105 protein-coding genes, 3 tRNA genes and 1 pseudogene (1 of these 109 cut by a window edge) are annotated in these 114,904 nt (G+C 62.7%); 61 read left to right on the top strand and 48 right to left on the bottom strand.

Translation table 11 applies throughout. The annotated features are described in order from the left end of the window. The 6 genes from ybgC to aspS form a co-directional block, all read right to left on the bottom strand. Positions 1–379, bottom strand: the 5' portion of a protein-coding gene (ybgC, locus tag BM279_RS08290; RefSeq protein WP_093502729.1) for a tol-pal system-associated acyl-CoA thioesterase. Its footprint begins 77 nt before the window's first position; 379 of the gene's 456 nt are visible here — the first part of the coding sequence; its start codon is at positions 377–379; the stop codon falls past the left edge of the window. A 50-nt stretch (positions 380–429) separates the two neighbouring features. Continuing rightward, positions 430–1,485 (bottom strand): Holliday junction branch migration DNA helicase RuvB, encoded by a 1,056-nt coding sequence (gene ruvB, locus BM279_RS08285; RefSeq protein WP_093502727.1) that lies wholly within the window; start codon positions 1,483–1,485, stop codon positions 430–432. Beyond that, entirely contained in the window at positions 1,486–2,091 is a 606-nt protein-coding gene (gene ruvA / locus BM279_RS08280) for a Holliday junction branch migration protein RuvA (RefSeq protein ID WP_013790635.1), read from the bottom strand. 84 nt (positions 2,092–2,175) lie between these two features. Further along, positions 2,176–2,700, bottom strand: coding sequence for a crossover junction endodeoxyribonuclease RuvC (gene ruvC / locus BM279_RS08275; protein WP_075932110.1), 525 nt, complete (start codon positions 2,698–2,700; stop codon positions 2,176–2,178). Positions 2,701–2,886: 186 nt separating this feature from the next. After that, positions 2,887–3,633, bottom strand: a complete 747-nt coding sequence (locus tag BM279_RS08270; protein ID WP_093502725.1) for a YebC/PmpR family DNA-binding transcriptional regulator — start codon at positions 3,631–3,633, stop codon at positions 2,887–2,889. Between the two features lie 100 nt (positions 3,634–3,733). Next, positions 3,734–5,509 (bottom strand): aspartate--tRNA ligase, encoded by a 1,776-nt coding sequence (gene aspS, locus BM279_RS08265; protein ID WP_093502723.1) that lies wholly within the window; start codon positions 5,507–5,509, stop codon positions 3,734–3,736. 284 nt (positions 5,510–5,793) lie between these two features. Between aspS and BM279_RS08260 the strand changes: the two genes are divergently transcribed. Next, entirely contained in the window at positions 5,794–6,264 is a 471-nt protein-coding gene (locus tag BM279_RS08260; RefSeq protein WP_093502721.1) for a Dps family protein, read from the top strand. 242 nt (positions 6,265–6,506) lie between these two features. Next, positions 6,507–7,106 carry a cold-shock protein gene (locus tag BM279_RS23740; protein ID WP_093502719.1) on the top strand — a complete coding sequence of 200 codons (600 nt, stop codon included), beginning with the start codon at positions 6,507–6,509 and terminating at the stop codon, positions 7,104–7,106. Between the two features lie 58 nt (positions 7,107–7,164). Here the strand turns inward: BM279_RS23740 and BM279_RS08250 are convergent, their stop codons facing one another. Both BM279_RS08250 and BM279_RS08245 read right to left on the bottom strand, forming a co-directional pair. After that, positions 7,165–7,371 (bottom strand): SlyX family protein, encoded by a 207-nt coding sequence (locus tag BM279_RS08250; RefSeq protein ID WP_027909644.1) that lies wholly within the window; start codon positions 7,369–7,371, stop codon positions 7,165–7,167. Then, a complete protein-coding gene (locus BM279_RS08245) occupies positions 7,372–7,797 on the bottom strand; it encodes an HIT family protein (RefSeq protein WP_093502717.1) in 426 nt (141 codons plus the stop codon). Between the two features lie 644 nt (positions 7,798–8,441). Here BM279_RS08245 and BM279_RS08240 point away from each other — a divergent pair. From BM279_RS08240 to BM279_RS08230, 3 genes are all read left to right on the top strand, one after another. Next, on the top strand, positions 8,442–9,701 hold the full coding sequence (locus BM279_RS08240; RefSeq protein WP_093502715.1) for an OprD family porin: 1,260 nt from the start codon (positions 8,442–8,444) through the stop codon (positions 9,699–9,701). Between the two features lie 219 nt (positions 9,702–9,920). Continuing rightward, positions 9,921–11,636, top strand: coding sequence for a proline--tRNA ligase (locus BM279_RS08235; protein WP_093502713.1), 1,716 nt, complete (start codon positions 9,921–9,923; stop codon positions 11,634–11,636). A gap of 17 nt (positions 11,637–11,653) precedes the next feature. After that, positions 11,654–12,607 (top strand): hypothetical protein, encoded by a 954-nt coding sequence (locus tag BM279_RS08230; protein WP_093502711.1) that lies wholly within the window; start codon positions 11,654–11,656, stop codon positions 12,605–12,607. A gap of 4 nt (positions 12,608–12,611) precedes the next feature. Here BM279_RS08230 and BM279_RS08225 read toward each other — a convergent pair whose 3' ends face one another. Both BM279_RS08225 and BM279_RS08220 read right to left on the bottom strand, forming a co-directional pair. Beyond that, the gene (locus BM279_RS08225; protein ID WP_093502709.1) at positions 12,612–12,887 is read right to left on the bottom strand and encodes an acylphosphatase; all 276 of its coding nucleotides are present in this window, start codon (positions 12,885–12,887) and stop codon (positions 12,612–12,614) included. 4 nt (positions 12,888–12,891) lie between these two features. After that, positions 12,892–13,371 (bottom strand): TlpA disulfide reductase family protein, encoded by a 480-nt coding sequence (locus BM279_RS08220; protein WP_093502707.1) that lies wholly within the window; start codon positions 13,369–13,371, stop codon positions 12,892–12,894. Between the two features lie 30 nt (positions 13,372–13,401). Between BM279_RS08220 and BM279_RS08215 the strand changes: the two genes are divergently transcribed. Beyond that, the gene (locus tag BM279_RS08215) at positions 13,402–14,802 is read left to right on the top strand and encodes a PilZ domain-containing protein (RefSeq protein ID WP_093502705.1); all 1,401 of its coding nucleotides are present in this window, start codon (positions 13,402–13,404) and stop codon (positions 14,800–14,802) included. Positions 14,803–14,905: 103 nt separating this feature from the next. Further along, positions 14,906–15,304 carry a hypothetical protein gene (locus BM279_RS08210; RefSeq protein WP_093502703.1) on the top strand — a complete coding sequence of 133 codons (399 nt, stop codon included), beginning with the start codon at positions 14,906–14,908 and terminating at the stop codon, positions 15,302–15,304. Here BM279_RS08210 and BM279_RS08205 read toward each other — a convergent pair. Continuing rightward, positions 15,289–15,495: a hypothetical protein gene (locus BM279_RS08205; RefSeq protein WP_093502701.1), complete on the bottom strand. Its 207-nt coding sequence runs from the start codon at positions 15,493–15,495 to the stop codon at positions 15,289–15,291. The two genes, BM279_RS08210 and BM279_RS08205, sit on opposite strands and share 16 nt — an antisense overlap. 135 nt (positions 15,496–15,630) lie before the next feature. Then, complete coding sequence (locus tag BM279_RS08200) at positions 15,631–16,860, bottom strand: YihY family inner membrane protein (protein WP_093502699.1); 1,230 nt, start codon at positions 16,858–16,860, stop codon at positions 15,631–15,633. A gap of 227 nt (positions 16,861–17,087) precedes the next feature. On the opposite strand from BM279_RS08200, the gene arsC reads away from it, so the two are divergent. The 3 genes from arsC to BM279_RS08185 are packed head-to-tail and all read left to right on the top strand — an operon-like array spanning position 17,088 to position 18,458. After that, on the top strand, positions 17,088–17,441 hold the full coding sequence (gene arsC / locus BM279_RS08195) for an arsenate reductase (glutaredoxin) (protein ID WP_093502697.1): 354 nt from the start codon (positions 17,088–17,090) through the stop codon (positions 17,439–17,441). Further along, entirely contained in the window at positions 17,438–18,043 is a 606-nt protein-coding gene (gene wrbA, locus BM279_RS08190; RefSeq protein WP_093502695.1) for an NAD(P)H:quinone oxidoreductase, read from the top strand. The genes arsC and wrbA overlap by 4 nt, the downstream gene beginning before the upstream one ends. Then, on the top strand, positions 18,036–18,458 hold the full coding sequence (locus BM279_RS08185) for a DUF2069 domain-containing protein (protein ID WP_093503509.1): 423 nt from the start codon (positions 18,036–18,038) through the stop codon (positions 18,456–18,458). The genes wrbA and BM279_RS08185 overlap by 8 nt, the downstream gene beginning before the upstream one ends. A 22-nt stretch (positions 18,459–18,480) precedes the next feature. On the opposite strand, the gene hda is transcribed toward BM279_RS08185, so the two are convergent. The 3 genes from hda to BM279_RS08170 all read right to left on the bottom strand — a co-directional run bounded on the left by hda (position 18,481) and on the right by BM279_RS08170 (position 21,591). Further along, positions 18,481–19,185, bottom strand: coding sequence for a DnaA regulatory inactivator Hda (gene hda, locus BM279_RS08180; protein WP_093502693.1), 705 nt, complete (start codon positions 19,183–19,185; stop codon positions 18,481–18,483). Positions 19,186–19,317: 132 nt separating this feature from the next. After that, positions 19,318–20,412, bottom strand: a complete 1,095-nt coding sequence (locus BM279_RS08175) for an AI-2E family transporter (protein WP_093502691.1) — start codon at positions 20,410–20,412, stop codon at positions 19,318–19,320. Positions 20,413–20,508: 96 nt separating this feature from the next. Continuing rightward, complete coding sequence (locus tag BM279_RS08170) at positions 20,509–21,591, bottom strand: DUF2066 domain-containing protein (RefSeq protein WP_093502689.1); 1,083 nt, start codon at positions 21,589–21,591, stop codon at positions 20,509–20,511. A gap of 282 nt (positions 21,592–21,873) precedes the next feature. On the opposite strand from BM279_RS08170, the gene purM reads away from it, so the two are divergent. From purM to BM279_RS08150, 4 genes are all read left to right on the top strand, one after another. Continuing rightward, on the top strand, positions 21,874–22,932 hold the full coding sequence (gene purM / locus BM279_RS08165; RefSeq protein ID WP_093502687.1) for a phosphoribosylformylglycinamidine cyclo-ligase: 1,059 nt from the start codon (positions 21,874–21,876) through the stop codon (positions 22,930–22,932). Then, positions 22,932–23,606, top strand: coding sequence for a phosphoribosylglycinamide formyltransferase (gene purN, locus BM279_RS08160; protein WP_093502685.1), 675 nt, complete (start codon positions 22,932–22,934; stop codon positions 23,604–23,606). Before purM ends, purN begins: the two co-directional genes overlap by 1 nt. Then, positions 23,591–24,307 carry a DUF3108 domain-containing protein gene (locus BM279_RS08155; protein ID WP_093502683.1) on the top strand — a complete coding sequence of 239 codons (717 nt, stop codon included), beginning with the start codon at positions 23,591–23,593 and terminating at the stop codon, positions 24,305–24,307. The genes purN and BM279_RS08155 overlap by 16 nt, the downstream gene beginning before the upstream one ends. A 210-nt stretch (positions 24,308–24,517) precedes the next feature. Next, entirely contained in the window at positions 24,518–24,706 is a 189-nt protein-coding gene (locus BM279_RS08150) for a hypothetical protein (RefSeq protein ID WP_013790608.1), read from the top strand. Positions 24,707–24,761: 55 nt separating this feature from the next. Here BM279_RS08150 and BM279_RS08145 read toward each other — a convergent pair whose 3' ends face one another. The 7 genes from BM279_RS08145 to BM279_RS08115 form a co-directional block, all read right to left on the bottom strand. Continuing rightward, positions 24,762–25,301, bottom strand: a complete 540-nt coding sequence (locus BM279_RS08145) for a DUF2058 domain-containing protein (RefSeq protein WP_093502681.1) — start codon at positions 25,299–25,301, stop codon at positions 24,762–24,764. 64 nt (positions 25,302–25,365) lie between these two features. Continuing rightward, positions 25,366–26,193, bottom strand: a complete 828-nt coding sequence (mazG, locus tag BM279_RS08140; RefSeq protein ID WP_093502679.1) for a nucleoside triphosphate pyrophosphohydrolase — start codon at positions 26,191–26,193, stop codon at positions 25,366–25,368. 54 nt (positions 26,194–26,247) lie between these two features. Beyond that, entirely contained in the window at positions 26,248–28,494 is a 2,247-nt protein-coding gene (gene relA, locus BM279_RS08135; RefSeq protein ID WP_093502677.1) for a GTP diphosphokinase, read from the bottom strand. Between the two features lie 104 nt (positions 28,495–28,598). After that, entirely contained in the window at positions 28,599–29,951 is a 1,353-nt protein-coding gene (gene rlmD / locus BM279_RS08130) for a 23S rRNA (uracil(1939)-C(5))-methyltransferase RlmD (RefSeq protein ID WP_093502675.1), read from the bottom strand. After that, positions 29,951–30,856: a cysteine synthase CysM gene (gene cysM, locus BM279_RS08125; protein ID WP_093503506.1), complete on the bottom strand. Its 906-nt coding sequence runs from the start codon at positions 30,854–30,856 to the stop codon at positions 29,951–29,953. The genes rlmD and cysM overlap by 1 nt, the downstream gene beginning before the upstream one ends. 200 nt (positions 30,857–31,056) lie before the next feature. Then, the gene (locus BM279_RS08120) at positions 31,057–32,412 is read right to left on the bottom strand and encodes a sensor histidine kinase (RefSeq protein ID WP_093502673.1); all 1,356 of its coding nucleotides are present in this window, start codon (positions 32,410–32,412) and stop codon (positions 31,057–31,059) included. A 1-nt stretch (position 32,413) separates the two neighbouring features. Then, positions 32,414–33,121, bottom strand: a complete 708-nt coding sequence (locus BM279_RS08115; protein WP_093503504.1) for a response regulator transcription factor — start codon at positions 33,119–33,121, stop codon at positions 32,414–32,416. 134 nt (positions 33,122–33,255) lie between these two features. Between BM279_RS08115 and BM279_RS08110 the strand changes: the two genes are divergently transcribed. The 4 genes from BM279_RS08110 to BM279_RS08095 all read left to right on the top strand — a co-directional run bounded on the left by BM279_RS08110 (position 33,256) and on the right by BM279_RS08095 (position 37,830). Continuing rightward, positions 33,256–36,009, top strand: coding sequence for an ATP-binding protein (locus BM279_RS08110; protein WP_093502671.1), 2,754 nt, complete (start codon positions 33,256–33,258; stop codon positions 36,007–36,009). Then, positions 35,996–36,613, top strand: coding sequence for a biliverdin-producing heme oxygenase (locus BM279_RS08105; RefSeq protein ID WP_244154142.1), 618 nt, complete (start codon positions 35,996–35,998; stop codon positions 36,611–36,613). Before BM279_RS08110 ends, BM279_RS08105 begins: the two co-directional genes overlap by 14 nt. 378 nt (positions 36,614–36,991) lie before the next feature. Beyond that, positions 36,992–37,429, top strand: a complete 438-nt coding sequence (locus BM279_RS08100) for a hypothetical protein (protein WP_093502669.1) — start codon at positions 36,992–36,994, stop codon at positions 37,427–37,429. Continuing rightward, on the top strand, positions 37,429–37,830 hold the full coding sequence (locus tag BM279_RS08095; protein WP_093502667.1) for an META domain-containing protein: 402 nt from the start codon (positions 37,429–37,431) through the stop codon (positions 37,828–37,830). Before BM279_RS08100 ends, BM279_RS08095 begins: the two co-directional genes overlap by 1 nt. A gap of 50 nt (positions 37,831–37,880) precedes the next feature. Here the strand turns inward: BM279_RS08095 and dinB are convergent, their stop codons facing one another. Then, the gene (dinB, locus tag BM279_RS08090) at positions 37,881–38,951 is read right to left on the bottom strand and encodes a DNA polymerase IV (protein ID WP_093502665.1); all 1,071 of its coding nucleotides are present in this window, start codon (positions 38,949–38,951) and stop codon (positions 37,881–37,883) included. Between the two features lie 264 nt (positions 38,952–39,215). Here dinB and BM279_RS08085 point away from each other — a divergent pair. From BM279_RS08085 to BM279_RS08065, 5 genes are all read left to right on the top strand, one after another. Next, positions 39,216–39,292: transfer RNA gene (locus BM279_RS08085), tRNA-Met, on the top strand. A 120-nt stretch (positions 39,293–39,412) separates the two neighbouring features. Then, a tRNA-Met gene (locus BM279_RS08080) sits at positions 39,413–39,489 on the top strand. A 121-nt stretch (positions 39,490–39,610) separates the two neighbouring features. Further along, a tRNA-Met gene (locus BM279_RS08075) sits at positions 39,611–39,687 on the top strand. A 219-nt stretch (positions 39,688–39,906) separates the two neighbouring features. Next, positions 39,907–42,537, top strand: coding sequence for a bifunctional lysylphosphatidylglycerol flippase/synthetase MprF (gene mprF / locus BM279_RS08070; protein ID WP_093502663.1), 2,631 nt, complete (start codon positions 39,907–39,909; stop codon positions 42,535–42,537). Beyond that, entirely contained in the window at positions 42,537–43,805 is a 1,269-nt protein-coding gene (locus BM279_RS08065) for a virulence factor family protein (protein WP_093502661.1), read from the top strand. Before mprF ends, BM279_RS08065 begins: the two co-directional genes overlap by 1 nt. A 38-nt stretch (positions 43,806–43,843) precedes the next feature. Here BM279_RS08065 and BM279_RS08060 read toward each other — a convergent pair whose 3' ends face one another. Then, positions 43,844–45,184, bottom strand: coding sequence for a short-chain fatty acid transporter (locus tag BM279_RS08060; protein ID WP_093502659.1), 1,341 nt, complete (start codon positions 45,182–45,184; stop codon positions 43,844–43,846). Positions 45,185–45,433: 249 nt separating this feature from the next. On the opposite strand from BM279_RS08060, the gene rimO reads away from it, so the two are divergent. The 7 genes from rimO (at position 45,434) to BM279_RS08030 (ending at position 50,446) form a co-directional block, all read left to right on the top strand. Then, positions 45,434–46,759 (top strand): 30S ribosomal protein S12 methylthiotransferase RimO, encoded by a 1,326-nt coding sequence (gene rimO / locus BM279_RS08055; RefSeq protein ID WP_093502657.1) that lies wholly within the window; start codon positions 45,434–45,436, stop codon positions 46,757–46,759. 185 nt (positions 46,760–46,944) lie between these two features. After that, complete coding sequence (locus BM279_RS08050; protein ID WP_143103575.1) at positions 46,945–47,388, top strand: hypothetical protein; 444 nt, start codon at positions 46,945–46,947, stop codon at positions 47,386–47,388. A gap of 640 nt (positions 47,389–48,028) precedes the next feature. Continuing rightward, positions 48,029–48,415, top strand: coding sequence for a hypothetical protein (locus BM279_RS08045; RefSeq protein WP_093502653.1), 387 nt, complete (start codon positions 48,029–48,031; stop codon positions 48,413–48,415). Between the two features lie 59 nt (positions 48,416–48,474). Continuing rightward, positions 48,475–49,035 carry a hypothetical protein gene (locus BM279_RS23105; protein WP_143103574.1) on the top strand — a complete coding sequence of 187 codons (561 nt, stop codon included), beginning with the start codon at positions 48,475–48,477 and terminating at the stop codon, positions 49,033–49,035. Positions 49,036–49,165: 130 nt separating this feature from the next. Beyond that, positions 49,166–49,567, top strand: a complete 402-nt coding sequence (locus BM279_RS08035; RefSeq protein WP_244154141.1) for an SPOR domain-containing protein — start codon at positions 49,166–49,168, stop codon at positions 49,565–49,567. Positions 49,568–49,631: 64 nt separating this feature from the next. Further along, on the top strand, positions 49,632–49,916 hold the full coding sequence (locus tag BM279_RS23100; RefSeq protein ID WP_143103573.1) for a hypothetical protein: 285 nt from the start codon (positions 49,632–49,634) through the stop codon (positions 49,914–49,916). A 110-nt stretch (positions 49,917–50,026) separates the two neighbouring features. Then, positions 50,027–50,446 (top strand): DUF1493 family protein, encoded by a 420-nt coding sequence (locus tag BM279_RS08030; RefSeq protein WP_167363121.1) that lies wholly within the window; start codon positions 50,027–50,029, stop codon positions 50,444–50,446. Between the two features lie 71 nt (positions 50,447–50,517). On the opposite strand, the gene BM279_RS23345 is transcribed toward BM279_RS08030, so the two are convergent. Continuing rightward, positions 50,518–50,904 (bottom strand): hypothetical protein, encoded by a 387-nt coding sequence (locus BM279_RS23345; protein ID WP_167363120.1) that lies wholly within the window; start codon positions 50,902–50,904, stop codon positions 50,518–50,520. 201 nt (positions 50,905–51,105) lie between these two features. On the opposite strand from BM279_RS23345, the gene BM279_RS08020 reads away from it, so the two are divergent. The 5 genes from BM279_RS08020 (at position 51,106) to BM279_RS07995 (ending at position 54,356) form a co-directional block, all read left to right on the top strand. After that, positions 51,106–51,417, top strand: coding sequence for an A1S_2505 family phage non-structural protein (locus BM279_RS08020; protein WP_208604529.1), 312 nt, complete (start codon positions 51,106–51,108; stop codon positions 51,415–51,417). Between the two features lie 96 nt (positions 51,418–51,513). Continuing rightward, positions 51,514–52,101: a hypothetical protein gene (locus tag BM279_RS08015; RefSeq protein WP_093502645.1), complete on the top strand. Its 588-nt coding sequence runs from the start codon at positions 51,514–51,516 to the stop codon at positions 52,099–52,101. 79 nt (positions 52,102–52,180) lie between these two features. Next, entirely contained in the window at positions 52,181–52,798 is a 618-nt protein-coding gene (locus BM279_RS08010; protein ID WP_093502643.1) for a DMP19 family protein, read from the top strand. 411 nt (positions 52,799–53,209) lie between these two features. After that, on the top strand, positions 53,210–53,608 hold the full coding sequence (locus BM279_RS08000; RefSeq protein WP_143103571.1) for an Imm10 family immunity protein: 399 nt from the start codon (positions 53,210–53,212) through the stop codon (positions 53,606–53,608). Between the two features lie 136 nt (positions 53,609–53,744). After that, positions 53,745–54,356 carry an HD domain-containing protein gene (locus tag BM279_RS07995; protein ID WP_093502639.1) on the top strand — a complete coding sequence of 204 codons (612 nt, stop codon included), beginning with the start codon at positions 53,745–53,747 and terminating at the stop codon, positions 54,354–54,356. 52 nt (positions 54,357–54,408) lie between these two features. Here BM279_RS07995 and BM279_RS07990 read toward each other — a convergent pair whose 3' ends face one another. Both BM279_RS07990 and BM279_RS07985 read right to left on the bottom strand, forming a co-directional pair. Beyond that, on the bottom strand, positions 54,409–55,746 hold the full coding sequence (locus BM279_RS07990) for an NTP/NDP exchange transporter (RefSeq protein ID WP_093502637.1): 1,338 nt from the start codon (positions 55,744–55,746) through the stop codon (positions 54,409–54,411). Positions 55,747–55,768: 22 nt separating this feature from the next. Continuing rightward, positions 55,769–56,821, bottom strand: a complete 1,053-nt coding sequence (locus BM279_RS07985; protein ID WP_093502635.1) for an SDR family oxidoreductase — start codon at positions 56,819–56,821, stop codon at positions 55,769–55,771. A 164-nt stretch (positions 56,822–56,985) separates the two neighbouring features. Here BM279_RS07985 and BM279_RS07980 point away from each other — a divergent pair, with 164 nt between their 5' ends. The 6 genes from BM279_RS07980 (at position 56,986) to leuA (ending at position 64,302) form a co-directional block, all read left to right on the top strand. After that, the gene (locus BM279_RS07980; RefSeq protein ID WP_093502633.1) at positions 56,986–57,885 is read left to right on the top strand and encodes a LysR family transcriptional regulator; all 900 of its coding nucleotides are present in this window, start codon (positions 56,986–56,988) and stop codon (positions 57,883–57,885) included. Positions 57,886–57,942: 57 nt separating this feature from the next. Next, on the top strand, positions 57,943–59,322 hold the full coding sequence (gene xseA, locus BM279_RS07975) for an exodeoxyribonuclease VII large subunit (protein ID WP_093503498.1): 1,380 nt from the start codon (positions 57,943–57,945) through the stop codon (positions 59,320–59,322). Between the two features lie 12 nt (positions 59,323–59,334). Next, positions 59,335–60,156, top strand: coding sequence for a M23 family metallopeptidase (locus BM279_RS07970; RefSeq protein WP_093502631.1), 822 nt, complete (start codon positions 59,335–59,337; stop codon positions 60,154–60,156). Positions 60,157–60,231: 75 nt separating this feature from the next. Further along, complete coding sequence (locus BM279_RS07965) at positions 60,232–60,900, top strand: glutathione S-transferase (protein WP_093502629.1); 669 nt, start codon at positions 60,232–60,234, stop codon at positions 60,898–60,900. A gap of 174 nt (positions 60,901–61,074) precedes the next feature. Beyond that, positions 61,075–62,355, top strand: a complete 1,281-nt coding sequence (locus BM279_RS07960; protein ID WP_093502627.1) for a mechanosensitive ion channel family protein — start codon at positions 61,075–61,077, stop codon at positions 62,353–62,355. Between the two features lie 270 nt (positions 62,356–62,625). Further along, positions 62,626–64,302 carry a 2-isopropylmalate synthase gene (gene leuA, locus BM279_RS07955; RefSeq protein WP_093502625.1) on the top strand — a complete coding sequence of 559 codons (1,677 nt, stop codon included), beginning with the start codon at positions 62,626–62,628 and terminating at the stop codon, positions 64,300–64,302. 134 nt (positions 64,303–64,436) lie between these two features. Here the strand turns inward: leuA and BM279_RS07950 are convergent, their stop codons facing one another. From BM279_RS07950 to BM279_RS07930, 5 genes are all read right to left on the bottom strand, one after another. After that, positions 64,437–65,990, bottom strand: coding sequence for an APC family permease (locus tag BM279_RS07950; protein ID WP_093502623.1), 1,554 nt, complete (start codon positions 65,988–65,990; stop codon positions 64,437–64,439). A gap of 153 nt (positions 65,991–66,143) precedes the next feature. Next, complete coding sequence (locus BM279_RS07945) at positions 66,144–66,899, bottom strand: gamma-glutamyl-gamma-aminobutyrate hydrolase family protein (RefSeq protein WP_093502621.1); 756 nt, start codon at positions 66,897–66,899, stop codon at positions 66,144–66,146. 51 nt (positions 66,900–66,950) lie between these two features. After that, on the bottom strand, positions 66,951–68,228 hold the full coding sequence (locus BM279_RS07940; RefSeq protein WP_093502619.1) for an NAD(P)/FAD-dependent oxidoreductase: 1,278 nt from the start codon (positions 68,226–68,228) through the stop codon (positions 66,951–66,953). 76 nt (positions 68,229–68,304) lie between these two features. Further along, entirely contained in the window at positions 68,305–69,798 is a 1,494-nt protein-coding gene (locus tag BM279_RS07935; RefSeq protein WP_093502617.1) for an aldehyde dehydrogenase, read from the bottom strand. A 13-nt stretch (positions 69,799–69,811) separates the two neighbouring features. Then, positions 69,812–71,194: a glutamine synthetase family protein gene (locus BM279_RS07930; protein ID WP_093502615.1), complete on the bottom strand. Its 1,383-nt coding sequence runs from the start codon at positions 71,192–71,194 to the stop codon at positions 69,812–69,814. 157 nt (positions 71,195–71,351) lie between these two features. Between BM279_RS07930 and BM279_RS07925 the strand changes: the two genes are divergently transcribed. Then, complete coding sequence (locus BM279_RS07925; RefSeq protein WP_093502613.1) at positions 71,352–72,242, top strand: LysR family transcriptional regulator; 891 nt, start codon at positions 71,352–71,354, stop codon at positions 72,240–72,242. Between the two features lie 188 nt (positions 72,243–72,430). Continuing rightward, positions 72,431–73,495 carry an NAD(P)-dependent alcohol dehydrogenase gene (locus BM279_RS07920; protein ID WP_093502611.1) on the top strand — a complete coding sequence of 355 codons (1,065 nt, stop codon included), beginning with the start codon at positions 72,431–72,433 and terminating at the stop codon, positions 73,493–73,495. 66 nt (positions 73,496–73,561) lie between these two features. Here BM279_RS07920 and BM279_RS07915 read toward each other — a convergent pair whose 3' ends face one another. Further along, on the bottom strand, positions 73,562–74,344 hold the full coding sequence (locus BM279_RS07915; RefSeq protein WP_093502609.1) for an amidohydrolase: 783 nt from the start codon (positions 74,342–74,344) through the stop codon (positions 73,562–73,564). 70 nt (positions 74,345–74,414) lie between these two features. Beyond that, entirely contained in the window at positions 74,415–75,563 is a 1,149-nt protein-coding gene (locus BM279_RS07910; protein ID WP_093502607.1) for a pyridoxal phosphate-dependent aminotransferase, read from the bottom strand. A 98-nt stretch (positions 75,564–75,661) separates the two neighbouring features. Between BM279_RS07910 and BM279_RS07905 the strand changes: the two genes are divergently transcribed. The 3 genes from BM279_RS07905 to BM279_RS07895 all read left to right on the top strand — a co-directional run bounded on the left by BM279_RS07905 (position 75,662) and on the right by BM279_RS07895 (position 78,187). After that, positions 75,662–76,549 carry a LysR family transcriptional regulator gene (locus tag BM279_RS07905; RefSeq protein ID WP_093502605.1) on the top strand — a complete coding sequence of 296 codons (888 nt, stop codon included), beginning with the start codon at positions 75,662–75,664 and terminating at the stop codon, positions 76,547–76,549. Positions 76,550–76,670: 121 nt separating this feature from the next. Further along, positions 76,671–77,393 (top strand): pirin family protein, encoded by a 723-nt coding sequence (locus tag BM279_RS07900; protein WP_093502603.1) that lies wholly within the window; start codon positions 76,671–76,673, stop codon positions 77,391–77,393. 290 nt (positions 77,394–77,683) lie between these two features. Then, the gene (locus BM279_RS07895; RefSeq protein ID WP_093502601.1) at positions 77,684–78,187 is read left to right on the top strand and encodes a L,D-transpeptidase family protein; all 504 of its coding nucleotides are present in this window, start codon (positions 77,684–77,686) and stop codon (positions 78,185–78,187) included. 39 nt (positions 78,188–78,226) lie between these two features. Here BM279_RS07895 and BM279_RS07890 read toward each other — a convergent pair whose 3' ends face one another. Together BM279_RS07890 and purL are read right to left on the bottom strand one after the other, a co-directional pair. Then, positions 78,227–78,544, bottom strand: coding sequence for a YqfO family protein (locus tag BM279_RS07890; protein ID WP_093502599.1), 318 nt, complete (start codon positions 78,542–78,544; stop codon positions 78,227–78,229). Positions 78,545–78,849: 305 nt separating this feature from the next. Then, positions 78,850–82,746, bottom strand: coding sequence for a phosphoribosylformylglycinamidine synthase (purL, locus tag BM279_RS07885; RefSeq protein WP_093502597.1), 3,897 nt, complete (start codon positions 82,744–82,746; stop codon positions 78,850–78,852). 188 nt (positions 82,747–82,934) lie between these two features. Between purL and mltF the strand changes: the two genes are divergently transcribed. Continuing rightward, positions 82,935–84,398, top strand: coding sequence for a membrane-bound lytic murein transglycosylase MltF (gene mltF, locus BM279_RS07880; RefSeq protein WP_093502595.1), 1,464 nt, complete (start codon positions 82,935–82,937; stop codon positions 84,396–84,398). Positions 84,399–84,416: 18 nt separating this feature from the next. Here mltF and BM279_RS07875 read toward each other — a convergent pair whose 3' ends face one another. Further along, a complete protein-coding gene (locus BM279_RS07875) occupies positions 84,417–85,307 on the bottom strand; it encodes a LysR family transcriptional regulator (protein ID WP_093502593.1) in 891 nt (296 codons plus the stop codon). 104 nt (positions 85,308–85,411) lie between these two features. Between BM279_RS07875 and BM279_RS07870 the strand changes: the two genes are divergently transcribed. Continuing rightward, entirely contained in the window at positions 85,412–86,245 is an 834-nt protein-coding gene (locus tag BM279_RS07870) for an SDR family oxidoreductase (RefSeq protein ID WP_093502591.1), read from the top strand. 1 nt (position 86,246) lies between these two features. After that, complete coding sequence (locus tag BM279_RS07865) at positions 86,247–86,750, top strand: lipocalin-like domain-containing protein (RefSeq protein WP_093502589.1); 504 nt, start codon at positions 86,247–86,249, stop codon at positions 86,748–86,750. A gap of 11 nt (positions 86,751–86,761) precedes the next feature. Here BM279_RS07865 and BM279_RS07860 read toward each other — a convergent pair whose 3' ends face one another. From BM279_RS07860 to BM279_RS07840, 5 genes are all read right to left on the bottom strand, one after another. Further along, positions 86,762–87,220: a hypothetical protein gene (locus BM279_RS07860; RefSeq protein WP_093502587.1), complete on the bottom strand. Its 459-nt coding sequence runs from the start codon at positions 87,218–87,220 to the stop codon at positions 86,762–86,764. A 74-nt stretch (positions 87,221–87,294) separates the two neighbouring features. After that, a complete protein-coding gene (gene tadA, locus BM279_RS07855; protein WP_093502585.1) occupies positions 87,295–87,771 on the bottom strand; it encodes a tRNA adenosine(34) deaminase TadA in 477 nt (158 codons plus the stop codon). 15 nt (positions 87,772–87,786) lie between these two features. Continuing rightward, entirely contained in the window at positions 87,787–89,163 is a 1,377-nt protein-coding gene (locus BM279_RS07850) for a multicopper oxidase family protein (RefSeq protein ID WP_093502583.1), read from the bottom strand. A gap of 145 nt (positions 89,164–89,308) precedes the next feature. Further along, positions 89,309–90,883, bottom strand: a complete 1,575-nt coding sequence (locus tag BM279_RS07845) for an ABC transporter permease (protein ID WP_093502581.1) — start codon at positions 90,881–90,883, stop codon at positions 89,309–89,311. Between the two features lie 2 nt (positions 90,884–90,885). Beyond that, the gene (locus BM279_RS07840) at positions 90,886–91,902 is read right to left on the bottom strand and encodes an extracellular solute-binding protein (RefSeq protein ID WP_093502579.1); all 1,017 of its coding nucleotides are present in this window, start codon (positions 91,900–91,902) and stop codon (positions 90,886–90,888) included. A gap of 229 nt (positions 91,903–92,131) precedes the next feature. Here BM279_RS07840 and BM279_RS07835 point away from each other — a divergent pair, with 229 nt between their 5' ends. The 9 genes from BM279_RS07835 to BM279_RS07795 all read left to right on the top strand — a co-directional run bounded on the left by BM279_RS07835 (position 92,132) and on the right by BM279_RS07795 (position 107,073). Continuing rightward, on the top strand, positions 92,132–92,728 hold the full coding sequence (locus BM279_RS07835; RefSeq protein WP_093502577.1) for an NAD(P)H-dependent oxidoreductase: 597 nt from the start codon (positions 92,132–92,134) through the stop codon (positions 92,726–92,728). 17 nt (positions 92,729–92,745) lie between these two features. Further along, the gene (locus BM279_RS07830) at positions 92,746–93,345 is read left to right on the top strand and encodes a TetR/AcrR family transcriptional regulator (RefSeq protein WP_093502575.1); all 600 of its coding nucleotides are present in this window, start codon (positions 92,746–92,748) and stop codon (positions 93,343–93,345) included. A gap of 94 nt (positions 93,346–93,439) precedes the next feature. Then, entirely contained in the window at positions 93,440–93,811 is a 372-nt protein-coding gene (locus BM279_RS07825; protein WP_093502573.1) for a PH domain-containing protein, read from the top strand. Between the two features lie 512 nt (positions 93,812–94,323). Beyond that, positions 94,324–96,270, top strand: coding sequence for a putative bifunctional diguanylate cyclase/phosphodiesterase (locus BM279_RS07820; protein WP_093502571.1), 1,947 nt, complete (start codon positions 94,324–94,326; stop codon positions 96,268–96,270). Positions 96,271–96,516: 246 nt separating this feature from the next. Next, the gene (locus BM279_RS07815) at positions 96,517–96,804 is read left to right on the top strand and encodes a hypothetical protein (protein ID WP_093502569.1); all 288 of its coding nucleotides are present in this window, start codon (positions 96,517–96,519) and stop codon (positions 96,802–96,804) included. A gap of 384 nt (positions 96,805–97,188) precedes the next feature. Next, the gene (locus tag BM279_RS07810; protein ID WP_425272676.1) at positions 97,189–105,813 is read left to right on the top strand and encodes a glycoside hydrolase family 94 protein; all 8,625 of its coding nucleotides are present in this window, start codon (positions 97,189–97,191) and stop codon (positions 105,811–105,813) included. 16 nt (positions 105,814–105,829) lie between these two features. Next, a complete protein-coding gene (locus tag BM279_RS07805; protein WP_027910094.1) occupies positions 105,830–106,045 on the top strand; it encodes a CsbD family protein in 216 nt (71 codons plus the stop codon). 25 nt (positions 106,046–106,070) lie between these two features. Then, complete coding sequence (locus tag BM279_RS07800) at positions 106,071–106,334, top strand: hypothetical protein (RefSeq protein ID WP_093502565.1); 264 nt, start codon at positions 106,071–106,073, stop codon at positions 106,332–106,334. A gap of 16 nt (positions 106,335–106,350) precedes the next feature. Further along, positions 106,351–107,073, top strand: a complete 723-nt coding sequence (locus BM279_RS07795; RefSeq protein WP_093502563.1) for a Crp/Fnr family transcriptional regulator — start codon at positions 106,351–106,353, stop codon at positions 107,071–107,073. Between the two features lie 215 nt (positions 107,074–107,288). Here BM279_RS07795 and guaA read toward each other — a convergent pair whose 3' ends face one another. The 4 genes from guaA to BM279_RS07775 all read right to left on the bottom strand — a co-directional run bounded on the left by guaA (position 107,289) and on the right by BM279_RS07775 (position 111,732). Further along, a complete protein-coding gene (gene guaA / locus BM279_RS07790) occupies positions 107,289–108,866 on the bottom strand; it encodes a glutamine-hydrolyzing GMP synthase (RefSeq protein WP_093502561.1) in 1,578 nt (525 codons plus the stop codon). 76 nt (positions 108,867–108,942) lie between these two features. Further along, positions 108,943–110,412: an IMP dehydrogenase gene (gene guaB / locus BM279_RS07785; protein ID WP_093502559.1), complete on the bottom strand. Its 1,470-nt coding sequence runs from the start codon at positions 110,410–110,412 to the stop codon at positions 108,943–108,945. Positions 110,413–110,635: 223 nt separating this feature from the next. After that, complete coding sequence (locus BM279_RS07780) at positions 110,636–111,172, bottom strand: sugar ABC transporter ATPase (RefSeq protein WP_093502557.1); 537 nt, start codon at positions 111,170–111,172, stop codon at positions 110,636–110,638. A gap of 95 nt (positions 111,173–111,267) precedes the next feature. Next, entirely contained in the window at positions 111,268–111,732 is a 465-nt protein-coding gene (locus BM279_RS07775) for a multidrug/biocide efflux PACE transporter (RefSeq protein WP_093502555.1), read from the bottom strand. 85 nt (positions 111,733–111,817) lie between these two features. On the opposite strand from BM279_RS07775, the gene BM279_RS07770 reads away from it, so the two are divergent. Further along, a complete protein-coding gene (locus BM279_RS07770) occupies positions 111,818–112,693 on the top strand; it encodes a LysR family transcriptional regulator (RefSeq protein ID WP_093503496.1) in 876 nt (291 codons plus the stop codon). Positions 112,694–112,710: 17 nt separating this feature from the next. On the opposite strand, the gene BM279_RS07765 is transcribed toward BM279_RS07770, so the two are convergent. Continuing rightward, complete coding sequence (locus BM279_RS07765; RefSeq protein ID WP_093502553.1) at positions 112,711–113,166, bottom strand: DUF945 family protein; 456 nt, start codon at positions 113,164–113,166, stop codon at positions 112,711–112,713. 164 nt (positions 113,167–113,330) lie between these two features. On the opposite strand from BM279_RS07765, the gene BM279_RS07760 reads away from it, so the two are divergent. Continuing rightward, positions 113,331–113,645: an NIPSNAP family protein gene (locus BM279_RS07760; protein ID WP_093502551.1), complete on the top strand. Its 315-nt coding sequence runs from the start codon at positions 113,331–113,333 to the stop codon at positions 113,643–113,645. A gap of 171 nt (positions 113,646–113,816) precedes the next feature. On the opposite strand, the pseudogene BM279_RS23560 reads toward BM279_RS07760, so the two are convergent. After that, positions 113,817–113,951, bottom strand: a pseudogene (locus tag BM279_RS23560) (DUF488 domain-containing protein); the annotation flags it as partial. A gap of 66 nt (positions 113,952–114,017) precedes the next feature. Between BM279_RS23560 and BM279_RS07750 the strand changes: the two are divergent. Then, positions 114,018–114,689 carry a COG3650 family protein gene (locus tag BM279_RS07750; RefSeq protein ID WP_093502549.1) on the top strand — a complete coding sequence of 224 codons (672 nt, stop codon included), beginning with the start codon at positions 114,018–114,020 and terminating at the stop codon, positions 114,687–114,689. The last annotated feature ends 215 nt before the right edge of the window (positions 114,690–114,904 follow it).

The following is a 114,904-nucleotide window of genomic DNA, read 5'->3' as shown; positions in this document are numbered from 1 at the left end:
GGGGTTTGAAATTATCGGCGCGCACACAGGCCACCAGAAACTGCCCTTCGCAGAGCAGCACGTTATCTGCAACCCGCCTCACCTGTTGACGAAAGCGCAGGCTGGCACGGTTCAACTCATATACCTCGGCGCTGACTACCAGCTCGTCGTCCAGCCGCGCCGGCGCGTGGTAACGCGCTTCGCTGGAATGCACGACGAACAGCAGCCCCTCACCAGCCAGCGTCGATTGGGAAAAACCCAGTTCACGCAATCGCTCGGTACGGGCCCGCTCCATGAATTTGAGGTAGTTGACGTAATAGACCACTCCGCCCGCATCGGTGTCCTCGTAATAGACACGACAGCGATGTGCAAACGGCTGACCGGCATCTTGGGCGCGCATACTCTAGTGCCAGCCCCGTGTCTTGCCAATCGGGCGCGCAAGTATTTTTTTCATGGCGCGTGTCCATCGTTGAATAGGTCGAGCGTCGGGCGCTCGTCCATTCGCTTGGGAACATTTAGGCCAAAGTGCAAATAGGCATGACGGGTCACAACACGTCCTCTGGGCGTGCGCATGATGTAACCCTGCTGAATCAGGTACGGCTCGAGCACGTCCTCGATGGTGTGGCGCTCTTCGCTGATCGCCGCTGCCAGACTGTCGACACCCACCGGGCCGCCATCGAACTTCTCGATCATGGTCAACAGTAGGCGACGATCCTGATGATCGAAGCCGCGCTCATCGACATCCAGCAGGTTCAACGCCAGGTCGGCGATCTGCTGGGTAATGGCGCCCTGGCCGCGCACTTCAGCGAAGTCGCGTACCCGGCGCAATAGGCGGTTGGCAATACGCGGCGTACCACGCGCTCGACGAGCAATCTCCACGGCGCCGCGCGCTTCGATGGGCAGACCAAGGATGCCAGCGGCACGGCTGACGATGGTGGCCAGGTCCTCGGTGCTGTAGAACTCCAGGCGCTGGACGATCCCGAAACGGTCGCGCAGCGGATTGGTGAGCATGCCGGCGCGAGTGGTGGCGCCGACTAGGGTGAACGGCGGCAGATCCAGCTTGATCGAGCGGGCCGCCGGGCCTTCGCCAATCATGATATCGAGCTGGAAATCTTCCATCGCCGGGTATAGGACTTCCTCGACGATGGGCGAGAGACGATGGATTTCATCGATGAACAGCACGTCGCCCGGTTCGAGATTGGTCAACAAGGCCGCAAGGTCACCCGGGCGCTCGAGCACCGGACCCGATGTGCTTTTGATGGAGACCTGCATTTCCTGGGCGATGATGTTGGCCAGGGTGGTCTTGCCAAGGCCAGGCGGGCCGAAGATCAGGGTGTGATCGAGTGATTCCTTGCGCCCACGCGCCGCCTGGATGAACAACTCCATCTGCTCGCGCACCACCGGTTGACCGATGTACTCGGCCAACTTGAGCGGACGAATGGCGCGGTCGACCTGCTCGTCGCGGTCGCGACTGCCCGCCGTCACCAACCTGTCGGCATCGAGCATCTAGAGCATTCCTTTCAGCGCGCGGCGGATCATGTCTTCACTACTCAATCCATCTTCTTTGACTGCCGAAACGGCGCGACTGGCTTCCTGAGGCTTGTAGCCCAGCGAGATAAGCGCACTCACCGCATCATTCTCCGCGCTTGAGACTGCGCCTCCAGCACGAGGTTCAACCACCAGTGGCGCCATGCCAGGCACCGCTTCCCAGGCCTTGAAGCGATCCTTGAGCTCGACCAGCAGACGCTCGGCGGTCTTCTTGCCGACGCCGGGAATCTTCACCAGCGCGGCGGTATCCTGAGCTTGCACACAGCGCACCAGCTCGTCGATTTCCAACCCGGACATCAACGCCAGTGCGAGCTTCGGGCCGACGCCGTTGAGCCGGATCAGCTCACGAAACAGCTCGCGCTCGCGCTTCTCGAAAAAGCCGTACAGCAGGTGAGCATCCTCGCGCACCACCAGATGGGTGTGCAGGGTCAGCGGCTCGCCTACGGGGGGCAAACGGTACAACGTGGTCATGGGGACTTCCAGCTCATAGCCCAGACCATTCACATCCAGAATCAAATGCGGCGGCTGCTTTTCCGCCAGGGTGCCGCGTAAACGTCCGATCACCGACGCATTCCTCACATAGAAGATTCAATACCGTTCAAGGTCACGCGCAGCTCGCAACAAGCCGCTACCGACCAGAACGAATACTTATAAACGAAGCCGGCCGCCGCGCCGTTTGGCGCTAGCCAGGCCATGGGGAATCAGGCTTTGCCGGTGGTGGGCGTGGCACAGAGCGATCCCCAGGGCATCGGAGGCATCGATCTGCGGCTTCTTCACCAGCTTGAGTAAGTGCATGACCATCATCTGCACCTGTTCCTTGTCGGCGCCGCCAGTGCCGACCACCGCCTGCTTGACCTGGGTGGCGGTGTACTCGCTGACCTCCAGGCCCGCCTCGACCGCAGCGACGATGGCCGCGCCGCGCGCCTGGCCTAGCTTGAGCGCGGAATCGGCGTTGCGCGCCATGAATACCTGCTCGATGCCCATGGTCACTGGGCCGAAGGTGCGGATCACCTCGCTCACGCCACGAAACACGATCTGCAAGCGCTCGGCCAACGGCCCGGCGCCGGTACGAATGCACCCTGAGGCCACGTACTCGCAGGTACGCCCGGTATCGCGTATCACCCCGTAGCCGGTAATGCGGGAACCGGGGTCGATTCCCAGAATCAGCGTCATGCCCGTCATCCACCTGTGGCCTGGCAGCCACACTGTCTATTTATCCAGGCGCGAGTATAGGGGCCTCAGGCAGCAGCCGTCACTCAAAGGATTCGCCCAGCCATCCGAACTGCCGGCCACCGAACGCGCCCATAAAAAAGCCGGAAGCGCGCAACGGCAAACTTCCGGCTCGGATACAGCGACGGATCAGCCGAGCTGCTCCATGATTTCGTCGGAGACTTCGGCGTTGTGGTAGACGTTCTGCACGTCGTCCAAGTCCTCGAGCATGTCGATCAGCTTGAAGACTTTCTGCGCCGTTTCCAGATCGGTGATCGGCGCACTGATCGACGGGATCATGGCGATCTCCGCCTCCTCGACCTTGAAGCCGGCAGCTGCCAGGGCTTCGTTGACGGCGTGAAACTCGGTGAAGCTGGTCGACACCAGGGCTGCGCCCTCCTCGCCCATCTCCACATCGTCGGCTCCGGCCTCGAGCGCCGCTTCCATCAGGGCGTCTTCGTCCACCGAGGCAAAGCTGATCTGCCCCTTGCGCTCGAACATGTAGGCGACCGAACCGTCGGTACCCAGGTTGCCACCGCACTTGGTGAAAGCGTGACGTACCTCGGCAGCGGTACGGTTACGGTTGTCGGTCATCACTTCGACAATGATCGCCACTCCGCTCGGTGCATAACCCTCGTAGCTGAATTCGACGACGTTGTCGGCTTCGTTATTGCCAGCACCTCGTGCGATGGCACGATCGATCACGTCACGCGACATGTTGTTGGTCAGCGCCTTGTCGACGGCCAGACGCAGGCGCGGGTTGTCCGCCGGGATCGGCCCGCCGTGCTTGGCAGCGACCGTCAGCTCACGAATCAGCTTGGTGAAGATCTTGCCGCGCTTGGCGTCCTGACGCCCCTTGCGGTGCTTGATGTTGGCCCATTTGGAATGACCGGCCATATTCAACTCCAACTTTTTGCTTGGTTGCGAAGGTGTGAGAGTTCGAGTCTCTCCCCCCATTACACAGAGAAGCCTGGATAACCAGGCTTCTTGTGTCGGCTTATTCGGCCTTGGGTTGCTCGCGCAGGCGAATATGCAATTCACGCAGCGACTTGCCATCCACCACACCCGGCGCCTGAGTCATGACGCAGGCCGCGCTCTGGGTTTTCGGGAAGGCGATGACTTCGCGAATCGAGCTGGCACCGGTCATCAGCATCACCAGGCGGTCAAGGCCAAAGGCCAGGCCACCATGGGGCGGCGCACCGTACTTGAGGGCGTCGAGCAGGAAGCCGAACTTCTCCTGCTGCTCTTCTTCACTGATGCCCAACACGCGGAACACGGTCTGCTGCATGGCCTTGTCATGGATACGGATCGAACCGCCGCCCAACTCGGTACCGTTCAGTACCAGGTCATAAGCGCGCGACAGGGCGGCGGCCGGGTTGGCCTCCAGCTCTTGTGGCGAGCACTTGGGCGAGGTGAACGGGTGGTGCATGGCGGTCAGGCTGCCGTCGTCGTTCTCTTCGAACATTGGGAAGTCGACGACCCACAGCGGCGCCCACTCAGCAGTCAGCAGATTCAGATCGTGGCCGAGCTTGATGCGCAGTGCACCCAGGGCATCACAGACCACCTTGGCGCGGTCGGCACCGAAGAACACGATGTCACCGTCCACGGCACCAACGCGATCAAGAATGGTATTGAGGTTCGGTTCGGCGATGTTCTTGACGATCGGCGACTGCAGACCTTCCACGCCCTTGGCGCGCTCGTTGACCTTGATGTAGGCCAGGCCCTTGGCGCCGTAGTTGCCGACGAACTTGGTGTAGTCGTCGATCTGCTTGCGCGGCATGCTCGCCCCGCCCGGTACGCGCAGCGCGGCAACGCGACCTTTCGGGTCGTTGGCCGGGCCGGAGAAGACCTTGAAGTCGACGTCCTTGAGCTGATCGGCAACGTCGACCAGCTCCATCGGGATACGCAGGTCCGGCTTGTCGGAACCGAAACGACGCATGGCGTCGGCCAGGGTCATGTGCGGCAGTTCGCCGAACTCGACGTCCAGCACTTCCTTGAACAGATTGCGGATCATGGTCTCGGTGAGGTGCATGATCTCGGCTTCGCCCAGGAAGCTGGTCTCGATGTCGATCTGGGTGAATTCCGGCTGACGGTCGGCACGCAGGTCTTCGTCGCGGAAGCACTTGGCGATCTGGTAGTAGCGGTCGAAGCCGGCCACCATCAACAGCTGCTTGAACAGCTGCGGCGACTGCGGCAGGGCGAAGAAGCTACCCGCGTGGGTACGGCTCGGCACCAGGTAATCACGGGCGCCTTCGGGGGTGGCTCGAGTGAGGATCGGCGTTTCGACGTCCAGGAAGCCATTGTCGTCCAGGTAACGACGGATGCTTGAGGTGATGCGCGAGCGCAGCTTGAGCTTCTCGGCCATTTCCGGGCGACGCAGGTCGATGAAGCGATAACGCAGGCGCGTCTCCTCACCCACATCGGTGTATTCGTTGAGCGGGAACGGCGGGGTTTCCGCTTCGTTCAGCACTTCCAGCTCGTAACCCAGCACTTCGATGGCGCCGGACGCCATGTTGGCATTGCGCGCACCTTCGGGACGCAGACGCACCTTGCCGGTGATCTTCACCACGTACTCGCTGCGCACGCGGTCGGCCTTGGCGAAGGTGTCGGCACGATCCGGATCGAACACCACCTGAGCCAGGCCTTCGCGGTCACGAATATCGAGGAAGATAACGCCACCGTGGTCACGACGACGGTGAACCCATCCACACAGGGTGATTTCCTGGCCATCCAGGCTTTCGTTCAACTGGCCGCAATAGTGGCTGCGCATCATGATCGGGTTCGCTTCTCTGATCGGTTCTGGATTCGTCGACATCGCCTACCAAAAGGGCAAGGCGCCTGAGCCGCACGCGTGAAAAGGGCGGAATTATATAGGCTTTATTGACAAGGCGCAGCACGTGATACGCGCCACCGCCCAGGCAAATGAGCTGAACCCGTTAGCCGCGATTGATTCAAAGCATGATCGTCATTGAGACGAAGCCGACGCATGTGACGAACGGTCATGATAGGATTTTTGCCATCGACCTTTTAACCATTGGCCCAATCAGGAGAGCCCCCATGGAAATCAATATCGGCATCGCCGAACAGGATCGCGAAGCCATCGCCGAAGGCCTGTCGCGCCTGCTCGCAGACACCTACACGCTGTACCTGAAAACCCATAACTTCCACTGGAACGTCACCGGCCCGATGTTCAACACCCTGCACCTGATGTTCGAGGCGCAGTACACCGAGCTGGCACTGGCGGTCGACGCCATCGCCGAGCGCATTCGCGCGCTGGGCTTCCCGGCGCCGGGCACCTACGCCGCCTATGCCCGCCTCTCCTCCATCAAGGAAGAAGAAGGCGTGCCGAACGCTGACGAGATGATCAAGCTGCTGGTGCAGGGCCAGGAAGCGGTGGTACGCACTGCGCGCGGTATCTTCCCGCTGCTCGACAAGGTCAGCGACGAGCCGACCGCCGATCTGCTGACCCAGCGCATGCAGGTCCACGAAAAAACCGCGTGGATGCTGCGCAGCCTGCTGGCTGCCTGATCGCTCCGCCAACAGGGCTGCCACGGCAGCCCTGTTTCGTTTCAGCCCGCCACAGCCACTGCATAGCGCCGCCCATTTGAGTAGCCCTTCTCTTTGCTGTTAAATACGCCCCGTGCCGCCATCCCGACTCATGGGCCGGCGCATAGGCTGGCCCTCCCGAACCTTCATCGCCCTTACGTCACGGCAAATCGCGTGGAGCCAGCTGTTCCTGGTGATCCTTTTATCGAGTGAGTGCGTTGAACATGTTTAAAATCGTCCACCTGCTGGTGGGGCTGTCGGCCCTGCTGTTATCCATCGCCCCCGGCCTAAATGACGGCCAGTCGTTCCTGCAACACCCCGATGCGCTGTGCCTAGCACTCTTTGGCTTTCTCAACCTGCTGCTGGCTACGCAGTTTCCGCTGTGGCACAGCAATGCCCGTCAACATCTGCAAAACCTGGCGTGCGCCCTGCTGATCCTCGGCACTTTGCTGCAAGCGCTGATTCTGCTTGCCCCCTTGCCGCTCATCGCCGAGCAACCTGCCCTGCTGTTCAGCCTGCTGATCATCTCTCTGGCCGTTGCTCTGCACCTGGGCACCAACCTGCGCTTCGACAGAAAGAAGTCCGTACCGCAGCAAGACCTGGGCGACCGAGAAACCGGCACCGTGAAGTGGTTCAACACCTCGAAGGGGTTCGGCTTCATTTCCCGCGATGCTGGCGAAGACATCTTCGTGCACTTCCGTGCGATCCGCGGCGAAGGTCACCGCGTTCTGGTGGAAGGCCAGCGCGTGGAGTTTTCAGTGATGCAGCGCGACAAAGGCTTGCAGGCTGAAGACGTGATCGCCGCCCTGCCGACACGGCGCTGATCCGCCAGCCAACGAAAAGCCCCGCGATGCGGGGCTTTTTCATTTATGGCGCCCGCTCTCAATAATGGGGCGGCGGCGCCTCATCTTGCGAGGCACTGAAGGGGCTGACTTCCTCCTGACGCTTGGCCAGCGCCTGGATTTGCACCTGCAAGCGCTCGATCAGCTTTTGCTGCTCCACCAACGCGTCATTCAGGGCCTGGATGGTGTCATCCTGAAAGGCCTGACGGCTTTCCAGCTCGACGATGCGTTCTTCGAGCGCCGTCATTCAAACCTCCCCGACACGATACTGACGCGGCATGGCAGAGCGCAGCTTGTCACGCAGAGCGGTCACCTGCGCCTCTTCGTAAGGCTTGGCAGGATGCCGCCCCCACACCGGAGCGGGCCAGGCATCATCATCACGGTAACGCACGATCACATGCATATGCAGCTGACTGACCACGTTACCTAGGGTGGCGATATTGATCTTATCGGCCTTGAATGCATCCTTGAGCACCTCGCCCAGCAGTGCAGTTTCTGCCCACAACGCCTGCTGGTCCTCGGCACTGAGCTGAAACACCTCACTGACGTCTTCGCGTCGCGGCACCAGAATGAACCAGGGGTAACGGGCATCGTTACTGAGCAGCACGCGACTTAGCGGCAGATCCCCCAGCACGAAGGTGTCCTGCTGCAGACGCGAATCCAGTACGAACATTTGCTCACCTCATCTCGACAAACCGCCCACTAAGAGGGCGCCAATAGAGGCGGCAGCATACCCGCCAAGGTATTGAAAATTAACCCCGAACAAGCGCACCAAAACCATGCACACCTTCACTACTGCGCGCACCATATTGTTTCCCAAAGTAAACATTCAGACTTGATCGAAATCGCCAAGTAAAACTCATTATCAACAAAACACGCATATAAATAGCTAGCTACTAAAAAGCACACTAACCAGCTCGCTAAAAATCGAATGATTACGTCGACAATCTGTACTTTCCAGCGATAAAAAACAGTTCGGCGCCATTATTTACAGGCTCTTCAGGATTTTGAGCACGCCTTTTGCTTATATGCTCGCAGCGCTCCCTGATGGGGCTCCGCGGTAACGCTTGGAGGCCCTGTAATAGAGCTGTAAACCGTTGGATGGTACGTAGCAGGCAGGGCTTGCCTGATTGCGACCTGCGGCTTGCGCTTAGCGACAGCTGCATAGGTTGCAACGAAATGGATAGATCGAAACTATCGCCAATACAAAGTGCCGTGCTATAAGTTCCATCCGACACAAAAAGAAATAGAGCTGCTCGCCATAACAACCTTATTGAGCAGCGGAAGTACTCTTCTAAACCAAAGGAGCAAATCACGATGCGAGTGATGAAGTGGAGCGTAATCGCCCTGGCTGTGGCCGCGGGCACCTCTCAGATGGCAGTGGCTTCCAGCCAGTCGGAATCCAAGGGCTTCCTTGAGGACAGCACCTTCGATATTTTCAACCGCGTTCTTTACATGAACCGTGATTTCCGCAATGGCCCGAATGGCGCTAGCACTTCTGCAAATCCTGCTGGTTACCGCGAAGAAACCGGCCTGGGTATCCGTCTGCTGTATAGTTCGGGCTTCACTCAGGGTACCGTTGGCTTCGGCTTCGACGCTCATAGCCTGAGCAGCATCAAAATTGACAGCGGTCGCGGCCGCTACGGCACTGGCCAGTTCGCCCGCACCGACGATGGTCGCGGCGACGACACTCAGAGCGAAGTGGGTGGCGCCGTTAAGTTCCGCATCTCTGACACCGTCCTGAAATACGGCAGCCAGTTCGTTGCTAGCCCGGTTTTCTCGACCGATGACAGCCGAATCCTGCCAGAAGTAGCTACCGGCACTTACTTGGTCAGTAACGAAATCGAAGGCCTGGAGCTGAGCGCTGGTCGCTTTACTGCTCTTAGCAGCCAAACCGGCACAAGCCGCGACGACATTAACGGCAAGGGCGAGCAGGGCCTCACCAGCGCCAATATCTTCGGCGCTAGCTATAAATTCACCGACGATCTGAGCGCGGCTATTCACCGTTCCGATGTCGAAGACTATTTCAAAAAGACCTACGTCAACCTGAACTACAACCTGCCGCTGACCGAAGATCAGGCTCTGAACTTCGATCTGAACGGTTATAAAACCAAAGGTGACGGCCAAGAGCGCGCCGGCGAAGTAGATAACAAAATTTGGAGCCTCGCGGCCGCCTACAGCATCGGCGCTCACAAATTCACCGTTGCTCACCAGCGCTCCAGCGGTGATGCCGGTTACGTTTATGGCGTAGACGGCGGCGGCACCATTTTCCTGGCTAACTCGGTTCAATACTCCGACTTCAACCAGAAAGACGAGAAGTCCTGGCAGGCTCGCTACGACATCAATATGGCCACCTTCGGCGTTCCGGGCCTTAGCTTCATGACCCGCTATGTCCGCGGTACCGCTGATGCGAACTACACCGAGCGTGAAGTGGATATGGAGGCCAAGTACGTGATCCAGGATGGCGCAGCTAAGGATCTGTCCTTGCGCGTTCGCCAAGCGTTCTACCGTGACAACGCCCAAGGCGACGTCAACGACCTGCGCTTCATCGTCGAATACCCGCTCAGCGTTCTGTAATCTCGCGCAAGCCTGATCGCAGTTCAAAAAACCCGGCTTAGGCCGGGTTTTTTATTTGCACCCCAAAACCAATACGGTACGAATTCCTTGAGCGCAACCGAGCTGCACTCTAACCACGTCAACTTACCGGCAGCACCTCCCATCCTGTACGCCACCGGCCTCGCGCCGTACAATGCCGAGCCATAAAATCCCCCTTCGCAACCGACAGAACGGCCCATCATGCGTACCAGTCAGTTCCTGCTTTCAACCCTCAAAGAAACGCCCTCCGATGCCGTCGTGATCAGCCACCAGCTCCTGCTGCGCGCCGGCATGATCCGCAAGCTCGCTTCCGGCCTGTATACCTGGCTGCCGATGGGCCTGCGCACCCTGCGCAAGGTGGAAAGAATCGTGCGTGAAGAGATGGATGCCGCCGGCGCACTGGAGGTGCTGATGCCCGCCATCCAGCCTGCCGAGCTGTGGCAGGAGTCGGGGCGCTGGGTGCAGTACGGGCCGGAGCTGCTACGCATCAAGGATCGTCATGATCGTGAGTTCTGCGTGGGCCCGACCCACGAAGAAGTAATCACCGACCTTGCCCGCAACGAGTTGAACAGCTACAAGCAACTGCCGCTGAACCTGTACCAGATCCAGACCAAGTTCCGCGACGAGATCCGTCCGCGCTTCGGCCTGATGCGCGGTCGCGAGTTCATCATGAAGGACGCCTACTCCTTCCATGCCGACCAGGCATCTCTGCAGCAGACCTACGACCGCATGCACCAGGCCTACTGCAATATCTTTACCCGCCTGGGACTGAACTTCCGCCCGGTAGTGGCGGACAACGGCTCCATCGGCGGCGCTGGCTCCCACGAATTCCACGTACTGGCCGAATCCGGTGAAGACGATATCGTCTTCAGCAACGCTTCCGATTATGCCGCCAACATCGAGAAGGCCGAAGCCATTCCTCGCGAGTCCGCCCGCCCGGCGCCGAGCGAAGAGTTGCGCCTGGTCGATACCCCGAACGCCAAGACCATCCAGCAACTGGTCGATGGCTACGACCTGCCCATCGAACGCACCATCAAGACGCTGATCGTGCATGCCGAAGAAGAAGGCAAGCTGATCGCGCTGATCGTTCGTGGCGATCACGAGCTGAACGAGATCAAGGCCGCCAACCAGCCTGGCGTCGCCAGCCCGCTGGTGATGGCATCGGACGCCGAACTGCGCGACGCCATCGGCGCCGGGGCCGGCTCCCTGGGCCCACTGAACCTGCCGCTGCCGATCATCATCGACCGCTCGGTGGAGTTGATGAGCGACTTCGCCATCGGCGCCAACATCGACGACAAGCACTACTTCGGCGTGAACTGGGAGCGCGACCTGCCGGTACCGACCGTCGCCGACCTGCGCAACGTTGTGGCCGGTGATCCGAGCCCCGACGGCAAAGGCACCCTGGAGATCAAGCGCGGCATCGAAGTCGGGCACATCTTCCAGCTGGGCACCAAGTACAGCGAGGCAATGAACTGCCAGGTACTGGGCGAGAACGGCAAGCCGGTGGTGCTGAGCATGGGCTGCTACGGTATCGGCGTATCGCGCGTGGTCGCTGCGGCCATCGAACAGAATAGCGACGAGCGCGGCATTATCTGGAACGATGCCCTGGCGCCCTTCCAGATCGCCCTGGTACCGCTGCGTTACGAAACCGATGCCGTACGCGAGGCGACCGACAAGTTGTACGGCGAACTGACAGCCGCCGGCTTCGAAGTTTTGCTGGATGACCGTGACAAAAAGACCAGTCCGGGCATCAAATTCGCAGACATGGAGTTGATCGGCATTCCGCATCGTATCGTGGTCAGCGACCGCGGCCTGGCCGAAGGCAACCTGGAGTACAAGAGCCGTCTGGAAACCGAGGCTCAGCCAGTCGCCGTCGACGAGATCCTGCCGTTCATCCAGAACCGTATCCGCCGCTGACCCGCCAAAGAGCCGTCATGTTCAAGCGAAGCACCCTACGCCTTCTCGGCGCCACCACCTGTGGCGCCTTCTTTCTCGCTGGCTGCGCCAACCATCTGCCGCAGCGCAGCGAGCATGAGGAACGTGTCGAACGCAAACTGCTGAGCCACAGCCTGCAGATCGACGTGGGGCAGCCAGAAGTGCTCGAACTGCCCCAGCGCAGGGTGCGCGTGAATGAGCAGAAAGTCTTCGAGGTGACGCCGTTCGAGGTCACCCGCCATTACGACCGCTATACGCCTTACCAGCCGTGGCGCGAGATCTATGAAATCCCGCTCGGCGCAGTGGCCATCGTCGGCGGCATCGCCGCCAATGTGCTCAACGTGGTGGCGCTCGGGCGCATTCCCGACACCGCCACCAAGGACTGGATCAGCTACGGCGTGGCGGGTATCAACCCGTTCATGAACGTCGAATCCAACGGCCGCTCGCAGCAGAACCTGGCCGGCATCGACGAAAAGCGTCAGGAAACCCGCACGGACTATTCCAGCCTGCCCTGGGCCGAGCGCCCGGTGACGATCAAAGCCGGCACACAGACCCACGAGCTGCTCACCGACCGCAATGGTGTACTGCGACTCAACCTGCTCGACGGCCCGTTCGCTGATCAGGGCATCGCCCGTGTCGGCACCCTGGTGCTGAGCGCGACCGACGAGCAGGACGCCACCAGCGCCGAGGCAACGCTACTGGTCAGCCGCACCCTGCGCGGCAAGCTGCGCGAAGCCCATGACCTGATCTACGACGACCTCGAAGGCGGCGACGTCGAGCAATGGGTGCACCGCGTCAAGCGCCTGTCCGACCTGGGGTTGGAGGAAGAGGCCAGCGAGCTGGAGCAGAGCCTGATCGAGCTGACCCGCAACGATCCGGAACTGCAGGCCGAATTTCTCAATTCGCTCACACAAAAAGCCGGCCGGCTGGCTGCCGACCCGGGCGAAGACTAGTTCGTTAACGGCGAATCTCGAAGTGCTGTGCATCCTGTATCGGATGCTCACTCAGCGTTAGCGATACTACGCGAGCACCTGAAGGTCCGCGTTCGAGCCACTGGGCCAGTGAATGTACAGCGCCCTCCTCACCCTCGAACAAGACCTCAACACGGCCATCGGCCAGATTGCGCACCCAGCCTGACAGCTGCAAGCGCCGGGCTTCGCTAGCCGTGCTCTGGCGAAAACCCACGCCCTGTACACGCCCTTCGGCATAAGCGTGACGGCAGATGATGTTCATGGTCTCAGCCCTCCTGACGCAGCGCCGCCAGCCGCGCCTTGAGACCTTCGGCGGTCTGTTCACCGAGCAGACGCTCGCGGACTTTGCCCTGATCGTCGACGATATAGGTAACCGGCAGGGCGTCACTGGGCGGTAAACCGAAACGTTCGGCAGGATCCTTGGCCAACACGGTGAACTCGATACCCAGCGCTTCGGCCGCCTTGCTGAGCTCTTCGCCCTGCAAACCGTCGAAGTTCACGCCGAAGAGGCCGATGGACTGCTTCTCCAGTTCGGGCGCCAGGCCGTTCAGTTCGGGTATCTCCGAACGACAAGGCCCGCACCATTCGGCCCAATAATTGATAACCAGCCACTGGCCTTCAAGGCGCTCAACCGCTACCTTCTGCCCATGCTGGTCGACACCCACGTCTGCCTTGCAACCTGCCAGCACCGCAGCGGCTATGAGCAGCATCATCAGCCCGATGACTCGCGGGAATCGCTCTACCATGGAAACGGTCCTCATATCGATAAGGTTGCTATGACACTGGATGCCCTGCAGCTCGCTGTACCCGACGCGCTTCAGACCGACTCGATCGACCAGGCCACCCTCGGCACAAGCCTGAGCGCCTCTCGCCAGTTGCCGCCGGAAGCCGGCCTGCAAGAGTTGATCACCCGACTCGCGCACCTGAATCGCAGCGCAATGACCTTACTCGAAAGACAGCGGGCGCTGCAAAACTTCAGTGACGAGTATCGCTACTACGGCGCTTCGGGCAGCCTTCCCGCCAACGCCGAACACCAGCTGCAACTGTGCAATGAGCTCGCCATTGGCTACAAGCGTCTGCTGCTGCAGATACTGCAGGGTCACAAGCCATCTCAGCCGCACCTGGCCTGGTGCCTGTACATGGCTCAGCACTTTATCGCCCAAACCTTGCTGCGCCATTTCCAGCAGTACCGTGAAGCAGATGCCAGCCTATGGCAGGACAGCCACCTGCTCTACTGGCTGGGCGAGCAGCATGGCTGTCTCGACGAGCCGGTAGCCGCGGCATTTACGCCTATACCGGCCGACACCCTGCGCGGGCTCTATCAGCAGATATTACTGCTGGCCCTGAGCAACCCGCCGCACCTGCAGCCGGAAGAATGTCAGCGACTGTTCGCCGCCCTGGCCCCGCTGGCAGCGCTTGCCCGCCTGATGCCTTGGGATGCGGAGGACAAATCCGAAGGCCCGCTGATCGATCTGCAGCGTCCGCAGCCGTGCCTGACCTATCAGCAACGCCCGCAGGCTGGCGATGAAAGCCTGCGGCGCCTGGAGCTGGGCGCCCTGCTGGTGGCACTTGGTGAGCCTGCGCCACTGCGCAGCGCAGGTGAACGCGAGCTGCTCGAGCGGGTGCATCATCACTGGCTGGGCACCGATCAGCGTCGCCATTCGCGCACCCCGCAACAAAGCGATTGCCGGCTGGCCATCGGTATCCCGGCCATCCATGCCCAGCTTCTGCAGCAGCGGCCGCAATGCACACCAGGCCAGATTCTCGATATCGGCCCGGGCGGCGCACGCTTACTCTGCCCAGCACATGTCGCCCACAGCCTGCCGGTTGGTCAGTTGGTGCTGCTGATTGCCGACAGCGACGTGCTGGCCCTGGTGTGCTGGCGACATCTCAACGACGACGGATTTCACTTGGGCCTTCGCTACCTCAAGGGGCTGGCACAACCGACCTGGCTCAGGCGTGCGCCCAGCAGCCAGGCACATCTCGGTATTCTGCAGAGCACGCCGAAACCCCGGGAGGGCTGGCACCACGGCCTGTGGGTGCCGCACAACCAGTTCAGCGACGGCGAAAACCTGTGGCTGCAACTGCCCAGCGCGGTCAACCAGAACCGCCTGCAGTTGCCAGCCTGCAACCTGGCCAGTGCCACGGTAAGCCGTCACCCGCTGGAACTGCCCTGAATGAGAAGCCGGTCACTCGTAAGGGCGGCCTGGCGCACAGTTTGAGCAAGGGCACCGTCCTTATACTTACCCGTTGACGTCCTTCGCCAGCCAGGGAATCCGCATGCCTAACGCCCATGACACACTGATCGGCCAGGTCCCCGCCCATCTGATCCAGAGCGCCCACCTGCAATTGACTGACTATGACGGGCGGGTGGCCGAGTTCAACGTGGCCGCCTGGCTGCATCTGCCCGGCCAGGCCGGCAGCCTGGTATCCTTGCAGGTGCGCTATCGCGACGGCGAGCAGATCCGCTCAGTCAACCTGGATCACGCCAAGGTCGGCGCCCAGGACAGGATCCTACTTTCCGGTATCGCACGCCTACCAGTGGCGCAGCGGATTGAGGACATGCAGATACGTCTGCGCTCGGCTCATCTGCAGGTCGAGGTAAAAGTCGAAGAGCTTTTTGTACAGGCCGTCGAAGCGACGATTGCGCAAACGCTGGTTGGTCAGGCCAACGCCTGATTGACCTCGGCAGACGCATCGCAGGCGCCCTGCCGAGGCTGATCATCTGCTACCGCCGCAGTAGCGGTGGTGGTCACCAAGGACTCGGGCCAGCGACTGAAACGCAGCCCGGTGATGCGATTCAGATTCTCCAGCGCACGCTCGCTATCACGAGCATGGAGCATCACGACCTTGGGGGATGGTTTGAGCATTGTTCTTTCTCTGGATGGTGCAACATCGGCTGAAAGTGCATAGCCAGAAGCATGCCAGCTTGCTGACGCCAATCAGCCGGCACCACAGGGTAGCACCGAGCTATCAGGCTGAACATTAACAAGCGACGTGGAACGTCACTTTGTGTCACCGCCCTGCCCCTCCAGCCAATGCGCCAGACTGTCTCCGAACAACACCGTCTGCTCGTCATGCAGCCGCTTCAGCGCCTCACGCAGCGCGGGATACCAGGGCTCGTCCAATTCATCGGGCAGTTGACTCAGGTGGGGCAACGGCCAGGGACTGCGCTCGATCAGTTGCTGCAGTGAGTAATGATTCAGGTCGCGGCTGAGCATCCAGCTATCACCGCCGGTGCTGGCGACCAGACGCTGTTCCTCCAGAAAGCTCAGCACCTTCTCCCATTCATGCTCGGGCAGCAACCAGCCCTGACGCTGAATATCGCGATGACGCACCTTGAGGCCGGTACGCTGACGCGCGTGGAATACCCGCAGAATCCCTAGCAACACCAGCGCCCTGGGCATCGCGCGCTTGCGCCATTGATGGGAAACACCCAGGTTGCAGACCAGCTCCGCCCCCAGCAACACGATCAGCCAGGACAGGAACACCCAGAAAAGGAACAGCGGCACCGTGGCAAAGGCGCCATAGATCAACTGGTAGCCGGGGAAGAAACGCACGTAAAAGCCGAAAATCGCCTTGGCCAACTCCAGCAGCACCGCCGTGAACAGCCCACCCCACAACGCATGGCGCAGCGGCACCCGGGCGTTGGGCACCGCCGCGTAGAGCAGAGTGAAAGCCGCCACGCTGAACAGCAGCGGCGTGAAACGCAGCAACGTCTTGGCGCCGACTACCGCGTCCGGCCCGCTGAGCAGCGACAGCGAAGCGACATAGGTGCTGATGGCGAAACCGGCGCCCAATAGCATCGGACCCAGGCTGAGGATCGCCCAGTACAGCAGGAAGGTGGCGATACCGCGCCGCGGCTGTCGTACCCGCCAAATGGTGTTGAAGGTGCGCTCGACGGTGACCAGCATCCAGAACGCTGTGACCGCCAGCACGGCGACGCCGATCCAGGTCAGCTGCCGGGCCTGGGTGGTGAAATCACGCAGGTACTCCTGCAGCGTCTCGCCGGCAGACGGCACGAAATTATGAAAGATGAACGCCTGGATCTGCTCACCAGTACCCTGGAAGGCCGGCACGGCGGAGAGCACCGCAAAGGTGACGGTCATCATCGGCACCACCGCAAACAGCGTGGTATAGGTCAGCGCTGCGGCATTGTCGGCACCGCGATTATCGAAGAAGCGCTGCCAGAGGAATCCCCAGAACTCAAGCCAGTCTCGCAGACGCTGCTGCATACCCACCTCTTAAGGGCAGTCGAAATCTGTGCATCATCGTCAACCCGGCGCCACCTGGGGCACAGGCAATACGAACGAGCGGAAAAGCTGGCCACAAGCCATTGTGACCGACGCACTACAGACGCCGGGCCGGCACTTAGGTTCGCCCTGATTGCCGCACCCCGTTCAGCGCAAGACGCCGACGCGGTTAGAATAGCCGCCATCTGCCGCCAGAAGCGACGACTGCCATGACCGATCTGACCCTTTATCACAACCCGCGCTGCTCGAAATCCCGCGCGGCCCTGCAACTGCTCGAAGAGCGCGACCTGCAGCCGAGCGTGGTGCTTTACCTCGATAATCCGCCCAGCGCCGCACAATTGCGCGAGGTGCTCAACAAGCTCGGCATGCCCGCGCGGCAACTGCTGCGCAGCGGTGAAGACGAATACCGCGAACTGAACCTGGCCGACAGCGCACTCGATGAAGACGCGCTGATCGAGGCCATGATCACCCACCCGCGCCTGATCGAACGGCCGATCCTGATCGCCGGCGATCGCGCCGTGATCGGTCGGCCGCCGGAAAACATCTTGGAGCTGCTGCCATGACGACCCCCTACATTCTGGTGCTCTACTACAGCCGCCATGGCGCTACCGCCGAGATGGCCCGTCAGATCGCCCGCGGCATCGAACTGCAGGGTATGGAAGCGCGCCTGCGCACCGTGCCAGCGGTTTCCGCCGAGTGCGAAGCGGTCGCCGACAGCATTCCCGCCGAGGGCGCCCCCTACGCCAGCCTCGACGACCTGAAGAACTGCGCTGGCCTGGCAGTGGGCAGCCCGACACGCTTCGGCAACATGGCCGCGCCGCTGAAGTACTTCCTCGACGGCACCAGCAACCTGTGGCTGACCGGCAGCCTGGTCGGCAAACCGGCGGGCGTGTTCACCTCCACGGCCAGCCTGCATGGCGGCCAGGAAAGCACCCTGCTGTCGATGCTGCTGCCGCTGCTGCATCACGGCATGCTGATCACCGGGCTGCCATACAGCGAATCCGCGCTGGTCGAGACTCGCGGCGGCGGCACGCCCTATGGCGCCAGCCATCATGCAGGCGCCGACGGCAAGCGAGCCCTCGACGAGCATGAGATCACCCTGTGCCGCGCTCTGGGCCAACGCCTGGCGAGCATCGCCCTCAAGCTGGGCGATGAACGTGGCTAAAGCGGCCAAGTCGCTGCCCAGCGTGGATTGGCTGCTGCCGCGCCTGCGCGCCTGCCGCTATCTGAGCCTGGCCAGCTTTCTGGCCCTGGCGGCGTTGTTGCTGATCTGGAACCTGGGTTACGCCGCCGTGCCCAGCACGCTGCTGTGGGCAGTGCTGGCCTTTCAGCTGCTGCCCTTGCTGCTGCTCGCACCGGGCATCATCGGCGGCCACCCGCGCACCCATTCGTGGGCCTGCTTCGTGGTCAACCTGTATTTCATCCAGGGCGTGCTGGCCGCGTTCGATCCGTCCAAGCGGTTGTTCGGCTGGCTGGAAATTCTGCTCAGCCTGACACTGTTCACCAGCGCGCTGCTGTATACGCGCTGGTGCGCACAGTACCAGCGGATCGGCAGCGTGGAAGAAAGCAGCGAGATGTAGGATGCGACCGGGCCGGAGCTAGCTACCAGTCCAAGGTTTCCTTGAGGAAGGGAATGGTCAGCTTGCGCTTTTCCTGCAGCGACGCCTGATCCAGACGCTCGAGCAAATCGAACAACGCGCTCATGCTGCGCTCGCCACGGGTGAGGATGAAGCGTCCCACTTCTTCGCTCATGTGCAGGCCGCGGCGCGAAGCCCGCAGCTGCAGAGCGCGCAATTTGTCCTCGTCGGACAGCGACTGCAGCTGGAATACCAGCGCCAGGGTCAGGCGCGACTTGAGGTCAGGCAGCTTGATCGACAATTCGCGCGGTGATGCATTGGCCGACAGCAACAGACGACGACCGCTGTCGCGCAGGCGATTGAACAGGTGGAACAGCGCTTCTTCCCAGGCACGCTGGCCGGCAGCGGCTTCCAGATCGTCCAGGCAGACCAGCTCGAACTGTTCCAGGTTGTCGAGAATCGCCGGGCCGTATTGCACCACGTCGGCCAGTGGCAAATAGACGGCACGTTCGCCAAGCTGCTCGAAGCGCAGGCAGGCCGCCTGCAACAGGTGGCTGCGCCCGACGCCTTCGCCACCCCACAGATAGATCAGGCTCTCCGTCCAGCCTGCCTCGGCTTCGCACAGACGCTCCACGTACCCGAGGGCAGCGGCATTCGCGCCCGGGTAGTAATTGGCGAAGGTGGCGTCGTCGCGCAGACGCACACCCAGGGGCAGTTGAATCGGCTTCATGCTGGAGAAATTGGCTCGGCGGAGCCCGCTTGGCGCTCTGAATAAAGGTGGCGCAGTTTATACCCTTGGCGGCTGCCTGTCATTGACCCACTTTCCAAGGCAATACAAGGATTTAGCCAACGAGAAGCGGCTTCAGCGCGCCTTGCGCCCAGGCTTTGGCTGCACCGGAGCCTGCCCCGCGTAGGCATCGGACTGCTTGTACAGTTCGTGCACATGGCGCAGCAGCACCATGATCACTGCGGCTACCGGCAGCGCCACAAGAATACCGGTGAAACCGAACAGCTGGCCGCCGGCCATGATCGCGAAGATCACCGCCACCGGGTGCAGGCCGATGCGGTCGCCGACCAGCAGCGGCGTCAGCAGCATGCCTTCGAGCAATTGACCGACCACGAACACGCCGGCAATCATCAACAGCGGATAAGGGTCGCCGCCGAACTGGAACAGCCCCGCCAGCAGTGCACTGCCGATACCCACCACCACACCGAGGTACGGCACGATGCTCGCCAGGCCAGCCAGCAGGCCGATCAACAGCCCCAGTTCCAAGCCGATGGCCATCAGGCCGACCGCATACATCGCACCGAGCGCCAGCATTACCAGAAGCTGACCGCGCAGGAACGCGCCCAGCACCTCGTGGCATTCACCGACCAGTTTCACCACCACGCCCTCGTTGTCGCGCGGCACCAGGCCGCGCAGCTTGCTGACCAGCAGGTCCCAGTCGCGCATCAGGTAGAAGCTGACCACCGGAATCAGCAGCAGGTTGGCCACCCAGGCCACCAGGGCCAGGCTCGACGCGGTGACCTGCGACAGCACCAGCCCGGCGATATCGGTGGTTTGCCCCAGGTGACCGGACAATGCCTTTTTCAATTCATCGAAGCGCCAGAAGCCCTCGTTCAGGCCGAGCTTGACCTGAACCCACGGCAAGGCCTGGTTCTGCGCCCAATCGAGCATCTGTGGTAGCAGTTCGTACAGCCGTACCAATTGCTTGCCGAGCATCGGAATCAACACCAGCAAAGCCAGGGCCATCAGCAGGGTGAACAGGCCGAATACCACGATCACGCCCCAGGTACGCGACAGCTTGAGGCGCTCCAGGCGATCGACCAGTGGATCGCCGAGGTAGGCGATCAGGATGCCCATCAGAAACGGCGAAAGAATCGGATGCAGCACGTACAGGAAGCCGCCCAGCACCAGCACGGCAGCGATCCACAGCCAGCGAGACGAAACGGGCATGCTCGATCCTCAGAAGCGAAAGTCAGGTCGGTGCGCACTCGCAAAACGACCTCGGCCATGGCCGTCGAAAGCGAAGCGGTTCAGTTGGCGGGCAGTCTACCAGCGAAAGTACAGAACATCGCCAGATGCACTGGCCGGTGACGTTGGTGGCGCAGCCTGAGGCGCCACCGGCGCCTGACTGGCATCGACGGGTGCCTGGGGCTCGGCGGGCGCCGGCGCCTCGACGGCCAGTTCGGCAGCCGACACCTCGTGCAACTGCAGCAGGCCCAGTTGGGTGCGAAGCTGCTCGGCACTGGCGTTGACCTTGTAGATCAGCCGGTCGGCCTGCACCGACTGAAGTTGGGCGCCAAAGGGTTCGAGCACCCGCTGCAGCTCGGCGTAGCGGGACAGATCGGCGCCGATGATTTCCACCGTCTGCGTCGAACTGGCGCCCGGAGCGACGACGAAACGTGGCGCCAGGCGCTCGCTCACCGCCAGCAACACCGCATCGGCCAACGCGGCCTGGTCGGCTGCTTCGGCCTTGCCCTGATCATGATCATCGCCCAGCCAAAGCTGCCAGCTGGCTTGCCACTTGCCGTCCGTTTCACTGGTGCGCACCGCCAGCAAGGCGTCGGCGCCGTAGCGCTCGGATGCCGAACGCAGCTCACCCGGATCCTTGGCGCCCAGCGCCTCCTTGGTCGCCACCAGCTGCTCGCTGAGGTCGGCCAACGGCAGGCGCAATGGCAGGCCACGGTGCTGGGCGGCCTCGCGCAGCGGCTCGGCAGCGGCCTGGCCGTCACCGACGATGTTGCCGCCGTCGACCGTCTCGTTCAGCCACCAGGCGAGAATCGCCGGGCGGTTGACGCCCCAGAGCGGCAAACCGGCCTGACGCAGGGAGCGATCGGTGGACACCGCATCGAAATCGACCACCAGATGATCGCCCTCGTAACCGTACTGGCTGATGATCTGCTGCGGATCCTTGCGCAACTCCGCCAGCGCCGAGCCCTTGGCCGCATCCGGTTTGCCGGTCAGGCGCATTACCAGCGTCTCGACCGCCCGCTGCAGGGCGGCATCGCGCTCCTCGGGCTGCTGGCTGGCAACCGTCTCACGCACCTGATATAGGTCACTCACGGTCGCTGCCAGGGTCGGCAGGCTCAAGAGTGACAGGCAGAAAAGCAGGGGGCGGAAGCTCGGGCGCATGAACGGAAAACTCTCGGCTGAAGAAGGCGGCGCGCGGTAACAGGCCGTGGCGCTATACCTTAGGGGCTGTTGCCATGGCATCGCAAGCCACACGGCCATCAGCTCACAGGTAGGCTTGCGTGTGACCCGCCAGGGCCGGCCAGGTTTCACGCCGCCTGGCGACCCATACTCGGCACGGTGGCTGGCCGCTGCCGGGCAAGCCTGATAAAATCGCGCGCCTTCGCAGAACGGCCCCAAGGGGCCGACGCTATTCCGACTTTCCCCTTCCAAAGGCCTGGATCTATGAGCAAGCAACCCTCCATCAGCTACAAGGACGCAGGTGTGGACATCGACGCAGGCGAAGCCCTGGTCGAACGCATCAAGGGCGTAGCCAAGCGCACCGCCCGTCCTGAAGTCATGGGTGGCCTGGGTGGCTTCGGCGCCCTGTGCGAGATCCCGGCCGGCTACAAGCAACCGGTGCTGGTCAGCGGCACCGACGGTGTCGGCACCAAGCTGCGCCTGGCCCTAAACCTGAACAAGCACGACAGCATCGGCCAGGACCTGGTCGCCATGTGCGTCAACGATCTGGTGGTCTGTGGCGCCGAGCCGCTGTTCTTCCTCGACTACTACGCCACCGGCAAACTCAACGTTGACGTGGCCGCCACCGTGGTCACCGGCATCGGCGCCGGCTGCGAACTGGCCGGCTGCTCCCTGGTCGGTGGTGAAACCGCCGAGATGCCGGGCATGTATGAAGGCGAAGACTACGACCTGGCCGGTTTCTGCGTGGGCGTGGTCGAGAAGGCCGAGATCATCGACGGTTCCAAGGTCGCTACCGGCGATGCACTGATCGCGCTGCCCTCCTCCGGCCCGCACTCCAACGGCTACTCGCTGATCCGCAAGATCCTTGAAGTCTCCGGCACCGATATCGAAAACACCCAGCTCGACGGCAAGCCCCTCGCCGACCTGCTGATGGCGCCGACTCGCATCTACGTCAAGCCGCTGCTGGAGCTGATCAAGAAGACCGGCGCGGTCAAGGCCATGGCTCACATCACCGGTGGTGGCCTGCTGGACAACATCCCGCGTGTACTGCCGGACAACGCCCAGGCAGTGATCGACGTGGCCAGCTGGCAGCGCCCGGCGGTATTCGACTTCCTGCAGGAAAAAGGCAACGTCGACGAGCACGAGATGCACCGCGTGCTGAACTGCGGCGTGGGCATGGTCATCTGCGTCGCTCAGGATCAGGTCGACACAGCCCTTGCCACCCTGCGCAGCGCCGGTGAGCAGCCGTGGGTCATCGGCCAGATCGCCGCCGCAGCCGAAGGCGCCGAGCGTGTCGTGCTGAACAACCTGAAAAGCCACTGATGCCGCGACCCTGTAACGTGGTGGTGCTGCTGTCGGGCACCGGCAGCAATCTTCAGGCACTGATCGACAGCACCGCTGACGGCGAGAACCCGGTGCGCATCGCCGCGGTGATCGCCAACCGCAGCGACGCCTATGGCCTGCAACGCGCGCAGGCCGCCGGCATCACCACCCGGGTACTAGAGCACAGCGATTATCAGGGCCGCGACGCCTTCGACGCCGCCCTGATGGAGGCCATCGACGGCTTCGACCCGCAACTGGTCGTGCTCGCCGGTTTCATGCGCATTCTCACCCCTGCCTTCGTGCGCCACTACCATGGTCGCCTGCTGAACATTCACCCCTCACTGCTGCCACGCCACAAAGGCCTGCACACTCATCAGCGTGCGCTGGAAGCCGGCGATACCGAGCATGGCTGCAGCGTGCACTTCGTGACCGAGGAACTCGATGGTGGCCCTCTGGTCGTACAGGCAGTGATCCCGGTACATTCGCAAGACACGGCCGCCAGCCTGGCGCAACGGGTTCACGCCCAGGAACACCGGATCTACCCGCTAGCCATACGCTGGTTCGCCGAGGAGCGTTTGCACCTCACGGAGGCCGGCCCCCAGCTAGACGGTGTTACTCTGCCGGCCACCGGTTACCCCATCAACAGCAAGGAGACTCCATGCGCCGCGCCTTAATGCTTGCCCTGGCGTTGTTCAGCCTGCCTGCCCTCGCCGCAGAGCCGAAGCCCTTCTCCGCCAGCTACACCGCCGACTGGAAACAGGTTCCGGTCAGCGGCTCCGCGGAACGCAGCCTGCAGAAGCTCGACGACGGGCGTTGGCAGCTGGTGTTCAAGGCCTCCATGCTGGTCGCCGGCCTGACCGAGCAGAGCACCTTCTCGGTCGATGGCGACACCTTCCTGCCGCACAACTACAAGTTCGAGCGCAGCGGCTTGGGCAAGAGCAAGGACGTCGAGTTCGATTTCGACTGGACCCAGAAGCAGGTAATCGGCAGCGACCGCGGCAACCCGGTGCGCTTCCCGCTCAACCGCGGCATGCAGGACAAGTCGACCTACCAGTTGGCCCTACAGCATGACGTGGCCGCTGGCGAAAAAAGCATGAGCTACCAGGTGGTCGACGGTGACGAGATCGAAACCTACGATTTCCGCGTACTTGGCGAGGAAGTAGTGCGTACCGCCGCCGGCCTGATCGACGCCATCAAGGTCGAGCGGGTGCGCGACCCGACGCAAAGCAGCCGCAAGACCATCCTGTGGTTCGCCAAGGACTGGGATTATTTGCTGGTGCGCCTGCATCAGGTCGAGAAGGACGGCAAGGAATACCAGATCATGCTCAAGTCGGGCACCGTCGATGGCAAGACCGTGGAAGGTCGCCGCGACTGATCTGGACGCCACACAATAGAGAAACCGGGGCATGCCCCGGTTTTTTTATGCCTACTTTTTTTCAACGGCCAATAAAAATGGGACACAAACGAAGCGGCCACGGAACTTGTAACCAATTGCTACAGTCACAAATCATGTCGTTGCTTAGCAGGCTAAGCACGAGCGCAACCGCCTTGCGCAGCATTTGTCCGGAAATACTGGAGAAATAAAATGAGCGTACTCGTAGTAACCGAACGTGACGAACACCATATGTCCCACGAAGCCCAGGCCGAGGGCCTGCGGGTCTGGGACGTGTATCAGAACGATCAGTTGGTCGGCATCTTCCCGTCCGAAGAGGAAGCGGTCGCGTATCAGGCGGAGCTACAAGCCCACGACCATGAGGCAGCCCATTCGGAATAAAATCGGAATCCTCATGAAAAAGCCCGCATTGTGCGGGCTTTTTCATGGCTGGCGTTTACCACATCATGTCGTCAGGCACCTGATACGCCGCGTACGGATCATCTTCATCCGGCGCCTCGGTCGGCGTATTGAGCAGCAGCACACGCTGTGGGTCACGTTCCTGAATTCGCAATGCAGCGTCGCGCGGAATCACTTCGTAACCGCCGCCGTGGCGCACGATGGCCAGCGAGCCGCGGCTGAGCTTGTCGCGCATCATCGCGTTGACCGGCAGGCGCTTGACCTTCTTGTCGTCGACGAAGTTGTAGTAATCCTCGGTAGTCAGCTTGGGCAGGCGCGAGGCCTCGATCAGTTGTTTGATCTGCGCAGCGCGGGCTTTCTGCTCGGCCTTCTCCTGCTGCTGCCGGTTGAGCTCCTGATCGCGCGCGGCCTTCTCGGCCTTGGCCTGCTGAGCCGCGAGCTGGCTGCTGTTGTCTTCCTCAGCCTGGCCTTTTTTTACCATGCGCTGCTGCTTGTGTTGTTGCTTGGTGGCCTGCTTGACCTGCTTCTCGTTGACCAACCCGGCTTTGAGCAACTGGTCACGTAGTGAAATCGCCATAACCTACCTATACCCAGACAATTTAACGGGATGGGGCGCGCCCATCTGACTTGGGGCTGTCAGCTCAACAGCCTGACTGCCGCTCGCTTTTCTTGGCATTGCCCCACAGGGCGTCGAGCTCATCCAGGCTGCAATTCTCGATGGGACGCCCGGCTTCGCGCAATGCCTGCTCGATAAAGCGAAAACGCCGCTCGAACTTGCCATTGGCCGCCCGTAATGCGGCTTCGGGATCGACTTTCAGGTGTCGCGCCAGATTGGTGGCGCTGAACAGCAGATCACCGATCTCCTCGACGATGGCCTCTGGGTCGTTCTCGCTGATTGCTTCGAGCACTTCATCGAGCTCTTCGCGCACCTTGTCGAGTACCGGCAAGGCATCCGGCCAGTCGAAGCCGACGCGGGCCGCGCGGCTCTGCAGCTTCTTGGCACGGCTCAGGGCCGGCAGCACGTTCGGCACGTCATCGAGCAATGAAAGCTGCTCAGGCGCTTGAGCCCGCTCTGCACGCTCCTCGGCCTTGATCGCTTCCCAGCGCTGCTTGACCTCGGCTTCGCCGAGGCGCGGCTGATCGAGCGGACCATACAGATCGCCATCGGGAAATACGTGGGGGTGGCGGCGCACCAGCTTGCGGGTGATGCCATCGACCACCGCGGCAAAATCGAAGCGCCCCTCCTCCTCTGCCAGCTGGCTGTAGTACACGACCTGAAAGAGCAGGTCGCCAAGCTCGCCCGGCAGTTCGTCGAAGGCGCTGCGCTCGATGGCATCGGCCACTTCGTACGCTTCCTCGAGGGTGTGGGGCACGATGCTGGCGTAGGACTGTTTCAGATCCCATGGGCAGCCATGCTGCGGGTCGCGCAGGCGCGCCATCAGGTTGAGCAGGTCAGGGAGTTGGTACATAAAGGGTCCAGTGAATGCAGGCACGAGGTTCGTCACCTCGCGCCCGTTTACGACTCAGGGCGCGCGGTGGCGGCGCGCCTCGATGATATTGGGCAGTTGCGACAGGCGGCCCAGCAGCCTGCCCAACGCGTCCAGCCCCGGAATTTCCACGGTCAGCGACATCGACGCCGTGTTGTCTTCCTTGTTCGAGCGGGTATTGACCGCCAGCACGTTGAGCTTCTCGTTGAGCAGCGTCTGAGTGACGTCACGCAGCAGGCCGGAACGGTCGTAGGCGCGGATGATGATGTCCACCGGGTAGGTCTGCACCGGCACCGGGCCCCAGCTGACCTGAATGATCCGCTCCGGCTCGCGGGCGCCGAGCTGCAGCACCGCCGCACAATCCTGGCGGTGAATACTGACGCCGCGGCCCAGGGTGATGTAACCGACGATGGGGTCGCCCGGCAGCGGCTGGCAGCAGCCGGCCATCTGGGTCATCAGGTTGCCGACGCCCTGAATCTGGATATCGCCACGCTTGCCCGGCTTGAATCCCTGGGCCTTGCGCGGAATCAGCTCGAGCTGCTCGTTGCCGCGCTCCGGCTCGACCAGTTGCTGCGCCAGGTTGACCAACTGCGCCAGGCGCAGATCCCCCGCGCCCAGGGACGCGAACAGATCCTCGGCGGTGCGCAGGTTGGCTTTTTCAGCGAGCTTCTCGAAGTCCACCGGCGGCAGCGCGACACGGGCCAGCTCGCGCTCGAGCATGGCCTTGCCGGCAGCGACGTTCTGGTCGCGGTCCTGCAGCTTGAACCAGTGGACGATCTTCGCCCGCGCCCGCGAGGTGGTCACGTAGCCCAGGTTGGAATTCAGCCAGTCACGGCTCGGCGTACCCTGCTTGCTGGTGATGATCTCCACCTGCTCGCCGGTCTGCAGGCTGTAGTTGAGCGGTACGATACGCCCGTTGATCTTGGCGCCGCGGCAGTTATGGCCGATCTCGGTGTGTACGCGGTAGGCGAAGTCCAAAGGCGTGGCGCCCTTGGGCAGGTCGATGGCGTGACCGTCCGGGGTGAACACGTAGACCCGGTCGGGCTCGATATCGACGCGCAGCTGCTCGGCCAGACCACCGATATCGCCCAGCTCCTCGTGCCATTCGAGCACCTGGCGCAGCCAGGAAATCTTCTCTTCGTAATGGTTGGAGCCGGATTTGACGTCAGTGCCCTTGTAGCGCCAGTGGGCGCAAACGCCCAGCTCCGCTTCCTCGTGCATGTTGGAGGTGCGGATCTGCACTTCCAGTACCTTGCCCTCAGGGCCGAGTACCGCCGTGTGCAGGGAGCGGTAGCCGTTCTCCTTCGGGTTGGCGATGTAGTCGTCGAATTCCTTGGGAATGTGCCGCCACAGGGTGTGCACGATACCCAGGGCGGTGTAGCAGTCGCGCACCGCCGGCACCAGCACGCGCACCGCGCGCACGTCGTAGATCTGGCTGAACTGCAGGCCCTTGCGCTGCATCTTGCGCCAGATCGAATAGATATGTTTCGCCCGGCCGCTGATATCGGCCTTGATGCCGGTGGCTTCGAGTTCCTCGCGCAGCTGCTCCATCACTTCGTTGATGTAGTGCTCGCGGTCCAGACGGCGCTCGTGCAACAGGTTGGCGATCTGCTTGTACTGCTCGGGCTCCAGGTAACGGAAGGACAGATCCTCCAGCTCCCACTTGATATGGCCGATGCCCAGGCGGTGGGCCAGTGGCGCATAGATATCGAAGACCTCGCGGGCCACGCGCTGACGGCGCTCCTCATCGGTGTCCTTGACAGCGCGGATCGCGCAGGTGCGTTCGGCCAGCTTGATAAGTGCGACGCGCACGTCGTCGACCATCGCCACCAGCATCTTGCGCAGGTTGTCGACCTGGGCCTGGGAACCCAGCACCGTGGATTCGCCGCGTGGGTTGAGGCTGGCGCTGATGGCCGCCATACGCAGCACGCCTTCGATCAATTTGGCCACCACCGGGCCGAAGCGCTGACGCACCTCAGCCAGGGGAATCTTGCCTTCGCGCACGCCACGGTAGATGACGGCGGCGACCAGAGAATCCTGATCGAGCTTGAGGTCGGCGAGAATTTCGGCAATTTCCAACCCGGCACCGAAGCTGGAGTAGCCTTCGGTCCACAGGTTTTGCGCCGCATTGGCCTGTTGCTCGGCCGCCCGGGCAAATTCACAGGCGGCGCGCAACGCGTCACGGTCGAGGGCCGGGTCGACACTCGTGACATGCTCCAACCAGGCCTCGAGATTTATACTGCCATCATCGTTGATGGGCTGGTGCGCTCTAACCTGAACCATCTATTACCTTCCCTATCACGGGGCACGCCCCGCTGAATGTCGCCGGGCTTCTGCGAGCCGGTCGGTTGACCAATCGGCGCAAATCCTGTGCGCCACCACACTTGTTATGAGCGCTCGAACAGCGCCATCGCTTCCACATGGGCCGTCTGCGGAAACATGTCCAGAATACCGGCTTTTTTCAACCGGTAGCCTTGCTGCAACAATTCGCCACTGTCACGCGCCAGCGTCGTCGGGTTACAAGAAACATAGACCAGCCGCTTGGCGCCCAGGCTTGCCATCTGCCGTACTACCTGCAGCGCGCCGTCACGTGGCGGATCGAGCACGATGGCATCGAAACCACCTGCCGCCCAGCTGGCGTCGGCCAGCGAGTTGGACAGGTCGGTCTGGTAAAAGTGCGCATTGCCAAGGCCATTGCTGCGGGCGTTTTGCACCGCTCGCTCGACCATTGCCTGCACGCCTTCCACGGCCACCACTTCACGCGCCTGCAGGGCCAGCGGTAGGGCGAAGTTGCCCAGGCCGCAGAACAGATCCAGCACTCGCTCGTCTTGTTGCGGCGCCAGCCATTGCAAGGCCTGGGCCACCATGGCGGCGTTGACGGCCGCGTTGACCTGCACGAAATCGCCCGGTCGGTAGGCCAGCTCCAGGTTCCACGCGTCCAGCCGATAGCCCAGCGACTGGCTGGCGCCTGCCGGCTCCGGTTCACCCTCGCCCTGCAGCCACAATTGCGCCTCGTGCACCGAACAGAATGCCTGCAGGCGGGCCGTGTCCACTTCGCTCAAGGGCTGGGTGTGGCGCACCAGCATGGCAATGGCGGTGCCCTGAAACAGTTCCACATGACCAATGGCACGCGGCGCCTGCAAGCCACCGAGCAGCGCCGGCAGTGCGCGCAGGACCGGTTGCAGCGGCTCGACCAGCACAGGGCACTCGCTGATGGCGACGATGTCCTGGCTGGCCGCGGCGCGGAAGCCCACATCCAGGCGCTTGTTGCGAGCATCCCAGCGCACCGCGATGCGGGCGCGGCGGCGGTAAGCGAACTCCGGGCCAGTCAGCGGCTCGGCCCAGACCTCGGGCTGCTGGCCGCCAAGGCGCTCGAGTTGTTCGCCGAGCTGGCGCTGCTTGAGCGCCAGCTGATCGCGATGGGAGATATGTTGAATGCTGCAGCCGCCACAAATGCGCGCATGCACGCAGGGCTCGGCGCGCCGCTCCGGGCTGGCCTGGAACACCCGTTCGGTGCGTGCGTCGATCACCTTGCTGCGCGCATCCAGCACCCGGGCCTCGACCTCTTCGCCCGGCAGCGCGCCACTGACGAACCAGGTACGCCCGTCGATAAAGGCAATGCCACGGCCATCATTGGCCAGGCGCTCGACGCTCAGGCGCTGCTTCTTGCCGACAGGTACCTGGGCGGCACGGGTGCCACCGCTGGGCTGGAAGCGCAGGCCGCCGTTCTTGCGGGCCATCAGCGCGCCGCGGCGTCGTAAACGCCAGTGGACAGGTAGCGGTCACCGCGGTCGCAGATGATGGCTACCAGCACGGCGTTTTCCAGCTCACGGGACAAGCGCAGCATGGCCGCCACCGAGCCGCCGGACGACACGCCGCAGAAGATGCCTTCTTCACGGGCCATGCGGCGCATCACGTCTTCCGCTTCGGCCTGGGCCATGTCGACGATGCGGTCGACGCGCTCGGATTCGAAGATCTTCGGCAGGTATTCCTGGGGCCAGCGACGGATACCCGGAATCGCCGAGCCTTCCATCGGCTGCAGACCGACGATCTGCACGGCCGGGTTCTGCTCCTTGAGGTAGCGCGACACACCCATGATGGTGCCGGTGGTGCCCATGGAGCTGATGAAATGGGTGATCTGCCCGCCGGTCTGGCGCCAGATTTCCGGGCCGGTGCCGGTGTAGTGGGCCATCGGATTGTCGCCGTTGGCGAACTGATCGAGCACCTTGCCGCGGCCTTCGGCCTGCATGGCCAGCGCCAGGTCGCGGGCGCCTTCCATGCCCTCCTCCTTGCTAACCAGAATCAGCTCGGCGCCATAGGCGGTCATCGCCGCCTTGCGCTCGGCGCTGGAGTTGTCCGGCATGATCAGGATCATCTGGTAACCCTTGATCGCCGCCGCCATGGCCAGGGCGATGCCGGTGTTGCCCGAGGTGGCCTCGATCAGCGTGTCGCCGGGCTGGATATCACCGCGCAGCTCGGCGCGGGTGATCATCGACAGTGCCGGGCGATCCTTCACCGAGCCGGCCGGGTTGTTGCCTTCGAGTTTGACCAGCAGGGTGTTGCTGGTCTCGCCGGGCAGGCGTTGCAGGCGAACCAGAGGGGTGTTGCCGACGCATTCGGCGATCGTGGGGTATTGCTGGGTCATGGCGTCGATCGGGTCCAGACGGCTGCAGAGGGCGGCCATGATACCGGCAAATCGGCGCAACCCCTACTCCCGGCAGTGAATCTCCACACAAGCCTCTGAGCAGCGCGAACCCGCAACGGACGGCGCTTTCAGCCCATGAGGCAACATGTACGAACCAGCCGATCTAAGCTGATAACCGATTCATCTAATGCAAGGTCTGACTAGGTACCGCCCGCTTGCCCATCGGCACAGGGCAGCAATAGGTGCATCTGCAGCCCGCTGCCAGGCGGACTCTCGGCCCACAAGCGGCCTCCCTGCAAAGCAATAGCGCTGCGCGCGATGCTCAGCCCCAAGCCAAAACCGCCGTCACCGGGACGCGCACTGTCGAGCCGCGCGAAGGGCTCGAAGATGGTTTCCAGATGGCGCTCGTCGATACCCGAGCCCTCGTCGCTCAGGCACAGGTGCCAGCAGTCACCTTCAGGCGCTCCATTGAGGCGTACGCGCCCTTGCGGCGGGGAATGACGGATGGCATTGCGCAACAGGTTTTCCAGGGCCTGAGCCAGGCTGGTCAGGTTGGCGTACACCGTGCAGTCTTCGTCAAGCTCGAACAGCAGGCGCTCACTCGACCAGCCGGCTTCGAAACAGGCGTCCTCGACCAGCATGTCCCACAACTGCTGCAGGCGGATCGCCTCGCGGGCGAACTGCGGACGCTCGGAATCCAGCCAGGCCAGCTCCAGGGAGTTCTCCACCAGGTTCTGCATGATGGTGATTTCACGGTCGAGACGCTGGCGCAGCACCAGCGGGTCGCGCTCGCCCTCACTCGCCACGCGCAGGCGGCTCAGCGGCGTACGCAACTCATGGGACAGGTCGCGCAGCAGGCGGCGCTGGTAAACCACGGCGCCCTGCAGGCGCTCGGCCATATGGTCGAAAGCGCTGCCCAGTTCGCCCAACTCGTCCCTGCGGCTGGTCACCGCCGGCCCAACTCGGGCACTCAGGTCACCGGCACTGAGATTGTTGGCCTGGCGCCGCAGGATCACCAGGGGCCCGATCAGCCAGCGATACAGCAGCGTGGCCAACAATGCGGCCAGGCACGACGGCAGCACCTTGTGCAGGAAGAAGTCCCATAGCGGCTGGTCGTTGCGTGGGTCCAGGCGCGGTGGCAACTCCATCACCAGATAGCCATCGTCACTGCTGAACGGTATGTAGAAAACCGGCTGGCCTCCAGGGCGACCGACCTTCTGGTCGAGCCGACGCATGAAATTCAGGCGCTGCGCTTCCTCCTCGCTGAGCGGGCAGGACGACAGCGAGCGATGCTGAGCATCCACCGCCACCACCCAGACGTCTTCGCGCTGGTAGAAGTCATTGAGAAACTCGTCCAGGCCGATGCGCCCGCGGCTACGCCAGGCCTTTTCAGCGTTCTGGGCAACCCGGGTGAGCTCGCTGCGGGTGCTCGGCGACAGGGTGGACAGGGCATCGTAGGCACGCTCCTCCAGATCTAGGTGCATGCTGACGGTGATCAGACAGAACAGCGCCAGGCCGACGATCAGTTTCCAGAACAGCGAATGCCGGCCCGGCACCTCAGGCGTCCCGAGCCGTCAGCACGTAGCCCTTGCCCCACACCGACTCCAGATGCGTAGCGGCGTAGCCGATGCCCTTGAGCTTGCGCCGCACGTTGCTGACGTGCATGTCGAGGCTACGGTCATGCTGGGAATAGCCACGGTGCAGCACGTGCTGATAAAGGAAGGCCTTGCTGAGCACCTCATCGGCGTGGCGGGAAAAGGTTTCCAACAGGCGGTACTCAGTCGAGGTGAGCCCCGCCCATTTGCCTTCGTGACACACGTCGCAGCGCTGCTCGTCGAAGCGCAGCGCACCACCTTGCAGCGGCGGCTGGCCACGGCGCTCATAGGCGACCCGACGCAGGATGGCTTCGATCCGCACGCTCAACTCGCCGAGGCTGAACGGCTTGGGCAGATAATCGTCGGCACCGCGGCTGAAACCGGCGATGCGATCCTGCTCGGCGCCCAGGGCGGACATCAGGATGACCGGTACGTGGCGCTGCTTGCGCAGACGCTGCAGCACGTCCAGGCCATTGCTGCCGGGCAGCAGGATGTCCATGAGGATCAGATCGAAATCCTCTTCCTGAGCCAGGCGTAAGCCCTCGTCACCGTCATGGCTGAGGGTCACCTCGAAGCCATGGCCATGCAGGTGCGCCTGCAGATGCGAGGCCAGGGCCGGGTCATCTTCGACGGCGAGAATACGGGTGACGCTGCTGGATGAAGGCATCATGGCGAAGTGGCTCTGCAAAGCGAATGCGCGCGATTCTACCGATTGCCCCAGCACCCGTAACCCGCCTTACGACGGGCAAGCGTCACCCCGCCGGAATCGCTACACTGCCTGGCATAGTCAAAAGGGGGCATTGCGTGTTCAAGGATATCGGCATCAAGGGCCGGGTACTGATGCTTACCCTGCTGCCCACCAGCCTGCTGGCACTGGTCCTGGGCGGCTATTTCATCTGGATGCAGCTTTCCGGGCTGCAGGCACAACTGCTGCAACGCGGCCACATGATCGCCGAACAACTGGCCCCCCTGGCTGCCCCGGCCCTGCTACATGGCGACCAGGCGCTGCTGCAGCGCATCGCCAACCAGGCTCTGGAACAGCAGGACGTGCGCGCCGTGACCTTCCTGACCACACAAAGCGAGCGCCTGGCCCACGCCGGCCCGAGCATGGTCAATGCGCGCCCGGTGATCGACAGCGACACCGTGGATATCGCCGAGCACAGCAGCCAGGACGCGACGCGTTTTCTGATGCCGGTGATGGCTCAGCACCTGACACTCAGTAGTGAGGAACGCAGCCAGACCGAAGCCGAACCCATCGGCTGGGTGGAACTGGAGCTGTCCCACCACAACACCCTGATCAGCGGCTACCGCAGCCTGCTCACCAGCCTGCTGCTGGTGGTCACCGGACTGATCATCACCGGCCTGTTGGCGCTGCGCATGAGTCGCAGCATCAACGACCCGCTGCTGCGCATCAAACAGGGCGTCGCCCTGCTCAAGGACGGTCAACTGGAAACCCGTCTACCGCCGCTGGGTAGCCACGAACTGGACGAACTCGCCTCGGGCATCAACCGCATGGCCGAGTCCCTACAGGCTGCCCAGGAAGAAATGCAGCACAGCATCGATCAGGTCACCGAGGATCTGCGCCAGAACATGGAAAACATGGAGGTGCAGAACATCGAGCTGGACTTCGCCCGCAAGGAAGCCCTGGAAGCGAGCCGCATCAAGTCCGAGTTCCTGGCCAACATGAGCCACGAGATCCGCACGCCGCTCAATGGCATCCTCGGTTTCACCAACCTGCTGCAGAAAAGCGAACTCAGCCCGCGTCAGCAGGATTACCTGAGCACCATCGAACAATCGGCCGGCAGCCTGCTGAGCATCATCAACGAAGTGCTCGACTTCTCGAAGATCGAGGCTGGCAAGCTGGTGCTGGAAAACATCCCCTTCAACCTGCGCGACCTGTTGCAGGACACCCTGACCATCCTCGCGCCGACCGCACACGAGAAGAAGCTCGAACTGCTCTCGCTGGTCTATCGCGATACGCCGCTGTGGCTGTCGGGCGACCCGCTGCGCCTCAAGCAGGTACTGACCAACCTGGTCAGCAACGCCATCAAGTTCACCCGCGAAGGCAGCATCGTCATTCGCGCCATGCTCGAAGAGGAAACCGCTGACAGCGCGCAGCTGCGCATCAGCGTGCGCGACACCGGCATCGGCTTGGCCGATGAAGACCTGCGCGCGCTGTTCCAGGCGTTCAGTCAGGCCGACAATTCGATGACCCGCCAGGCCGGCGGCACCGGCCTGGGCCTGGTGATTTCCAAGCGCCTGATCGAGCAGATGGGCGGCGAAATCGGCGTCGACAGCACGCCGGGCGAAGGTTCGGAGTTCTGGATCAGCCTCAACCTGCCCAAGGCGCGCAGCGAGGCCGACGAGCAGCCCCGCGCCCTGGCCGGGCGCCGTGTGGCGATGCTTGAAGGCCGCGAGCTGGCCCGTCAGGCGCTGAAGCACCAGTTGGAAGATTGCGGCCTGCAGGTCAGCGAATTCACCGACATAGATAGCCTCTGTACAGCCGTCGCGCAGGCGGCCGGCTCAGCCCAGGCATTCAGTTGCGCCGTGCTCGGCATCACCAGCGATGACCTGGCGCCGGCCGCCCTGGGCAAACGAGTCTGGGATCTGGAGGAGTTGGGCTGCAAAAGTGTGGTGCTCTGCCCCACCACCGAGCAGGCGCTTTATCAGGACCATGTGCCGGACTGGCATAGTCAGTTGCAGGCCAAGCCGGCCTGCACCCGCCGTCTGCAGCGCGCCCTGATCGACCTGGTGGCGCCACGTCAGCCACGCCAGGCCACACGCCACAACCTGGGCCGCTCGCCGGCGATCCTCTGTGTCGATGACAACGCCGCCAACCTGTTGCTGGTGCAGACCTTGCTCGACGACATGGGCGCCAAGGTAACGGTCGCCAGCAGCGGCTTCGATGCCCTGGTGATCACGCAGGAGCAGGACTTCGATCTGGTATTCATGGACGTGCAGATGCCCGGCATGGACGGCCGCCAGACTACAGAGGCGATTCGCCAGTGGGAGCACGACAATGGCCGCACGCCGATGCCCATCGTCGCCCTCACCGCTCACGCTCTGGCCAATGAGAAGCGCACCCTGCTGCAAAGCGGCATGGACGACTACCTCACCAAACCGATCAGCGAGCGCCAGCTGGCCCAGGTAGTACTCAAGTGGACCGGCCTGACGCTGGCCGGCGAGGTACAGGAGCCGCAAACCGAGGCCCTCAGCGCACCGGCCACGGCCGTACTCGACAAGGAAGAAGGCCTGCGCCTGGCCGCCGGCAAGGCGGACTTGGCCGCCGACATGCTCAAGATGCTGCTGGACGGGCTGCCGGGCGACCTGGCAGCTATCCACCAGGCGCGCGCCGATGGCGACCGCAATGCGCTGATCGAACGCATCCACCGCCTCCATGGTGCTACCCGCTACTGCGGCGTGCCGCAATTGCGCGCCGCCTGCCAGTACAGCGAAACCCAGCTCAAGCAGGATCAACCGATCCGCGGCAGCGGCCTGGACGAACTGGAACAGGCCATCGAGCGCCTGCAACAGGAGGCGAAAGATGACGCCAGCTGAGCCTGCAACCCTGATCGCCGTTGCGCACACCGCCGAGCAACTGCCGCTGAGCAAACAGCTGAAGGCCGGTACTCGCCGCAACCACGACACGGTCGACACCCTGGTCATGCAGGCGCGTCCGTTCGAAAGTCTGGTGCGCTACGGCTGCTTTCTTCTCGTGCAGCATCGCTTTCACGGGGCGATCAGCGCACTGTACGACGACATCACGCTAAATCGCCTGCTGCCGGGTTTGAGCGAACTGCCGCGCTTCGACGCCGTGTGCGCCGACATCAGCGATCTGGGCCTGCACCTTCCGCCACCGCCAACAGCCGCGGCGCCCGCCAGCGTCCATGTCGCCCTGGGCTGGCTGTATTGCAGCGAGGGCTCCAACCTGGGTGCCGCCTTTCTGTTCAAGGAAACCCAGCAGCTCGGCCTGAACGCCGATAAGGGCGCCCGCCACCTGACGGCCCACCCCGAAGGTCGCGGCCTGCATTGGCGCCAGTTCGTGGCCCTGCTCGACGGCCTGGCGCTGAGCGAAAGCCAGCGCGAAGAAGCCGTCAGCGGCGCGGTCGGTGCCTTCGATTTCTACCGCGCGGCCCTGCGCGAACTGTTTCCCGCCACCTAAGAACCTGTTCACGATTTTTTGGCGACATCAAAAAGGCTGCTGCAAGGCAGAAGCGGACATTCAATTGATCGTTCCTCACGCTCCGCGTGGGAATGCATCTATGGACGCTCCGCGTCCGCTACGGCTTGTCAGTTCGTAGGGTGGACGACGTTTCACCCGTCCACCGCTCTGCAATCGCAACGGTGGATGAAAAAAGCGCCATCCACCCTACGGGGTGAACGACCGCTTCCGCCACTCAGCCGGCAAAATCGACGAACCTATAATTAAAGATTCTGAACAGGTTTAACTACCTCAACGCGACGCTGGGCAACCCCGAGCGTCACCGTCCGCCCTCCGCTGTCGCGGCCTGCTAGAATGCGCGCCTCACCCGGAGGACCCATGGCCGAACACGATTTTCGCTACAACCTGCTCAACCCCGAACACACCCTCATCGAGTGCCGCGCCCTGGCTCCCGGCCGCTACCAGGTCACCGGCAACGGCGGTTCGATCAAGGGCAACGACACCCTGGTCGTCAGCCTCAAGGGCAGCCGTGACCTGAGCATGCGCCTGCAGGTCGACAAGGTCCGCCACCTGATAAACCCGCCCGGCCAGTGGGTCGCCGTCGCCCACGGGCCGGCCTTCACCGAACTGTCGATCTTCAACTGGCAGGTCACCTGCGACAGCTGCGGCAAGCAGCTGGACTTCGAATTCGCGGTCGACAGCGCGCTGGGCAAGAAGGCCCAGGCACCCGCCGCCGATGCCCGCCTGGCCGAGCTGGGCTGGCGCAAACAGCAGGACAAACACCTGTGCCCTGCATGCGTTAACAAGGAGGCCTGATGAAACCGCTTCTCGCCCTGGGTCTGCTCGCCGCAGCCCTGGCTGGCTGCGCCGGCAAACCGGTGCAACTGGAAACCGAGCGCACTTACAGCGTGGAATGGATCGGCGAACGGCCGCTGATCGACAACAGTCACCTGACCATCATCCTCGGCGAAGACGGTCGTGCTTACGGCAACGCCGGCTGCAACCACTGGTTCGCCAGCTATACCCGGGACGGCGACAAGCTGAGCTTCAGCGACGCCGGTAGCACCCGCAAGATGTGCGCCCCGGCGCTGATGGAACAGGAAAACCGCTTTCTGCAGAGCCTGACTACTATCGAGCGCTGGGACATCTCGCCCATCGACCAGCTGCGCCTGTGGCCTGCCAGCGGCAAACCAATCCGCCTGTGGCCGGAAAAGTAAACCGCTCGATAACCAGGTGAGCCGCCCCGCCCGCCTGGTTATCCCTTCATCTATTGCGGCAGCGTCGTGAACAGATCCAGCTGTTCGTGCTTGCCGCGCATATCCTGCAAACGCACGCCCACGCCCAACAGACGCACCGGGCGGTTGCCACGCGCATGGGCGTTGGCCAGCAGCACGCGGTAGCTTTCCAGATCCCGCGCCGCGCCGGCCTGCTCCAAAGTGGTCTGGGTGAAGTCGTGGAACTTCACTTTGACGAACGGCTTACCGACTCGGTAGCTGCCGTCCAGGCGGGTCATGCGCCGCTCCAGCTCTTCCAGCAAGGCCGGCAGCTGCGCCAGGCAGGCGTCGAGGTCCGGCAGATCCTGATCGTAAGTGTTTTCCACGCTCATCGACTGGCGGCGGCTGTCGGTCTGCACCACCCGCTCGTCGATGCCATGGGCGAGGCTCCACAGCCGCTCGCCGAAACTGCCGAACTCGCGCACCAGGCGCAGCTTGTTCCGCTCACGCAGGTCGCGGCAGGTGCGTATGCCCAGGCGGGTCAGCTTGTCCGCGGTGACCTTGCCGACGCCGTGCAGCTTGTTTACCGGCAGCTCGGCCACAAAATCGTCCACCTGATCCGGCGTGATCACGAAAATGCCGTTGGGCTTGCGCCAGTCGCTGGCGATCTTGGCCAGAAACTTGTTCGGCGCCACCCCGGCGGACACGGTGATATGCAGGTCGCTGGACACGCGCCGGCGGATGTCCTGGGCGATTCGCGTGGCGCTGCCGCCGAAATGCTCGCAATTGGAGACATCGAGAAAGGCTTCGTCCAGGGACAGCGGCTCGATCTGGTCGGTGTAGTCGCGAAAGATCGCGTGAATTTCCCGGGACACCGCGCGGTACACATCGAAACGCGGTTTGACGATCAGCAGATCCGGGCACAGCTTCAACGCATGCCCCGAGGCCATGGCCGAGCGCACCCCGTAGGCTCGCGCCTCGTAATTGCAGGTAGCGATAACTCCGCGCCGATCCGCCGAGCCGCCCACCGCCATCGGCTTGTCGGCCAGCGCCGGGTTGTCGCGCATTTCGACCGAGGCATAGAAGGCATCGCAATCGATATGGATGATCTTTCGCTGCGCCATAAACCTGAGAAAGCGGGCCAAAGGCGCCGATGAGAGAGAGGGAAACGCACCTTACTGTATATAAGAACAGCCTTCCAGCCCGAGGCTTGCCGTTCATCGTCATCAGGCACCGTCACGAAAACGCCATAAAACCGCCCGAGACGCCCGTATGGCAGGGCCTCGGGCGCTTCAAAATGTGCGATTCGCATCGCTAACCAATTGACGGCAAAACGATTTTTTCTCGATATGCGTTGACAGCAGGTCCCAGATGAATAGAATGGCGACCGCGGGATGGAGCAGTCTGGTAGCTCGTCGGGCTCATAACCCGAAGGTCGTCGGTTCAAATCCGGCTCCCGCAACCAGATACCCAGAAAGGCCACTCAATCGAGTGGCCTTTCTGTTTTTCTGCGTCTTCGATTTAACTAATTGATTAAAAAGCAGAAATCGATTGACAGCAACCTCATCCTGTATAGAATGGCCGCCGCGGGATGGAGCAGTCTGGTAGCTCGTCGGGCTCATAACCCGAAGGTCGTCGGTTCAAATCCGGCTCCCGCAACCAGATACTCAAAAAGGCCACTCAATCGAGTGGCCTTTTTGTTTTTCCGCCCCACCGATTTAACCGATTGATTGAAAACGCAAAAGTCGGTTGACAGCATTCTCTCCACCCCTATAATGGCCGCCGCGGGATGGAGCAGTCTGGTAGCTCGTCGGGCTCATAACCCGAAGGTCGTCGGTTCAAATCCGGCTCCCGCAACCACCTTCGAAACGAAAGCCCTGACAGTTTGCTGTCGGGGCTTTTGTTTTATGGGCGTCTAAAAATCAGCCGCGCTTCAAGCCATGCGCTGATGGGCTAATCTTTCCAAGGGCCTGCCATAGACACCTTGAAGCGCTTCGCTCAAGCTCATACATTGCCTGATACAAAACGGAACTTGGATTCCGCCCTTCAATCTGAGCCGCACTGCCCAAGAGGTATCCGATGCGCGCCAGCTCCGACGCTACTGCTCCACCTTCTCTGCCCAAATCTCAACTTCTGCTCTGGCGTCAGCGCCTGGATCGATACCGACAGCCGCTGGGGCTGAGTGTCGCCCTGGCCCTGTTCGTCATCGCCCTGCTCGCCTGCCGGCACCTGCTCAACGAGCTGGACCCCAGCGCCCTGCACGAATCCATCCTGGCCGTGCCCAAGCTGAACCTGCTCGGCGCTGTCGGCCTGACCATCGTCGGTTTCATCGCCCTGCTCGGCTACGAGTGGTCGGCCAGCCGTTATGCCGGCGTCAGCCTGCCCGGGCGAACCCTGGCCACCGGCGGTTTCTGCGCCTTTGCCATCGGCAACGCCGTGGGCCTGTCGATGCTCTCCGGCGGTTCGATCCGCTACCGGCTGTATGCCCGGCATGGCATCGGCGGCGTGGAAATCGCCCGTATGACGGTGTTCGCCAGCCTGTCCCTGGGCTGCGCGCTGCCGATTCTCGCCGCTATTGCGGCACTGGCCGACCCAGCCGACGCTTCCGCCGCACTGCGCCTGCCGCAACCGGTGTTGATCGTCATCAGCCTGGTGCTGCTGGCACTTGGCGCCGGCCTGCTGCTGAAACTGCACCGCGCGCGTATGCAAGAGCGCCCGAACGCCGATTGCGTGATGGTGCGGGTCAGCCGCCACCTGCTGCGCATGCCGGGCGCACGCCTGACGCTGCTGCAGATCCTGATCACCCTGGTCGACGTCAGCGCTGCTGCCGGCGTGCTGTATCTGCTGCTGCCCGAAGCGCCGCCCTTCACCACCTTCCTGCTGGTTTATCTGATCGCCCTGGCTGCCGGCGTACTCAGTCACGTGCCGGGCGGCGTCGGCGTATTCGAGGCTGTGCTGCTGGCTGCCTTCGCCAATGAGCTGGGCGCTGCGCCACTGGCCGCCGCGCTGCTGCTGTATCGCCTCATCTATATCGTGCTGCCGCTGCTGGTCGCCTGCCTGCTGCTGCTGGGCCTGGAACTGCGTCGGCTGATCAGCGCCCGCCAGGCGATCCGCGCCGCCAGCGGTCTGGCCGCGCCGATCCTTGCGCTGCTGGTGTTCATCTCCGGCATGGTGCTGCTGTTCTCGGGCGCCACGCCGAGCCTGGACGAGCGCCTGGAAATCCTCGACTTCCTGATCCCGCATCGGCTGATCGACGCCTCGCACTTCGGTGCCAGCCTGATCGGCCTGCTCTGCCTGCTGCTCGCCCAGGGCCTACGCCGTCGTCTGTCGGCTGCCTGGGCGATGACCCTGATCCTGCTGATCACTGGCGCCATCCTGTCGCTGCTCAAGGGCTTCGACTGGGAAGAGGCGCTGCTGCTGAGCATCACCGCCGGCCTGCTGGCGCTGTTTCGCCCCTATTTCTATCGCCCTAGCCGGTTGATGGAGCTGCCCCTTTCGCCCTGGCACCTGGCGGCCAGCGCCTGCGTGCTCGGCGCCTCGATCTGGCTGCTGTTCTTCGCCTATCAGGACGTGCCTTACGAGAACCAGCTGTGGTGGCAGTTCGCGGTGAACGCCGATGCGCCGCGCGGCCTGCGCGCCGCCCTGGGCTGCGTGCTGGTACTTGGCGTGGTGTTCCTGGCCTGGCTGCTGCGCGCCGCGCCGCCGGCCATCACCCTGCCGACCAGCGAGGAGCTGGACCGCGCGGCCGCGATCATCAAGGCCTCCGACCAGGCCGATGGCGGCCTCGCCCTGACCGGCGACAAGGCCCTGCTGGTGCACCCAGAAGGCGATGCCTTTCTGATGTACTCGCGCCGCGCCCGCAGCATGGTCGCGCTGTTCGACCCCATCGGCACCCCGCAACGCCGTGCCGAGCTGGTGTGGCAGTTCCGCGACCTGTGCGACCGTCACCACACGCGTCCGGTGTTCTACCAGGTACGCGCCGAGAACCTGCCGCTGTACATGGACATCGGCCTGACCGCCATCAAGCTCGGCGAAGAAGCGCGTGTTGATCTGAACCGCTTCGAGCTGGAAAGCACTGGCAAGGCCATGAAGGATCTGCGCTACACCTGGAACCGCAGCCAGCGCGACGGCCTGGTGCTGGAGTTCCACGAACCCGGCCAGGCACCGTTCGACGAGCTGCGCACCATCTCCGACGCCTGGTTGGGCGGCAAGCAGATGCGTGAGAAGGGCTTCTCCCTGGGCCGCTTCGATCCGGCTTACCTGAACCGCTTCCGTATCGTCATCGCCCGGGTCGAAGGCCGCGCCGTGGCCTTCGCCAACCTGCTGGAAACCGACAGCCGCGACCTGGCCACCCTGGACCTGATGCGCGTGCTGCCCGATGCGCCGAAGCTGACCATGGAGTTCCTCATGCTCGGCCTGATCCTGCACTTCAAGGCCGCCGGCTTCGCCCGCTTCAGCCTCGGCATGGTGCCGCTCTCCGGACTGCAGCCACGCCGCGGCGCGCCGCTGACCCAGCGCGTCGGTGCACTGGTGTTCAAGCGCGGCGAGGCGTTCTACAACTTCCAGGGCCTGCGCCGCTTCAAGGACAAATTCCAGCCTGACTGGGAACCGCGCTACATGGCCGTACCGGCCGGGCTCGACCCGCTGGTGGCACTGACCGACACCGCCGCGCTGATCGCCGGCGGCTTTACCGGACTGGTGAAACGCTGATGACCCGAACTGCCAAACGAGTACTTCCCCTCCTCGCCCTGCTGCTGGCGCTGATCGCCGGCGGCCTCTACCTGTGGCTGCGCCCGCCAGCCGCCGCCAGCCTGGCGCATCACACGCTGGCCTCCGGCGCCGACCTGCAGGTCGCTACACCAGGCGGCAAGGTACAACGCCGCGTGCTGCTGGTGCTGCCGAACGATCAACTGCTCGACGAAGCCGAACTGCTGGAGCTGGCCCAATCCAACCACGCGCTGATCGGCCAGTATTCAGCCATCGGCCAAGGCTGCGAGGCGCAAGGCAAGACCCTGCAGGAAGCCGCCAAACAACTGGACGGCAAACTGAACCTGGTCGCCGGCAGCGAGAACACCGCCATGCTCGCCTGGCGCTGGCTCGCCAGCCAGAACGACGACAAGGCCCAGGCGCTGTCCGTTGGCTTCTCCTTGGAGAAGCCCGATTGCGCCACCCCGCCGCCGACCAGTAGCCCTCACGGCCACTGGCTGGCCGCCTGGAACGACAACCCGGATGACGCCACCGCGCGTTTCGTGCGCGAGCAGGCCAAGGCCGAAACCCTGATCGGCGACTACGACACCGCGCCCAAGGCGCTGCTGATCGCCCAGGTGCGTCGCCTGCTGCAAGGCGCCAGCGACGACCTGCCGGTGGTCGAGGTGCCGTCAACGCCGCCTGGCGATACGGTGAGCCTGTTCTACTCCGGCGACGGTGGCTGGCGTGACCTGGACAAGGCCGTAGCCGAGCAGATGGCCGAGCGCGGCTACCCGGTGGTCGGCGTCGATACCCTGCGTTACTTCTGGCAGCGCAAGAGCCCGGACCAGGCCGCCAGCGACCTTTCCGAGATGATGCGCCAGTACCGCGAGAAGTGGCACGCCAAGCGTTTCGTGCTGATCGGCTATTCGTTCGGCGCCGACGTGATGCCGGCGCTCTACAACCGCCTGCCCGAGAGTGACAAGAAGCAGATCGATGGCGTGTTTCTGCTGGCCTTGGCGCGCAGCGGCGCCTTCGAGATCCAGGTCGAAGGCTGGCTGGGCAAGGACGGCGACGAAGCCGCCACCGGCCCGGAGCTGATCAAGCTGCCCGCCTCGAAAGTGCTGTGCGTCTACGGCAGCGAAGAAGCGCCGGAAAGCGGCTGCACCCAGCAGCAGAGCGTCGGCGAGAAGCTCGAGTTGCCGGGCGGCCACCACTACGACGAAGACTACCCGGCGCTGGCCGAACGCCTGATCGCTGCGATCAAGAAGCGACAGCCTGCGGCGCAGTGACTTCGGTGTTGCCGGCGTCCGCCGGCAGCACGCCTCGCTCACACCAGAAAGTAGAACGCCCCGCCAATCACCACGCCTGAATACAGCAGCATGATCAGGCAATAGCCCATGATGTCCCGAGCGCCCAGGCCGGCAATGGCAAGCAGCGGCAGCGCCCAGAAGGGCTGAATCATGTTGGTCCAGGCGTCGCCCCAGGCGATCGCCATGGCGGTGATCTCCGGTGCCACGCCAAGCACCTCACCGGCCGGTAGCATGATCGGCCCCTGCACTGCCCACTGGCCGCCGCCCGACGGGATGAACATGTTCAAGAGCCCGGCACTGAGGAAGGTCAGCAGGGGAAAGGTCTCGGCCGACGACCAATCGATGAACAGGTCGCTGATCAGCTTGCCGAGCGTCTGCCCCTCGGCGTTGGCACCGACCATCATGCCCATGATCCCGGCGTAGAACGGGAACTGGATGATGATCCCGCTGATACCACCGACGCTGTCCTGAACCGCCCGCCCGTAGCGCTCCGGCGAGCCATGCAGCAACAAGCCGGCGAACAGGAACATGCCGATCACCAGGTTCAGGGTCAGCCCGAAGCCGTTGCTGGCGAAGTGGTAGACGAAATAGATGGCCGCCAGGGCGACGATCAGCAGGCCGAGCATGCGGCTGTCGTCCAGGCGTTGGGCGCCGGTGTCGCGAGGAATGGCCGGCGCTGGCGGATCCATCAGCAGCTCGGGCGCGGCCACCGTGGGCGTTCGCGGCATCATCGCCCGGTTGAGCAGCGGCGCGCCGATTACCAGCAAGGCGATGATGGTCAGATTGAGTGTGGTGAACAGCGTATGCTCGACGCCAATGGCAGCGGTCAGTACGCCGCCGCTGATACGTTCCAGATCCGCACCACCGGTGGCCAGGGACAACGGCACCGAGCCCGACAGGCCGCCATGCCACACCAGAAAGCCCGAATAGGCTGCCGCCACCAATAATGGGTAATGCACGCCCTGCACCTGCCGCGCCAGCGCTCGCGCGAACACGGCGCCGACCACCAGGCCGAAGCCCCAGTTGACCCAGGATGCGGCCATCGCTACCAGAGTGACGAACACGATCGCCTGCCCTGGGGTGCCGGGAATGCGCGCCAGGCGATCCAGCAGCCGGGCCACCGGTGGCGCATTGGCCAGGGCATGACCGGTGACCAGTACCAGCGCCATCTGCATGGTGAAGGTCAAAAGATTCCAGAAACCGCCGCCCCAGTGCTGGGCCATCTGCGGCAGGCTCTGGCCGGTGGCGAAGATGCCAAGCGCCAGCACCACCAGGGTCAGCAGCATGGCGAATACGAAGGGAGAAGGCAGCAAGCGCTGAACCAGATTGACGCTCAGCAGCGTGATCCGTGAAAACATCAGGTAGCCCTTTTGTCATTGTTATGGGGATGCGCGGCGGTGCTCGCCGGCCGCTCGGGCACGCTAACAGGCCCTGGCGCGGCGCAGAGGCGGAGTCTGCAACAGCATCTTTCAGAGCAATGGGCGCAGCCCACCCCCACATCCTGTCGGCAGTGCTGGAAAAGTGCCTCACACGCCGCTAGAATTGCGCACTTTTTGACCAGAGGCGCCCAAAGCGCCCGGCCCGTCTTAGCCCTGAGGTTCACCTGCATGACCACCACCGCCACCCCGAAAGTCGGCTTTGTAAGCCTCGGATGCCCGAAGGCGCTCGTTGACTCCGAACGCATCCTGACCCAGCTGCGCATGGAAGGTTATGAAGTGGTGCCGACCTACCAGGACGCCGACGTGGTGGTGGTCAACACCTGCGGCTTCATCGACAGCGCCAAGGCCGAGTCCCTGGAGGTGATCGGCGAAGCCATCAAGGAAAACGGCAAGGTCATCGTCACCGGCTGCATGGGTGTCGAGGAAGGCAACATCCGTGACGTGCACCCCAGCGTGCTATCCGTCACCGGCCCGCAGCAGTACGAGCAAGTGGTCAACGCCGTGCACGAAGTGGTGCCGCCGCGCCAGGACCACAACCCGCTGGTCGACCTGATCCCGCCGCAAGGCGTCAAGCTCACTCCGCGCCACTACGCCTACCTGAAGATTTCCGAAGGCTGCAACCACAGCTGCAGCTTCTGCATCATCCCCTCGATGCGCGGCAAGCTGGTCAGCCGCCCGGTCGGGGACGTGCTCAGCGAGGCCGAGCGCCTGGTCAAGGCCGGGGTCAAGGAACTCTTGGTGATCAGCCAGGACACCAGCGCCTACGGTGTTGACCTCAAGTACAAGACCGATTTCTGGAATGGCCAGCCGGTCAAGACGCGCATGAAAGAGCTCTGCGAAGCGCTCTCCAGCATGGGCGTGTGGGTACGCTTGCACTACGTGTACCCCTACCCCAACGTCGACGACGTGATCCCGCTGATGGCCGCCGGCAAGCTGCTGCCGTACCTGGACATCCCGTTCCAGCACGCCAGCCCGCGCGTCCTCAAACTGATGAAGCGCCCGGCCTTCGAAGACCGCACCCTGGCGCGCATCAAATCCTGGCGCGAGCAATGCCCGGACCTGACCATCCGCTCGACCTTCATCGTCGGCTTCCCCGGCGAAACCGAGGAAGACTTCCAGTACCTGCTCGACTGGCTGACCGAAGCCCAACTCGACCGCGTCGGCTGCTTCCAGTACTCGCCAGTCGAAGGCGCGCCCGCCAACGACTTGGACGTGGATATCGTGCCCGATGACGTCAAACAGGATCGCTGGGACCGCTTCATGGCCCACCAGCAAGCCATCAGCTGCGCCCGCCTGCAACTGAAGATCGGCCGCGAAATGGACGTGCTGATCGACGAAGTCGACGACCAGGGCGCCGTCGCCCGCTCCTGGGCCGACGCCCCGGAAATCGACGGCAGCGTGTTCATCGAAGGCACCGACTTCCAACCGGGCGACAAGGTGCGTGTGCGCATCGTCGACGCCGATGAGTACGATATGTGGGCCGAGCGGGTTTAAGGCCCTCGCCTTACAAAACGCCCACTGCGTCACCTGACCCAGTGGGCGTTTTTCTATTGGCGCGATGGACATGGCCAGTACAAGCCGAGTAGTGTCTTGCCAGCCCCAACTGGCGCTGACGATCTTCAACTCGTAACCGAAACGCCAAACGCTCAAACCGGATCTGAGCTGTGAGAAAACAAGGAATGTTATCCACCTCCCCCTTTTGCACCGCCAAGCGGCATGGCTTAGCCCCAAGCCCGACCACCCTTTTCGTTTTGCTTATTACCTGCTGCCCAGCCCTGGCTGTTGCCGCTAAACCGAATATGGCAGGCGATTACGTGGGCCAGGTCGAAAACGCCGGCAAACTGGACAAGGTCGTTACATCCTTGCGCTGGAGCGGCAAAGAAACCCTTTCAGGCACCTATGTAATAACCGACCAAGATGGCGAAACCAAAGGCCGGCTCAAGGACTGCAAACGCCTGCACAGCCAGCTTCTGAAGTGCGTGTGGGTAGACAAATACGGCTACGGCCATCTAGAACTCAACTTCGATGACCGCTTCACGGAGTTTTATGGCCAGTGGAGTTATTTTGGTGGTGGGGAGCGTTATGTGTGGGACGGCGCAAAGAAGCTGGCGAGTCCTATTTGACTCAAGGCCTACTGCTATCAATACCTGAGAGCAATTCACTGCCTTCCTTCACTGCGAGAATTTTATGAGTAGCACCTAACGACACGCTCACATCGCTTATTTCGTTCTCTGGGGCTGGCTAAAGCCTGCCCCTTAACCAAACGTTAGCCACTAAAGACCTTAGATCTACAGCCAGAGAGCAATCGTGTTTGCGGAGTTAAAAAACAAGGAACTTCACCTTTACGGCAAGACAGCTGAGCTCAATGCAGTCGCTAGATCAATCCATAAAGGCAGGCACGGCGCGTCAGCATCCTTTGATCTTTGCAGCTCAACCTCCTTGCTTTCCACGCTGCACACCAAGTGTCATGGCAAGCTCGCCACCATAGAGGTTAAAGAATCGGAAATTTACATAACTTACTCCGAGTCCTTAAAAAACTACCTTTACCCCTATTTCTCAATGCCATCTGACACACAACCAGGCGCTCTGTTTTTCCTTACTCACTCAAGCCGAGACAATCCACCATTGCTGGCAGGCAGCTCGCTTGAGTTAATCATTCATGTTATTTCTAGCGAAGCATGAGAGCTCGGCTAACAAATTGTTCAAGCCGCTCGCTTCGCTCGGGACGGCGTTCCGCCACTCCTTAACCAAACGTTAGGTGCCATGGACAGTTTTGAGGCGCTGGAGGGTCGCGAATTCGACTGGTTTGCCCGTGATTCCCGCGGTGCTATTGGACTCTTCGCCACTGGTGGTTGGGGCCCCGTACCGGCACAGGTCGAGACAGCCGTGAGAAGCCACAACGCGACTGGAGATCTCATTCCAGTCGCGGGCTGGGGCTCACCTGCCGTGTGGGAGAGCTACGCAAAGGCGGGAATATACGCGTATGACTGGAATGAGCGAACTGGCGCCTATCATCGCGTCGCGGTTCCGGCTGCCCCGCTGCTGCAAGCTCTTGCCACAACCGTCACCAGCATGCAACTGCCAACTTTCGTAGGCGAGTTTGCCGCTGCGCTTGAGGTCGCACTCGAAGATCTGCAGCATGGCGCCTAACAATTCATTCAAGCCGACGCCGCCTCGCGGCGCGGCTTAACTTCGGTGTTAGGCCAGCAATGTCAGAAATCCACTTTACGCAAAGAGAAGCAGAAGAACAGTTCGAGTCGACAGACTCTGATGATGAACTACGTTCCTATCTTGAAGAACTTGCACCGCAGATTGGATGGATCGTAATTTTCTTTAACTCTCTAGAAGATGGTATTGCACAATGCATTCGCGATGTGATGCTCCACGATCCATACCAAGATGAACGAATGGATGTCTTTCTCTCGGAAATGATGTTCACTGCTAAATGCCGATCTCTTATGCACTTGTATGGCCAGATAATCGAATCAGCAGAGGTCAAACTTATGCACACTGACTTGAACAAACTTGAGAAGATGCTTCTCGAATGCTCAAAACGCAGGAATGAGTACGCGCACGCAGATTGGATTGGCTTAAAGAAAGGTGCTTACGTTAGAGTTAAGGCGCAATCCAAGAAGCGTGGAATAACACAGCGATACAAGAGGTTTGAGCCAGAACAAGTCGAGTCCGATATAGCTTTTATTAATCTTGCTCGCCACACACTTAATGAATTCAACGAGAGAATAATAGGCCAGCTTTGGGGCAGAGAGTGAGTGTTACTTAGCCTTAGCCCCAACATTGCTTATGTAATATTGCGCGAGGCCTAACAACTGGTTAAAACCGCTAGCTTCGCTCACTGGGACGGGCTAAAGCCCGCCCCTTAACCAAATATTAGGTATCGTCATGACTGCTTCAGAAGTTTTCGAAAAGTTGCTCGCTGAAGGCTGCAACGAATCGCACTTCTCAGTCCATAGCAGTAAGCATGATGCTTTTTGCCTCGTGAGGCGCGGCAATGAGTGGGTCGTTTACTACTCAGAGCGCGGTCAAGACTATCCGCCTGAATATAAATCCGCTTCAGAGGATGATGCTTGCGAATTCTTTTACACGCTCGTCATGAATCAACAGCACTGGCACATCGTTGGTTTCTTCAAGAATGAGAATGATGCAAAACAGCTGGAAGAAAAGCTGAACTCTATCGGTATTGAGCCGATACGCAATGATATTCCCGCGTACAAGCACCGAAACGATCACAGGTATAGAGTCTTTGTCGCAGGAAAGCAATCTTTAGAGTCAGAGAGGTTTTAGGTGAACCAACCCTTACCTACACCTAATGATCCCGTCCCTCTCGTCAAACATTAGGCAATCGCGCATGCTTCGAGAAAATATTATTTTGCGTGGCAATATGTTGGTTGCGGAATTACGGCAGCGCGCAGCTGAATTCAATGGAAAATCATCTCAACATGACGAGCTTTCTTGGCAAGCAATCGATATCGAAGCAAGAGTTAATATGCTACTAAATGGCGACTATGCTTCGCTCAGGGAAGAAGCAAAGACAATCAATATCTGGGACGGGGGATTATTTGAGCACAGCCCCGAACAAGGAGAAAACGTTTTAGACTTTTACCGCGCCCTTTATGCGCATGTCGCCACTTAACAACCGCAAGCAGTCGAAGATATTTTTCGGCCACTGTTTTGGCTTTTATGCTACGCCTCCCGCAAATCAATTCACTACAAAAATTCCGCTGCTTCGGGTATAGGCCGAATATGAATATCGAAGAAATCTACAAATTCCTTGAGGAAACCCAAGGTCTAAAACGAAAGCAGATGGCGCCTTCTGTCGATCTGAATTATGACCTGGGGATTGAGGGCGATGATTTCTTTGAGCTAGAAGAAGAATTCGCTAAAAGATATGCGGTAAACATGAATCCTTACAGATGGTATTTTCATCATGGTGAAGAAGGCTGGAGCATCGGCTCACTATTCTCTCCTGCTCCATACCGGCAAGTCGAGCATATTCCAGTCACGCCTGAGATATTGCTTCAAGCTGCAAGAACAAAATCTTGGCCTATCAAATACCCCGAACACTCAATCACCAGCCGCACAATAGAGTTCACTATAAACAAATTAGTTTTATTAGTATCCTTAGGCTTTATTGCACTATGCATACTTTACAAAACTGCCTGACAATGCGCTTAACCGTTACCCCACTTAGAGCGCTTGACACCCAAACGCTGCGCTTTTGGACGCCTGTGAGCTCAGTCGTTAGGCTTTAGGAGCAGCTCGTGCGCTACCGGATCGAACAGGAGTCTAGGCGTGATGCCTTCGGTAACTACAGTTACCGCATCTACAACGGTACCCAATTGGTTGCTCGTTACTGGCATGATTATCGCGGCGACGATCATGGCATTGAGTTCGTCAATGGCAAAAGCCTCCCATGTCCCGGCCGAATGACAGATTTTATCGAGGGTGGCGGCCCAGAGCCGATATCGCTCTCGAAGCGAGCAGTCATGTATCTTGACCAGCACCTCACGTAATCGCGCGGGGTCACTATGACTTGCGCAGCTTAATTTTGCTTTTAACAGGCCAATTTGCTTGGCTCGTCCACGCAAACCTGGGAGGCGTACTTTGATCCACAGGCGCACTGAATTGCCTCCAACATCGTGTTCAGAATGGGTGCCTCCCGCGTCGCCAAAGGCCAGCGGTCCTGCAGAATGACTATGAGCTCAAACCTTCTGCCGACGCCCCTTAACCAAACGTTAGTGAGTTGAAATGAGCACTTCGGATATTTTTGTTTCTGGCTCGAATGAGTAGGGAATTCACGGCAAGGGCGCTGCACTTAAGCAGTGAAGAAGTGGGGTGCAATCAGGGGTATTGGCATAGGCTTGCAGGGCCGCGCCTACGCGATCCCGACCAAGAGCACACCGCGCCATACCCTGCCACTCGAGAAAGTAGGCTCGTACGTTCAAGACTTTATCGAGCATGCGCGACTGCATCCCGACAATCGATATCTCCTGTCAAAAATTGGCTGTGGCCTGGCAGGGTTTAGCGAAGAAGAGATTTCACCGCTCTTTTGCGGTTCGCCAGCAAACGTCTTTCTGATTAACGAAAGTGGCGAACCCATGTTCCCCGCCAGTGAATGGGCCGCGAACCTGTAATAGGCACGCTGGCCATCGGCTTTTGCCCTGATGTAGCTTCAGCCGCTACGCTCCACAGCGCAGCAAGCGCCATTCAACTGGATATGCCGAGGTGCCATGAAGTACGTCGTATTCATCAGTGAACAATCCTGCCCAGACGGCATGTACACCGGCTCGGTCGCGCCGCAGGATGCTGACTATTTCACCCGTTGCGTGATCCCTCATCTGCAACCACTGAGCGATGAGGAGTATCTCGATGGGCCCGCCGCGATACTGCAAACCGGTGCACGTTACAGCTACTTACTCAGCGGCGAAGACATCTACTGGTGCGTGGAGTGGGAGCCGGGTCTTGTCGTGGTGAAGTTCTCGCCCGATAGCAGCATGGCCTGGGCAGCGCTACGCTCGCCCGTCCCCAACTTCGGAGGCCGTGTCGCCTTGGAAGTCGATACGGCGCAATACGATGAAGATGAAGAGAACCATCAATACAACTTGGTTTTCAGAAGCTGGGACGCCCAGTTCGACGAAGACCATAGAGTCTGGGGCGACTTTGAACCCGCCTTGCCTGGCGAAGAGGCTGCCTTCAACGCCGCCATAAGGCACGCCAATAGGCTGTCGAATCAGCATCAGTGCGATGAGCAGGCGCATCGTGAGCGCCTAGCGCGCTTTACCGCACGCTGCGGCGAAGGCATCCGGGTTATGTATTGACGATCAACTGGCGCGCTCTATCGACATGAGCGGCCTGAGTAGCCACCACGGCGCAGCCCATCTACACGAGATCAGCCCCATGTCGGAGAAGTTACCCTGCAAGACCTGCGGCGCCTTGATTCTTCCCACCACGGCCTTGAGGACCGACGGCCTGTGCATGCCGTGCAAGCAAGGCAATCGGGAAAACATGGAGAAGTCGAAGGAGCGATATCGCCAGCAGAGAGCCTACGACCCACAGCGCGCCCACTGGCATCATCTGGTTGAGAAAGCTCACGCGAGCGACCAAGCATTCGCTTCATTGACCCCAGAAGAAAAGCTCTACTTCGCAGTTAGCGTATTGGAGGGCGAGGTGTACAACGGCGGTATGCACCAGTTCTTCAGCAACAGCTCAGGCGCGCTGTATAACGAAGCGGTTGCGGGGCTAAAGGCGCTCGGGGCGACACAAGCCTTGGGCTTGCTGCAACGTGCCGCGCAGGTGCTGTTCGGCAGCCAGCAACCGCCTGTTGACCGCCATGAACGCTGGCAGGCCATGCCGCTCTACCCAGAAGATGAATTGGCCGCGCTACCTGCCTGGAGCATCGAGCTTGAAGAAATAGATAGGGCCTACTGGAAGGACCCTGACGGTTTGAGCCAGAAACTGGAGGCCTACTTGAAAAGCACCGGCCTGCTCAAGCCATTTGAACAGCCTGCCAACTAGCGGGCAGCCAGGTAAGGCGGCAATACGCAGCTTGTCCACCGCACATAACCTTGGCGATTCAATATCGCAACGGTGGATAGAAAAGCGCCATCCACCCTACTTGCTAGGCATACAGCACGATGGTAAATGCACCGACCCAAAGCTGCGATGAATGTGGGAGCTTGTTCTATACGAAAGCGTCCAGCATGGCTGCGCTGTGCCCTGAATGCGCGCATACGCTTTATGGCTATCCAAACTGCACTCATACCTTCCAGAACGGTCGATGCCTAAAGTGCTTCTGGGATGGCTCAGTGCCGGCGCATATAGAGAAAATTGAAGCCAACGGTCCGCCAGACTGATACGGGCTCCAATCATCCCTTCGCTTACTCGGACCGGCACAAGTCCGCCCCTAACCAAACGTAAGGCAGCAGAATGAGTAGTTTCGCTTACGAGGCAAAATGCGTAGCGATGGAGCAACCCGATGGTTATTTTCACCTTGTTGGTTTCGCCGACCAGCAGTTTGATACCCGGTTTTACCTGATGCTCCAACGGGCTTTTGAGCACGATGAGCAGGATCATGCTCTTGGCATGGATACGTATCACATAGAGTGGTGCAGCCAGGACAAATCGAGGTACGGCGGAATTTCTCGCTTTGAACTCAGCCCGAACGGAGCTGACGTCACCTTTGAGCCGCAGGCTGCTGCAGCGCTAGACGACATGGATCACCTGACTATTTCCTTCCACCTGAATCAGAATGAATTCCTGGCGCTACGCGAAGCCCTTGACCACATATTCCGTGATAGCGACTGCCTTAGCGTTGTTGGCGTCTAGCCAGGTAGGGGGACAACGCGAAGCTTGTCCACCGCACTATTCATGGCACTGGTGACGGTCCAATATCGCTGCGGTGGATGGAAACAGCGTCATCCACCCTACCCTCACAGGCAGCGACATAGCGGTAATCCATCCGATGAGCATTTTCGAAAAATCCTGGACACGCGCCTGGTCAGGCCTTGGTCTGCCCCCTGATGCCACTCTCTTCGAGGCGCTGCTGGCTGCCTATGCGGAGCCTCAGCGCCACTATCACTGCCTGCAGCATCTTGAGGAATGCCTGGCGCTCTTCGAGCAGGTTCGTGATTTGGCCGAACACCCCGAAGAAGTCGAAATTGCCTTGTGGTTCCACGACGCCGTCTATGACGTTCGCGGTACTACGAACGAACGGCAGAGTGTCGATTGGGCTGTACGTGCCCTGCTCTCCTGCGAAGCATCACAGCCTACGCAGAACCGTGTCGAGCAACTGATCATGGCTACCCGGCACGATGCGGCACCCGTCGATGGTGATGAGCGCCTGTTGGTCGATATTGACCTGTCGATTCTTGGTGCCGCACCGGAGCGCTTTGCCGAATACGACAGGCAGATACGGGCTGAATACAGCTGGGTGCCGGAACCCGTTTACAGCATGAAGCGCAAAGCGGTACTCAGCTCATTTCTGACTCGCCCGAGCATTTACAGCACGCCCTATTTCCGCGAGCGGCTCGAGGCGCAGGCACGTATCAACCTGAGTGCAGCGATTCGTCCTTGAAGCAAAGCAAGCAAAAACGCTCCCACCGTTGAGATGGGAGCGGCCAGTCGTTCTAGCGTCCTGCTAGCCCTTGCCTACGTCCGCCCTTCTCCTCGGTGGCGTCTGATGCACTCATCTCATCCGCACGTCTGCCCAGATACCAACCCAACGCGCTCCAGACCAAGGCGCAACCAGCACCCACCAGCGCCACCAGCACGGCGCCCTGGCCGAGCAGGTCGAGAAAGCTCTTCACCCAGCCGCTAAGGGCATCGCCGGCGCGGTAGACCACGGTGTCGATAAAGTTCTTCGCCTTGTATTTGCTCTCCGCGTCCAGCGGGGCGAAAAGCATTTCCCGGCCGGGACGCACGAAGGCGTATTCGCCGATGCGTCGCACGATCATCAGCGCCGCCAGCATGGCGAAGGTGGGCGCCAGGGCGAGGCCTATAAAGCCCACGCAGACCAGCAGCGGCACGATGGCCAGGAGCACGCGCACGCCCAGTTTCTGGGCGATGCGGCCGGTGATGAACACCTGCGACAGCAAGGCGCCGGCCTGCACGATCACGTCGATGATGCCGAACACACGGATCTGCGCATCGCGATCCGGGAAACGCTCGGCCACCAGGCGCGCTTGTTCGAAGTACAGAAAGGTGGTCACCGTGGCGAGCAGCACCACGAAGGCGGCGATGGCCAAGAGATACGGCGACTGCAGCACCCGCGTCAGGCCACTGAACGGGTTGCCGGCCACCGGCTTGCGCGAACTCTCGGCCTTCACGGCGCCCGGGCGGCCCGCGCCGCCGACCTCCCGCCAGCACATCAGCGGCGCCTTGAGGGCCAGGGCGATGCCTAGCAGCACGCCGGCCAGCAGTACCAGGCCGCTTTCACCAACGACACCGACCAGCAGCGCGCTAATGGCCGGCCCGACCAGGCCGCCGACACTGGCACCGGCGGCGATGAAGGCGAACAGACGCTTGGCCTGCTGGCTGTCGAACACGTCGGCCATCAGGCTCCAGGCCACCGACACCACGAACAGGTTGTAGACCGAGATCCACACGTAGAAAACCCGCGCCAGCCAGACGCTGTCGTCACTGAGCTGAAACAGCACGGCAAAGGCCAGCAGGTTCAGGCAAAAGAAGCCGTACACCCAGCTGACGAAGTGGATACGCGGTACCCGCGAGCTGAGCCAGGCGAACAGCGGCACAGCCACAAGCATCACCACGAAGGTGGCGGTGAACAGCCATTGCAGGTTCTCCACCCCGGCCATGATGCCCATCGACTCGCGGATGGGCCGCAGCATGAAATAGCCGGAGAACAGGCAGAAGAACAGCGCGAAGCCGGCCAGTGCCGGCCCCACCTCGTGGCGCTCGGCGTTGATGGCGGCGCCAAGGCGCCGCACCAGAATAGTGGGAAACATGATGGGCGCTCCTGGCGGTTGGTCAGTGGTAGGTCACGCTGGTCAGTTGCTCGGCGATCGTCCACAGGCGTGCAGCGGCCTCGGCGTCCTGAGCGGCTGCCGGCACCGTAGCGAGGCCGAGCGGCCCGCGCTTTTCTTCCTCGCCGGTCGGGCCGTAATAGGCGCCGCCCTGAGCCTGGTGCGCGGTGGCAGCGTAGAGCGTCGGCAGTGCGCCCTGGGCGGCGGAGTGGTACTCGTCACGATCCTTGGCCCAGTTGCGGCCAAAGTCGCTGTCCAGCCCCGGGCCACGGGCGATCAGTTCGGTCACGGCCACGCCCGGATGCGCGGCGATGCTCTGGATGCCCCAGCCCTCCTGCTCACTGCGGCGCTGCAACTCGAAGGCGAACATCAGGGTCGCCAGCTTGGACTGCGCATAGGAGGCGTAAGGGTTGTAGGCCCGCTCGGACTGCAGGTCATCGAGGTCGAGGTTGCCACGCAACACCGCGATGCTCGACAGGGTGACCACCCGCGGCGCGGTGCTCTTGCGCAGCAGCGGCAGCACATGGCCGGTCAGCGCGAAATGCCCCAGGTAATTGGTGGCCAGCTGCAGTTCATGGCCATCGGCCGAGGTTCGGCGCTCGGGCGGCGCCATGACCGCAGCGTTGTTGATCAGCCCATCGAGGCGCGGGAGCTTGGCATTGAGGCGCTCGCCAAGGGCTTTCACCGAGGCCAGATCGGCCAGGTCGACTTCCTCGAACTGCACCTGGGCGCCGCGAATTTCCTCCTTGATGCGCGCCATCGCTTCCCTGCCGCGCTGCGGATTGCGGGCGGCGATCACCACTTCGGCGCCGGCGGCGGCCAGGGCCTTGGCGTCTTCGAAGCCCATGCCGCTGGTGCCACCAGTGACCAGGAAGATGCGCCCGCTCTGCGAGGGCATGTCGACCAGGCTCCAGTCCGGCTTGGGTGCGCTTTGCTCGGCGGAAGCATTGCCCGCCTCGAGGGCGAAGCCCAGGGTCAGGCTGAGAGTCGCCAGCCACTTGCGCCAGGCGATGCCAGGGCTGGCCAGGGGGAGCGTTTGCAGGCTGTAGGTTGTCATTGTTCGGTCCTCTTGTGGGTGGGAAGTCCGACGGCTCGCAACAGCGCAGCCCGTCGACGAGAACCATTGTTCAACGGGCAGCACGCCACGATAAGCCGTATAAAACTGGACGCCGTGTACGGCCATCCGTACGATCAAGACCTTCCAGTTCGAGAGCCATCAGCATGCGCCAGCCCAACCTGACTGATGTCGCCCTGTTCGCTGCGGTGGTCGAAGCCGGCGGTTTTCGGGTAGCCGCGCAGAAACGCGGCATGCCGGCCTCGTCGATCAGCGATTGCGTACGCCGCCTGGAAAGCGATCTCGGCGTGCGCCTGCTCAACCGCACCACCCGCAGCGTGTACCCCACCGAAGTGGGCGCGCGCCTGCTGGATCGGCTGCGCCCGGCGCTCGATGAAATCGACGCAGCCTTCAGCGACCTCGACGACGAGGCGCAACAACCCGTGGGCACCCTGCGTCTCAACGTGCCGGTACCCATCGCCCGCTTCGTGCTGCCGCGCCTGATTCCCGCCTTTCTCGAGCGCTACCCCGGCGTAAGCGTGGAGGTGGCCATGGACAACACCTTTATCGACGTGGTCGCCACCGGCTTCGATGCCGGCGTGCGCTACGAGGAAAGCCTGGCCAAGGACATGATCGCCGTGCCCATCGGGCCGCGCCGGCAGCGCTTCGTGGCCGGTGCCGCGCCAGGCTATCTGCAGCGCCACGGCACGCCGCAGCACCCGCGCGACCTGCTCGAACACCGCCTGATCGGCCACCGTTTCGAGAGCGGCAAGCTGGGCGTCTGGGAGCTGGAGAAGGATGGCGAGATAATCCGCGTGCCGCCCCAGGGGCCGCTGCTGTCGTCTTCCCAGGATCTGGAAGTGGGGGCCGCCGTGGCCGGCGTCGGCATCATCTACACCTTCGAGGAATACCTCGGCCCGCTGTTCGAACAGGGTGCGCTGGTGCCGGTACTGCCGGACTGGTGGCAAGGCTTCGACGGCCCATACCTGTACTACAACGACCGCCGCCACGTGCCCTCGCCGCTGCGCGCCTTCGTGGACTTTCTCAAGGCCGAGAACGAAGGTTGAGCCGCGCCGCCGGCTCGCGGTATCGCCACACCAGCAGCTCGGCTTATCATGCCGGCCATGATCAAAGACCCGTTCCAACGCCTGAACCTCGACCGCGAGGTGCTCAGCGTCAGCCAGCTCAACAACCGCGCGCGCCTGTTGCTCGAAGATGTCTTTGGTGGCATCTGGGTCGAGGGCGAGATTTCCAACCTGGCGCGTCCGGCCTCCGGCCACATCTACTTCACGCTGAAGGACAGCCAGGCCCAAGTGCGCTGCGCGCTGTTTCGGCAGAACGCCGCGCGGGTGCGCCAGGCGCTGCGCGACGGCCTGGCGATCAAGGTGCGTGGCAAGGTCTCGCTGTTCGAGGGCCGTGGCGATTACCAGCTGATTCTCGACGCCGTCGAACCGGCTGGTGACGGCGCCCTGCGCCTGGCCTTCGAGGCGCTGAAGGAGAAACTCGGCGCCGAAGGTCTGTTCGCCGCCGAAAGCAAACGCGCCCTGCCTGCCCACCCACGGCGCATCGGCATCGTCAGCTCGCCGACCGGTGCGGTGATCCGCGACATCATCAGCGTGTTCCGCCGCCGCGCTCCGCAGGTCGAGCTGAGCCTGATTCCCACCGCCGTGCAGGGCCGCGAGGCCACGGCGCAGATCGTCCGCGCCCTGAAGCTGGCCGATGCCCAGGGTTTCGATGCGTTGATCCTGGCCCGCGGCGGCGGCTCCCTGGAAGATCTCTGGTGCTTCAACGAAGAGGCCGTGGCCCGCGCCGTGGCGGCCTGCGTGACGCCCATCGTCAGCGCGGTCGGCCATGAAACCGATGTGTCGATCAGCGATTTCGTCGCCGACGTGCGCGCCCCCACGCCATCGGCTGCCGCCGAGCTGTTGGCGCCCTCCAGCAACGACCTGAGCCAGCGTGTCAGCGTGCTGCAACGACGCCTGACCCTGGCGATGAACAGCCGTCTGGCCCGTGAACGCATGCGCCTCGACGGCCTGACCCGGCGCATGCGCCACCCCGGCGAACGGCTGCGCCAGCAGGCCCAGCGCCTCGATGATCTGGACATGCGGCTGCGCCGCGCCTTCGCCCAGCATCTCAACGGGCGCAGCCACAAACTGGCGCAACTCGAAGCCCGCCTGGCCGGTCAACACCCCGGGCGCCACCTCAAGTTGCTGCGCCAGCGCCTCGACAGCCTGGCCGAACGCCTGCCGCGGGCGATGAAGGAAGGCCTCAAGGCCCGCCGCCTGGCGCTGCACAGCCAGATGCAGACGCTGCACGTGGTCAGCCCACTGGCGACCCTGGGCCGTGGTTACAGCATTCTGCTAGATGAGCGCGGCCGGGCGATTCGCAGCGCCGCAGCCACCCAGCCCGGGCAACGCCTCAAGGCGCGCCTGGGCGAAGGCGAACTGGAGGTGCGCGTCGAAGACAATCACCTCGCGCCGGTCACGTTGTCGTTGCTGGACTGATAAGGAAACTCCATGCGTTCACTGCTGTTACTGCTCACCCTGTGCCTCGCCCTACCCGCCCACGCCGAAGGCTTTATCAGCCGACTGCTCAACAAACCAGTGCCCGGCGGTGTGGCGGTAGTCGACCTGGGCAACGGCGCCAGCGCGCCCAGCGCCACCTACCAGGGCAAGCCGGTGCTGGTGGTGAAGGAGGACGGGCAACGGTGGATCGCTATCGTCGGCATCCCACTGAGCGTCAAACCTGGTACCCAGCAGATCGAATCCGCCGGCCAGCGCCTGAGCTTCCAGGTGGGCAGCAAGAAGTACGTCGAGCAGCGCATCACCATCAAGAACCAGCAGCAGGTCAACCCCAACGCCAAGAACCTCGCGCGTATCGAGAAGGAGTTGGCCGAGCAGACCCGCGCCTACCGGCAGTTCAGCTCGCGCCAGCCGAGCAACCTGCTGTTCGACAAACCGGTCAACGGCCCGCTGTCGAGCCCTTTCGGCCTGCGCCGCTTCTTCAATGGCGAAGAGCGCAACCCACACTCTGGGTTGGACTTTGCCGTCAACCGCGGCACGCCTATCAAGGCGCCAGCGGCCGGCACGGTGATCCTGGTCGGCGACTACTTCTTCAACGGCAAGACGGTGTTCGTCGACCACGGCCAGGGCCTGATCAGCATGTTCTGCCACCTCTCGGAAATAGGCGTGAAGGTCGGCGACGAACTGCCCCGGGGCGGCGTGCTCGGCAAGGTCGGCGCCACCGGCCGTGCGACCGGCCCGCACCTGCACTGGAACGTCAGCCTCAACGATGCGCGGGTCGACCCGGCGATCTTTATTGGTGCGTTCAAGCCTTGAGGCTGGACGGCTAGGCGGCGCCCCCGTTCGCGTCTACGCTGAGCGGCAGTCGCCCGACCTTCCCGAGGAGCCCTGATGATCACCGTCCACCACCTCAACAACTCGCGCTCGCAGCGCATTCTCTGGCTGCTCGAAGAGCTGGGCGTCGAGTATCAGATCAAGCGCTACGAGCGCGACCCGCAAACCATGCTCGCTCCGCCCGAGCTGCGCGCCGTGCACCCGCTGGGCAAGTCGCCGGTGGTCACCGACGGCAATCTGACCCTGGCCGAGTCCGGGGCCATCATCGACTACCTCGCCAATCGCTATGGCCCGCAGCTGCTGCCGGCTGCCGAGAGCCCCGAGCGACTGCGCTGTAATTACTGGCTGCATTACGCCGAAGGCTCGGCCATGTCACCGCTGCTGCTCAAGCTGGTGTTCGACAAAGTGGAAAGCAGCCCGATGCCGTTCTTCGTCAAGCCGATCGCCCGCGGCATCGCCCAGAAGGTCAAGAGCGCCTTCGTTACTCCGCAGCTCAAGCTGCACCTGGATTATCTCGAAGGCGAGCTGGACAAGAGCACCTGGTTTGCCGGCGAAGCGTTCAGCGCTGCCGACATTCAGATGAGCTTTCCCCTGGAAGCCGCTGCTGCGCGTGCCGGCCTGGACGCCAGCCGCCCGCGCCTGATGGCCTTCCTCGAACGCATCCACGCCCGCCCCGCCTACCGGCGCGCTCTGGAAAAAGGCGGCGAATACGCCTACGCCAAGTGAGGTTCTGCTCGGCGCGCTGCAAGGCGTGCCGGGCAACCTTTAGGCTATCGCCCCCCGCTCGAAACGTGCATTCGTAATCACGCGACTGCACGCGCGCCTGCTGCCTTTGCTAAGGTACGCGCGCCATCGCCCGGCGCGCCGGCGATGGCGGTCATGAAACGAGCGAGAGACGCGATGAAAGAACAGTACCAGGCCACCCTCGCGTGGCTGCAGCAATACCCCGAACTGCATACCCTGATCAGCCTCTGCCTGCTGCTGTTCGGTGCCTGGATCGCCAACTGGGTGGTCAAGCGCATTCTGGTGCGCGGCCTGTACCGCGCGCTGCGTTCGACCAGCATTGGCCAGGACAAGGTGTTGGGCGACTCCCACGTGGTGCGCCGCCTAGCCAATATCGTGCCGGCGCTGATCCTCACCAGCGGCATCAAGGTCATCCCGCACCTACCCGAGGCCGTGGTCACGGTAGTGCAGAACGTCTGCAGCGCATTCATCATCCTCACCATCGCCCTGGCCATAGGCGGTGTGCTGAACCTCATCAACATGCTCTACCAGCGCCGCCCCGACGCCCACCTCAAACCCATCAAGGGCTACATCCAGGTGGTGACCATCGTCATCTACGCCATCGCCGCGATCCTGATGGTGGCCGCGCTGATCGACCGCTCGCCGCTGATCCTGCTCTCCGGCCTCGGCGCCATGGCCGCAGTCCTCATGCTGATTTTCCAGGACACCCTGCTCTCGCTGGTGGCCAGCGTGCAGATTTCCTCCAGCGATATCATCCGCGTCGGCGACTGGATCGAAATGCCCCAACTCAACGCTGACGGCGACGTGATCGATATCGCCCTGCACACGGTCAAGGTGCAGAACTTCGACAAGACCATCACCACCATCCCGACCAAGCGCTTCATCAGCGACCCGTTCAAGAACTATCGCGGCATGCAGGAATCCGGTGGCCGGCGTATCAAGCGCTCGATCTACCTGGACCAGACCAGCGTGCGTTTCCTCAGCCCGGACGAGATCGCCCGCCTGCAGCGCTTCCTGCTGCTCGGCCAGTACCTGAGCAGCAAGCAGAGCGAGCTGTTGAGCTGGAACACCGAGTTGGCCGAAGCGGCGCAGGAGCCGGCCAACACCCGGCGGGTGACCAACATCGGCACCTTCCGCGCCTACGTCGAGCTGTACCTGCGCCAGCATCGGGGCATCAACCAGAACATGACCCTGCTGGTGCGCCAACTGCAGCCCACCGCCGATGGCCTGCCGCTGGAGCTTTACTGCTTCACCAATACCGTGGCGTGGGCGGCTTATGAGGGTTACCAATCGGACATCTTCGACCACCTGCTGGCGATCCTCCCGGAGTTCGGCCTGCGGGTGTTCCAGCACCCCAGCGGCGCAGACATGCGCGAGTTGCGCCCCAACTCGCATGCGCCAGCGCAACCGGCAAGTGCCGCGCAACTGCAAAGCTAAAAACACTTCAAAACCGCAATAAAAAACCACCAAAGCACAAGCCTTGGTGGTTTTCACCAATTTCAAAGACAGGCTTGCCAGCTTTTCCCTCAGTGGTTAGGGTTGGCCACATGACTATCTCCCAGACCCTCATTCTGCTTCGGCAACACGCCAATCTCTGTCTGGTCGCTCAGCGACTGCGCTAGGGTCTGCCGGCCCCCTTTTCTCGCGGTTTCGATTTCTCTCTTTTTCAGCACGGCCCATGCGGGCCCTCGCCTTCAGGATTGATTCATGAGCATGCTCAAAGACCCGTCGCAAAAGTACCGCCCGTTCACCCAGATCCAGATCCCGGACCGTACCTGGCCGGACAAGATCATCGACAAGGCGCCGATCTGGCTGTCAACCGACCTGCGTGACGGCAACCAGTCGCTGATCGAGCCGATGGACGCCGAGAAGAAGATGCGCTTCTTCAAGTGCCTGGTGCAGGTCGGCCTGAAGGAAATCGAAGTGGGCTTCCCGTCCGCCTCGCAGACCGACTTCGACTTCGTGCGCGAGTTGATCGAAGGCGGCCACATCCCGGACGACGTGACCATCCAAGTGCTGACCCAGGCCCGTGACGACCTTATCGAGCGTACGTTCGAATCGCTGAAAGGCGCCAAGAAGGCCATCGTCCACTACTACAACGCCTGTGCGCCGAGCTTCCGCAAGATCGTCTTCAACCAGGACAAGGCTGGCGTGAAAGCCATCGCCGTGGCCGCCGGCACCACCATCAAGCGCCTGGCCGCTGCCGCACCGGAAACCCAGTGGGGCTTCGAGTACTCGCCGGAAGTGTTCAGCAGCACCGAGATCGACTTCGCGGTCGAGGTGTGCAACGCGGTGATCGACGTGTTCCAGCCGACCCCGGCCAACCCGCTGATCCTCAATCTGCCGGCTACTATCGAGTGCGCTACGCCGAACAATTACGCCGACCAGATCGAGTGGTTCGGCCGCCACGTGAACAAGCGCGACAGCGTGCAGATCAGCGTGCACACCCATAACGACCGCGGCACCGGCGTCGCCGCTTCCGAGCTGGCCGTGATGGCCGGCGCCGATCGCGTCGAAGGCTGCCTGTTCGGCAACGGCGAGCGTACCGGCAACGTCTGCCTGGTGACCCTGGCGCTGAACCTCTATACCCAGGGCGTCAACCCGCAGCTGGACTTCTCCGACATCGACGCGGTGCGCAAGGTGGTCGAGGACTGCAACCAGATTCCGGTGCACCCGCGCCATCCGTACGTGGGCGACCTGGTCCACACCGCCTTCTCCGGCTCGCACCAGGATGCCATCCGCAAGGGCTTCGCCCAGCAGAAGGAAGATGCGCTGTGGGAAGTGCCGTACCTGCCGATCGACCCTGCCGACATCGGCCGCGACTACGAAGCGGTGATCCGCGTGAACAGCCAGTCCGGCAAAGGCGGCATCACCTTCCTGCTCGAGCAGGAATACGGTATCAACCTGCCGCGCCGCATGCAGATCGAGTTCAGCCAGGTGGTGCAGAAAGAAACCGATCGCCTGGGCCTGGAGATGACCGCGTCGCAGATCCACAAGCTGCTCGACAGCGAATACCTCAAGGCCACCTCCCCGTACGAACTGAAAGGCCATCGCCTGCAGGAAGAGAATGGCGAGAGCAGCGTCGAGGTTAAGGTCCAGGTTGACGGCCAGGAACAGCGCTGGAACGGTTCGGGTAAAGGTGCGCTGGAAGCCCTGGCCTCCAGCCTGCCGATCGCCGTGGAAGTGATGGACTACCACGAGCACGCCATCGGTGGCGGCGCCAACGCCAAGGCGGCCTGCTACATCGAGATCCGCCTCGACGGCCAACGCCCGCTGCACGGCATCGGCATCGACGAGAACATCACCACGGCGAGTTTCCGTGCCCTGTTCAGCGCCCTGAACAGGGCCGTGAAACAAGCCGAGGAAAAGACCCAGGCAGCCTGATCAGCAGCCTGCGGTAAACGACAAAGGGACGCTTCGGCGTCCCTTTTTGTTTTCCAGAACCATGCTTCCGTAGCCCGGGTCGAGCGCAGCGACACCCGGGAATTGACCTGGGTATCGCTGCGCTCAACACCAGGCTACGCCTCAGCTTTTACCGGTTTCATCTGCTTCTGCAGGGTGATGCCGTCGAAGAACGCCGGCGCCTGCCAGCGAGCGATGAACATCAGCACCAGGCCAAGCAGTAGCACCACCACGGCGATCACGAACACCAGGCCGAGGCCGCCGATGTGCGAGCCACTGCCGAAGTCCGGCGACATGCTGTCCAGGGTGGTCTGCCAGAAGATGATCGACAACATCACCGCGCCCACCAGCGGGCACAGGCCGCGCATGAAGAAATGCCGCGCGGTGTCGAACAGGCTGTGGCGGAAATACCAGACGCAGGCGAACGCCGTCAGCGCATAGTAGAAGCAGATCATCATGCCCAGGGCGGTGATGGTGTCGGCCAGCACGTTCTCGCTCAGGGTGCGCATGGTCACGTAGAACACTGCAGTAGCCAGGCCGGCGGCGATGGTCGCGTAACGCGGCGTCTGCGAGTGCGGGTGCACGCGGGCGAAGCGCTTGGGCACCGCGCGGTAGTAGCCCATGGCGAGCAAGGTGCGCGCCGGCGAGATGAAGGTCGATTGCAGCGAGGCGGCGGTGCTGGCCAGCACGGCGATGGACATCAGGATCGCCAGCGGGCCCATCACGGGGCCTGCCAGATGGGCGAAGACGTTTTCCTGGATCTGCGCATTGCCCAGCCCCAGGCCGGTTTCACCGGTGCCGGCGAACTGCAGGGTGGCCGCCGCGGTGAACAGGTACAGGGCAAGAATCAGCAGCACGGTCAGGGTCGCCGCGCGCCCCGGCACCTTCTCGCTGCCCACCGACTCCTCGCTCACCGTCAGGCACACGTCCCAGCCCCAGAAGATGAAGATCGACAGCGACAGGCCCGCCGCAAATGCGGAGAACGAATCAATGTTGAACGGGTTGAACCACTCGGGATGGAAGACCACCGGCGAACTCTCGGGCGCCGCGACGAAGGCGGCAATGGAGAAACCGATCAGCACCAACAACTGCAATGCCACCAGGGTGTATTGCACGCCCATGGTCATGCCAATACCGCGGCAACAGACCCACACCGCCAGGGCGATGAACACGCAGCAGGTGACGATGTTCACCAGTAGGTTGCGCGTCAGGTCTGCCAGCCAGTCCAGCCCGGTGAGCTGGGCAAGAAAGAGATAGAAGAAATCCACCGCAATGCCCGCCAGGTTGGAGAGCACGATGGTGGTGGCAGTGACCAGCCCCCATCCGCCGATCCAGCCGATCATTGGCCCAAAGGCCCGCGCCGACCAGGTGAATGAGGTGCCGCTGTCCGGCTCTGCGGCATTCAACTCGCGATAACCCAGGGCCACCAGCAGCATCGGCAAAAAGCCGACGATGAATACTGCAGGCAGGTAAACCCCGACCTCGCGCACGGTCGGACCCAACGCGCCGGTCAGGGTATAAACCGGTGCAATCGTAGAAATGCCTAGCACCACGCAAGCCAGCAAACCGACTTTGCCCTGGGCCAGGCCTTTACCGGACACCAGCGCCGCAGCGCCAGCAGCAGGCGTAGCCTGCACCGGGGAAGCCGGCGCGTTCGTGTAATCACTCATAACTCTCTGCCATCGTCTTGGACTTGTTTGCGAACGTGGCCGGGATCAGCCGAGCGTCTGGCGTGCGCCGAGGGGGCGTGGCAGCAAGGCCAATACGGGATCCCGATACGTTCAGGTCAGAGCAGCCGGAACCCAGACGGGTTCCGGCCGGTTTTAGCGGGCGTCGCGGGCCTGGGCGTAGGCCTGGCAGGCCTCGCGAAAGGCCTGGAACAGCTTCAGCGACTCGGGGTTCTCGGTGAAGCGCCACTCCGGGTGCCACTGCACGCCGATCAGAAAGCCCGGCGCGTCGGGAATCGACACCGCTTCGATCAGGCCATCCGGCGCCAGTGCTTCGGCGCGCAGGCGCTCGGCCAGGCGGTCGACGCCCTGGCTGTGCAGCGAGTTGACCTGGAACTCCATCGGCAGGCCGATCCGCTCGAAAATGCCGCCCGGCTGCACGCTGACCGCATGCTGCGGCGCGTATTGCTCGGCCACCGAGTCGCGTTGCGGCTCGCGGTGGTCCATGTAACCCGGCAGTTCCTGCACGCGCTGATGCAGGGTGCCGCCCAGGCTCACGTTGAGCTCCTGAAAGCCACGGCAAATGCAGAATACCGGCACGCCCTTGTCGATCGCCAGGCGCAGCAGCGGCAGCGTGTTGGCGTCGCGGCTCGGATCGTGCTGGGTGCCTTCCAGGCTCGGCGTGCCCTGGTAGTGACGTGGCTCGACGTTGGACGGCGAGCCGGTGAAGAGGATGCCGTCGAGTTGTTCGAGCAGCTGCTGCGGGTCGGTCGGCGTGCTGCGCGCCGGCAGCACTACCGGCAGACCGGCGTAAGCCGCCGCTTCGACGTATTTGTCGCCGACCGTGTGCGAATCGTATTTACCAAGCATCTGCCGGCAGGCAGTCACACCGATCAGGGGCATGCGGGTCATGGTCTTCTCTCCGGAAAAGCCTGCCGGCTTGGCGCGCCGGCAGGTGCTGCATCAGATACCCAGCCGATCACGCAGCTGGTAGTACATGGCGCCCAGGGCGGTGAACGGCACACGCAACAGCTGGCCGCCCGGGAACGGGTAATGCGGCAGGCTGGCGAAGGCGTCGAAACGCTCGGCCTGGCCACGCAGGGCCTCGGCCAGCACCTTGCCGGCCAGGTGCGTATAGGTCACGCCATGGCCACTGCAGCCTTGGGAGTAATAGATGTTGTCGCCGATACGGCCGACCTGGGGCAGGCGCGACAGGGTCAGCAGGAAGTTGCCGGTCCAGCTGTAATCGATCTTCACGTTCGCAAGCTGCGGGAAGGTCTTGAGCAGCTTGGGGCGAATGATCGCCTGGATATCGGCCGGGTCGCGGGCGCCGTAGACCACACCGCCACCGAAGATCAGGCGCTTGTCGGCGCTGAGGCGGTAGTAGTCGAGCAGGTAGTTGCAGTCTTCCACGCAGTAATCCTGCGGAAGCAGGCTGCGTGCCATTTCGTCGGAAAGCGGCTCGGTGGCCAGCACCTGGGAGCCACAGGGCATCGACTTGGCGGCCAGCTCGGGCATCAAACCGCCCAGATAGGCGTTGCCCGCTACCACCACGAATTTGGCCTTCACCTGGCCTTTCGGCGTATGCACCACCGGCTGCGCGCCACGGTCGATACGGGTGGCCGGGCTCTGCTCGTAAATCGCGCCACCCAGCGAAGTGACGGCTGCGGCTTCGCCAAGGGCCAGGTTGAGCGGGTGGATATGGCCGCCGCTCATGTCCAGCATGCCGCCGACATAGCGCTCGGTGCCGACCACTTCGCGGATGCGACGCTCGTCCATCAGCTCCAGCTGGGTGTGCCCGTAGCGCTCCCACAGCTTCTTCTGGGCCTCGAGGTGGCCCATCTGCTTGCCCGTGATGGCAGCGAACACGCCACCATCCTTCAAGTCGCACTGGATGTTGTACTTGGCGATGCGCTCGCGAATGATGCGCCCACCTTCGAAGGCCATTTCACCGAGCAACTGGGCCTGGCGTGCGCCGACCTGTTTCTCGATGACATCGATATCGCGGCTGTAGCTGTTGACGATCTGCCCGCCGTTACGGCCCGAGGCGCCGAAGCCGACCTTGGCGGCCTCCAGTACGGTCACCCGGAAACCGTTCTCCAGCAGGAACAGCGCGGTGGAAAGACCGGTGTAACCGGCGCCGATGATGCACACATCCGTCTCGACGACTTCGGTGAGCACAGGGTAATCGACCCGCGGATTGCGCGAGGCGGCGTAGTAACTGTCGACGTGTTGAGTCATGGAATATCTCCCAAAGCGCCTAAATATGAGGCCAAAGCACAGGCGCCCCGCTGTGGCAGCGGGGCGCATCCCTTACTTAGATTTTTATCCAGGTCGCTTTCAGTTCGGTGTACTTGTCGAAGGCGTGCAGCGACTTGTCGCGGCCATTGCCCGATTGCTTGAAGCCGCCGAACGGCGCGGTCATGTCGCCGCCGTCGTACTGGTTCACCCATACGCTGCCGGCCCGAAGCGCCCGGGCAGTGCGGTGAGCGCGGGAAATGTCGCGCGTCCACACGGCCGCAGCCAGGCCATAGGGCGTGTCGTTAGCGATGCGAATGGCTTCTTCGTCGCTGTCGAAGGTGATCACCGACAGCACCGGGCCGAAGATTTCCTCACGGGCGATACGCATGGCGTTGTCCACACCGGCGAAGATCGTCGGCTGCACGTAGCTGCCGCCGGTTTCCCGCAGGGCACGTTCGCCACCAATCAGGATCTCGGCGCCCTCCTCGCGGCCAGATTCGATGAAGCCGAGCACGGTGGCCAGGTGGCCGTCATCGACCAGCGCACCGACACGGGTCTTCGGATCCAGTGCATGGCCGGGTTTCCACTGCTGCAGCGCCTCGACCACCATCGGCAGGAAGCGCTCCTTGATCGAGCTTTCCACCAGCAGGCGCGAACCCGCCACGCAAACTTCTCCCTGGTTGAAGGCGATGGCGGTGGCTGCTGCGTCGGCGGCGGCCTGCAGGTCCGGTGCATCGGCGAAGACGATGTTCGGGCTCTTGCCGCCGGCCTCCAGCCAGACGCGCTTCATGTTCGACTCGCCGGAATAGATCATCAGTTGCTTGGCGATTTTGGTAGAGCCGGTAAACACGATGGTGTCGACGTCCATGTGCAGGGCCAGAGCCTTGCCCACGGTGTGACCGTAACCGGGCAGCACGTTGAACACGCCGGCCGGAATGCCCGCCTCCAGGGCCAGCTGGGCGACACGGATGGCGGTCAGCGGCGACTTCTCGGAGGGTTTGAGGATCACCGAGTTACCGGTGGCCAGGGCCGGCCCGAGCTTCCAGCTGGACATCAACAGTGGGAAGTTCCACGGCACGATGGCAGCCACAACGCCGACCGGTTCGCGGGTAATCAGGCCAAGCTGATCGTGGGGCGTCGGCGCGACTTCGTCATATAGCTTATCGATAGCCTCGGCGCTCCAGCGGATGGCATTGGCCGCGCCAGGTACGTCGATGCTCAGCGAATCGCTGATCGGCTTACCCATGTCGAGGGTTTCCAGCAGCGCCAGCTCCTCGGCATTGGCCATCAACTTGTCGGCGAAGGCGATCAGCACGCGCTTGCGCTGCGCCGGTGCCAGGCTGGCCCAGTCGCCACGCTCGAACGCGGCGCGGGCAGCCTTAACGGCCAGCTCGGCATCCTCAGCCATGCAACTGGCGACACTGGCCAGGTGACGGCCATCAACCGGGCTGACGCTGTCGAAGGTCTCGCCGCCTACGGCATCACGGTAGCTGCCGTCGATAAAGGCGCGCCCCTCGATGCGCAGATCGTTATAGCGCTGCTCCCAATCTTGGCGAGTCATGGTGCTCATATTCATCACTCCATCAGACGGTATGCAGGTACCAGTTGTATTCGAGGTCGGAAATGGTGGTTTCGAATTCCTGCATCTCCGCTTCCTTGCAGGCGACGAAGATGTCGATGTATTCGGGGCAGATGTACTTGTTCATCACTTCGCTGTCGTCCAGCTCACGCAAGGCATCGCGAAGGTTGTTCGGCAGGCTCTGCTCCAGCTGCTCATAGGAGTTGCCTTCGATCGGCTCGCCGGGCTCCAGCTGGTTGGTCAAACCGTGGTGAATACCAGCCAGGATCGAGGCCATCATCAGATACGGGTTGGCATCGGCACCGGCCACACGGTGCTCGATGCGGATCGCATCGCTGCTGCCGGTCGGCACACGAACGGCCACGGTGCGGTTGTCCAGGCCCCAGCTCGGCGCGTTCGGTACGTAGAACTGCGCGCCAAAACGGCGGTAGGAGTTGACGTTCGGGCACAGGAAGGCCATCGACGCCGGCATGGTGTCGAGGATCCCGGCGATGGCATGGCGCAGCGGCGCGTGTTGCTCGGGGTCTTCGGTGGCGAAGATGTTCTGGCCGGTTTTCTTGTCGAGCAGCGAGATGTGCACGTGCAGACCGTTACCCGCCTGGCCTGGATAGGGCTTGGCCATGAAGGTCGAGTCCATCTCGTGGTCGTAGGCGATGTTCTTGATCAGGCGCTTGAGCAGTACCGCATAGTCGCAGGCCTTGATGGCGTCTTCGACGTGGTGCAGGTTGACTTCGAACTGCGCTGGCGCACTTTCCTTGACGATGGCGTCGGCCGGCAGGTCCTGCTCCTTGGCCGCTTCGAGCATGTCCTGCAGGCAGTCGACGTATTCGTCGAGGTCGTCGATCAGATACACCTGGGTGGAGATCGGGCGCTTGCCCGAGATCGGCGAGCGCGGCGGCTGCGGACGGCCGTTCACGTTCTCCTGATCGATCAGGTAGAACTCCAGCTCGAAGGCCGCGCAAATGGTCAGGCCCAGCTCGTCGAACTTCTGCACCACACGGCGCAGCACTTCGCGTGGATCGGCGAAGAACGGCGCGCCATCCAGCTCGTGCATGGTCATCAGCAGTTGCGCGGTCGGGCGCTTCTGCCAGGGCTCGTTGCACAGGGTGCCGGGGATCGGGTAGCAGATGCGGTCGGCATCGCCGATATCCAGGCCCAGGCCGGTGCTTTCCACGGTGGAGCCGTTGATGTCCAGGGCGAACAGCGAAGCCGGCAGGTTGATGCCTTTTTCATAGACCTTGTGCAGGCTGGCGCGCTCGACGCGCTTGCCGCGCACGATACCGTTCATGTCAGTAATCAGCAGGTCGACGTACTGAACCTCAGGGTGTTCCTTGAGAAAGGTGTTCGCTTCATTGAGCTGAACGACACGTGGGGAAACCGAAGTCATGGGAAATACATCCTTTCGCATCGGCGCGCCCGCGGAAGACATCTCACGAGCCTTGGCGCCTCATTTATTCTGGGTATCCGCTAGCGGATTTGATTCTGGGCAACGCCCTGAGTATAAGTGGGCGCATACGCAACCGATACTGGCAGCAGAACAATTGATGATTGCACCGACGCAATACCAGATCAGCCACGTCGACCTCGCCCTGGTGCTCGCCCTGGTGCGTGGACGCTCTCTGGCCCGGGCCGCGGAGCAATTGCAGGTGGACGTTTCGACGGTGTTTCGCGCCATCCGCAAGCTGGAGGCCAATCTGGGCATCGCCCTGTTCGAGAAAAGCCGCCGCGGCTACATGCCGACCCAGAGCGCCCAGGCCCTGGCCGAGCAGGCCGAACGCGCCGAGCAGGCACTGGATGCGGCGCGCATCGCCCTGCAGCATGGCGAGAAAGTGATTAGCGGCACAGTGCGCCTGACCTGCACCGATGCCGTACTGCAGAACCTGCTGCTGCCCAGCCTGGCCGAGCTGATGCCGCGCTACCCGGCGCTGTCGCTGGAGCTGGCCACCACCAACACCTTCGCCAACCTCAGTCGCCGCGACGCCGACATCGCCCTGCGCCTGTCCAACGCACCGCCCGAGCACCTGGTCGGCCGCCAGCTCGGCCACACCGCCTATTACATCTGCGGCCGCCCGGAGCACCGCGATGCCTTCCTGCAATCGCCCACCTCGGTGCCGTGGATCGCCCCCGACGATTCCATGCCCGATCACCTCACCGTGGCCTGGCGTCACCAGGCGCACCCCAGCTTGGTGCCACGCTATCGCTGCAGCAGCATGTCGGCGGTCGCCACCCTGGTACAGGGCGGCCTGGGCATCGCCGCCCTGCCCGATTTCATGGCTCGCAGCCTGGCTGGTGTGGAGCGCCTGAGCGATGCGTTGGCCGGTTGCGACACCGACCTGTGGCTGCTGACCCGCCCCGACTGCCTGGCGCTGCGCTCGGTGCAAACACTATTTGACGAGCTCACCCCGCTGCTGCGCGCGCGTCTGAACAGCCGCTAGTTGCTGCCACTCGGATAGTGCCGAGACCGCTCATGGAACCATCTGCCGCAGCGCACTTTCTTAAAAGACCCAAGAGGATCGGGACAGACAGCGACAGGATTGTGCAATCGCCTCGACGCGGGGCTGCACTACGCTTATCCACCCCACACGGCCACAAGCCGTTGATTTTCAAACGATAGGAATTGCCCATGACCACCATTCTCGGCTATGCCGCCCAGGACTCCAGCAAACCTCTCGCGCCCTACCGCTTTCAGCGCCGCGCCGTCGGCGCAAACGATGTGCAGATCGACATCCTCTACTGCGGCGTCTGCCACTCCGACCTGCACACCGCACGCAATGAGTGGAAGAACACCCTGTACCCCTCGGTGCCCGGCCACGAGATCGTCGGCAAGGTCACTGCCGTCGGTAGCGACGTGACCGGCTTCAAGGTAGGCGACCTGGCCGGCGTCGGCTGCATGGTCGACAGCTGCCAGAGCTGCCCGTCCTGTTCCGAAGGCCTGGAGCAATACTGCGAGAACGGCTTCACCGGCACCTACAATGGCCCGCTCTTCGGCGGCGAAAACACCTTTGGCGGCTACTCCGACGCCATCGTCGTCGACCAGAAGTTCGTCCTGCGCATCCGTCACACCGACAACCTGGCCGCCGTTGCGCCGCTGCTGTGCGCCGGGATCACCACCTACTCCCCGCTGCGCCAGTGGAACGTCAAGCCGGGCGACAAGGTGGGTATCGTCGGCCTCGGCGGCCTCGGCCACATGGGCGTGAAGATCGCCGCTGCGATGGGCGCTCACGTGGTGCTGTTCACCACCTCGCCGAACAAGCGTGAAGACGCCCTGCGTCTGGGCGCAGCCGAAGTGGTGGTATCGAAGAACGCCGACGAGATGGCGGCCCACGTCAACAGCTTCGACTTCATCCTCAACACCGTGGCTGCACCGCACAACCTGGATGCCTTCCTCGGCCTGCTCAAGCGCGACGCCACCATGACCCTGGTCGGCGTACCGGATTCGGCGCACCCGTCGCCGGAAGTCTTCGGGCTGATCTTCAAACGCCGCCGCCTGGCTGGCTCGCTGATCGGTGGCATCGCCGAAACCCAGGAAATGCTCGACTTCTGCGCCGAACACAACATCGTCTCGGACATCGAACTGATCGATATCCAGAACATCAACGAAGCTTACGAGCGCATGCTCAAGAGTGACGTGAAATACCGCTTCGTGATCGACATGGCCTCCCTGGCCAAGGATCAGGACGCGGCGTAACGTCAGCGCCTGATTGCCCAACGGCCCGGTCTCGCCTTCGCGAACCGGGCCGTTGGCATTTCTGGCTCAGCGAAACTCGAACGGATCAGCATCCTGATGTGCCGGGAAGCGCTCGCGGTAGGCGGCCAGGGCCGCAGCGTCGAGGCGCTGGCGGAATACGCCGGCCTTGTCATGTGCATCGAGCAGGCTGTCGCCCTGGAAATCCAGCACTTGGGAGTCGCCGCTGTAGGGATGGCCTTTGCCGTCCACGCCGATGCGATTGACCGCCGCCACGTAGCAAAGGTTTTCGATGGCCCGCGCCGGCAGCAGGCGGTTCCAGTGCAGGCGCCGCGCTGCCGGCCAGTTGGCGGTGTAGAGCAGCAGGTCGGTGCCTTCGGCATCGCGGCTCCACACCGGAAAGCGCAGGTCGTAACAGATTAGCGGGCGTACGCGCCAACCCTTGACCTCGAACAGCGCCTGACGCTCACCGGCAGCGTAGTGCTGGTGTTCGCCGGCCATGCGAAACAGGTGGCGCTTGTCGTAATGGGCCAGCGAACCATCCGGCCGCGCCCACAGCAGGCGGTTGCGGTAGCTACCATCGGCGGCCTGGATGATCAGGCTGCCGGTGATCACCGCATTGAAGCGCTGCGCCTGCTCACTGAGCCAGCGGCTGGTCGGCCCGTCTTCCGGTTCGGCCAGCTCGGCGGACTGCATGGAAAAACCGGTGCTGAACATCTCCGGCAGGATGACCAGATCGGCGCCCGCGGCCTGCAGCAACTGCGTCTCGAAGTGAGCGCGGTTGCCCGCAGGGTCGTGCCAGGCCAGGTCACTCTGGATCAGCGCCAGTTCGAGATGGTCTTGTTTGCTCATCGATGTCGCTCCCGTGATATCGCTTGCCAAGCGGTGGACAACGTTTCGCGGTTGTCCACCCTACGAGGTGCTAGATGGCGCTGAGTTTTTCCGCGGCCTGGCGCAGGGTGTCCTCGCGCTTGGCGAAGCAGAAGCGCACCAGAAGCTGTGAGGGGTCCGGCCGCTCGCTGAACACCGACACCGGAATCGCCGCCACGCCATGCTCGCGGGTCAGCCACTGGGCCATGGCCACATCGTCCAGGTCCGGGCGGATCGCCGAATAATCGGCCAGTTGGAAATAGGTACCCGGCGTACGCGTGAAGGTGAAACGCGAGCCGGCCAGCAGGTCGCAGAACAGGTCGCGCTTGGCTTGGTAGAACGCCGGCAGCTCGGCCACATGCTCCGGGCAGGCGGCCATGAAGTCGGCCAATGCGTACTGCAGCGGCGTCACCCCGCAGAAGCTGACGTACTGGTGTACCTTGCGCAGCTCGGCGCTCAGCGCCGGCGGCGCCACCACGTAGCCGGTCTTCCAGCCGGTGACGTGGTAGGTCTTGCCGAATGAACTGACCACGAAGGCCCGCGCGTACAGCTCGTCGTGAGCCAACACGCTGGCATGCTGGCGACCGTCGAACACCAAGTGCTCGTAGACTTCGTCGCTGACGATATGGATGTCGCGATCGCGGATCAGCGCGGCCAGGCGGTCCAGCTCGTCGCGGCTGATCAGCGCGCCACTGGGGTTGTGCGGCGTGTTGAGGATGATCAGCCGGGTGCGCGGGCTCAGCGCTGCCTCCAGGCGTTGCCAGTCGATGGCGAAGCTCCCCTCGGCCAGCGGCACATGGATGCAGCGCCCGCCAGCCAGGGTCACGCTCGGGTCGTAGCTGTCGTAACAGGGGTCGAAGACGATGGCCTCGTCGCCGGGATGGATCAGCGCCTGGATCGCGCAGAAGATCGCCTGGGTAGCGCCGGGCGCGACGGTTACTTCGCTGTCCGCACTGACGTTGCGCCCGTAGAGCCGCTCGATCTTCAGGGCGATCTGCTCGCGCAACGCCGGCAACCCGGCCATCGGTGCGTACTGGTTGTGCCCCGCCGCCACATGCCGGGCCAGGGCCTCGCGCAGCGCTTCGGGGCCGTCGAAATCTGGGAAGCCCTGGGACAGGTTGATGGCGCCCGTCTGGGCCGCAAGCTGGGACATGGTGGTGAAGATGGTGGTGCCGACAGCGGGCAACTTGCTGGTGAACATCGACGCGTCCTGGGCAGTTGAGGCAGACGCCGAGGATAGCCGATGGCGCGAAGCCCACGCACCCGGTAATAATCGCCGCCTTGCCAACGAGAATGCCCATGAACGTCGAAGACCTGCGCCTGTTCGTCACCACCCTGGACGCCGGCAGCTTCACCGCCGCCGCCGATGCCCTCGGGGTGACCAAGCAGTACGTAAGCCGTCGCGTCGCCGCCCTCGAAGCACTGCTCGGCGTCCGCCTGCTCAACCGCACCACGCGCCGTCTGCAGGCCACGGAACTGGGCCTGCTGCTGTACGACAAGGCCATCACCATTCTCGCCGACCTGCGCGACGCCCAGGAGCTGGTATCGGCTCAGGGCGCGTCCCTGCGCGGCACCCTGCGGGTCAGCGCGCCGATGACCTTCGCCACCCTGCACCTGAGCCATGTGCTGCCGCTGTTCATGCGGCAGCACCCGCACATCAACCTGGAGATCGACCTCAACGACCGCGCCGTGGATCTGCTCGCTGACGGCTACGACATGTCGATCCGCATCGGCACCCTGGAAGACTCCAGCCTGATCGCCAAGCGCCTGACCGACATGCAGACCATCCTCTGCGCCAGCCCCGCTTACCTGGAGGAACATGGCACGCCGGCCAACCTCGACGCACTGCAGCAGCATGCCTGCCTGCTTTACGGGCACAGCCGCCACGTGGAATGGCGCCTGCGCGAGACCGGCAAGCCGAGAAGCCTGAGCATGCGCGGCCAACTGCGTGCCAACAATGGCGAGCTGATTCGCGATGCGGCCATCGCCGGCATGGGCATCGCCTACCTGCCCACCTTTATCGTCGGCCAGGCCCTGGCGAGCGGCGCGCTGGTGCCGATACTCAAACAGCACTGGCCGGCGTCGGCGGCGGTGTATGCGGTCTATCCGCAGCACCGCCAATCGGCCCGTGCGGTTCAGGTGTTTTCGGATTTCATCAAGCAACAGATCGAGCACCTGAACGCCTGAAATCGTCAACCTGAAACGGACAATGAGTCCATTTACAGCCAATTAATCAATCCTCAGATAGTCAGTAATATCACCTCCATGCCGCCAATCAAGGCCGCACTCATCAACCGGAGGATTCATCATGCTGGCTATCCGTAAAGCGACCGATCGTGGCCATGCCAACCATGGCTGGCTCAACTCCTTCCACACCTTTTCGTTCGCCAGCTACAACAACCCGAAGGAGCGTGGCTTCTCCGACCTGCTGGTGATCAACGACGACACCGTCAGCGCCGGCCAGGGCTTCGGCGAGCACCCGCATCGCAACATGGAGATCTTCTCCTACGTGCTGCAAGGCGCCCTGGAACACAAGGACAGCCTGGGCACCGGCTCGGTGATCCGCCCTGGCGACGTACAGTTGATGAGCGCCGGTACTGGCGTATCGCACAGCGAGTTCAACCACTCGCACAGCGAGCAGGTGCACTTCCTGCAGATCTGGATCGTGCCGAGCGAACGCCAGGCTGAACCGCGCTACCAGCAGGAGCACTTCAGCGAAGCCCAGAAACGTGGCCGCCTGCAGTTGATCATCTCGCCCGACGGCGCCGATGGCTCGCTGACCGTGCGCCAGAACGCCCGCGTCTACGCCGGTTTGTTCGACGCTGACGAGCAGGCGCACCTGCAACTCGGCGATGACCGCTACGCCTACGTCCATGTGGCCCGCGGCAGCGTCCAGCTCAACGGCGAGCAGCTGCAGGCCGGTGACGGTGTGCGAGTGCGCGATGCCCGCGACCTGCACCTGAGCAACGGCCAGCAGTCCGAAGTGCTGGTGTTCGATCTGCGGCCCAACGAGCTGCCGTCGTTGTACTGACCGCCACGTCGTAACCTAGAGCTGAACGCAGCGCTACCTGGGATTGACCTCCCAGGTAGCGCTGTTCGTTTTCGGTAGCCCGTTGCTGAGCGAAGCGACGCGCGGGGGAGCGTTGTTCAGCCATGCTGGCCAAGGCATAACGAATACCGCTTCCTGGGTTTCGCTTCGCTCTACATCAGGCTATCCAGGCAAAGCGATGCGCGGGGCAGCAGACTCTAGGCGCCCCGATGCTGCAACCTTTAGAATGAGCCTCCGCCGCCCGCCGGCCATCTGCTCAGTCGAAAATCCCCATGCGCTGGTTGCTCGCCTTCACCCTCTTCTCTTTGGCCCTGGCCGGGCACGCGGCCACTGCGCCTGCCACTCCCGTGGCGACCGTCGACAAGGTATTGGTAGAGAAATCCCAGCGCCGGCTACAACTGATCAGCCAGGGCAAGACGCTGAAGTCGTACCGCATTTCTTTAGGTAAACAGCCGGTCGGCGCCAAGGTGCGCGAGGGCGATTTGCGCACGCCCGAGGGCTTCTACTGGATCGACTGGCGGCGCCAGAGCGAGAAGTACAACCTGTCGATGCACATCTCCTACCCCAACGCTCGTGACCAGGCACAGGCAAAGGCCGCCGGGGTGAAGCCGGGTAGCATGATCATGATCCACGGCACGCCGCTGGACGATGAATACCCGGAGTGGTTCTTCCACACCCTGGACTGGACCGAAGGCTGCATCGCCATGAAGAACGCCGACATGCGCGAGGTCTGGACGCTGGTGAAGGACGGTACGCTGATCGAGATTCGCCCCTGAGGTGATCCGCAGGAGCGAAGCCGGGACGAGAAGCGGTGGTTAGAACTGCAGATCGGACAAGCGCCACACTTCGAAAGCAGGCACTTCGTAGGGGTGGGCTTTCTTCAGGGCTTTGACGGCGTTGTGGATCAGCTCATCGCCCACCACCAGCTCGACTTTCCACTCAGACACGGTCGCCAGCTCACCGCTCTGGCCAATGTACGGCTTGCTGCCTTCCAGCGGGCGGAACTGGCCACGGCCTTGGGTTTGCCAACAGCAGTGGTCGTAGCCAGCGGCGCGCCCGGCGCCCTCGGCGAATACTGCCGCTTTCACGCTTTCCAGATGGCTTTCCGGAACGTAGAAACACAACTTGTACATCAACTACTCCACTGCAAGTCGCTGAAAACAATGAGCCAATAATGCCACAGCATGATGGCACATTGCCTAGCAAGATTCGTGACACAGCCAACACTGCTGAAACATTCGGACTTATCCGAGAAGGCACCATTCGGGGTTGCCGCAAGGTGCCAATCACTTCCTGCAGACTAGCTGGTGCCGTTTAAAAACCCAGGCGCCATGTCTCAAAACCGACGATCTGAACCAGCGGTTACTGCTCAATTCCGCAAACGAAAAACGCCAGGCAATGCCTGGCGTTTTTCTGTTTCGTGCAGCGAGCGACTTGATCAGTCGACCCAGACCCGCGCGTTACGGAACATGCGCATCCAGCCGCCATCTTCCTGCCACTCGTCCGGCCGCCAGGAGTTCTGCACGGCGCGGAACACGCGCTCCGGATGCGGCATCATGATGGTCACGCGACCATCGCGGCTGGTCAGGCCGGTGATCCCGCGCGGCGAGCCGTTCGGGTTGGCCGGGTAGGCTTCGGTGACCTTGCCGTGGTTGTCGACGAAACGCAGCGCCACGGTGCCGGACAGGTCGGCTTCGAGCAGCGCTTCCTCGCTTTCGAACTCGGCATGGCCTTCACCGTGGGCAATGGCGATCGGCATGCGCGAGCCGGCCATGCCACGCAGGAAGATCGATGCCGACTCCTGGACCTGAACCATGGCCACGCGCGCTTCGAACTGCTCGGAGCGGTTGCGCACGAAGTGCGGCCAGAACTCGGTACCCGGAATCAGCTCGTGCAGGTTGGAGAGCATCTGGCAACCGTTGCACACGCCCAGGGTGAAGCTGTCCTTGCGCTCGAAGAAGCCCTGGAAGGCGTCGCGGGCACGGGTGTTGAACAGCGCCGACTTGGCCCAGCCTTCACCGGCGCCGAGCACGTCACCGTAGGAGAAGCCGCCGCATGCGACCAGGCCTTTGAAGTCATTCAGATCAACGCGACCGGCGAGAATATCGCTCATGTGCACGTCAACCGAAGTGAAGCCGGCGCGGTCGAAGGCCGCCGCCATTTCCACCTGACCGTTGACGCCCTGCTCGCGCAGCACGGCAACCTGCGGGCGCACGCCCTTCTTGATGTATGGCGCGGCGATGTCGTCGTTGACGTCGAAGCCCAGCTTGATCGACAGGCCCGGGTTGTCTTCTTCCAGCAACGCATCGAATTCCTGATCCGCGCAGTCGGCGTTGTCACGCAGACGCTGGATGCGATGGCTGGTCTCGGCCCACTGGCGCTGCAGCAAGCGGCGCTGGCCACTGAACACCGGTTGGTCGTTGTAGCTGATGGCCACGTCGCCGTTGTTGACCGGCTTGCCGATCACCGCGACGCAGTCTTCCAGGCCAGCGGCGCTGAACTGGGCGAGCGCGTCCGGGGTGGCGTCCTGGCGAACCTGGATCACCGCGCCCAGCTCTTCGTTGAACAGAAAGGCGGCGAGTTCTTCGCGGCTTTCGACCAGACCGTCGAGCTGCAGGTTGAGGCCACAATGACCGGCGAAAGCCATTTCCAGCACGCTAACCAACAGGCCACCGTCGGAACGGTCGTGGTAGGCCAGCAGGTGACCATCGGCGTTGAGGCCCTGGATCACCGCGAAGAAGGCCTTGAGGTCTTCGGCGTCGTCGACGTCCGGCGCCTGCTGGCCGAGCTTGCTGTACACCTGAGCGAGGATCGAGGCGCCCATGCGGTTCTGGCCACGGCCCAGGTCTATGAGGATCAGATCGGTCTCGCCCTTGTCCATGCGCAGCTCTGGGGTCAGGGTCTTGCGCACGTCGGCGACCGGCGCGAAACCGGTGACGATCAGCGACAGCGGCGAGGTGACGCTCTTCTCCGCGCCCTCTTCGCTCCACTTGGTTTTCATCGACATCGAGTCTTTACCCACCGGAATGGTCAGGCCCAGCTCGGGGCACAGCTCCATACCGACGGCCTTGACGGTGTCGTACAGGCGGGCGTCTTCACCTGGGTGACCGGCAGCGGACATCCAGTTGGCCGACAGTTTGATGTCGGAGAGTTTCTCGATGTGCGAAGCGGCGATGTTGGTGATGGTTTCGCCAATGGCCATACGGCCGGAAGCCGGGGCGTCGAGCAGGGCTAGCGGGGTGCGCTCGCCCATCGCCATGGCTTCGCCGGTGTAGACGTCAAAGCTGGTGGCGGTCACGGCAACGTCGGCCACCGGCACCTGCCATGGGCCGACCATCTGATCACGGGCGACCAGGCCGGTGATGGTACGGTCGCCAATGGTGATCAAAAAGCTCTTGCTGGCCACGGCCGGGTGACGCAGTACGCGCTCGGCGGCTTCGTTGATGTCCAGCTTGCTCGGGTCGAAATCGTCGCCCAGCTCGGCCTCGCGGGTCACCGAACGGTGCATGCGCGGCGGCTTGCCGAGCAGCACTTCGAGCGGCATGTCTACCGGGGTGTTGGCGAAGTGGCTGTCGGTCACGGTCAGGTGCGGCTCTTCGGTGGCCTCACCGACCACCGCGAACGGGCAACGCTCGCGCTCGCAGATGGCCTTGAAGCGCGCGAAGTCCTTGGCGCTGACCGCCAGCACGTAACGCTCCTGGGATTCGTTGCTCCAGATCTCGTGCGGGGCCATGCCCGGCTCGTCGTTGGGCACGTTGCGCAGCTCGAAGCGGCCACCGCGGCCACCATCGTTGACCAGTTCCGGGAAGGCGTTGGAAATGCCGCCCGCGCCGACGTCATGGATGAAGGCGATGGGGTTGGCGTCGCCCAGCTGCCAGCAGCGGTCGATGACCTCCTGGCAGCGGCGTTCCATTTCCGGGTTCTCGCGCTGCACCGAGGCGAAATCCAGATCGGCCGAGCTGGCACCGGTAGCCACCGACGAGGCGGCGCCGCCGCCCAGGCCGATCAGCATGGCCGGACCACCGAGCACGATCAGCTTGGCGCCGACGGTGATCTCGCCCTTCTGCACATGGTCTTCACGGATGTTGCCCATGCCGCCGGCGAGCATGATCGGTTTGTGGTAGCCGCGCACTTCGTCGCCGTGCGGGGTGGCAATCGATTGCTCGAAGGTACGGAAGTAGCCGGTCAGCGCCGGACGGCCGAATTCGTTGTTGAACGCGGCGCCGCCCAGCGGGCCCTCGATCATGATGTCCAGCGGCGTGACGATGCGCTCGGGCTTACCGTAGGCCTGCTCCCAGGGCTGCTCGAAACCAGGGATGTTCAGGTTGGAAACGGTGAAACCGGTCAGGCCAGCTTTCGGCTTGGCACCACGACCGGTGGCGCCCTCGTCGCGGATCTCACCGCCGGAGCCGGTGGACGCACCGGAGAACGGCGAGATGGCGGTCGGGTGGTTGTGGGTTTCCACCTTCATCAGGATGTGCACAGGCTCCTTCACCGCGCCGTACTGGCGGGTTTCAGGATTGGGGAAGAAGCGCCCGGCGGTGTGGCCGACGATCACCGAGGCGTTGTCCTTATAAGCGGACAGCACGTTCTCGCTGTGCATCTGGTAGGTGTTCTTGATCATGCCGAACAGCGACTTCTCCTGGCTTTCGCCGTCGATGTCCCAGCTGGCATTGAAGATCTTGTGGCGGCAGTGCTCGGAGTTGGCTTGGGCGAACATCATCAATTCGATGTCGTGCGGGTTGCGCTTCAAACCCTGGAAGGCGTTGACCAGGTAATCGATCTCGTCTTCGGCCAGGGCCAGGCCCAGCTCGACGTTGGCCTTCTCCAGCGCCGGGCGGCCACCACCGAGGATGTCCACGGCGGTCAGCGGCTTGGGCTCTGCATGGCTGAACAGCCCGGCCGCGTCTTCCAGCTTGTTCAGCACGACCTGAGTCATACGGTCATGCAATACGGCGGCGACCTGCTGCACATCGGCGTCGCTCAGCTCGCCGGCTACATAGTAGGCAATGCCCCGCTCCAGGCGACGGATCTTGTCCAAACCGCAGTTGCGGGCAATGTCGCTGGCCTTGCTCGACCACGGCGAAATGGTGCCGAAACGCGGGATGGTCAACAGCAAACGGCCGCTGGGTTCCTGCACTGGCACGCTCGGGCCGTATTTGAGCAGACGGGCCAGTACCTGCTCTTCGTCGGCACTCAGCGCACCGTCGACGTCGGCAAAGTGGGCGAACTCGGCATACAGGCCGGTCACAGCAGGCACTTTACTGGTCAGTTGCTCGAGCAATTTACCGTGGCGAAAGGCGGAAAGGGCGGGAGCGCCGCGCAGGATCAGCATCAGGGGACAGCCTCTGGGAAGGGGGTGTGCTTTGAGGGCGCATATTCTAGCCTAAAGCGGCGAGCGCGGCACGCCCGCTCATGCCCTGACCGGCCAGCCGGCGCGCCTCTGGAAAGCGCGTTCGCCTAGCAGAGCGCACGTGCACTGTCCAGATATGGAACGGCACGGCGTTGGCGTATACTGCGCCGATGCCCTCTCCAAACCTGATTGGCAAGCGCTACGCCGGCTGGCTGTCGGCGATCGGATTACTCCTGATGCTCAGCGGCTGCGCGGAACCTCCGAGCAGCCTGGAGCGGATCAAGGAGGAAGGCGTGCTGCGCGTGATAACCCGCAACAGCCCCGCCACCTATTTCCAGGATCGTAACGGTGAAACCGGCTTCGAGTACGAGCTGGTCAAGCGTTTTGCCGACGACCTGGACGTCAAGCTGGAAATCCAGACGGCCGACAACCTCGACGATCTTTTCTCCCGCCTGGGCAAACCGGGTGGCCCGGTGCTGGCCGCCGCCGGCCTGGTGGAAAGCGCAGGCCGCCAGCAAAGCGCGCGCTTTTCCGTGCCCTACCTGGAAGTGACCCCGCAAATCGTTTACCGCAACGGTCAGCGCCGCCCGAGCCGTCCTGAAGATCTGATCGGCAAACGCATTCTGGTGCTCAAGGGCAGCAGCCATGCCGAACAACTGGCCGCGCTGAAGGCTCAGGTGCCTGACCTTAAATATGAAGAGTCATCCGATGTCGAGGTGGTCGACCTGCTACGCATGGTCGACGAAGGCGAAATCGACCTGACCCTGGTCGACTCCAACGAGCTGGCCATGAACCAGGTGTATTTCCCCAACGTGCGTGTCGGCTTCGATCTGGGTGACTCGCGCAACCTGGTCTGGGCGGTGGCACCGGGCGAGGATGACAGCCTACTCGAGCAGGTCGACGGCTTCCTGCGCCGCTCCCAGGACAACGGCAGCCTGCAGCGCCTTAAAGAACGCTACTACGGCCATGTCGACGTTCTGGGTTACGTGGGCGCCTACACCTTCGCGCAGCATCTGCAGCAACGCCTGCCGCGCTACGAGAAACACTTCCGCAAGTCTGCCAAGGAAAACGACCTGGACTGGCGCCTGCTTGCCGCCGTCGGATATCAGGAATCACTCTGGCAGCCTGGCGCCACCTCAAAGACCGGTGTGCGTGGGCTGATGATGCTGACCCTGAACACCGCCCAGGCAATGGGCGTATCAGACCGCCTCAACCCGCAGCAAAGCATCCAGGGCGGCGCCAAGTACCTGGTGCATGTGAAAGAACAACTGCCTGACAGCATTCAGGAGCCGGATCGTACCTGGTTCGCCCTCGCCTCTTACAACATTGGCGGCGGCCACCTGGAAGATGCGCGCAAGCTCACCGAGGCCGAGGGCCTGGACCCCAACAAGTGGCTGGACGTGCAGAAAATCCTGCCGCGCCTGTCGCAGAAGCAGTGGTACAGCAAGACCCGCTACGGCTATGCCCGCGGCGGCGAGCCGGTGCATTTCGTGCGCAACATCCGACGCTACTACGACATCCTCACCTGGGTAACCCAGCCGCAACTGGAAGGCAGCCAGGTCGCCGAGAGCGGCCTGCACGTGCCAGGCGTCGGCAAGGATCACCCGGAGCAGCAGGAAAAGGCGCCGCTTTAATCCTTTCCCCAGGCGCCGCTAGCGAACGCTCTTCATCACCTCGATAAATGCCCGCAGCGCCGCCGACACGTGGCGGTGGCCCGGGTAATAAAGACGCAAGCCTCCGACCGGCGGCGACCAGTCCTCCAGCACCGCGACCAGCTTGCCCTCCTCCAGCCAGCACTGCGCCGCCATGTCCGGCACATAGGCAATGCCCAGCCCGGCGGCGGCCGCCTCGATCATCAGTTGCGTATGGTTGAGGGTCAGGCTGCCCGGCACATCCACGGCGACTTCCTGGCCGCGCTGTTCGAACTCCCAGCGATACAGCTTGCCGCTGGGCAGACGCTGGCGGATGCAGCAGTGGTTACTCAGATCCTCAGGCGTTTCGGGCCGCCCGGCGCTGGCCAGGTACTCGGGCGAGGCCACGGCAAGAAAACGAAAGTCCTCACTGAGTGCGACGGCGATCATGTCCTGAGGCACGGCCTCGGCCAGGCGGATACCTGCATCGAAGCCTTCGCGCACCACATCCACCAGATGACCGTCGCTGACCAGATCCAGGGAAACCTGCGGATAGCGCGCTAGAAACGCAGGCACCACGCGTTTGAGCAATACGCGCATGGCCTCCTCGCCGCCGTTGATGCGCAAGGTCCCGGTGGGGTGACCGCCCTCCTCGGTCAAGGCATCGATGGCCTGATCAAGTTCCTGCAGCACCGGCGACAGGCGCTGCAGGAAGTGCTCCCCCGCTTCGGTCGGCGCCACACTGCGTGTGGTGCGGTGCAGCAGGCGCACACCCAGCCGGCGCTCCAGCGCGGCGATGGCATGGCTGAGCGCGGAGCGGGAAATGCCCAGCTCATCGGCTGCCTTGCGAAAGCTGCGGTGCTGCGCAACCGCCATCAGGGCAGTGAGATCACTCAGCGACGGCCTGCTCATTGTTGATCCTCATTCACCAGCTCATGCGAATTAACGCCGATTATCACAACAAATAATCTGTTTACAGTGAATGCACCCATCAAGCAACGAACGAGGTGCACAGCATGAACAAGACCTGGCTTATCACCGGTGCTTCTTCCGGGCTCGGCAAGATCATGACCACCCAACTGCTGGAGCGCGGCGACCGGGTAGTCGCCACCGCACGCCGTGAGCAAGCTCTGCAGGAACTGGCCGACCGATACGGCGAACAGCTGCAGGTGCTCACCCTGGACCTCACCGACACCACGCAGATCAGCCGCGTGATCGATCACGCCTTCGCCCGCGCCGGCCGTATCGACGTCATCGTCAGCAATGCGGGCTACGGCCTGTTCGGCCCCGCCGAGCAGGTGAGCGACGAGCAGATCGAACGGGTGCTGGCGACCAACCTGACCGGCTCGATCCAACTGATCCGCCGCAGCCTGGCTCACCTGCGTGCCCAGGGTGGCGGCCGCATCGTTCAGGTGTCTTCCGAAGGCGGGCAGATCGCCTATCCCGGCTTCAGCCTCTACCACGCCAGCAAATGGGGGATCGAAGGCTTTGTCGAATCCGTGGCCCAGGAAGTCGCGCCCTTCGGCATCGACTTCATCCTTGCCGAGCCCGGCCCGACGGGCACCAACTTCGCCGCAGCCCTCGACCTGGCTACGCCCTCCGGCGCCTATCAGGACACGCCGGCCGGCCAAGTGCACGCAATGATCAAAAGTGGCGAATTCGAAATCCGCGGTGATGCCGTCAATACAGTCGCGGCAATCATCCAGGCGGCCGATGCGAGCAACCCGCCCCTGCGCCTGGCCCTGGGCAGCACCGCCTATGAGAATATCCACCGCGTCCTGACCGAGCGCCGCGAAGCGCTCGAAGCGCAGCGTGATGTGGCTCTCTCGGCCGACAGCCAGGAGGTCTGAAATGCATCTGCATTCATTGACCCGCCTGGCAGCCGCGGCCACGTTGCTGCTGGCTGCCATGAGCAGCAACGCCGAGTCGAAATCGAACAAGGTCGCCGGAACCTGGAACCTGATCGCCGCCAAAGTCGAAAACGACGGCGTAATCAGCCATCCCTACGGGCCCGAGCCGAAAGGCCGACTGGTATTCACACCGGATCTGTACTTCGTGGAGTTTCTGCACGACCCGCGCATTCCGCGCTTTGCCTCCGACCAGCGCGGAGGCGGCACCGACGCGGAGAACCGCGCCGTGATGGCCAGCAGCCTGGCGCTGTACGGGCGCTACAGCGTCGATGCCCAGGGCGACTTCAGCGGCAATACCGTGGAAGGCTCATCCTTCCCGAACTGGACCGGCGACGTACGAACCACCCGGGAACTGCGCATGGAGGTACAGGGCAATCGCATGATCGAAAGTTTCCAGCGCCCTGGCGGTGCCAAGGTCAGCCTGGTGTTCGAGCGCGCTCGCTAAGCGAAAACGCCTCAGCGCGTGACGGTCTGATTGCCCATGGCGCAGAAACTCTGCGCCTGCTTCTTCGCTGGCAAGGCACTCCACTGGGTCGAGCACTGCGCCAGGCTCGGCGGGCGGCTGACGCTCAGCACCGCACCATCATCGATGCTGATCAGATAGGGCTGGTTGTAGTGCATCTTGTCGTACCAGCCGCTGATCTGTAGGTCGCTGTAAACACAGCGGTAATGCATATGCCCGGTGAAGCCCTTGAATTTGTCGCGCTGGAAGATGTGGTGATACTGCATCCAGTCGCGCTCACGCTGCCCCTTGCGTACGGCATCCAGGCAACCCTGCAACTCTGTGATCTGCGGCTCGTGGAGAAAGATGCTCTGGGCCAGATTGGAGCCGTCCAGCTGCACCGTGGCCACCAGATACACCTGCCGCTCCGCCGCCTGGGCAGATGCGCCCAGCAGTGCCACCGCTGCAAACATCCCTGCTTTGATCAATCCCGATACTCCCCATGTATTGTCACGGGCGTAGAAATATCTGGCCCTATAGCCACCGACTATCCCCGCCGCGCCTTGAAAAACGCCCTCAGCACCTCACCACACTCCTCGCCCAGCACCCCGCCCTCGACCCGCACGCGGTGGTTGAGAAAGGCCTGATCGAAGAACTGGCCTCGGCTTACCGCCATGCCCGCGCGGGGTTCGCTGGCGCCGAATACCACGCGTTGCACACGTGAGTGGACGATCAGCCCCGCGCACATGGCGCAGGGTTCCAGGGTCACGTAAAGAGTGCTGCCGGGCAGGCGGTAGTTGGCGATGGCCTGAGCGGCGGCGCGGATGGCGACCATCTCGGCGTGGGCGCTGGGATCCGAAGTGGAGATCGGGCAGTTGAAGCCGCGGCCGATCACTTCGCCGTCCTGCACCAGCACGGCGCCGACCGGCACTTCGCCGCGCAGAGCGCCTTCGGCAGCCAACTCCAGCGCTTCGCGCATAAAGCGCTGGTCCTGGCTGCGGTCGATGATCAGCGGGGCTTTCAAATCAGGGCACTCACGTCAGGCGATCTCGACGGCGGCCATCAGACCGGTTTCCATATGGTCGATGACGTGGCAGTGGAACATCCACACGCCAGGATTATCGGCCACGAAGGCGATGCGCGCGGTCTCGTTCTTGCCGAGCAGGAAGGTATCAGTGTAGTACGGCTCGATCTTGCGGCGGTTGGAATCCAGCACTTTGAAGATCAAGCCATGCAGGTGGATCGGGTGCTGGTACTGGGCCATGTTGCGCAACACGAAGATGTAGTGACCGTCCTTTTTCAGCTTGGCGATGGGCCGGTCGGCGCAGGTCTTGTCATTGATGTCCCAGGCCTGCCCGTTGATCTGCCAGTACTTGTAGCGGCCGGCAGCCTCATCAGCAGGCGATGCCAATGCCGCGGCCCACTCGAAGTTGAAGCGCAGAGTTTCGGCTTTCGTCAAGTCCGGCTCGGCCACCGGGTTCGGCGGCAACGCCGGCGGCCATTCGGCGGCAGGCTCGTCGCTGGCCACCGACTTGATGGTCGCCAGGCGCAATGGCCCGTTACGCAGCGACAATTCTTCGCTGCCAGCCGCCGGCACCTTGAGCGCCAGGTCGATGCGCATGCCCGGGCCCAGCCAGTAGTCCTTGCCCAGCGGGCGTGGTTTTATCGGATTGCCGTCCAGAGCATAGATGCGCGCCTCGCCGCCCGAGAGATTGAGGCGATAGGTGATGGTGCTGTCGACGTTGATCAGGCGCAGGCGCACCACCTGGCCGGCGGGCAACTCCAGGGTCGGCAACGACACGCCGTTGATGGTCGACAGGCGACCGCGGGTGCCCTCCCGCGCCGCTTCGCGGGGCACGCTGAATTCGGTGAAGCCGCCCTGTTCGTCCACGTGCCAGCTCTTCAGGCACAGGGTGCGCTCGTGCTTGAAGCCAGTAGGCTCGCGCTCCTCAATGACCAGCGGGCCGACTAGCCCACGGCCCAGCTGTTTGGCGCTGGACTCGTGGGGGTGGTACCAGTAGCTGCCGGCGTCCGGGGTGACGAAGCGGTAGTCGAAGAATTCCCCCGGCAATACCGGCGCCTGGGACACATAGGGCACGCCGTCCATTTCCAGTGGCAGGCGGATGCCGTGCCAGTGGATAGTGGTGGGCTCGGGCAGGTGATTGATAAAGCGCACGCGCAGCTCGTCGCCCTGGCGGCAGCGCAGCTCCACGCCGGGCGCCTGACCACCGAAGGTCCAGGCTGGGGTGACATGGCCAGGCACCAGTTCGATGTCGTGGGGCGCCGCGATCAGCTCGTAGTCGTGGGTCTTGCGATCAAACGGGCGACCCAGCCAATAACGCGCGCCGCCAGCGCCGAGACCGACCACGCCGAGGCCGACCAGACCACCCAACACCTGTCTACGGGTGAAACTCATGAAACCTGCTCCTGAAGCGGGACTGCGGTGACGCTAATCAGGTCTGAACGATTGCGCCTCTACGGGCGCTGGAGAGCTGCGCACGATACACCTTGAACGCGGGGGCGTTAAGCCGCGATACCGCGACATCACCTCCTGCCCGCATTCAAGAGCGGCGATAGGCCCGCGTCGTCAGCAAATACACCGGCAACCCCGACACCAGCACGATCAACGCGGCATAGGGCGCGGCGCCGGCGTACTCCAGATTACCGGTGTGCGACCAGACCTTGGTGGCCAGGGTTTCCAGGCCGGTAGGGCCGAGAATCAGCGTGGCTGTCAGCTCCTTCATGCAGTCGAGGAACACCAGCACGAAGCCCGCGCCAATGGCCGGGAAAATGATCGGCAGGGTCACCCGCAGAAAGGTCGCGAGCGGCGTGTGCCCCAGGGTGCGCGCCGCCTCTTCGAGCTGCGGCGAGGCCTTTTCCAGGGCGACCCGGATCGGCCCCTGGGCCATGGGCATGAACAGCAATGCATAGGCCACCAGCAGCAGGATGCTGGTCTGGTAGAGCGCCGGCACGTAGCCAAGGGCGAAGAACACCAGCGACAGGGCAATCAACAGCCCCGGCAAGGCGTGCAGCAGATACGGCAGGCGATCGGCCAGGGTGGCCATGCGCCCGTAGTAACGCACCACCACCAGGCACACCGGCAGCGCCAGCAGGCAGCTGAGCAAGGCGCCACCGAAGGAATAGCGCAGCGACGACCACAGCGTTGCGACGACCTCCGCGACCGGGAAGCTGGCCGAGCTGCCATCAACGATCCAGAAACCCAGCATCACCAGCGGCACGCCACAACCAACAACCACCAGAGCCAGCAACAGCGCCTGCGCCAGGATGCCCCAGCGCCCCAGGCGCACCCGCGCCGCACTGCGTGCTACGCCCTGGCCGGTACGCGCATAGCCGCGCCCGCGCAGGCGGAACTCGCCCCACAGCAGCAGCATGCACAGCCCCAGCAGCAAGGCCGACAGCATGGCCGCGTTGCTGCCGCTGAACTCCAGTTCGAACTGTTGATAGATGGCAGTGGTGAAGGTCTGGTAACGCATGATCGACGGTGCGCCGAACTCCACCAACATGTGCACCGCCACCAACAGGCTGGTGGCCATCAGCGCCGGGCGCAACAGCGGCAGGGTGACGCGCCAGAACACTTCGCGGCGGCTGCAGCCGAGCATGCGCGCCGACTCTTCCATGGCCGGGTCCAGGTTGCGCAGCACCGCCACCACCGGCAGATAGATAAGCGGATATTTGGACAGGATCATCACCAGCACAGTGCCGCCCAGGCCCTCGAACAGCGGGCTGATCGACACCCAGGTAAAGCCGCTGACGAACGAGGGTATGGCGAACGGCAGGCACAGCAGCACGTTCCATTGCTGGCGCCAGCGCAGGTCGCTGCGCTCCACCAGCCAGGCCAGCGCCAGGCCGAGCAGCGCGCAGCCGAGGGTCACCAGCACCATCAGTTTCAGGGTATTGGCCAGAAGGCCGAACACGAACGGCCGCCACAGCAGCGCGAAGGCTTCGTGCGGGCCGACCTGCGCGGCGCGCACCACCACGAAGAACAGCGGCAGCGCCGCGACCAGCAATAGCGCCAGCACCGGCAACTGCAGCCAGATCGGCGGCGCCTTGCGACGCCGGCTGCTGATGGTCGGTGCCGGCAGCGGCAGCTCCGGGTTGACCGCCTGGGGCTGCATGATCAGTTCATACCCACTTCGCGTTGCAGCTCCAGGGCATCCTCAGCCAGGCCGATCTGCGCGGCGGTGATGGCCGGCGGCTTGAGCTGGTCATAGGGCTTGAGCAGCGGGTCGGCCGGCACCTTGGGGTTGACCGGGTATTCGGCGGACTGGGTGAGCACGGCCTTCTGGCCCTCCTCGCTGATCATGAAGGCGAGGAACTGTTGCGCCTCCTTCGGGTGCTTGCTGGCCTTGACCACGGCAGCCCCGGAAACGCTCGACAGGCCACCGGCATCGCCGTCGGCGAAGTAATGCAGCTTGGATTTCAGCTCGCCCTTCTCTTTCTTCAGCGCCGTCCAGTAATAGCTGTTGACCAGCGCCGCGCCGACCTCACCGTTCTCCACAGCCTTCATGGCGATCACGTTGTTGGTGTAGGTGGAGCCGAAGGCCTTGAGACCGGTCAGCCATTCTTCGGCGGCTTCGCGGCCGTTGAGGCGGATGACCGCGGCGGTCTGGCCGAGGAACTCGCCACTGCTCGGCACGAAGGCGATCTTGCCGGCCCACTCCGGGCTGGCCACTTCCAGCACGCTCTTGGGCAGCTCGGCTTCGGTGACCAGATCCGGGTTGTAGGCCAGCACACGCACGCGCGAAGTGATACCGATCCAGTTGCCGTTGTCATCGGAAAACTTGGCGTCGATCTGCTTGAGGGTGCTGTCATCGACCTTGGCCAGCAGGCCCTGGCTGCCGAGTTTGATCAACGGCGGCGCCTCTTCGGTGTAAACGATGTCGGCCGGTGAGCGGTCGCCTTCTTCGGCGATCTGATTGGCCAGCTGGCCACCGCCGCCCTTGCGGATCAGTACTTTGATGCCGGTCTTCTTCTCGAACGCCGCCGCCACGGCTTTGCCGGTGGCCTCGTGCTGGCCGTTGTACAGCGTCAGGGTTACCGCCTCGTCAGCCTGCACACCGGTGGCGAACAGCAGGGAAGACAACACACCCGCGGCGATCGCGCGTGCCAGACCCGTTACTCGATGAGCAGACATTGACCCTTTCCTCACAAAATCCACGCGCAGCTCGCAAAGCCGCGCGGCTAGCCCAACGGGGCCCGCCAGGCAATGGCGGACACAAAAAGTTACGGGCGATTATACGGGCCAACTGCGGCTGATTCTCAAGTAATGTTTGCTCGCAGCTGCACCGTTGATCCTGTGCCCGCTCGACAACCTACCAAAAGTAAGTTACCAATAGTAGGTAAACCTACTGGAGGTAACGCCGATGCACGCCCTGATCGTTTTCACCCATCCGGATCCGCACTCGCTCACTCACGCCATCGCCACCCAGCTCGCCAATGGTGTACGCCATTCCGCGCCCACCCACTCGGTGGAACTGGCCGACCTGGCCGCCGAAGGCTTCGACCCGACTTACAGCCAAGCGGATGTCGCCCTGTTCCAGAAACGCGGCCCGGTGCCGGCAGATGTCGCCGCCGAGCAGGCCCGCCTCGAACGGGCCGACGCCCTGGTGCTGGTCTATCCGATCTACTGGTGGTCCTTCCCGGCTCAGCTCAAGGGTTGGATCGACCGGGTACTCACCGGTGGCTGGGCCTACGAGGAAGCCGAGAACGGCAAGGTGGTGAAGAAGCTGCAGCGCCTGCCCGTCCACCTGGTGGCCATCGGCGGTGCGGACGCCGGCACCTTCACGCGCCATGCTTACGCAGAAGCGATGAAGACGCAGATCGAACACGGCATCTTCGATTACTGCGGCGCCCCGGTCGCGTCGTCGCACTTCCTGATGGCCTCGGCCCCCGGCTTCCCCGAGGCACATCTGCAGACGGCGCAGGCGATAGGCCGTAAGCTGTTCGCCGAGCCGTTCTGAACCACCCCGGAGTATCGATGAGCCCGCAGCCCAACCAATCGCCACGTCGACGCCTGCCACGGGAGGAGCGCACGCGTCAGTTGCTCGAGGTGGCGTGGCAGCTGATCGGTAACGAGGGCACCGACGCCCTGACGTTGGGCCGACTGGCCGAGGCCGCAGGTGTCACCAAGCCAGTGGTCTACGACCATTTCGGCACGCGTAATGGGCTGCTGGCCGCGCTCTATCAGGATTATGACGAGCGTCAAACGCGGATCTTCGATGCTGCCATCGAAGCCGCAGCCCCGACCCTGGCGGACAAGAGCCGCGTCATCGCCTCGAGCTATGTGCACTGCGTACTCACCCAGGGCCGCGAGATCTCCGATGTGGTGGCCGCCCTCACCGGCTCGCCGGAATTAGCCGCGGTGAAGAAGCAGTACCAGCATGCGCTGATCGAAAAGTGCGCAGCTATCCTGGCGCCCTTCTGCGACGCAGGCGGTCTTTCAGTCGCCAGCCTGTGGGCCATGCTCGGCGCCGCCGACTCGCTCAGCGACGCTGCCGTGGCCGGCGACATCAGCGCAGAACAGGCAGAGGGTGAGCTGCAGGCGATCATTCTGGGGATGGTCGAGCGAAGCCATTAAGCCCAGCGCGTTCGGCCGCTATGCCGCTTGCCAAATCTTCGCCGTAGCGGTCTTCTAGCCAGGCTAGCCACCGCCGTCATGGAGAGTTCCACGGATGATCGATTTCAATAACAAAGGCTTTTTCAAACTCAAGCAGAACGACGAATACGCCCAACGCGTCAGCGCCCTGTTACTTGAAAATGAACAGGTCATCGATTCCTACAAATCCATGCGCGACGGCGTGGTGTTCACCAACAAGCGCATCATCGCCGTGAACGTGCAAGGTCTTACCGGCAGCAAGAAGGACTTCACCTCCCTGCCCTACAAGAACATCGTCGCCTATTCGATCGAGACTTCCGGCACCTTCGACCTGGACTCGGAGCTGGAAATCTATTTTTCGGCACTCGGCAAAGTGAAATTCGAATTCACCGGCAAAACGGCGATAGTGGAAATTTCAAAACTAATTTCCGCACATATTTTCGGCTGACGCTCCGGATAACAACTGACAAATGAAAAGGCGGGATGCATTGTGAATGCGGTCTTGCCTGACGACGTGATATCGGACCAGAAAAGCGCGCAGGTAGCGCAAAAACGCCCAGACGAGAAGTGCATCCACTTAATAGCTGCGGTGCGAAGACGGGTGTTTTTTTTGGGGTGACCTGCCTGCCCCCTCGATCATATGGCGTCATGAGCCGCGCCACCGCATACCCGCAACACGCCGCGCAGTAACTCGGTGCCCAGGTAGGCGTAGCCACCAAAGTTATCGGTCAACTCGGCCTCCCTTCCAGCTCAAGGCTACGTGGTCGGCACCTGCCTCGCTGATCGCTATTGCGACCAGCGGACGGAACGAAATCAAAGTGCCACTACTCATAAGATTGCAGTAATCCGAGTACCGGCCGATACAACCCCACGAAAGCAATGTTTGGCCCTGCGTTGTAACGACTGGAAAGGACAATCCGTTCGGTTATTTAACTGGTTGTATTTTCAGAGCATCGCCCGATGAAGAAAACACTGCTCGCAATAAGAGCATTGATGTCCGTGCCCAAGGACAACCCCGGCCTGGTCAAGGCGCAATACATTGCGCTGGCCCGCCAATTGCCGATGATGTATTTCATCCTGCTGGTCAACACCCTGATGCTGGCCGGCACTCACTATGCAGTCGCGCCACGCTGGCTGGTGGTCTACTGCCCACTGCTCATGACGCTGTTCGGCGTGGTTCGTGCGGTGGAGTGGATACGCACGCGCAAGCTGGAGCGTAGCCCGGAGCACATGCTGACGGCGCTCAAACGCACCAACATACTCGCTCCCTTCGTGGCCGTGGCATTCACCGCCTGGTCGCTGGCACTGTTTCCCTACGGTGACGGCTATACCCAGGCCCATGTCGCCTTCTATATGGCGATCACCGTCATCGGCTGCATCTTCTGCATGATGCACCTGCTGCCAGCCGCCCTGGCCATCACCGCCGTGGTGAACACCGCATTCGTGGTGTTCTTTGCCTCCACCAACATCATCACCTTCGTGGCTACGGCGATCGACGTGCTGCTGGTGTCCATCGCCATGCTGATCATCCTCAAGGCCCAGTACGCCGACTTCACCCGGCTGGTGAACATGCAGGCACATACGGCCAAACTCAGCGAGGAAAATCTGCACCTGGCCAATCAGGACAGCCTGACCGGGCTGGCCAACCGCCGGCAGTTCTTTTCTCGCTTAGACACGCAGCTGTCACATGCCAGTGAACAGCAGACTCGCCTCGCCGTGGGGCTGATCGACCTGGACGGCTTCAAGCCGGTCAACGACCTGTATGGCCATAGCGTGGGCGACAGGCTGCTCTATCAAGTTGGCCAGCGCCTGGCCGGGCTACTCGACGACGGTGTGCACCTGGCCCGCCTGGGCGGCGACGAGTTTGCCCTGATCATCACGCGAGTCATGAGCGACGACCAGCTGCAGGCCTTTGGCGAGAAAATCTGCGCCAGCCTGCGCGAGCCGTTCCTGCTGGTAGATATCCCGATTCAGATCAGTGGGTCACTGGGCATCGCGACCTTCCCGGACCAGGCGTCCAGCGCCATGCAAGTGTATGAATATGCCGACTATGCCCTGTATCAGAGCAAGCGCCATCGCCCGGGCACGGTCTGCCTGTTCAGCGCCGACCATCGCCAGCAGCTCAATCGCGAAGGGCTGACCGAGCAGGCCCTGCGCAGGGCCGATCTGGATCGCGAGTTTTATGTGGTGTTCCAGCCCATCGTGGATATCCAGACCGGGCAAACCGTCGCCTTCGAGGCACTGGCACGCTGGCAAAGCCCGGAGCTAGGAAGCGTGCCGCCCTGTGAGTTCATCCCGATTGCCGAGCGTGCTGGCCTGGTCAATCGCCTCACGCTGCCCTTGCTGCGCAAAGCGCTGGCGGCCGCGGCGAACTGGCCCGCGGGCATGCGCCTGTCCTTCAACCTGTCCGCCCACGACTGTGGCTCGGAGGACGCCGCTCAGCAGATCGTCGAGCTGATCAGGGGCAGCCGCTTCCCCGCTGCCTGTCTCGATCTGGAAATCACCGAAACCGCGGCCATCCAGGACCTGCCGCAAACCCAGCGGACCATCAGCCGGTTGCGCGAACTGGATTGCGGCATCTCTCTGGACGACTTCGGCACCGGCTATTCCAGCCTGAGCCACATCCACGCGCTGTCGCTGACCAAGCTCAAGGTGGATCGAACCTTCGTCACCGACATCCATCTCGACCCGGCCAGTTTCAAAATCGTCAAATCGCTGGTTGCCCTGAGCCAGGACATGCAGCTGGAATGCATCGTCGAAGGCGTGGAAACCACCGACGAACTCGACGCCCTGAAAACCCTCGGCTGCGCCTGGGCTCAGGGCTACCTGTTCGCCAAACCCATGCCGGCCTGCGAAATCGGTGCCTGGCTTGAAGGCGAAAAACTGGCCAAGGCACAGGCGGTTTGACCCGCGGCCAAGGCACGGCGCTACTTGCGCGCCTACCCCGGCAACACTGCCTGATTCAGCTGTGCACCTTGGTTCATGCAATCCCGGCCGCCCCCATAACTATCGTGCCATAGCAGTACTCAGTAGGCCGCTAAGCCTGCCGCGGCACGATCCGCCCAGCGGTCATCTTTGAACATGAACCTCGTACCCTGGCCCCCGTTCGGATGAAGTAGGCCAACTCTTTGGCCTACCTAGAGGTACACCGTCATGAAAGTCATGAATCTGAAAGATGGGACGCCCCACTACCAGGGCAACCCAGGCTATGTCGCGCCCCAAGCATCTGCAGCCGTAAATCCCACACAGGGCTCGGTGAGCGTGATTAGACGGCCCCTGGCCCAGCAGCCAGGCAGAGAGCACGGCAATGAGCACGACGATGACCTGGATCCGGGCACCGGCACCGAAAGCGAGCCCGCCTCGCTACCAGACGAAGCACCGCCCGTGGAACCCGAGGATTTCGATGGCAACAAGGCCGGAATGGATACCAGCCAGACGTAGATTCGAGCCGACAACGGCACCTCCAGCACCATCGCACGCCCGGCTCCGATAGCGGGCGTTGCCTTATGGCTCGGCTACACGCTTAACAGCCCGGCACCCAGGTCGCTTGTGGATCCGCACAACCCGCTACGCCGCTGCCTGGGCAGGCGCAGGTTAAACCCGGTGCCCTGCAGCTGGAGACACCGATACAAGCACGAGTAAGTAGAGGGTGGCTGAGGCAACCGCAGTGGCAGATCTGATGCTATGTGCGCCAGCAGACAGACGCTCTCCTGCAAGGATTTCACACTCGTTGTGGCCACACTCCTATTTCGGGCGCCCGCTGCACTTGCTTGATTGTTATCGCTGCAGCGTTGCCCGCACCCCAGGTTGCACCCCAAGGAAAACATGGATAGGCAATGGCTTAGAGCAATCCAACGGTTATGGCAGCCCACACCACGCACCTTCGAGTACGAGCCGGCCCTGCGCGCGGAACTGTTCAGTGCAGAACAGATGGCTACCCACGGTGCCCATCTGGCCCAACAGCATCACCTTAGCCCCGCCCCCACCTCCGACGCCCTTCTTCACCGTCTATCCGAAAACGCTGCGGTACTGGCCAGCAGTTGCCAGGCGATGAGCGTGGCAGCGCTCTCCAACCAGCGGGCGACACCTGCTGCGGAATGGTTGCTGGACAACTTCTATCTAGTCGAAGAGCAGATTCGTACGGCGCAGAAACATCTGCCCAAAGGCTACTGCCGCGAGCTACCTGGCCTGGATGATGGGCCTTCACGGACCTTGCCACGGGTTTACGACATTGCCCTGGAAACCATCGCCCATGGCGATGGCCGGGTCGATAGCGACAGTCTGAGCCGTTTCGTAGCGGCCTACCAAGTGATCACACCGCTGACGCTGGGCGAGCTATGGGGCATTCCCATCATGCTGCGTTTGGCACTGATCGAGAACCTGCGGCGGGTCGCGTCCCGGGTGATGGCCAGCTGGAGCGACCGCAGCCTGGCCAACGACTGGGCAGACCGGCTGGTTTCAACCGCTGAGCTCGACGCCAAGGATGTGGTGCTGCTGGTTGCCGACCTGGCGCGCTCTGCGCCACCGATGACCAGTGCTTTCGTGGCCGAGTTGGCGCGGCGCCTGCAAGGCCAAAGCACAGCACTGATACTGCCGATGACCTGGGTCGAGCAGGCTCTGGCCGAATCCGGGCAGAGCGTCGAGCGGTTGATTCACCTCGACGCTCAGCTGCAAGCGACAGAGCAAGTGTCGATCAGCAACAGCATCAACAGCCTGCGCCTGCTCTCTTCGCTGGACTGGCGCGAGTTCGTCGAACTCATGAGCGGCGTCGAGCACGCCCTTGGCGAAGACCCGTCTGCGGTCTATCCCAGCATGGATTTCGCCACCCGCGACCATTACCGCCACGTCGTCGAGCGTCTGGCGCGCTGTTGCCGATACTCGCAGGTCGAGATCGCCCGGGCGGCCGTCGCCCTGTGCCATAAGGCAGCGGATGAAGACCCGCTGAAGCGCCACGTTGGCTTCTACCTGTTGGGCCCCGGGCTGGTCGATCTGGAGCAACAACTGGGCGCGCGGCGATCCCCAGCCGAGCGCTGCCGGCGCGTGCTGCGCAAGTCGCCGCTGGCGTTTTTCATGACGCCAGTGGTGGCGCTCAGCGTTCTGCTGGCCTGGCCCTTCTACAGCATGCTGCGCGCCGACGGCTGGGGCCCATGGGCATTGCTGCTACTCAGCGTGCCGACGCTGGTGATGACCAGCCACCTGGCCATCGCGTTGGTCAACCGTCTGGTCACCCTCAGCCTGCCAGCAGACATCCTGCCGCGCCTCGATTACAGCGCCGGCATTCCCCCCCAAGCGCGTACGCTGGTGGTAGTGCCGACGCTGATCGGCAGCGCTCAGGATGTTGAAGAGCTGGTGGACGGCCTGGAGATACGGTTTCTCGCCAACCGTGATGCCAACCTGCATTTCGCCCTGCTCACCGATTTCATGGATGCCCAGAGCGAGGTGCTAGACGGCGATGCGCCCTTGCTGCAACAGGCCAGCCTGGCGGTCGATGCGCTGAATCTGAAATACCCCGAAACTGGCGCGTCGCGCTTCTTCCTGCTGCATCGCCCACGACGCTGGAACGCCACCGAACAACGCTGGATGGGCCATGAGCGCAAGCGCGGCAAGATCGCCGAGCTCAATGCGCTGTTGCGTGGTCATGGCCAGGACCGGTTTTCCCTGATCGTCGGCGATATCGCCGCGCTGCCGGAGGTCAACTACGTCATCGCCCTGGACACCGACACCCAACTGCCACGCGATGTGGCCCGGCAGTTCCTCGGCGCCATCTGCCATCCGCTCAACCAGGCCCGCTTCGATGCGCAGCAACGCCGCATCGTCAGTGGCTACGCCATCCTGCAACCCCGTGTGGGCATCAGCCTGCCGAGCATCGCCCGCTCCACTTACGCGCAACTGTTTGGCAGCGATGCGGGGGTGGACCCTTACACCCGTTCTGTATCCGACGTGTACCAGGATCTGTTCGGCAACGGCTCGTTCATCGGCAAGGGTATCTACGCCGTGGACGCTTTCGAGAAGGCGCTGCAGGGCTGCTTTCCCGACAACTGCATTCTCAGTCACGACCTGATCGAGGGCTGTTACGCCCGCTCTGGGCTGATCAGCGACGTACAGCTGTACGAGGAACACCCGGCGCGCTACAGCGCCAATGCCAAGCGCCGGCATCGCTGGATTCGCGGAGACTGGCAGCTGTTGCCCTGGCTGATGCCCTGGACACCGAAATCCGGCGGCGGCCTGGAGCGCAACCGTCTGACCGATCTGGCCTGCTGGAAGATCGTCGATAACCTGCGCCGCAGCCTGGAGCCGGCGGCCTTTCTGTGCATGCTGCTGTGGGGCTGGTTCGCCACCACCCAGCCACTGCTGTGGAGCCTGGGTGTGTTCCTGCTGATCATCGCCCAGCCACTGATCAGTACCCTGTTGGCGTTGCTGCACAAAGCCCACGACATCAACCTCGGTCAGCACCTGAAGGCCACCCTTCGCGATGCGGCCCAGGACTTCACTCGTGCGTTGCTGACTTTGGCGTGGCTGCCCTTCGAAGCCTTCAGCAGCCTGGATGCGATCGCTCGTACCCTGTGGCGCATGACGATCAGCCAGCGCCGCCTGCTGCAATGGAACCCTTCGCGAGAAGTGGAGCGCAGCAGTCGCAACGACCTGCCGGGCTTGTACCGGCTGATGTGGGTCGCGCCGCTGCTGGCGGTCGCCGCCGCCGTACTGCTGTCTGGTCAGCCCGTGGTGCTGGCCATCGCCATGCCCTTCCTGCTGGCCTGGCTGCTGGCGCCTGCCATCGCCTTCTGGCTGAGCAGGACGGCGGTCTATGTCGCCTATGCACCATCGCTCGAGGATCAGCAGTTTCTACGTCGCCTGGCGCGCAGGACCTGGGCCTTCTTCGACGATCATGTGGGCCCTGCGGACAACTGGCTGCCACCGGACAACATTCAGGAGCGGCCAACGGCGGTGACCGCCCACCGAACATCGCCGACCAACATGGGCATGGCGTTGCTGTCGCACCTGGCCGCTCACGACTTCGCCTATCTCAGTGGCGGCCGCCTGCTCGCGCGGCTGGATAACGCCCTGACCAGCATGTCGCGGCTGGAGCGCCATCGCCGCCACTTCTACAACTGGTACGACACCCAGACGCTGCAACCGCTGCCGCCACGCTACGTTTCCACCGTAGACAGCGGCAACCTGGCCGGCCTGCTACTGACGTTGCGGCCAGGCCTGTACGAGTTGCCGAACGCAGCATTGCTCAGCGCGAACTGGCGCCGAGGCGTGGCCGACAGCCTTGGCGTGCTGCATGAAGCACTGCTGGCCGGCGGCCTGGACGAGCACTTGCTCGATGAAGCCTTCGGCGAACTTGCCCCGGCACCGGCTCTCGAAGCCGAGAGCCTGTCTGATATCAGCGCCGTCCTGCAGCGCCTGATCGCTCTGGCCCAGGGGCTGCGATCCACTCTGTCAGCGGCTGTCGAGGCCGATTACTGGCGCCAGGCACTGCTCGCCCATTGCCAGGATCTGCATGACGAACTGGCTTGCCTGACCCTGCCCGGCGACCCTCCAGCCTCGGGCAGCTGGCATGAGCTGGCGCAGCTCGATGCAGCGCAATGGCCGACTGCCGAGCAGGCCCAGGTACGCGCTGTGATCGCCCACGCCAGCGAACGCATCGCCACGGCGCTGCGCCTGGCGGATCTGGCGGCCGAGCTGGCGGACATGGACTTCACCTTCCTGTACGACGCGCAACGCGAACTGCTGGCCATTGGTTACAACGCCGATGACCAGCGTCTGGATGGCGCCTACTACGACCTGCTGGCCTCGGAAGCGCGGCTGACCAATTACGTGGTCATCGCCCAGGGGCAGCTTCCTCAGGAAAGCTGGTTCACCCTGGGCCGTTTGTTGACCAGCAATGGCGGGGTTCCCGTGCTGTTGTCCTGGACCGGCTCGATGTTCGAGTACCTGATGCCAATGTTGATCATGCCCAGCTATGCCGACACCCTGCTCGACCAGACCTGTCGCGCCGCGGTCGTGCGGCAGATCGAATACGGCCAGCAACTGGGCCTGCCGTGGGGCGTATCCGAGTCCGGCTACAGCACCCTGGACGCACAACTGAACTATCAGTACCGAGCCTTCGGCGTGCCCGGCCTGGGTCTCAAACGCGGGCTTGGCGAAGACGTGGTGATGGCGCCTTATGCTTCGGTATTGGCCCTGATGGTCGCCCCCGAGGTGGCCTGCAAGAATCTCCAGCGCCTGGCCGACATGGGCATGGCAGGCCGATACGGTCTGTACGAAGCCATCGACTTCACCAGCGCCCGACTGCCACCGGGGCAGAGCGCGACCGTTATTCAGTCCTTCATGGCCCACCATCAGGGCATGAGCCTGCTGTCGCTGACCCATGTGCTGCAGGGTCGCCCTATGCAACGCCGCTTCGAGGCCGATCCGCAATTCCAGGCCACCGCCCTGCTGCTGCAGGAGCGGGTGCCGAAAAGCGCCGCGCAGTACCTGCACACCGCCAATGCGTCGCTGGAAGGCAAGGTCGCCCGGGTAAACGAGAACAAGCTGCGGGTCTACACCGATCCGGGGCGCCGGCATCCGGCCGTGCAACTGCTTTCCAACGGCCGTTACCACGTGATGATCAGCAATGCCGGCGGTGGCTACAGCCGGTGCGACGATATGGCGGTCACCCGTTGGCACGAGGACATTACCTGCGACAACACCGGTACCTTCTGCTACCTGCGTGACGTCGACAGCGGTGATTTCTGGTCCTCGGCGCACCAGCCGACCTTGCGTGCGACACAAAGCTTCGAAGCGATCTTCACCGACGCCCGAGCCGAATTTCGCGTGCGAGAACGGGACTTCGATGCCCACACCGAGATCGTCGTTTCCCCTGAGGACGACATCGAACTGCGGCGCCTGCATATCAGCAACCGAGGTGCGCAGCGTCGCACCCTGGAACTCACCAGCTACGCAGAGGTGGTCCTGGCTCCGGCCCTCAGCGACGCCCTGCATCCTGCCTTCAGCAAACTGTTCGTACAGAGTGAATTGCTCACTCCATTGCAGGCGATCCTGTGCAGCCGGCGGCCCCGTTCCAGCGAAGAGAAGGTGCCGTGGCTCTGCCATCTGCTGGCGGCGCATGAGGTGGACATCACGGCGATCTCCTATGAAACCGACCGGGCCCGCTTTATCGGTCGCGGGCGCAACCTGACACACCCTGCGGCGATGGACACCGAGACGCTGTCCGGCACGGCCGGGGCGGTACTCGACCCCATCGTGGCGATCCGCTGTCGGATCACCCTGGATCCAGGCCAGACCGCCACCATCGACCTGGTAACAGGCGTCAGTGACAGCCGTGACGGTTGCCTGCAGCTGATCAACAAGTACCGTGATCGGCACCTGGCCGACCGTGTCTTCGACCTGGCCTGGACCCACAGCCAGGTGCTGCTGCGCCAACTCAACACCTCCCATGCCGATGCCCGCCTGTTCGAGCAGATGGCTGCGTCGATCATCTATACCAACCCTTCGCTGCGCGCTGCTCCAAGCGTTCTGGCGGCCAACCAGCGCAACCAGAGCGGCCTGTGGGGCCAGGCGATTTCCGGCGACCTGCCCATCGTGCTGCTGCAGATTTCCGCGACCGCGCATATCGACCTGGTGCGCCAACTGGTACAGGCCCACGCCTATTGGCGGCACAAGGGCATGATCGTCGACCTGGTGATCTGGAACGAAGACCAGGCCGGTTACCGCCAGGATCTGCAGGACGTGATCATGGGCCTGGTCGCCTCGGGCAGCGAGGCGCATCTGCTGGACAGGCCTGGCGGCATTTTTGTGCGCCCCGCCCAGCAACTTTCCAACGAAGACCGCGTGCTAATGCTGGCCGTAGCCCACCTGGTGCTCAGCGATGAGCGCGGCAGCCTTGCCGAACAGATTCATCGGCGCCGTGCAGAGCCCGCTCTGCCGGCCTTCGATGCCAGCCTGCTGCCCAGGCCGGTACCGGCCGTAGCGGTTGCAGTGGCTGATTCGTCGCTGATTCTCAGCAACCCTCATGGTGGTTTCAGCGCCGACGGCAAGGAGTACGTCATTCATTGCCGAGCCGGTCAGCCCACGCCGGCACCCTGGGTCAACGTGCTGGCCAACCCGAACTTCGGCAGCGTCATTTCCGAAAGTGGCAGCGCCTACACCTGGCATGAAAACGCCCACGAATTCCGCCTTACACCGTGGCGTAACGATCCGGTCAGCGACCCGGGCGACGAGGCCATCTACCTGCGCGATGAAGACAGCGGCCATTACTGGTCGCCAACCCCACTGCCGCGCCCCGGCAAGGGCGCATACGTGACCCGCCACGGTTTCGGCTACAGCGTCTTCGAGCACGAGGAGGGCGGGATCCGCAGCGAGCTGTGGGTCTACGTATCGCTGCAGGATCCGGTGAAGTTCTCGCACCTGAAAATCCACAATGTCTCCGGCCGAGCACGGCGCCTGTCGGTCACCGGCTACGTGGCCTGGGTACTGGGTGATCTGCGGGAAAAATCGGCCATGCATGTGGTCAGCGAGGCTGATCCGAACAGTGGTGCACTGTTCGCGCGCAATGCCTACTCCATCGAATTCCCTGGCCGTGTGGCTTTCTTCGATGTCGATGCACCGCTGGCCAGCAGCACCGCCGGCCGCTGCGATTTCATCGGCCGTAACGGCAACCTGAGCGCTCCTGCAGCCATGGCGCAGCCGCACCTGTCAGGGCGCAGCGGGCCGGGGCTCGACCCGTGCGCTGCGTTGCGCGTCGATCTGCAGCTGGCTGCCGACGAGCAACGCAGCGTGACCTTCCGACTGGGGGCTGCGCAGGATGCCAGGACCGCCTCGCGTCTGGTGCAGCGCATGCGCGGCAGCAACGTCGCCAAGGCCGAGCTGGAGCGAGTACGCGACCATTGGCAGGACACCTTGGGCAAGGTTCAGATCGAAACCCCGGAGCCGGCCGTGGATGTGCTGGTCAATGGCTGGCTGATGTATCAGGTAATCGCCTGCCGCTTCTGGGCTCGCAGCGGTTATTACCAGTCCGGCGGCGCCTTCGGCTTTCGTGATCAATTGCAGGACAGCATGGCCATGCTGCATGCCGATCCGGCTGCGGTTCGTCAGCACCTGCTGCTGTGCGCCGCCCACCAGTTCGTCGAGGGTGATGTGCAGCATTGGTGGCACCCGCCGCTGGATCGTGGTGTGCGTACCGGCTGCTCCGACGACTACCTGTGGCTGGCCCAGGCGACCAGCCGCTATGTGCAGGTCAGCGGCGATCACAGTGTGCTCGCGGAAACCGTGGGTTACCTGGAAGGCCGCTTGCTAAACAGCGGCGAGGAATCCTATTACGACCTGCCGAACCATTCTCCCCTGCGCGAAACCCTTTACCAGCATTGCGTCAGGGCCATCGAACACAGCCTGGCACGGGGCGCTCACGGCCTGCCGCTGATGGGCCATGCCGATTGGAATGACGGAATGAACCGCGTCGGCGAAGGGGGCAAAGGCGAAAGCGTGTGGCTGGGTTTCTTCGGCTACGACGTGCTGCGTCGCTTCGCCACCACCGCATTGCTCAACGGTGACGCCGAGTTCGCCAGGCGCTGCGACGAACAGGCCGATGCCTTGAGGCTGAGCCTCGACGCCCACGCCTGGGATGGCGACTGGTATCGCCGCGCCTATTTCGACGATGGCACGCCTTTGGGCTCGACGGGCAACGACGAGTGCCGCATCGACTCCATCGCCCAGAGCTGGTCGGTGCTTTCCGGCGCGGCTCCCGACGGGCGCCGACGCACTGCCATGGACTCACTGGAACGGCATCTGCTGCGCCGCGACATCGGCCTGGTACAGCTGCTTGCGCCACCGTTCGACCAAGGCGTGCTCGACCCCGGCTACATCAAGGGCTATGTGCCCGGCGTGCGCGAGAATGGCGGCCAGTACACCCACGCGGCGGTGTGGGCAAGCATGGCCTTCGCCGAACTGGGCGACAGCGCCCGGGCGTGGGAGCTGCTGCACCTGATCAACCCGGTCAGCCACGGCAACAGCGCCGTAACCATCGCCACTTACAAGGTCGAGCCCTATGTGGTGGCCGCCGATGTCTACGGCATGCCGCCGCATGAAGGCCGTGGCGGGTGGAGCTGGTACACCGGCTCGGCCGGTTGGATGTACCGGCTGATCGTCGAGTCACTGCTCGGTCTGCAGCGCAGCGGTACGCAGTTGCGCATGCAGCCGGTACTGCCGGCGGGCTGGCGCGGATTCAGCCTGCGCTACCGCTTTGGCTCCGCGACCTACCGAATCGTCCTGTTTTGTAAGGCGTCAGGCGATGCGACCGTGCACCTGGATGGCACACTGCTGCAGGGCGACAGCATTACCTTGATCGATGACGGCGTGGAGCATCGGGTAGAGATTCAATGGCCAGACCAGATCCTGGCACACGACGGGCGCTGGATGGACACTCACAGCAGGCCCCTAACGCGATAAGGCACGAGGAACGACCATGGACAGACCATTGAGCACGATCATCGAAGGGAAATGGAAGCGGTTGGTAGGGCCGGCGCATATCATCTGGCACGAACTCACGCGCAACGAACTGCTCAAGTCTGGCGGCGATCTGGACAAGCTCACCACGCTGGTCCACAGCCGCTGCGACATGACGCACGATGAAGCACGCAAGCAGGTCGTGAGTTTCTTCGAGCGGCACCGCACTACCTGACCGGCAACCTGCCCAGGAGATCGCCATGCTCGCTGCCTACTTCGTCGTCGCACAGAGTTCGGGCAACATCATCCGGGTCACTCGTCGCGACGTCCGCCCGGACGACTCGGCGACCATCACCCACATTCACGCCTCACCAAACCAGCTCAAGTGTTATCAGCGCTTGTTCGACAGGGGCCAGGATCTGATCAGCATCGACAGCCTGCGGCAAGGCACCTGGACGACTATGTGCGGCAACGAACCGAGCCAGGCGTTTGCGAAGCGTATAGTGAAGGGTTCATTAGAATAAATTGCCAAGGGATTCCATGCCCGACGACTACATGCCGCAGCAGAACCACTTGTTGGCTGCTTTGCCTGGCGAAGTCCAGCAGAGGCTCTTTTCACACCTGGAGCACGTCTCCCTGCCGCTCGGGCAAGTGCTCTATGAGTCCGGGGAATCCGTGCGTCATGTGTATTTCCCCACCGATTCCATCGTCTCCCTGCTCAATGTCATGGAAAATGGTGCCTGCGGGGAAATTGCCGTGGTCGGTAACGAAGGGCTGGTGGGCATCTCGCTATTCATGGGCGGTGAGAGCACCCCAAGCCGTGCGGTGGTGCAAAGTGGTGGCTATGCCTATCGCCTGCTGGCACCGCGCCTGAAGGAAGAATTCAATCGCCATGGCGAGCTTCTGGTGCTGATGCTGCGCTACACCCAGGCCCTGATCACCCAGATGTCGCAGACCGCGGTGTGTAACCGCCATCATTCGATTGACCAGCAGCTATGCCGCTGGCTGTTGTTGTCACTCGATCGCCTGCCCGGTAACCAACTGACCATGACCCAGGAATTGATTGCCAACATGCTCGGCGTACGCCGCGAAGGCGTTACCGAAGCCGCCGGCAAACTGCAGCGCCAAGGCGTGATCGAATACAGCCGCGGCCACATCACGGTGCTCAACCGCAAGCAGCTCGAACAAATGAGCTGCGAATGCTATGCCGTGGTGAAAAAGGAAAACGACCGTTTGCTGTCCTATATGTCGCTACACAGCTGAGCCCTGATCCTCTGTATCCACAGGCTCTCTCTGCAATGCCTCCAAGGCACTGGCCAATCATCGCGATGGCTTGCCGTAGCTCACGCCCCCTACCACGCTTGGCGATGCAGCACGCTATCTGGACTTGCCAGCCCCCCCCAAAAACCAAAAGCCCGCAATTACGCGGGCTTTTGGTTTTCCTGACCACTGACTACCGACTTACGCCGGACGCGGGATCATTCCCACTCGATGGTCGCTGGCGGCTTGCTCGATACGTCGTAGGTGACGCGGGAGATGCCGTCGATTTCGTTGATGATCCGACCGCTGACGGTTTCCAGCAGCTCGTAGGGCAGGTGCGCCCAGCGAGCGGTCATGAAGTCCACGGTTTCCACGGCGCGCAGGGCGACGACCCAGGCGTAGCGACGGCCGTCACCGACCACGCCCACCGATTTGACCGGCTGGAATACCACGAAGGCTTGGCTGGTCTTGTGGTACCAGTCGGCTTTGCGCAGCTCTTCGATGAAGATGTGGTCGGCGCGGCGCAGGACGTCGGCGTACTCCTTCTTCACTTCGCCGAGGATGCGCACGCCCAGCCCCGGGCCCGGGAATGGGTGGCGGTAGACCATGTCGTAGGGCAGACCCAGTTCCAGGCCGATCTTGCGCACTTCGTCCTTGAACAGTTCACGCAGTGGCTCGACCAGCTTGAGGTTCATTTCCTCCGGCAGGCCGCCGACGTTGTGGTGTGACTTGATCACGTGGGCCTTGCCACTCTTGGCGCCAGCCGATTCGATCACGTCCGGGTAGATGGTGCCCTGGGCGAGGAACTTGATGTTCGGCAGCTTGCTGGCCTCGGCATCGAACACGTCGATGAAGGTGCGGCCGATGATCTTGCGCTTCTTCTCCGGGTCGGCTTCGCCGGCCAGGTTGTCGAGGAACTGCTTCTCGGCGTCGGCGCGGATCACCTTGACGCCCATGTTCTCCTTGAACATGGCCATCACCTGATCGCCTTCGTGTAGGCGCAGCAGGCCGTTGTCGACGAATACGCAGGTCAGCTGATCGCCGATGGCCTTGTGCAGCAGCGCGGCGACCACGGAGCTGTCGACACCGCCGGACAGGCCCAGCAGCACGTTGGCATCGCCGACCTGCTCACGCACCTGGGCGATGGCGTCTTCGACAATGTTGGACGGCGTCCACAGGGCTTCGCAGCCGCAGATCTCTTCCACGAAACGCGACAGGATGCGACCGCCCTGCTTGGTATGGGTCACTTCCGGGTGGAACTGCACGCCGTAGTAACCGCGGGCGTCGTCGAACATGCCGGCGATCGGGCAGCTCGGGGTGCTGGCCAGCACGTTGAACTGGCCCGGCAGTTGGGTGACCTTGTCGCCGTGGCTCATCCACACGTCCAGGCCCAGCACGCCGTCGGCATCGACATGGTCTTCGATGCCGTCGAGCAGTTTGCTCTTGCCGACCACATCGACGCGGGCATAACCGAATTCGCGCAGATCGGAACCTTCGACCTTGCCGCCCAGTTGCTCGGCCATGGTCTGCATGCCGTAGCAGATGCCCAGCAGCGGTACGCCGAGGTCGAACACGGCCTGGCGCGCGCGCGGGCTGTTGGCTTCGTGAACCGATTCCGGGCCGCCGGCGAGAATGATGCCGCGCGGGGCGAAGGCACGGATGTCCTCGTCGGACATGTCCCAGGGATGCAGTTCGCAGAACACGCCGATCTCGCGCACGCGGCGGGCGATCAGCTGGGTGTACTGGGAACCGAAGTCGAGGATCAGGATACGGTGAGCGTGAATGTCGAGGGCCATGACTCTGTTCTCGTCAGTGGAAGCAGAAACAACGCGGGGCTGTCGATACAGCCCCGTTGAAAGATGATGCTGGGAATTAACCTACCCGGTAATTCGGCGCTTCTTTGGTGATCTGCACGTCGTGGACGTGGGATTCGGCCATGCCGGCACCAGTGATACGCACGAACTCGGGCTTGGTGCGCATCTCGTCGATGGTCGCGCAACCGGTGTAACCCATGGAGGCACGCAGGCCGCCCATCAGCTGATGAACGATGGAGCCCATGGCGCCTTTATAGGCCACACGGCCTTCGATGCCTTCCGGCACCAGCTTCTCGGCACCGGCCGAGGAGTCCTGGAAGTAGCGATCCGAAGAACCCTGGGCCTGGGACATGGCGCCCAGAGAACCCATGCCGCGGTAGGCCTTGTAGGAACGCCCCTGGAACAGTTCGATCTCGCCCGGCGCTTCTTCGGTGCCGGCCAGCATGGAGCCGATCATCACGGCGGAGGCGCCAGCAACGATGGCCTTGGACAGGTCACCAGAGAAACGGATGCCGCCGTCAGCAATCAGCGGGATACCGGTACCCTCCAGTGCGGCGGCGACATTGGCTACGGCGGAGATTTGCGGCACGCCAACACCGGCAACAATACGGGTGGTGCAGATCGAGCCTGGGCCAATGCCGACCTTGACCGCGTCAGCGCCAGCTTCGGCCAGGGCCAGAGCGGCAGCGCCGGTGGCGATGTTGCCGCCGATCACCTGGATCTCCGGGAAGTTCTGTTTGACCCAGCGCACGCGCTCGATCACGCCCTTGGAGTGGCCGTGGGCGGTATCAACGATGATCACGTCAACGCCGGCATTGGCCAGGGCGGCAACACGGTCACCGGTGTCGGCGCCGGTACCGACCGCTGCACCAACGCGCAGACGACCCTGGTCATCCTTGCTGGCCAGCGGGTAGGCCTTGGCCTTTTCGATGTCCTTGACGGTCATCATGCCCTTGAGGTTGAAGGCATCGTCAACGATCAGCACTTTCTCGATACGGTGCTTGTGCAGCACTTCGCGAACGGCATCCTTGGCAGCGCCTTCCTTGACGGTGACGAGGCGCTCTTTGGGCGTCATCACTTCACGGACGGTGGCATCCAGACGGGTCTCGAAGCGTACGTCACGGGAGGTGACGATACCGACCAGGTCGCCGTTGCTCAGCACCGGCACGCCGGAGATGTTGTTCTGTCGGGTCAGCTCGAACAGATCACGCACGGTGGCGTCGGCCTCGATGGTGATCGGGTCCTTGACCACGCCGGATTCGAACTTCTTGACCTTGCGAACCTCGGCAGCCTGCTGGTCGATGGTCATGTTCTTGTGGATGATGCCGATGCCACCTTCCTGCGCCATGGCGATGGCCAGTCGGGCTTCGGTGACGGTATCCATGGCCGCGGAAAGCAGCGGGATATTCAGCTCGATGCCGCGGGTAAGGCGAGTCTTGAGGCTTACGTCCTTCGGCAGAACGTCGGAGAAACCGGGAATGAGAAGAACGTCGTCGAAGGTAAGGGCTTCTTGACTGATACGCAGCATGGCGGGGGCTCCCAGGCGGGAAAATTGGAAGCGCGCCATTATACCGAGTCAGCCCTTGTCACTCAATGTAAAGAATGATGATCGACCGTTCGGCGATTAACGGAAATGATTCTCGGCGAACGGGGAACCGAAGCCCATTCGTGCAGCCTGAATACTCTCAGGCTCAAGGAAGAGCTCCCCTTTACCCGGCGGCGTCCCAATCGATGTCGCGTCCGCGTCGCTTTCACGCTTCAACCACCGCAACCGGATAGCCCAGTCGCTCGGCAAACTCTTCGAGAAAGCCTGCCGTGAAGCGCGCTTGCGTCCAGCCATTGAAGATGAAGCCAAGGTTGGAAAACGCGCAGGGCTGCAGGAACAGAAAGCCGTTGATGTCGTCTTCATGTCCACACAGTGGGCAGGTGAAGTTGTCGGTTTCGCCGGGCATCCATTCATCCAGGCTTTCGAACAGCGCCTCGCCAATTTCCTGCCGGCACTCGGGGCAACCGGCTTCCTCCAGAAAATCGTCGGTGGGCGTATAGATGCAGCGCCGGTAGATGACTTCCAATCCGTTGATCGGCAGACAGAACGGCAGCCGCTCGGCAGACTCCACCACCCTGCTCGCCCCCGGCGCGATCGCGTAGGCCATGCCGCTGCGCCCACAAGTGGTCGGCAGCGCCTCGACGATATCGCGCTTGGCCAACCAGCGCAGAATCTGCTGGGCCTTGCGCTCGTGACCGGGAAAGCTGGAGATGCGCGGAACGATGATGCTTTGCGTGGGCATGCCGACTCTTCGAGTGCCTGAAAACCGCGCAGCTTAGAGGGAGCCGCCAGGCGCCCACAAGTCGGTCGGGCCTGACGGTTCCATGCGCTCGCGTCTCAGGAGCATGCCAGGGTGCGAGCCTGGCGGCGGTCGACATAGCGTTCGCGCAGCTTGTCGTAGGCCAGGTTGTAGAGAAAGGCATACGGCAGAAAGAACAGGATCAGGCCGATATCCATCAGGAAAGCAGTGACCAGGCTGACCGACAGCCACCAGGCCGCCAGCGGCACCAGCACCAGCACCAGACCGCCCTCGAACAGCATGGAATGGCTAATTCGCGCCCACAGCCCACGCTTGAAGCCCATGCGTCGCTGCGCTGCATCGAACAGCACGTTGAAGATCATGTTCCACAGCATGGCTACCGCCGAGAACATCAGGGTCAGCACACTGGTATGCGCCAACGGTTTGTCCAGCGCCCAGGCCAGTACGGGTGCACAGATAAACAGCGCGATCAGTTCGAATAGAGTGGCGTGCAGCACGCGCTCTTTCATGGAGCGCACCGCGACGGCGTTGGATTGACTCATGTCAGGCTCCCAAGGGGATGGTGATGGCGCTATTATCATCGGCAAAACTGCCAGACCAAAGTTAACTGCCATCGGCCTAACCGATATGAACTTATCTCCCGAATCACTCCACGCCTTCGCACAGGCCGCCGCGACCGGCTCGTTCAGCGCCGCCGCCCGGCGCCTGGGCAAAAGCCAGTCGACCATCAGCGAGGCGGTCTCCCGGCTGGAAATGGAGCTGGATGTCACCCTGTTCGAGCGCGGTGCCCGCCAACTGACCCTGACCGAAGCCGGTGGCAGCCTGCTGAGCCATGTCGAGGACGTGCTGGCCGCCTCCGACCGCCTGCAACGTCAGGCCAGCCAACTCGCCTCGGGTCTGGAGCCCAAGCTGACCCTGGTGCTGTCCGATGCGTACCAGGCTAGCCGCTATCAGGCGCGCCTGGCGGAGCTCGATGAACGCTATCCGGACCTGGAATTCGAGTGTTTCTTCGCCGAGCACGCCGACGTGCTGGAGCTGGTCGGCCAGGGCCGTGCGCACCTGGGCCTGCTCGCCGCGCGGGCGGTCTACCCACCCGAGTTGGCCCACGCCAGCCTGGCGGATGCGGCGGATTTCGGGCTGTTCGTGGTCAAGGGGCACCCACTGAGCCAGCTGGCCCGCGTACGCCTGGAAGACCTGGCACACTGGCGCGTGTTGCGCCTGAGCAGCCTGGCCGATCACCACGGCGAACTGGACGACCTGCCGGGCAGCGGCGGCCGCTGCTGGTCGGCGCCAGATTATCTGTTACTGCTGGAAATGGCGGTGCTGGGGTTCGGCTGGGCCGCCTTGCCCCGCCAACTGGTGGTGAGCCACGGCGGTGACAGCCTGCATGAGCTGAAGGTCAACGGCTGGCCCAAGCAGCTACCGGTCGATGTGGTCTGGTCCCGCGGCCGGACACTGGGCCCGGCCGCGGCCTGGCTACTGGAACGCCTGCTCAGTGCCTGAGCTGTGGCCAGCCTGGATCACTTCTGCACGACATCTACCGATGGCAACAGCCCGATCAGCCACATGACTGCACGCACGTCATCGTCCTCTGGCAGCAGGTGTCCGTTGACGTACAGTTTCTTATCGGCGCCAAACCTCAGCTTGCTTTCCAACGTTTCTCGCCCAAACCAGGCGAGCCCAACAGCCATGGGAGGTTTGAGCCAGGAGCGAATCAGCTCTTTTGCCATGAGGTCTCTGTCCGCGGGAGTAGCCAGAGCGCCTCTGGGACTCGCCTGTACGATTGTTTCAGCCGTTTCGAACAAGGCACGGTCATAGCGCGTGAGCACGACCTTGGCATCACCACGCTGGTTGGCACGCTCCACCGCTTGCTGCAAGGTAGCCTGCAGGCGCTCGCCAGCAGTCCACGCCGCGAACGTCCAAGCGCCAGCCAGCAACATGCTGGTGGTCGCGAGCAAAAGAAGTTTTTTCTTCATGCGTAGGGGTCCTGATGCATGAGGCAGCTGCTTGCAAAGCGGCCACCGAGGCAGGGTCCGACCTGCCGTGATTAGGGGTAATGGCGCACGGCGGTCCCAATCTCGTTGCACAAGCGCTTGCAGCGCGGCTTTGCTAGAGTGGGCATTCCGTCAAGGAGAAGACCATGATCACCTGTTACCTGCGCTACATCATCGACCCATACCAGTTGGCCGAGTTCGAGCACTACGCCAAATTGTGGATTCCGTTGGTGGAAAAGTTCGGCGGCCAACACCACGGCTACTTCCTGCCGTCCGAAGGTGCCAACAACGTCGCCCTGGCGCTGTTCAGCTTTCCCAGCCTGGCGACGTACGAGGAGTATCGCGAGCGTTCCATGCAGGATGAAGAGTGCCTGGCCGCCTTCGCCTACGCCCAGCAAAACCGCTGCATCCTCAGCTACGAGCGCAGCTTTATGCGCCCCATTGGCGTCGAGACTCGTTAACGATTCTTTGGGTTTCTGAGAGTTTGTGGCAAATGAATCGACTGCGATAAAGCAGAAGCAGCCGCCTGTTTCGTGGCAGAAGCTTTAGTCTCGATTGTTCCTGGCTGGGCATAAAGAGCTCGCGGCTAGAGCCGCTCCCACCGGTTCGCAATCGCCCGCTCTCGCCGCGCATGGCGCCACTTCACGCAGCCATTGGTCATGATGCAGCTGATCCTTGGGCATGCCCCATGGCCACAGCCGGTCGACCAGTACCCGGTAGCCGTCAGCCTCTTCAAAGGGCTCTTACACGCGCTTGCAGCGAATCATTACAGGCCCTCCTTGAGATTGCCCGGCGGCCTCGGTAACGTGGCCGCTCGCCAGACGGAGAGCCCCATGCACATCAGCCGCAAAGTCCTAGTATTCACCCTGTTGCCCCTGTTTGCCGGTTGCCAGGTGTACAAGAGCAAACCCGTCGAGGCGGAAAAAGCCCAGACGCGCCTGCAGGGCGAACTGACCCGCGAGAACGGCCAGCTGTGGCTCAAGCCATGCCAGGACCCGCGCCGCTTCGCAATCAGCGAGGGCAGCACGACGCTGATTCAGGATGCCAACGAGCTGCTCGGCAATGGCCACTCGGCGCTGTTCGCCGACCTGCGCGGCAGCATGGGCGCGACGCCGATCAGTGGTGCCGATGGTGCGATGCAGGTCGGGCGCGTGTACCGCCTGCAACCCGAAGGCCATGGCTGCGACGATCCGAACTTCAAACGCACGCTGGTGCGCGCCGCCGGCCAGGAGCCGTTCTGGAGCGTGACGGTGAGTAACCAGGGCATGGTACTCAGCGCTCCGGACCGCGAGCCTGTTGCGTTGCCTTATATGGAAGAACAGCTGCCCGAGGGGCGCATCAACCTGACCAGCGAAGCCAACGGAGAGCGTGTGGAGTTGTGGCTGGCGCCGCAGCGCTGCGTGGACAGCATGAGCGGCGCGGTGCAACACATGAGCGCCCAACTGCGCCTCAATGGCAAGCTGATGCGCGGCTGCGCCGCGTTTGGCGGCGCACGCAACGACTAAACAATGAGCAGGGATGCGCCAAAGGCAGCGCATCCTGTTAGATGCCTACCCGTGTTTTCTGGCTTGAATTCATCTCTTTGGACTGCAAAGGGGCGCGAGCGGCCGGTGAACGGAGTACTTGTAGGAGATTCTATGGTTTAGGGCAATGCCTTTATGTCCTTCTGCTGATGTACTCGCCTTGAGTTTTCATCAAGGCGAATGCGACTCTGGCGAGC

It is taken from the genome of Phytopseudomonas straminea (assembly GCF_900112645.1).
GTDB lineage: Bacteria > Pseudomonadota > Gammaproteobacteria > Pseudomonadales > Pseudomonadaceae > Aquipseudomonas > Aquipseudomonas straminea.
The sequence above is the reverse complement of the archived record's forward strand: the minus strand, read 5'-3'. Positions and strand labels throughout refer to the sequence as shown.

Coding starts and splice junctions, on each gene's coding strand:
- BM279_RS08030 (WP_167363121.1), top strand. CDS start 50,027: ATGAATATCGAAGAAATCTACAAATTCCTTGAGGAAACCCAAGGTCTA.
- rlmD (WP_093502675.1), bottom strand. CDS start 29,951: ATGGCCCGCAAGAACGGCGGCCTGCGCTTCCAGCCCAGCGGTGGCACC.
- mazG (WP_093502679.1), bottom strand. CDS start 26,193: ATGTACCAACTCCCTGACCTGCTCAACCTGATGGCGCGCCTGCGCGAC.
- BM279_RS08050 (WP_143103575.1), top strand. CDS start 46,945: ATGTTATCCACCTCCCCCTTTTGCACCGCCAAGCGGCATGGCTTAGCC.
- BM279_RS07860 (WP_093502587.1), bottom strand. CDS start 87,220: ATGTTTGCAGCGGTGGCACTGCTGGGCGCATCTGCCCAGGCGGCGGAG.
- BM279_RS07990 (WP_093502637.1), bottom strand. CDS start 55,746: ATGTTTCCCACTATTCTGGTGCGGCGCCTTGGCGCCGCCATCAACGCC.
- BM279_RS08155 (WP_093502683.1), top strand. CDS start 23,591: ATGCGCCGCGCCTTAATGCTTGCCCTGGCGTTGTTCAGCCTGCCTGCC.
- BM279_RS08250 (WP_027909644.1), bottom strand. CDS start 7,371: ATGACGGCGCTCGAAGAACGCATCGTCGAGCTGGAAAGCCGTCAGGCC.
- BM279_RS07795 (WP_093502563.1), top strand. CDS start 106,351: ATGCCCGACGACTACATGCCGCAGCAGAACCACTTGTTGGCTGCTTTG.
- BM279_RS08000 (WP_143103571.1), top strand. CDS start 53,210: ATGAGTAGTTTCGCTTACGAGGCAAAATGCGTAGCGATGGAGCAACCC.
- BM279_RS07825 (WP_093502573.1), top strand. CDS start 93,440: ATGATCGATTTCAATAACAAAGGCTTTTTCAAACTCAAGCAGAACGAC.
- ruvB (WP_093502727.1), bottom strand. CDS start 1,485: ATGCTCGATGCCGACAGGTTGGTGACGGCGGGCAGTCGCGACCGCGAC.
- BM279_RS07760 (WP_093502551.1), top strand. CDS start 113,331: ATGATCACCTGTTACCTGCGCTACATCATCGACCCATACCAGTTGGCC.
- BM279_RS08100 (WP_093502669.1), top strand. CDS start 36,992: ATGGCCGAACACGATTTTCGCTACAACCTGCTCAACCCCGAACACACC.
- BM279_RS07980 (WP_093502633.1), top strand. CDS start 56,986: ATGCGCCAGCCCAACCTGACTGATGTCGCCCTGTTCGCTGCGGTGGTC.
- BM279_RS07805 (WP_027910094.1), top strand. CDS start 105,830: ATGGACAGACCATTGAGCACGATCATCGAAGGGAAATGGAAGCGGTTG.
- BM279_RS07765 (WP_093502553.1), bottom strand. CDS start 113,166: ATGAAGAAAAAACTTCTTTTGCTCGCGACCACCAGCATGTTGCTGGCT.
- BM279_RS07960 (WP_093502627.1), top strand. CDS start 61,075: ATGAAAGAACAGTACCAGGCCACCCTCGCGTGGCTGCAGCAATACCCC.
- BM279_RS08240 (WP_093502715.1), top strand. CDS start 8,442: ATGCGAGTGATGAAGTGGAGCGTAATCGCCCTGGCTGTGGCCGCGGGC.
- BM279_RS07895 (WP_093502601.1), top strand. CDS start 77,684: ATGCGCTGGTTGCTCGCCTTCACCCTCTTCTCTTTGGCCCTGGCCGGG.
- BM279_RS08260 (WP_093502721.1), top strand. CDS start 5,794: ATGGAAATCAATATCGGCATCGCCGAACAGGATCGCGAAGCCATCGCC.
- dinB (WP_093502665.1), bottom strand. CDS start 38,951: ATGGCGCAGCGAAAGATCATCCATATCGATTGCGATGCCTTCTATGCC.
- BM279_RS08270 (WP_093502725.1), bottom strand. CDS start 3,633: ATGGCCGGTCATTCCAAATGGGCCAACATCAAGCACCGCAAGGGGCGT.
- wrbA (WP_093502695.1), top strand. CDS start 17,438: ATGACGACCCCCTACATTCTGGTGCTCTACTACAGCCGCCATGGCGCT.
- purN (WP_093502685.1), top strand. CDS start 22,932: ATGCCGCGACCCTGTAACGTGGTGGTGCTGCTGTCGGGCACCGGCAGC.
- BM279_RS07900 (WP_093502603.1), top strand. CDS start 76,671: ATGCTGGCTATCCGTAAAGCGACCGATCGTGGCCATGCCAACCATGGC.
- BM279_RS08215 (WP_093502705.1), top strand. CDS start 13,402: ATGACACTGGATGCCCTGCAGCTCGCTGTACCCGACGCGCTTCAGACC.
- BM279_RS07850 (WP_093502583.1), bottom strand. CDS start 89,163: ATGAGTTTCACCCGTAGACAGGTGTTGGGTGGTCTGGTCGGCCTCGGC.
- BM279_RS08145 (WP_093502681.1), bottom strand. CDS start 25,301: ATGGCGATTTCACTACGTGACCAGTTGCTCAAAGCCGGGTTGGTCAAC.
- guaB (WP_093502559.1), bottom strand. CDS start 110,412: ATGCTGCGTATCAGTCAAGAAGCCCTTACCTTCGACGACGTTCTTCTC.
- BM279_RS08045 (WP_093502653.1), top strand. CDS start 48,029: ATGGACAGTTTTGAGGCGCTGGAGGGTCGCGAATTCGACTGGTTTGCC.
- BM279_RS07830 (WP_093502575.1), top strand. CDS start 92,746: ATGAGCCCGCAGCCCAACCAATCGCCACGTCGACGCCTGCCACGGGAG.
- BM279_RS07870 (WP_093502591.1), top strand. CDS start 85,412: ATGAACAAGACCTGGCTTATCACCGGTGCTTCTTCCGGGCTCGGCAAG.
- BM279_RS07750 (WP_093502549.1), top strand. CDS start 114,018: ATGCACATCAGCCGCAAAGTCCTAGTATTCACCCTGTTGCCCCTGTTT.
- BM279_RS08115 (WP_093503504.1), bottom strand. CDS start 33,121: ATGATGCCTTCATCCAGCAGCGTCACCCGTATTCTCGCCGTCGAAGAT.
- BM279_RS07780 (WP_093502557.1), bottom strand. CDS start 111,172: ATGCCCACGCAAAGCATCATCGTTCCGCGCATCTCCAGCTTTCCCGGT.
- BM279_RS08015 (WP_093502645.1), top strand. CDS start 51,514: ATGAAGTACGTCGTATTCATCAGTGAACAATCCTGCCCAGACGGCATG.
- BM279_RS07810 (WP_425272676.1), top strand. CDS start 97,189: ATGGATAGGCAATGGCTTAGAGCAATCCAACGGTTATGGCAGCCCACA.
- BM279_RS07995 (WP_093502639.1), top strand. CDS start 53,745: ATGAGCATTTTCGAAAAATCCTGGACACGCGCCTGGTCAGGCCTTGGT.
- BM279_RS08205 (WP_093502701.1), bottom strand. CDS start 15,495: ATGCTCAAACCATCCCCCAAGGTCGTGATGCTCCATGCTCGTGATAGC.
- mltF (WP_093502595.1), top strand. CDS start 82,935: ATGCCCTCTCCAAACCTGATTGGCAAGCGCTACGCCGGCTGGCTGTCG.
- BM279_RS08170 (WP_093502689.1), bottom strand. CDS start 21,591: ATGCGCCCGAGCTTCCGCCCCCTGCTTTTCTGCCTGTCACTCTTGAGC.
- mprF (WP_093502663.1), top strand. CDS start 39,907: ATGCGCGCCAGCTCCGACGCTACTGCTCCACCTTCTCTGCCCAAATCT.
- BM279_RS07835 (WP_093502577.1), top strand. CDS start 92,132: ATGCACGCCCTGATCGTTTTCACCCATCCGGATCCGCACTCGCTCACT.
- BM279_RS07775 (WP_093502555.1), bottom strand. CDS start 111,732: ATGAGTCAATCCAACGCCGTCGCGGTGCGCTCCATGAAAGAGCGCGTG.
- cysM (WP_093503506.1), bottom strand. CDS start 30,856: ATGACCCAGCAATACCCCACGATCGCCGAATGCGTCGGCAACACCCCT.
- BM279_RS07845 (WP_093502581.1), bottom strand. CDS start 90,883: ATGCAGCCCCAGGCGGTCAACCCGGAGCTGCCGCTGCCGGCACCGACC.
- BM279_RS08210 (WP_093502703.1), top strand. CDS start 14,906: ATGCCTAACGCCCATGACACACTGATCGGCCAGGTCCCCGCCCATCTG.
- BM279_RS07820 (WP_093502571.1), top strand. CDS start 94,324: ATGAAGAAAACACTGCTCGCAATAAGAGCATTGATGTCCGTGCCCAAG.
- BM279_RS07910 (WP_093502607.1), bottom strand. CDS start 75,563: ATGTTCACCAGCAAGTTGCCCGCTGTCGGCACCACCATCTTCACCACC.
- BM279_RS07950 (WP_093502623.1), bottom strand. CDS start 65,990: ATGAGTGATTACACGAACGCGCCGGCTTCCCCGGTGCAGGCTACGCCT.
- BM279_RS08175 (WP_093502691.1), bottom strand. CDS start 20,412: ATGCCCGTTTCGTCTCGCTGGCTGTGGATCGCTGCCGTGCTGGTGCTG.
- BM279_RS08245 (WP_093502717.1), bottom strand. CDS start 7,797: ATGTTCGTACTGGATTCGCGTCTGCAGCAGGACACCTTCGTGCTGGGG.
- BM279_RS07930 (WP_093502615.1), bottom strand. CDS start 71,194: ATGACTTCGGTTTCCCCACGTGTCGTTCAGCTCAATGAAGCGAACACC.
- relA (WP_093502677.1), bottom strand. CDS start 28,494: ATGGTTCAGGTTAGAGCGCACCAGCCCATCAACGATGATGGCAGTATA.
- BM279_RS08060 (WP_093502659.1), bottom strand. CDS start 45,184: ATGTTTTCACGGATCACGCTGCTGAGCGTCAATCTGGTTCAGCGCTTG.
- rimO (WP_093502657.1), top strand. CDS start 45,434: ATGACCACCACCGCCACCCCGAAAGTCGGCTTTGTAAGCCTCGGATGC.
- BM279_RS08230 (WP_093502711.1), top strand. CDS start 11,654: ATGTTCAAGCGAAGCACCCTACGCCTTCTCGGCGCCACCACCTGTGGC.
- ruvC (WP_075932110.1), bottom strand. CDS start 2,700: ATGACGCTGATTCTGGGAATCGACCCCGGTTCCCGCATTACCGGCTAC.
- BM279_RS08035 (WP_244154141.1), top strand. CDS start 49,166: ATGACTGCTTCAGAAGTTTTCGAAAAGTTGCTCGCTGAAGGCTGCAAC.
- BM279_RS23740 (WP_093502719.1), top strand. CDS start 6,507: ATGTTTAAAATCGTCCACCTGCTGGTGGGGCTGTCGGCCCTGCTGTTA.
- xseA (WP_093503498.1), top strand. CDS start 57,943: ATGATCAAAGACCCGTTCCAACGCCTGAACCTCGACCGCGAGGTGCTC.
- BM279_RS08225 (WP_093502709.1), bottom strand. CDS start 12,887: ATGAACATCATCTGCCGTCACGCTTATGCCGAAGGGCGTGTACAGGGC.
- BM279_RS08220 (WP_093502707.1), bottom strand. CDS start 13,371: ATGGTAGAGCGATTCCCGCGAGTCATCGGGCTGATGATGCTGCTCATA.
- BM279_RS08150 (WP_013790608.1), top strand. CDS start 24,518: ATGAGCGTACTCGTAGTAACCGAACGTGACGAACACCATATGTCCCAC.
- guaA (WP_093502561.1), bottom strand. CDS start 108,866: ATGGCCCTCGACATTCACGCTCACCGTATCCTGATCCTCGACTTCGGT.
- BM279_RS07800 (WP_093502565.1), top strand. CDS start 106,071: ATGCTCGCTGCCTACTTCGTCGTCGCACAGAGTTCGGGCAACATCATC.
- purM (WP_093502687.1), top strand. CDS start 21,874: ATGAGCAAGCAACCCTCCATCAGCTACAAGGACGCAGGTGTGGACATC.
- BM279_RS07935 (WP_093502617.1), bottom strand. CDS start 69,798: ATGAGCACCATGACTCGCCAAGATTGGGAGCAGCGCTATAACGATCTG.
- BM279_RS08095 (WP_093502667.1), top strand. CDS start 37,429: ATGAAACCGCTTCTCGCCCTGGGTCTGCTCGCCGCAGCCCTGGCTGGC.
- BM279_RS07815 (WP_093502569.1), top strand. CDS start 96,517: ATGAAAGTCATGAATCTGAAAGATGGGACGCCCCACTACCAGGGCAAC.
- purL (WP_093502597.1), bottom strand. CDS start 82,746: ATGCTGATCCTGCGCGGCGCTCCCGCCCTTTCCGCCTTTCGCCACGGT.
- BM279_RS08105 (WP_244154142.1), top strand. CDS start 35,996: ATGACGCCAGCTGAGCCTGCAACCCTGATCGCCGTTGCGCACACCGCC.
- BM279_RS07940 (WP_093502619.1), bottom strand. CDS start 68,228: ATGACTCAACACGTCGACAGTTACTACGCCGCCTCGCGCAATCCGCGG.
- BM279_RS07770 (WP_093503496.1), top strand. CDS start 111,818: ATGAACTTATCTCCCGAATCACTCCACGCCTTCGCACAGGCCGCCGCG.
- aspS (WP_093502723.1), bottom strand. CDS start 5,509: ATGATGCGCAGCCACTATTGCGGCCAGTTGAACGAAAGCCTGGATGGC.
- BM279_RS23105 (WP_143103574.1), top strand. CDS start 48,475: ATGTCAGAAATCCACTTTACGCAAAGAGAAGCAGAAGAACAGTTCGAG.
- BM279_RS07970 (WP_093502631.1), top strand. CDS start 59,335: ATGCGTTCACTGCTGTTACTGCTCACCCTGTGCCTCGCCCTACCCGCC.
- arsC (WP_093502697.1), top strand. CDS start 17,088: ATGACCGATCTGACCCTTTATCACAACCCGCGCTGCTCGAAATCCCGC.
- BM279_RS08065 (WP_093502661.1), top strand. CDS start 42,537: ATGACCCGAACTGCCAAACGAGTACTTCCCCTCCTCGCCCTGCTGCTG.
- BM279_RS08200 (WP_093502699.1), bottom strand. CDS start 16,860: ATGCAGCAGCGTCTGCGAGACTGGCTTGAGTTCTGGGGATTCCTCTGG.
- BM279_RS07945 (WP_093502621.1), bottom strand. CDS start 66,899: ATGACCCGCATGCCCCTGATCGGTGTGACTGCCTGCCGGCAGATGCTT.
- BM279_RS07905 (WP_093502605.1), top strand. CDS start 75,662: ATGAACGTCGAAGACCTGCGCCTGTTCGTCACCACCCTGGACGCCGGC.
- BM279_RS07875 (WP_093502593.1), bottom strand. CDS start 85,307: ATGAGCAGGCCGTCGCTGAGTGATCTCACTGCCCTGATGGCGGTTGCG.
- BM279_RS07840 (WP_093502579.1), bottom strand. CDS start 91,902: ATGTCTGCTCATCGAGTAACGGGTCTGGCACGCGCGATCGCCGCGGGT.
- BM279_RS08010 (WP_093502643.1), top strand. CDS start 52,181: ATGTCGGAGAAGTTACCCTGCAAGACCTGCGGCGCCTTGATTCTTCCC.
- leuA (WP_093502625.1), top strand. CDS start 62,626: ATGAGCATGCTCAAAGACCCGTCGCAAAAGTACCGCCCGTTCACCCAG.
- BM279_RS07865 (WP_093502589.1), top strand. CDS start 86,247: ATGCATCTGCATTCATTGACCCGCCTGGCAGCCGCGGCCACGTTGCTG.
- BM279_RS07925 (WP_093502613.1), top strand. CDS start 71,352: ATGATTGCACCGACGCAATACCAGATCAGCCACGTCGACCTCGCCCTG.
- BM279_RS08235 (WP_093502713.1), top strand. CDS start 9,921: ATGCGTACCAGTCAGTTCCTGCTTTCAACCCTCAAAGAAACGCCCTCC.
- BM279_RS07985 (WP_093502635.1), bottom strand. CDS start 56,821: ATGACAACCTACAGCCTGCAAACGCTCCCCCTGGCCAGCCCTGGCATC.
- BM279_RS07915 (WP_093502609.1), bottom strand. CDS start 74,344: ATGAGCAAACAAGACCATCTCGAACTGGCGCTGATCCAGAGTGACCTG.
- BM279_RS07965 (WP_093502629.1), top strand. CDS start 60,232: ATGATCACCGTCCACCACCTCAACAACTCGCGCTCGCAGCGCATTCTC.
- BM279_RS23100 (WP_143103573.1), top strand. CDS start 49,632: ATGCTTCGAGAAAATATTATTTTGCGTGGCAATATGTTGGTTGCGGAA.
- BM279_RS07920 (WP_093502611.1), top strand. CDS start 72,431: ATGACCACCATTCTCGGCTATGCCGCCCAGGACTCCAGCAAACCTCTC.
- hda (WP_093502693.1), bottom strand. CDS start 19,185: ATGAAGCCGATTCAACTGCCCCTGGGTGTGCGTCTGCGCGACGACGCC.
- BM279_RS07890 (WP_093502599.1), bottom strand. CDS start 78,544: ATGTACAAGTTGTGTTTCTACGTTCCGGAAAGCCATCTGGAAAGCGTG.